Annotated in this window: 79 protein-coding genes and 1 pseudogene; 46 read left to right on the forward strand and 34 right to left on the reverse strand. The window is 61.8% G+C overall.

Features of this window, described 5'->3' with window-relative positions:
- Positions 1-249: 249 nt before the first annotated feature.
- From J3361_RS19355 to J3361_RS19370, 4 genes are all read right to left on the reverse strand, one after another.
- A complete protein-coding gene (locus J3361_RS19355; RefSeq protein ID WP_186730491.1) occupies positions 250-1,113 on the reverse strand; it encodes an HlyD family secretion protein in 864 nt (287 codons plus the stop codon).
- Between the two features lie 9 nt (positions 1,114-1,122).
- Positions 1,123-1,329: a DUF1656 domain-containing protein gene (locus J3361_RS19360; RefSeq protein WP_003198565.1), complete on the reverse strand. Its 207-nt coding sequence runs from the start codon at positions 1,327-1,329 to the stop codon at positions 1,123-1,125.
- On the reverse strand, positions 1,316-3,316 hold the full coding sequence (locus J3361_RS19365) for an FUSC family protein (RefSeq protein ID WP_207965931.1): 2,001 nt from the start codon (positions 3,314-3,316) through the stop codon (positions 1,316-1,318). Before J3361_RS19365 ends, J3361_RS19360 begins: the two co-directional genes overlap by 14 nt.
- A gap of 353 nt (positions 3,317-3,669) precedes the next feature.
- On the reverse strand, positions 3,670-4,134 hold the full coding sequence (locus J3361_RS19370) for a PA2169 family four-helix-bundle protein (protein ID WP_207965932.1): 465 nt from the start codon (positions 4,132-4,134) through the stop codon (positions 3,670-3,672).
- A 206-nt stretch (positions 4,135-4,340) separates the two neighbouring features.
- Between J3361_RS19370 and J3361_RS19375 the strand changes: the two genes are divergently transcribed.
- Complete coding sequence (locus J3361_RS19375) at positions 4,341-4,577, forward strand: DUF3820 family protein (RefSeq protein ID WP_060738861.1); 237 nt, start codon at positions 4,341-4,343, stop codon at positions 4,575-4,577.
- 16 nt (positions 4,578-4,593) lie between these two features.
- Complete coding sequence (locus J3361_RS19380; protein ID WP_207965933.1) at positions 4,594-5,781, forward strand: aminotransferase class V-fold PLP-dependent enzyme; 1,188 nt, start codon at positions 4,594-4,596, stop codon at positions 5,779-5,781.
- Between the two features lie 136 nt (positions 5,782-5,917).
- Here J3361_RS19380 and J3361_RS19385 read toward each other — a convergent pair whose 3' ends face one another.
- From J3361_RS19385 to zwf, 3 genes are read right to left on the reverse strand one after another with little or no spacing between them, the layout of a single operon-like run.
- Positions 5,918-6,583 carry a bifunctional 4-hydroxy-2-oxoglutarate aldolase/2-dehydro-3-deoxy-phosphogluconate aldolase gene (locus J3361_RS19385; RefSeq protein ID WP_207965934.1) on the reverse strand — a complete coding sequence of 222 codons (666 nt, stop codon included), beginning with the start codon at positions 6,581-6,583 and terminating at the stop codon, positions 5,918-5,920.
- Positions 6,584-6,600: 17 nt separating this feature from the next.
- The gene (gene pgl / locus J3361_RS19390) at positions 6,601-7,314 is read right to left on the reverse strand and encodes a 6-phosphogluconolactonase (protein ID WP_207965935.1); all 714 of its coding nucleotides are present in this window, start codon (positions 7,312-7,314) and stop codon (positions 6,601-6,603) included.
- Positions 7,301-8,770 carry a glucose-6-phosphate dehydrogenase gene (gene zwf / locus J3361_RS19395; protein WP_192262247.1) on the reverse strand — a complete coding sequence of 490 codons (1,470 nt, stop codon included), beginning with the start codon at positions 8,768-8,770 and terminating at the stop codon, positions 7,301-7,303. The genes pgl and zwf overlap by 14 nt, the downstream gene beginning before the upstream one ends.
- A gap of 196 nt (positions 8,771-8,966) precedes the next feature.
- Between zwf and J3361_RS19400 the strand changes: the two genes are divergently transcribed.
- Positions 8,967-9,827, forward strand: coding sequence for a MurR/RpiR family transcriptional regulator (locus J3361_RS19400; protein ID WP_207965988.1), 861 nt, complete (start codon positions 8,967-8,969; stop codon positions 9,825-9,827).
- Positions 9,828-9,981: 154 nt separating this feature from the next.
- Here J3361_RS19400 and J3361_RS19405 read toward each other — a convergent pair whose 3' ends face one another.
- The 11 genes from J3361_RS19405 to edd form a co-directional block, all read right to left on the reverse strand.
- Positions 9,982-10,836 (reverse strand): D-hexose-6-phosphate mutarotase, encoded by an 855-nt coding sequence (locus J3361_RS19405; RefSeq protein ID WP_207965936.1) that lies wholly within the window; start codon positions 10,834-10,836, stop codon positions 9,982-9,984.
- Between the two features lie 255 nt (positions 10,837-11,091).
- The gene (locus tag J3361_RS19410; RefSeq protein ID WP_207965937.1) at positions 11,092-12,438 is read right to left on the reverse strand and encodes a carbohydrate porin; all 1,347 of its coding nucleotides are present in this window, start codon (positions 12,436-12,438) and stop codon (positions 11,092-11,094) included.
- Between the two features lie 161 nt (positions 12,439-12,599).
- The gene (ugpC, locus tag J3361_RS19415) at positions 12,600-13,760 is read right to left on the reverse strand and encodes a sn-glycerol-3-phosphate ABC transporter ATP-binding protein UgpC (protein ID WP_207965938.1); all 1,161 of its coding nucleotides are present in this window, start codon (positions 13,758-13,760) and stop codon (positions 12,600-12,602) included.
- A 2-nt stretch (positions 13,761-13,762) separates the two neighbouring features.
- Complete coding sequence (locus J3361_RS19420) at positions 13,763-14,608, reverse strand: carbohydrate ABC transporter permease (RefSeq protein ID WP_003198539.1); 846 nt, start codon at positions 14,606-14,608, stop codon at positions 13,763-13,765.
- Positions 14,601-15,509 carry a sugar ABC transporter permease gene (locus J3361_RS19425; protein WP_003198535.1) on the reverse strand — a complete coding sequence of 303 codons (909 nt, stop codon included), beginning with the start codon at positions 15,507-15,509 and terminating at the stop codon, positions 14,601-14,603. The genes J3361_RS19420 and J3361_RS19425 overlap by 8 nt, the downstream gene beginning before the upstream one ends.
- Before the next feature lie 103 nt (positions 15,510-15,612).
- On the reverse strand, positions 15,613-16,914 hold the full coding sequence (locus J3361_RS19430) for an ABC transporter substrate-binding protein (protein ID WP_207965939.1): 1,302 nt from the start codon (positions 16,912-16,914) through the stop codon (positions 15,613-15,615).
- Between the two features lie 116 nt (positions 16,915-17,030).
- The gene (locus J3361_RS19435) at positions 17,031-18,290 is read right to left on the reverse strand and encodes an AGE family epimerase/isomerase (protein WP_207965940.1); all 1,260 of its coding nucleotides are present in this window, start codon (positions 18,288-18,290) and stop codon (positions 17,031-17,033) included.
- 223 nt (positions 18,291-18,513) lie between these two features.
- Positions 18,514-19,983, reverse strand: a complete 1,470-nt coding sequence (locus J3361_RS19440; RefSeq protein ID WP_207965941.1) for an ATP-binding protein — start codon at positions 19,981-19,983, stop codon at positions 18,514-18,516.
- On the reverse strand, positions 19,973-20,704 hold the full coding sequence (locus J3361_RS19445; protein WP_186709230.1) for a response regulator transcription factor: 732 nt from the start codon (positions 20,702-20,704) through the stop codon (positions 19,973-19,975). The genes J3361_RS19440 and J3361_RS19445 overlap by 11 nt, the downstream gene beginning before the upstream one ends.
- Positions 20,705-20,885: 181 nt before the next feature.
- Positions 20,886-21,845, reverse strand: a complete 960-nt coding sequence (locus J3361_RS19450) for a glucokinase (protein WP_207965942.1) — start codon at positions 21,843-21,845, stop codon at positions 20,886-20,888.
- Positions 21,842-23,668, reverse strand: a complete 1,827-nt coding sequence (edd, locus tag J3361_RS19455; RefSeq protein ID WP_181289326.1) for a phosphogluconate dehydratase — start codon at positions 23,666-23,668, stop codon at positions 21,842-21,844. The genes J3361_RS19450 and edd overlap by 4 nt, the downstream gene beginning before the upstream one ends.
- Positions 23,669-23,898: 230 nt before the next feature.
- Here edd and gap point away from each other — a divergent pair, with 230 nt between their 5' ends.
- The 7 genes from gap to J3361_RS19490 all read left to right on the forward strand — a co-directional run bounded on the left by gap (position 23,899) and on the right by J3361_RS19490 (position 32,187).
- Positions 23,899-24,900, forward strand: coding sequence for a type I glyceraldehyde-3-phosphate dehydrogenase (gene gap, locus J3361_RS19460; protein WP_207965943.1), 1,002 nt, complete (start codon positions 23,899-23,901; stop codon positions 24,898-24,900).
- A gap of 259 nt (positions 24,901-25,159) precedes the next feature.
- A complete protein-coding gene (locus J3361_RS19465) occupies positions 25,160-25,666 on the forward strand; it encodes an RNA polymerase sigma factor (protein ID WP_207965944.1) in 507 nt (168 codons plus the stop codon).
- A 146-nt stretch (positions 25,667-25,812) separates the two neighbouring features.
- Positions 25,813-26,718, forward strand: coding sequence for a FecR domain-containing protein (locus J3361_RS19470; RefSeq protein WP_207965989.1), 906 nt, complete (start codon positions 25,813-25,815; stop codon positions 26,716-26,718).
- Positions 26,719-26,837: 119 nt separating this feature from the next.
- Positions 26,838-29,432, forward strand: a complete 2,595-nt coding sequence (locus tag J3361_RS19475) for a TonB-dependent receptor (protein ID WP_207965945.1) — start codon at positions 26,838-26,840, stop codon at positions 29,430-29,432.
- Positions 29,433-29,603: 171 nt separating this feature from the next.
- Positions 29,604-30,194, forward strand: coding sequence for a biliverdin-producing heme oxygenase (locus tag J3361_RS19480; protein ID WP_207965946.1), 591 nt, complete (start codon positions 29,604-29,606; stop codon positions 30,192-30,194).
- Positions 30,195-30,365: 171 nt separating this feature from the next.
- Entirely contained in the window at positions 30,366-30,806 is a 441-nt protein-coding gene (locus tag J3361_RS19485; RefSeq protein WP_207965947.1) for a YbaN family protein, read from the forward strand.
- 34 nt (positions 30,807-30,840) lie between these two features.
- On the forward strand, positions 30,841-32,187 hold the full coding sequence (locus J3361_RS19490) for a CoA transferase (RefSeq protein ID WP_207965948.1): 1,347 nt from the start codon (positions 30,841-30,843) through the stop codon (positions 32,185-32,187).
- 174 nt (positions 32,188-32,361) lie between these two features.
- Here J3361_RS19490 and arcD (J3361_RS19495) read toward each other — a convergent pair whose 3' ends face one another.
- Positions 32,362-33,789 (reverse strand): arginine-ornithine antiporter, encoded by a 1,428-nt coding sequence (arcD, locus tag J3361_RS19495; RefSeq protein WP_207965949.1) that lies wholly within the window; start codon positions 33,787-33,789, stop codon positions 32,362-32,364.
- Positions 33,790-34,152: 363 nt separating this feature from the next.
- On the opposite strand from arcD (J3361_RS19495), the gene arcD (J3361_RS19500) reads away from it, so the two are divergent.
- The 6 genes from arcD (J3361_RS19500) to J3361_RS19525 all read left to right on the forward strand — a co-directional run bounded on the left by arcD (J3361_RS19500) (position 34,153) and on the right by J3361_RS19525 (position 39,961).
- Positions 34,153-35,580, forward strand: coding sequence for an arginine-ornithine antiporter (gene arcD, locus J3361_RS19500; RefSeq protein WP_207965950.1), 1,428 nt, complete (start codon positions 34,153-34,155; stop codon positions 35,578-35,580).
- Positions 35,581-35,611: 31 nt separating this feature from the next.
- On the forward strand, positions 35,612-36,868 hold the full coding sequence (gene arcA, locus J3361_RS19505) for an arginine deiminase (RefSeq protein WP_207965951.1): 1,257 nt from the start codon (positions 35,612-35,614) through the stop codon (positions 36,866-36,868).
- Between the two features lie 84 nt (positions 36,869-36,952).
- Positions 36,953-37,963: an ornithine carbamoyltransferase gene (locus J3361_RS19510; protein WP_207965952.1), complete on the forward strand. Its 1,011-nt coding sequence runs from the start codon at positions 36,953-36,955 to the stop codon at positions 37,961-37,963.
- A 188-nt stretch (positions 37,964-38,151) separates the two neighbouring features.
- A complete protein-coding gene (gene arcC / locus J3361_RS19515) occupies positions 38,152-39,081 on the forward strand; it encodes a carbamate kinase (protein WP_207965953.1) in 930 nt (309 codons plus the stop codon).
- Positions 39,082-39,146: 65 nt separating this feature from the next.
- Positions 39,147-39,506, forward strand: coding sequence for a DUF5064 family protein (locus tag J3361_RS19520; RefSeq protein ID WP_207965954.1), 360 nt, complete (start codon positions 39,147-39,149; stop codon positions 39,504-39,506).
- Between the two features lie 278 nt (positions 39,507-39,784).
- Positions 39,785-39,961: a hypothetical protein gene (locus J3361_RS19525; RefSeq protein WP_165826046.1), complete on the forward strand. Its 177-nt coding sequence runs from the start codon at positions 39,785-39,787 to the stop codon at positions 39,959-39,961.
- Between the two features lie 7 nt (positions 39,962-39,968).
- On the opposite strand, the gene J3361_RS19530 is transcribed toward J3361_RS19525, so the two are convergent.
- Positions 39,969-40,862 carry a helix-turn-helix domain-containing protein gene (locus tag J3361_RS19530; protein ID WP_207965955.1) on the reverse strand — a complete coding sequence of 298 codons (894 nt, stop codon included), beginning with the start codon at positions 40,860-40,862 and terminating at the stop codon, positions 39,969-39,971.
- A gap of 175 nt (positions 40,863-41,037) precedes the next feature.
- Here J3361_RS19530 and pobA point away from each other — a divergent pair, with 175 nt between their 5' ends.
- Both pobA and J3361_RS19540 read left to right on the forward strand, forming a co-directional pair.
- Positions 41,038-42,228, forward strand: a complete 1,191-nt coding sequence (gene pobA, locus J3361_RS19535) for a 4-hydroxybenzoate 3-monooxygenase (protein ID WP_207965956.1) — start codon at positions 41,038-41,040, stop codon at positions 42,226-42,228.
- A 69-nt stretch (positions 42,229-42,297) separates the two neighbouring features.
- On the forward strand, positions 42,298-43,815 hold the full coding sequence (locus J3361_RS19540; protein WP_207965957.1) for an MDR family MFS transporter: 1,518 nt from the start codon (positions 42,298-42,300) through the stop codon (positions 43,813-43,815).
- A 153-nt stretch (positions 43,816-43,968) separates the two neighbouring features.
- Here the strand turns inward: J3361_RS19540 and J3361_RS19545 are convergent, their stop codons facing one another.
- On the reverse strand, positions 43,969-45,318 hold the full coding sequence (locus J3361_RS19545) for an MFS transporter (RefSeq protein WP_053119054.1): 1,350 nt from the start codon (positions 45,316-45,318) through the stop codon (positions 43,969-43,971).
- 360 nt (positions 45,319-45,678) lie between these two features.
- Here J3361_RS19545 and J3361_RS19550 point away from each other — a divergent pair, with 360 nt between their 5' ends.
- The gene (locus J3361_RS19550; RefSeq protein ID WP_207965958.1) at positions 45,679-47,856 is read left to right on the forward strand and encodes a hypothetical protein; all 2,178 of its coding nucleotides are present in this window, start codon (positions 45,679-45,681) and stop codon (positions 47,854-47,856) included.
- Between the two features lie 287 nt (positions 47,857-48,143).
- Here J3361_RS19550 and J3361_RS19555 read toward each other — a convergent pair whose 3' ends face one another.
- Positions 48,144-48,449 (reverse strand): DUF2288 domain-containing protein, encoded by a 306-nt coding sequence (locus J3361_RS19555; RefSeq protein ID WP_053119051.1) that lies wholly within the window; start codon positions 48,447-48,449, stop codon positions 48,144-48,146.
- A gap of 339 nt (positions 48,450-48,788) precedes the next feature.
- On the opposite strand from J3361_RS19555, the gene J3361_RS19560 reads away from it, so the two are divergent.
- The 9 genes from J3361_RS19560 to J3361_RS19600 all read left to right on the forward strand — a co-directional run bounded on the left by J3361_RS19560 (position 48,789) and on the right by J3361_RS19600 (position 56,508).
- Entirely contained in the window at positions 48,789-49,916 is a 1,128-nt protein-coding gene (locus J3361_RS19560) for a branched-chain amino acid ABC transporter substrate-binding protein (protein ID WP_186708463.1), read from the forward strand.
- Positions 49,917-50,146: 230 nt separating this feature from the next.
- Positions 50,147-51,070 carry a high-affinity branched-chain amino acid ABC transporter permease LivH gene (gene livH / locus J3361_RS19565; protein ID WP_014336891.1) on the forward strand — a complete coding sequence of 308 codons (924 nt, stop codon included), beginning with the start codon at positions 50,147-50,149 and terminating at the stop codon, positions 51,068-51,070.
- Positions 51,067-52,335, forward strand: a complete 1,269-nt coding sequence (locus J3361_RS19570; protein ID WP_207965959.1) for a high-affinity branched-chain amino acid ABC transporter permease LivM — start codon at positions 51,067-51,069, stop codon at positions 52,333-52,335. Before livH ends, J3361_RS19570 begins: the two co-directional genes overlap by 4 nt.
- The gene (livG, locus tag J3361_RS19575) at positions 52,332-53,099 is read left to right on the forward strand and encodes a high-affinity branched-chain amino acid ABC transporter ATP-binding protein LivG (RefSeq protein ID WP_053119044.1); all 768 of its coding nucleotides are present in this window, start codon (positions 52,332-52,334) and stop codon (positions 53,097-53,099) included. The genes J3361_RS19570 and livG overlap by 4 nt, the downstream gene beginning before the upstream one ends.
- Positions 53,100-53,801: an ABC transporter ATP-binding protein gene (locus tag J3361_RS19580; RefSeq protein ID WP_053119042.1), complete on the forward strand. Its 702-nt coding sequence runs from the start codon at positions 53,100-53,102 to the stop codon at positions 53,799-53,801. It begins immediately after the preceding gene.
- A gap of 278 nt (positions 53,802-54,079) precedes the next feature.
- Entirely contained in the window at positions 54,080-54,385 is a 306-nt protein-coding gene (locus J3361_RS19585; protein ID WP_207965960.1) for a DUF2282 domain-containing protein, read from the forward strand.
- Between the two features lie 25 nt (positions 54,386-54,410).
- Entirely contained in the window at positions 54,411-55,280 is an 870-nt protein-coding gene (locus J3361_RS19590; RefSeq protein ID WP_207965961.1) for a DUF692 domain-containing protein, read from the forward strand.
- Positions 55,277-56,035 carry a DNA-binding domain-containing protein gene (locus tag J3361_RS19595; protein ID WP_207965962.1) on the forward strand — a complete coding sequence of 253 codons (759 nt, stop codon included), beginning with the start codon at positions 55,277-55,279 and terminating at the stop codon, positions 56,033-56,035. The genes J3361_RS19590 and J3361_RS19595 overlap by 4 nt, the downstream gene beginning before the upstream one ends.
- Complete coding sequence (locus tag J3361_RS19600; protein ID WP_207965963.1) at positions 56,032-56,508, forward strand: DoxX family protein; 477 nt, start codon at positions 56,032-56,034, stop codon at positions 56,506-56,508. Before J3361_RS19595 ends, J3361_RS19600 begins: the two co-directional genes overlap by 4 nt.
- A 135-nt stretch (positions 56,509-56,643) precedes the next feature.
- On the opposite strand, the gene J3361_RS19605 is transcribed toward J3361_RS19600, so the two are convergent.
- A complete protein-coding gene (locus J3361_RS19605) occupies positions 56,644-57,555 on the reverse strand; it encodes a LysR family transcriptional regulator (RefSeq protein ID WP_207965964.1) in 912 nt (303 codons plus the stop codon).
- Positions 57,556-57,659: 104 nt separating this feature from the next.
- Here J3361_RS19605 and J3361_RS19610 point away from each other — a divergent pair, with 104 nt between their 5' ends.
- The 3 genes from J3361_RS19610 to J3361_RS19620 all read left to right on the forward strand — a co-directional run bounded on the left by J3361_RS19610 (position 57,660) and on the right by J3361_RS19620 (position 60,819).
- Entirely contained in the window at positions 57,660-58,259 is a 600-nt protein-coding gene (locus tag J3361_RS19610) for a short chain dehydrogenase (RefSeq protein WP_207965965.1), read from the forward strand.
- Between the two features lie 198 nt (positions 58,260-58,457).
- Positions 58,458-59,132: a hypothetical protein gene (locus tag J3361_RS19615; RefSeq protein WP_207965966.1), complete on the forward strand. Its 675-nt coding sequence runs from the start codon at positions 58,458-58,460 to the stop codon at positions 59,130-59,132.
- A 73-nt stretch (positions 59,133-59,205) separates the two neighbouring features.
- The gene (locus tag J3361_RS19620) at positions 59,206-60,819 is read left to right on the forward strand and encodes an NAD(P)/FAD-dependent oxidoreductase (protein WP_207965967.1); all 1,614 of its coding nucleotides are present in this window, start codon (positions 59,206-59,208) and stop codon (positions 60,817-60,819) included.
- Positions 60,820-60,968: 149 nt separating this feature from the next.
- On the opposite strand, the gene J3361_RS19625 is transcribed toward J3361_RS19620, so the two are convergent.
- Positions 60,969-62,063, reverse strand: a complete 1,095-nt coding sequence (locus tag J3361_RS19625; RefSeq protein ID WP_207965968.1) for a PLP-dependent cysteine synthase family protein — start codon at positions 62,061-62,063, stop codon at positions 60,969-60,971.
- A 267-nt stretch (positions 62,064-62,330) separates the two neighbouring features.
- On the opposite strand from J3361_RS19625, the gene nhaA reads away from it, so the two are divergent.
- On the forward strand, positions 62,331-63,518 hold the full coding sequence (gene nhaA / locus J3361_RS19630; RefSeq protein ID WP_207965969.1) for a Na+/H+ antiporter NhaA: 1,188 nt from the start codon (positions 62,331-62,333) through the stop codon (positions 63,516-63,518).
- 912 nt (positions 63,519-64,430) lie between these two features.
- Here nhaA and J3361_RS19635 read toward each other — a convergent pair.
- Positions 64,431-64,895, reverse strand: a complete 465-nt coding sequence (locus tag J3361_RS19635; RefSeq protein ID WP_024776354.1) for a glycine zipper 2TM domain-containing protein — start codon at positions 64,893-64,895, stop codon at positions 64,431-64,433.
- A gap of 171 nt (positions 64,896-65,066) precedes the next feature.
- On the opposite strand from J3361_RS19635, the gene J3361_RS19640 reads away from it, so the two are divergent.
- Positions 65,067-65,348: a hypothetical protein gene (locus J3361_RS19640; RefSeq protein WP_207965970.1), complete on the forward strand. Its 282-nt coding sequence runs from the start codon at positions 65,067-65,069 to the stop codon at positions 65,346-65,348.
- On the opposite strand, the gene pdxH is transcribed toward J3361_RS19640, so the two are convergent.
- The 4 genes from pdxH to dinG form a co-directional block, all read right to left on the reverse strand.
- Positions 65,296-65,943, reverse strand: coding sequence for a pyridoxamine 5'-phosphate oxidase (gene pdxH, locus J3361_RS19645; RefSeq protein WP_207965971.1), 648 nt, complete (start codon positions 65,941-65,943; stop codon positions 65,296-65,298). The two genes, J3361_RS19640 and pdxH, sit on opposite strands and share 53 nt — an antisense overlap.
- A 24-nt stretch (positions 65,944-65,967) precedes the next feature.
- Positions 65,968-67,098 (reverse strand): OmpA family protein, encoded by a 1,131-nt coding sequence (locus J3361_RS19650; RefSeq protein ID WP_207965972.1) that lies wholly within the window; start codon positions 67,096-67,098, stop codon positions 65,968-65,970.
- A gap of 117 nt (positions 67,099-67,215) precedes the next feature.
- Positions 67,216-68,361 carry a serine hydrolase domain-containing protein gene (locus J3361_RS19655; protein ID WP_207965973.1) on the reverse strand — a complete coding sequence of 382 codons (1,146 nt, stop codon included), beginning with the start codon at positions 68,359-68,361 and terminating at the stop codon, positions 67,216-67,218.
- Positions 68,362-68,595: 234 nt separating this feature from the next.
- Positions 68,596-70,740 carry an ATP-dependent DNA helicase DinG gene (gene dinG, locus J3361_RS19660; protein ID WP_186708434.1) on the reverse strand — a complete coding sequence of 715 codons (2,145 nt, stop codon included), beginning with the start codon at positions 70,738-70,740 and terminating at the stop codon, positions 68,596-68,598.
- A 100-nt stretch (positions 70,741-70,840) separates the two neighbouring features.
- On the opposite strand from dinG, the gene J3361_RS19665 reads away from it, so the two are divergent.
- A complete protein-coding gene (locus J3361_RS19665; RefSeq protein WP_207965974.1) occupies positions 70,841-71,305 on the forward strand; it encodes a DUF2269 family protein in 465 nt (154 codons plus the stop codon).
- A gap of 135 nt (positions 71,306-71,440) precedes the next feature.
- On the opposite strand, the gene J3361_RS19670 is transcribed toward J3361_RS19665, so the two are convergent.
- The 4 genes from J3361_RS19670 to J3361_RS19685 all read right to left on the reverse strand — a co-directional run bounded on the left by J3361_RS19670 (position 71,441) and on the right by J3361_RS19685 (position 74,122).
- Positions 71,441-72,199 (reverse strand): collagen-like protein, encoded by a 759-nt coding sequence (locus J3361_RS19670; protein ID WP_207965975.1) that lies wholly within the window; start codon positions 72,197-72,199, stop codon positions 71,441-71,443.
- Positions 72,192-72,464 carry a DUF1145 domain-containing protein gene (locus J3361_RS19675; RefSeq protein WP_207965976.1) on the reverse strand — a complete coding sequence of 91 codons (273 nt, stop codon included), beginning with the start codon at positions 72,462-72,464 and terminating at the stop codon, positions 72,192-72,194. The genes J3361_RS19670 and J3361_RS19675 overlap by 8 nt, the downstream gene beginning before the upstream one ends.
- A 146-nt stretch (positions 72,465-72,610) precedes the next feature.
- Positions 72,611-73,336 (reverse strand): OmpA family protein, encoded by a 726-nt coding sequence (locus tag J3361_RS19680; protein ID WP_207965977.1) that lies wholly within the window; start codon positions 73,334-73,336, stop codon positions 72,611-72,613.
- A gap of 90 nt (positions 73,337-73,426) precedes the next feature.
- Positions 73,427-74,122: an OmpA family protein gene (locus J3361_RS19685; RefSeq protein WP_207965978.1), complete on the reverse strand. Its 696-nt coding sequence runs from the start codon at positions 74,120-74,122 to the stop codon at positions 73,427-73,429.
- 191 nt (positions 74,123-74,313) lie between these two features.
- Here J3361_RS19685 and J3361_RS19690 point away from each other — a divergent pair, with 191 nt between their 5' ends.
- The 4 genes from J3361_RS19690 to J3361_RS19705 all read left to right on the forward strand — a co-directional run bounded on the left by J3361_RS19690 (position 74,314) and on the right by J3361_RS19705 (position 76,068).
- Positions 74,314-74,811 carry a DUF6231 family protein gene (locus J3361_RS19690; protein WP_207965979.1) on the forward strand — a complete coding sequence of 166 codons (498 nt, stop codon included), beginning with the start codon at positions 74,314-74,316 and terminating at the stop codon, positions 74,809-74,811.
- Positions 74,812-74,813: 2 nt separating this feature from the next.
- Positions 74,814-75,302, forward strand: a complete 489-nt coding sequence (locus J3361_RS19695; protein WP_186708421.1) for a YchJ family protein — start codon at positions 74,814-74,816, stop codon at positions 75,300-75,302.
- A 71-nt stretch (positions 75,303-75,373) separates the two neighbouring features.
- Positions 75,374-75,859, forward strand: coding sequence for an LEA type 2 family protein (locus J3361_RS19700; RefSeq protein WP_207965980.1), 486 nt, complete (start codon positions 75,374-75,376; stop codon positions 75,857-75,859).
- A gap of 5 nt (positions 75,860-75,864) precedes the next feature.
- Positions 75,865-76,068: an SEC-C metal-binding domain-containing protein gene (locus J3361_RS19705; protein WP_003198420.1), complete on the forward strand. Its 204-nt coding sequence runs from the start codon at positions 75,865-75,867 to the stop codon at positions 76,066-76,068.
- A gap of 293 nt (positions 76,069-76,361) precedes the next feature.
- Here J3361_RS19705 and J3361_RS19710 read toward each other — a convergent pair whose 3' ends face one another.
- Positions 76,362-76,919 carry a cysteine hydrolase family protein gene (locus tag J3361_RS19710; protein ID WP_207965981.1) on the reverse strand — a complete coding sequence of 186 codons (558 nt, stop codon included), beginning with the start codon at positions 76,917-76,919 and terminating at the stop codon, positions 76,362-76,364.
- A 361-nt stretch (positions 76,920-77,280) separates the two neighbouring features.
- On the opposite strand from J3361_RS19710, the gene J3361_RS19715 reads away from it, so the two are divergent.
- From J3361_RS19715 to J3361_RS19750, 8 genes and pseudogenes are all read left to right on the forward strand, one after another.
- Positions 77,281-79,731, forward strand: a complete 2,451-nt coding sequence (locus J3361_RS19715) for a penicillin acylase family protein (protein ID WP_207965982.1) — start codon at positions 77,281-77,283, stop codon at positions 79,729-79,731.
- Positions 79,732-79,967: 236 nt separating this feature from the next.
- A pseudogene (locus tag J3361_RS19720) lies at positions 79,968-80,999 on the forward strand (ligase-associated DNA damage response exonuclease).
- Complete coding sequence (locus tag J3361_RS19725; protein ID WP_207965983.1) at positions 80,996-82,684, forward strand: ATP-dependent DNA ligase; 1,689 nt, start codon at positions 80,996-80,998, stop codon at positions 82,682-82,684. The pseudogene J3361_RS19720 and the gene J3361_RS19725 overlap by 4 nt, the downstream one beginning before the upstream one ends.
- Positions 82,685-83,030: 346 nt before the next feature.
- Positions 83,031-83,813 (forward strand): transporter substrate-binding domain-containing protein, encoded by a 783-nt coding sequence (locus tag J3361_RS19730; protein WP_207965984.1) that lies wholly within the window; start codon positions 83,031-83,033, stop codon positions 83,811-83,813.
- 57 nt (positions 83,814-83,870) lie between these two features.
- A complete protein-coding gene (locus J3361_RS19735) occupies positions 83,871-84,599 on the forward strand; it encodes an ABC transporter permease (RefSeq protein WP_207965985.1) in 729 nt (242 codons plus the stop codon).
- Positions 84,596-85,306, forward strand: coding sequence for an ABC transporter permease (locus J3361_RS19740; RefSeq protein WP_053118991.1), 711 nt, complete (start codon positions 84,596-84,598; stop codon positions 85,304-85,306). The genes J3361_RS19735 and J3361_RS19740 overlap by 4 nt, the downstream gene beginning before the upstream one ends.
- A 27-nt stretch (positions 85,307-85,333) precedes the next feature.
- Positions 85,334-86,452, forward strand: coding sequence for a succinylglutamate desuccinylase/aspartoacylase family protein (locus J3361_RS19745; RefSeq protein WP_207965986.1), 1,119 nt, complete (start codon positions 85,334-85,336; stop codon positions 86,450-86,452).
- A gap of 13 nt (positions 86,453-86,465) precedes the next feature.
- Positions 86,466-87,230: an ATP-binding cassette domain-containing protein gene (locus tag J3361_RS19750; RefSeq protein ID WP_207965987.1), complete on the forward strand. Its 765-nt coding sequence runs from the start codon at positions 86,466-86,468 to the stop codon at positions 87,228-87,230.
- Positions 87,231-87,553 lie beyond the last annotated feature (323 nt).

Here is an 87,553-nt window from a genome sequence, read left to right on the forward strand (position 1 = left end):
TAGATTCTGGGCAACCACATTTTCCGTGGAAATTGAACCTATTCGCTATCGTGCAGCCTTGACCTGGAATTTGTTTTAGAAAATCAAGTGCTTGCGTTCTGTTTGATAGGAGCTTGCTCCCGCTGGGGCGCGAAGCGCCCCCAAAAAAGACACCCGAATTGATCTGATCAAACTCGGGCGCCTTGTTTACGACGGCTTCGCCGCCGAGCGGGAGCAAGCTCCCTCGCCACAGGGAATACAGCACAACAATTATTGCGGGTCTTCACGCACCTGCACGCTCGCCGTCATCCCGGCGCTCAGGTTCACCCCTTCCGGCACCTTGTCCAATTTGATCCGCACCGGAATCCGCTGGGCCAGGCGCACCCAGTTGAAGGTCGGCTCGACCTCCGCCAGCAACTGCGCATCGGGGTTGGTGTTGCGGTCGGTAATGCCGCGGCTGATGCTTTCGACATGCCCCTCCAGCGCATGACCGGCACTCATCAGCCAGACCTTGACCGGATCGCCCACACGAATCCTGGGCAATTTGGTCTCTTCGAAATAGGCCTGCACATAGAACGTCGAATCGTCGATCAGCGCCATCACCGGCTGCCCGGCATTCACGTAGTTGCCTTCGGCCAGGCGCAGGTTGGTGATGTGGCCGCTGCGGGGGGCCAGGACCTGGCTGCGGGCCAGGTTGAGTTCGGCCACCTTGGCCTCGGCCTGGGCTTCGCGCAATTCACCGCGGGCGATGCCCGCGTTGATCTGGGCGTTTTCCCGCAGTTCGGCACTGATGGCCTGGGGACCCAGGGCGGCGCGGCGACTGGCTTCATGTTCACGCAGACTCAACTGCTGCTGGCGTGTCTGGACCACGGCCCGGGCCTTCTCCAGCGCCGCTTCGAAACGCTCGCGATCAATGCTCAACAGCAAGTCGCCAGCCTTGACCTGCTGGTTATCCACTGCCTTGAGCTCGCGCACCCACCCCGACACATCGGGGGCAATCACCACCACGTCGGCGCGGATCCGCGCATCGCGGGTCCAGGGTGTGAGCATGTAGTACTGCCACAGGTGAAAGCCGGCGAAGATCGCCACGGCCACCATGCACAGCGTGACGGCAACACGTACGGATGTACGCATGTTCAACTCCTATAGCGGCCCGAGGACCACGGTAATAACAGTCAGGACACAGACATACAGGGCGCAGTCGAACAAGGCTTCATGCCAGATCCAGCGCCCGGCCGGCACCAGGCTGAGCAACAGGCGCAACGCACCCGTCACCAGCAAGGCCAGCACCACATAAATCAGGAACGGGCTGAGCAACACCCCGCCGATCGACCACTCACGCAAGCCCATGGCTGTGCTCCCGTCGTTCCGGTTCGTGCTGGCGGCACCAGGCGCGCCAGCTGTTTTGCAATTGCACCACCGCGCCTTGGGCCAGCTTCAGTGCGTCACCGGGCGGCTGGGCAGACAACACGTTCAGAAACTCGGCGCTCGCCGGGGCCAGCGCATCGGCCTGGTCACCGGCCGGGCCGCGTTCGAGCACCTGCTCCAACGCTTCGAAATAACGGCGCTGCGCCCGGGTATCGGGCACTTGGGCGACGGCCAGGCTCAGGCGCAAATGCAGCAACTCATCGCCAATGTCCAAGCCAAGCAAACCATCATCCCAACGGCTGCGCGCCTGCACCGGCAATTCAGGGTAATGCCGCGCCAGCTGCAACAGCCGGTCGGCCATGCGTCCACCGAACCAGCTCTCGGCGCCACGCAGGCTGCGATGGGTCAGGCGCACCAGATCGTGGAGAGTCGCCGCCAGCAGGCGGCGGCTGTGCCAGGCCGGGTTGCGCAAAATCAGCAGATTGAAAGCCAGCACCGCCGCGCCCACGCCGATCATCATCGCCTGGGCGTTGTTGAAGAATGCCGCGACGTCGTATTTCATCGCATTGAGCGGCGAAATCAGCACCACGAAATGCAAGCAGAACGACGTCGCCGTGGCGAATATCTGCGGCTTAGCCATGCCCAATGCCCCGAAAAACAACGGCACACCCATGGCCATGCACAGCATTGCGAAACTGCTCCATTGCGGGAGTATGAGTTCGCCGATCACGAAGGCCGTGGGCACGGCCAACAGGATGCCCCGCAGAAAACTCATGCCGATCTGCGCGCCGTTTTCGCGACTGGCGAACAGGCTGCACACCACGCACGTCAGCAGCATCGCACCCGATGCGGCGGGCCAAGCGGTCGCCAACCAGAAACAGGCAACGGCCAGGAACGCCAGGGCGCTGCGAGCACCGAAGACGATGGCCAGGGACAGATCGCGATGGGGCGTCAAGGTGCGAGGCGGATCCGCCGCTTCCCTGCCCTCCTGCACCGCCGTCAAGGCGGCGCACGCGGCGAGGGCGGTATCGAGCAACAAGGCGAAGCGGGCCAGGCAGTAACTTTGCGCCGCGCTGAACTGCGGGTCGTGGGACGCATCCCAGACCCTCGGGCGCAAGGCTTGCAGAGTCGCACTGTCGGCGTCGAGGGCTAGCTGTACCTCGTTCATCCATGGCTGGAGGGCCTGCGCCTCCTCGGGATCGAGCTGCTTCCACTGCCGGCGCACCGAGCGTGAAAGGCGCAACAGCATCAGCAACTTCTGGCTCAAACCGCTGATGGCCCGGGCGCGCTGCCGGCCACGGCTGCCTTCGAACCAGGCGTGTTCACGCTGGGCATCCACCGCGACAATCCTGCCCAGGATTTCCAGCAATCCTTTGCGGGCCTGGGCATCGCCGGCCAGGGTCGCACGGGCGGCCTGCATGCCGCTTTGCCACGCCGCCAGGGCCTGACCGGCCAATTGCCGCTCGACCCGCAACGGCCAGAGCAAGGCGCTGGCCGCCGTGGCGCAGACGATGCCCAGGCTGATCTCGGTGCAACGCGCCACCGCCTGGTCGAACACGCCCAGCGGATGGGAAATGGCCGGCAAGGCAATGATCGCCACCGTGTAGCCGGCCAACACGAATGAATACGACCAGGCACTGCGCAGCAGCGTCGAACACGCTGTGCACAACCCCAGCCAGAGCGCCAAGGCCAGCAGAAACAACCAGGGCGCCTGGGCGAACAGGCCCATGAACACCACCGACATGACGGTGCCCACCAATGTACCGAGCAAGCGCGCCAAGCCCTTCTGCACCACCATCCCGGACAAGGGCTGGGCGACGATGAACGCGGTCATCAGCGCCCACGACGGCTGCTCCAGCCCCAAGCGCAAGGCCAGCCACAACGCCAACCCACCGCCGAGCACGGTCTTGATGGCGAACTGTAAGGCGAGGCGGTCGGGGGCGAACAAGGCCTGGATAGTAATGGGCACGCGGAAAACTCTTTGGGGGACGCCAGTAACAATAGATGCAATGCGAGGGGATGGGCGATGGAATTATTAGCTAGCTACCTATTGGAGTCCAGAGCTGTTTGTGGATGGATTCAACAACACACTTTTTCTGTTTGATGCTGAATGAGTTGAAATGCCATCGACCTAACTCTCCCTGACCTTGTGGCGAGGGGATTTATCCCCGCTGGGCTGCGAAGCGGGCCCAAAAACAATGGGGCCGCTACGCGACCCAGCGGGGATAAATCCCCTCGCCACAACAGCGTTCACCTTCAACCTGAGTCGTCACACACAAAAAAACGCCAGCATGCTGGCGTTTTTTGTGTGTGACGGGGTGTTTAGCTCGCGCGCGCCTGGTTACGCAGCGCCTTGACCTGGTCATGGTTGCGTTGCACACCGTGATACTGACGCTCCACAAGGTCACGGATGCCCACCAGGTTGTGTTTGTTGATCTTCTCGATGGCTTCCTTGTACGCCTTCAGCGCATGGTCTTCGCCGCGCTCGGCTTCGTTCAACACGGCTTCTTCATCCTTGCCGGTGAACATGGATTTTACATCCACCCAGCGACGGTGCAGGTCACCGGCCACGCTGGTGGAAGTTTCCGGATCGCCACCCAGGGAGCGAACCGCCGCCTGCAGTTCGGCCGCAGCCGTTGCGCAATCGGCGGCACGTTGAACGAACAGCGACTTGAGTTGCGGATGCTTGATGTCTTCAGCACAGGTCTTGAAGCCTTCCTGGCCATCCTTGCTGGTCTCGATCAGGTCGTTCAAGACGGAGATGGATTCTTTGTTGATGTCAGTCATTTTTCAGTTCCTTTGCTGGTGAATAAAAAACCTGCAAGGGATATTGCATCGGCCATGCCAGCCATCAGTATTAATAAAAACGTTTAAAAATCAATAGGTTAATAATAAACAACAAATCTGTATCCGCGCGATTTGCATGATCTGTCATTTGGCCTGCATGCAGAATGCCTGTATTTTCGAAAGAGGTTTGAATCAAGACAATTGCCATGAATCCGGAAAAGCTCGAATTGCTCGTCACGCGTCAAATGCCCTTCGGAAAATACAAGGGCCGAATCCTCGCCGACCTGCCGGGTCAATACCTGAACTGGTTCGCTCGCGAGGGTTTCCCTCACGGTGAACTCGGCGGTTTGCTGGCCTTGATGCAGGAAATCGACCACAACGGCTTGTCCGACCTGCTGGACCCGCTGCGCGCCAAACATGGCCTACCCAAACCTCGCCATTGACTGACTGAGACCCGCCATGCCCGAGAACACGCTGCGCGCCCACGATGAAGCTTTCTGGCGAACCTTCGTCGATCGCTATGACGTCGACCCCACCGGGCCGCTCAATCTGGAAAACGGCTACTTCGGGCGCATGTCCCGCACCGTGGTGGAGGAATACCAGCGCAACATCGAACTCATCAACCGTGGCAACTCCGTGTACGTACGCCAGCAGTTCGACCAGGAGCACGGCGAAGCCATTCGGCGACAGGTGGCTCGGCTGATCCACGCCTCCCCCCAGAGCGTGACGTTGGCCAACAGCGCGGTGGATGCCCTGCAAACCTTGATTCGCAACTACAACGGCCTCAAGCCGGGCGATCAAGTGCTGATCTGCGACGTGGAATATGCCTCGGTCAAGAGCGCCATGCGCTGGCTCGCCCGCCAGCGTGGCGTGGAAGTGATCGAAATTGTCCACCAGCACCCCGCCAGCTTCGAAAGCCTGGTGGGCACTTATCGCGAAGCGTTCATTCGCTACCCGCGCCTCAAGTTGATGGCGCTGACCTACGTCAACCACCTCACCGGTTTGGTGATGCCGGTCCAGGCCATTGCCGAGAGCGCCCGGGAATTTGCCGTCGATATCATCCTCGACGGTGCCCACGCCCTGGGCCAGATCGATTTCGACCTGAAGAAGCTCGGAATCGAATTCGCCGGATTCAACCTGCAGAAGTGGATCGGCGGCCCGCTCTCCCAGGGCTTCCTGTACATCGCCCCGCAGCGGTTGGCCGACATCGATCCGGACATGGACGAAAACAGCTACCCCGCCACCGACGTCCGCTCTCGCACGCCCCACAGCACGCCGAACATCCCGGCTTTGCTCACCCTGCCCCTGGTCTTCGAAGAACATCGGGCCCTGGGGGGTGCCTTGGCCAAGGGCGCGCGTCTCTGTTACCTGCGCGACTTGTGGGTGAACGCCGTGCGCGATGTGCCGGACATCGAAGTCATGACTCCGGATGACCGGCGCCTCTATTGCGGCATCACGGCGATGCGCTTCACCGCCCACACCAATCAACAAGCGATGGCCGACCGACTGCTTAATGAGCACGGGATCTTCACGGTGGTGCGCCCTACCAGCGTCGGGCCGTGCATCCGCATTACCCCGGGGTTGATTACCTTGGCGAGTGATATTGAGCGGTTGACCCAAGCACTTATTCACCTGAGCCGTACCTAGATCCCTTGTGGCGAGGGAGCTTGCTCCCTTGCCACAGGAAATCTATGCTGGCATAAAAACCCAGGCAAAAAAAAACGGTGCGCCGACCAAGCGCACCGTAAAACCGTAGAACACCCAACGAGGTTCGGTAAAACAATCAGTCAAGCAACGCCAAGGCCTCGGCGGTGCATTCCTGAATGCGGGCCCAGTCGCCGTTCTTGATCCACTCCGGATCGAGCATCCAGCTACCGCCCACGCACATCACGTTTTTCAACGCCATGTAGCTCTTGATGTTGGCCGGGCTCACGCCGCCGGTCGGGCAGAATTTCACTTCGCCGAACGGGCCGCCCAAGGCCTTGATGGCCGCGACGCCGCCGCTGACTTCGGCCGGGAACAGTTTGAAGCGGCGATAGCCCAGGCCGTAGCCTTCCATGATGCCCGAGGCGTTGCTGATCCCTGGCAGCAACGGGATAGGGCTGTAGACGCTGGCTTCGAGCAGATCACGGGTGATGCCCGGGGTGACGATGAACTGGGAACCGGCCGCCTCGGCGGCCTCCAGCATGTGGCGGTCGAGCACCGTGCCGGCGCCGGTTACCAGTTCCGGACGCTGCTCGCGCAGCACCTGGATGGCCTTGAGGCCGTATTGGGAACGCAGCGTCACTTCCAGCGCCGTCAGGCCGCCAGCGGCCAGGGCATCGGCCAGCGGCAGGATGTCCTGTTCACGGGCGATGGTGATCACCGGCAGGATCCGCGCCTTGGCACAGAGACTGTCGATCAGGGCAACTTTGTCCGCCATGGAAACGGTCGGGGATGGGTTTTTCATAGCGGCTGATCCTTGGTTCATGGGCACCAGTAAATCTCTAGCGTAGGTTGCAAAAACGCGCGGATCGGCATTTCGGCGACGTCGTCACCGGCCACCGCAGCGTTCAAGGTGGTCAACTTCGATTGACCGGAAATCGACAGCACTTTGTGTTGCGCCGAAGCCAGCAAGGCGCGGCTCATAGTCAGGCGTTGGTGCGGCACGGTCGGCGCCAGCATCGGCCAGCAGCGGCGTGCGCCATTGGCGTCCAGCGCTTGGGCCAGGTTCGGACTGTCGGGGAACAGCGAGGCGGTGTGCCCGTCATCGCCCATGCCCAGTACCAACACGTCGATGGGTGGCAGCTCGGCCAGCAAACGGTCCGCCTGTTCGGCAGCCGCTTCCAGGTTGGCGCTGGCGCTGTAGAGGCTCAGGAACTGGGCCTTGGCCGCCGCGCCTTGCAACAGGTAACGCTTGAGCAGGCCGGCGTTGCTGTCGGCGTGTTCAACCGGTACCCAGCGCTCGTCGGCCAGGCTGACCACCACTTTGGACCAGTCCAGCGCCTGCTTGGCCAGGTGCTGGAAAAACGCCACCGGGCTGCGGCCACCGGAGACCACCAGGGTCGCCGCACCGCGCGCGTCGATTGCGTTGCGCAACTGCTCGGCCACCTTCAGCGCCAGGCCTTCGGCCAGCAGCACCGGATTCTTGAATGCATGGGCGCTGACGCCCTGCGGCAGTTTCACATCAGATATCGCCATACCACGACCTCCCATCCCGCGTGATCAGTGCAATGGAGCTCATCGGCCCCCACGACCCGGCCGCATACGGCTTGGGCGCATCGCCGGATTTCTTCCACCCGGCGATCAACTGGTCACACCACGTCCACGCGGCTTCAATTTCATCTTTACGGACAAACAGGTTCTGATTGCCGTTCATGACTTCCAGCAACAACCGCTCGTAGGCATCGGGAATCCGTGCGCTGCGATAGGTGTCGGAGAAGTTGAGTTGCAGCGGACCACTGCGCAATTGCATGCCCTTGTCCAGGCCTTGCTCCTTGGTCATCACCCGCAAGGAAATCCCTTCGTCCGGTTGCAGGCGGATGATCAGCTTGTTGCTGATCTGCAAGCGCTGCTCGGGGGCGAAGATGTAGTGGGACGGTTCCTTGAAGTGGATGACGATCTGCGACAGCTTCTGCGGCATGCGCTTGCCGGTACGCAGGTAAAACGGCACCCCGGCCCAACGCCAGTTGCGGATGTCGGCGCGCAGGGCGACGAACGTCTCGGTGTCGCTCTGGGTGTTGGAATTGGGTTCTTCGAGGTAGCCAGGCACCGCCTTGCCTTCGCTGTGGCCGGCGATGTACTGGCCGCGCACCACCTGGGTGGTCAGGCCTTCCGGGCTGATCGGTGCCAAGGCCTTGAGCACCTTGACCTTCTCGTCGCGGATGCTGTCGGCGGACAAGTCGGCCGGAGGGTCCATCGCGATCAGGCACAACAGCTGGAGCAGGTGATTCTGGATCATGTCCCGCAGTTGACCGGCCTTGTCGAAATAGCCCCAGCGGCCCTCGATACCGACCTTCTCGGCCACGGTGATTTCCACGTGGGAGATGTAGTTCTGGTTCCACTGGGTCTCGAACAGGCTGTTGGCGAACCGCAACGCAATCAGGTTCTGGACCGTCTCTTTGCCCAGGTAATGGTCGATGCGGTAGGTGCGGTTTTCCGGGAAGAACTGCGCCACGGCGTCGTTGACCTTGCGCGACGACTCCAGGTCCGAGCCAATCGGTTTTTCCAGCACGACACGGGTGTTTTCGCTCAAGCCGACCTTCGCCAAGTTCTCGCAGATCGCCCCATACACTGCCGCCGGGGTGGCGAAATAGGCAATGACCTGCTGGGTAGAACCGGCCGCTTCGGCCAGGGCGACGTAATCGTCGGCCTTGAGGAAATCCACATGCAGATAGGTCAAACGTGCCAGGAAGCGCTCGAGTACGGCTTCGTCCAGGTCTTTTTCGCCGACATAACGGCGCAGCTCGGCGGCGATGAATGCCAGGTGCTGCTGCTCGCCGCCGGGTTCACGGGCCAGCGCAATGATCCGTGTGTCCTCGTGCAACAACTGAGCGCCATCGAGTTGATACAGGGCAGGAAAAAGCTTGCGCAAGGCCAGATCGCCCAGCGCGCCGAACAAGGCAAAGGTGCACGGTTCAACCGTAATCGAAGGCATGATGTTTGTTCTTTTATCAAGTTAAACTACAAATACCTTTTTTCAAGGTATCACTCAAGGAAAAATGTAGTAATAACCACAACATTTTTCGAAAATACCGATTCCGAGTGGTGGTCCGCCGGAGCCATCAGTAGGATAGGCCACCGCAAAGGGTCGTATCAAAGACCCGTCTTCCTAGGAATCTTGTATGGACCGCGTGCGAAATCTACTGGAACAGATCCAGAGTCGCCTTGAAGACCTGAACAAGGCCGAACGCAAGGTGGCTGAGATCATCCTGCAAAATCCGCAGCAGGCGACCCGCTTCAGCATCGCCGCCCTCGCCCAGGCGGCTTCGGTCAGCGAGCCGACCGTCAACCGCTTCTGCCGCTCGTTCGGCGTCAGCGGCTACCCGGAACTCAAGCTGCAATTGGCCCAGAGCCTGGCCAGCGGCGCCGCTTATGTCAGCCGCGCAGTGGAAGCCGATGACAACCCGGAAGCCTATACCCGCAAGATTTTTGGCAGCGCCATTGCCTCATTGGACAGCGCCTGCCAGGCCCTTGATCCCAATTTGATCAGCCGCGCCGTGGACCTGCTGATCCAGGCTCGGCAAATCCACTTCTTCGGCCTCGGCGCCTCCGCCCCGGTGGCCCTGGACGCCCAGCACAAGTTTTTTCGCTTCAACCTGGCGGTGACCGCCCACGCCGACGTGCTGATGCAGCGCATGATCGCGTCGGTGGCCCATACCGGCGAACTGTTCGTGATCATTTCCTACACCGGCCGCACCCGCGAGCTGGTGGAAGTGGCGCGCATCGCCCGGGAAAACGGCGCCTCGGTGCTGGGCCTGACCGCCGAAGGCTCGCCGCTGGCCAAGGCCAGCACCCTGAGCCTGAATATCCCCCTGCCCGAAGACACGGACATCTACATGCCGATGACCTCGCGGATCATCCAGCTCACCGTGCTGGACGTGCTCGCCACCGGCATGACCCTGCGTCGGGGCGTGGACTTCCAGCCGCACCTGCGCAAGATCAAGGAAAGCCTGAATGCCAGCCGGTATCCGGTGGGGGATGAGTTCAACTGATTCGGTTCAGAATCTTCTTTGCCTGATCGTCCGTCTTCGCGAGCAAGCCCGCTCCCACAGTAGCTCTTCACTGGACAGATGACTTGTGTTCGAAGCAGATCCATTGTGGGAGCGAGCCTGCTCGCGATGAGGCCAGCAGCCCCACACACTTGAGCTAAGCCCCTACCCACGCCTGCAAACTCAAATGCGCCCGCTCCCCCGGCGCCAGGCACAGGCTGTCGGTGCCGCCACTGGCCGCTTCGACACAGACGAATTCACTGACCTCATCCCAACTCACCCCCAACAGCGGCCGGGTGCCGGGATGCCAGACCACGGTGTCGGCGCTATCACCGGTATCGATGCACAATTCGCGCTGCCAGGCGTGGTCCTTGAGCTGCAATTCGCCTTCATGCTGGAACACTCGCTGGCAGCCGCCCTCGACCCGTAACTCGCCTTCCTGCTGACAGACCGCACGGCTCAACTGGTCGTAACCTTGGGCGCCTTCGAGCCCAGACAGCGCTACCTCGCCGACATCGCCAATACGCCAGTAAGCGTGCAAAGCCTGGCTCAACTGGCACGGCAGGCTGTCCTGGTGCTCGGTGCTCAAGCGCAGCTCCATGCGTTCACCCAAGTCTGCATGCAGGTCCACTTGCCAGTCGCACAGTTGCAGCTGCCAGTGCAAATGCACGCCCTCTTCATCACTGCGGCTGTCCAGCAGTTTCCAATCGATCAGCCGTGCCCAACCGTGGGACGGCCAGGCGTTTTCGCTGGGATGACGGCCATACCACGGCCAGCACACCGGCACCCCGCCGCGTATCGCCCCCACTTGCGGCCACTTGGACGCGCACCACAACCAAGGTTTCTGGCCGCGCGGCTGGAAGTGCAGCAACTGCGCGCCCTGGCGACTGAACACCGCCTGGCACAACGGGTGATCGATCACCAGCACATCGCGCTGCCGATAGCGCTCCCACGCGAATACCGGGCGCTCGCGCAAGGATCTGAAAAAGCGTTGTAGCGGATGCTCATGCATGGGCCGCGGTCCTGGAAATCATTGAACTGCTCATCTGTTTGCAACGCTTGTTGCGGCGAGGGGATTTATCTGTGGGAGCAAAGCTTGCTCGCGATACAGACGCCTCGCTTCCCTGGGAGACCGCGTTGTCTTCATCGCGGGCAAGCCTTGCTCCCACAGGTTCTGCGCGCAACCAAACGCGCTCCGCAAAAAAAAGCGGACAGCCTTGGCCGTCCGCAAATATGCGCACATAGAGAGGAGCTTATCGCAACAGCGTTAGAACACCGACTGAATTTTCAGGCCGGCCACCAGCGCGTTGTCGACTTCATCCACACCACCTGGGTGAGTGATGTATTGCAGGTTCGGACGCACGGTCAGCCAGTTGGTCACGTGGAAACCGTAGTTGATCTCGTAGTTGTACTCAGTGCTACGCAGTGGCGCGAACAGCGGATCATCGTAGTCGGTGACACCGTTGGCGGCGTTGACCAGCTCGGAGTTTTTCTTCACGTCTTCGTTGACATGGATACGCGAGAAACCGATGCCGACATCGTCTTTTGGACGTGCATCGAACGGCCCCTTGTACACGAACATCAAAGACTGGTAGTTGTCGACGACGTTGGTTTCCTTGTCATGGAAAGTCGCGTTGGCCGCGATGTTCAGGCCGCGCGAAGCATCACCGTTGTGGCTGGTGAGCTGTTGTTGCACGACGAGCCAGTAGCCGTCCTTGCTGCTGTGGCTGCGATAGGCGTTGCCGGTGGTCGCGGCGTCGTTGCCATCCTCGTCTTCACGGACGTCATCGGCCTTGGCTGTACTTTTGTAGTAACCAACACGGTATTCACCCGGCAGGTTATTGATCTTCGGCGACCAGACCAACTCGACCGGAATCAGGGTACCCTTGGTACCGCTGCCGCTGAGCTTGTAGCGGTTGTTGTTTTCCAGTTGCGAAGGGTTCTGGTTGTAGGCACCAATTTGCGCATAGAGCTCAGGCGTGAGGTTGTATTTGACGCGAATCGCCGCCTGCATGATCGGCCAGTTGTACCAGATGCCGGTCGCCCAGTTACCCGCTTGGGAACCGCAGAACGCCAGGTTCTGGAATTCGCACGGGAAGGTATTGAAGTCTTCGCCTTCACCGAAATAACCGGCTTTGACATCCAGTTTGCTGTCGAAGTATTTCTGCTTGATCCACAACTGGGTCAGACGCGTGGTTTGCCCACGGCCCCAGACTTCCTGGGAAGAACTGAGGGTACCGGCGCGTGGATCACCGATGCGGTCGTTGGAGATGTTGCGACCGTCACGTCGGGTGAACTGGATCTTGGCTTCCGTATCACCCCAGCCTGCCAGTTTTTCCAGGTCGAGCGCGACGCCCAGGCCAAACTGCTGGGACCAGCGCGCGGTCTTGTCATCGTTGTAGCCGCCGTGGAGGTTGGCACCCATCTCACCGACGAAATCCGCCTTGATATCGATACCTTGCTCGATCAGCTTGGTCCGTTCACCGCCCCAGTCGCCCGTCATCCACTTCGAGTCGGCGCTGAACGCGTCGGCTGCGTGTGCGCTACCGGCCAGCATCATCGCCGCAACGGCTGATAACTGGCAGATACGCTGGGCGTTTTTTTGCTTTTTCATCCCTACATCCTCGTCTTTATTTATTGTTATTAACTGTTTTTATCTAACGCGGTTTACAACGATTGCGGCGGATGTCCCCACCCACCGCATACTCCTTCCTGTGGGAGAGAACTTGTGTGGGAGCTGAGCTTGCTCCTCAAGCGCCCTCCCACACTCGTTCTTCACCGGCCTTTGAACTGCGCCACGTTCGCCGTTCGGGCATCGGTTTGCGGCTGACCGGCCACACCCAGGCGTTCGCCGGACTGGGCGTCGAACAGCAGCACTTTCGACGGATCGAATTGCAGCGTCAGGGTCTCCCCGACTTGCGGCGCCACGTCCGGCGCCAGGCGGCAGCAGACCTTGGTGTCGTTGAGGTTGACGAATACCAGGGTGTCCGGCCCGGTAGGCTCGGTGACCTGGACTTCCGCGCGAATGGACGGCAGGCCATTGGGCTCGCTGCCTGCCAGCACGATTTGTTCCGGGCGCATGCCGAGGATGACTTCGCGGTCTTCCAGGCCGGCGTCCTGCATGCCCAGCGGCAGCTCGCAACGGGCCTGGCCGCTGTCGAGCAGTGCCAGCAGGCGACCGTCCTTGCGTTGCAGGCGCAGCGGGATGAAGTTCATCGGCGGCGAACCGATGAAGCTCGCCACGAACAGGTTGGCCGGGTTGGTGTAGATGTCTTTCGGCGTGCCGAACTGCTGGATGATCCCGTCCTTCATCACCGCCACTTTGTCGCCCAGGGTCATGGCTTCGATCTGGTCGTGGGTCACGTAGACCGTGGTGGTCTTCAGGCGCTGGTGCATCAACTTCATTTCAGTGCGCATCTCGACCCGCAGCTTGGCGTCGAGGTTGGACAGCGGTTCGTCGAACAGGTAGATCTTCGGCCGCCGCGCCAGGGCCCGGCCCATGGCCACGCGCTGTTGCTGGCCGCCGGAAAGCTGGCCAGGCTTGCGATTGAGCAGGTGCTCGATCTGTAGCAACTTGGCCACGCGGTTCACTTCTTCGTCGATGTCCGACTGTTTCATCTTGCGGATCTTCAAGCCGAACTCGATGTTCTCGCGCACGCTCATGGTCGGGTACAGCGCGTAGGACTGGAACACCATGGCGATGTCGCGATCTTTCGGGCTCATGCCGCTGACATCCTGGTCACCGATCATGATCGCGCCGCCAGTGATGGTCTCCAGGCCGGCGATGCAGTTCATCAGCGTCGACTTGCCGCAGCCCGAAGGGCCGACGAGGATCAGGAACTCACCGTCCTTGATCGACAACTCGATGTTCTTCAGGGTGTCCGGCAGGCCGGCACCATAGGTCTTGTTTACATTGCGAAGTTCAAGCGTTGCCATGATTACCCCTTGACTGCGCCGGCCGTCAGGCCGCGCACGAAATACTTGCCTGCCACCACATAGACCAGCAGGGTCGGCAGCCCGGCGATCATCGCCGCCGCCATATCCACGTTGTATTCCTTGGCCCCGGTACTGGTGTTGACCAAGTTGTTCAGCGCCACGGTGATGGGTTGCGAATCACCGCTGGAGAACACCACGCCAAACAGGAAGTCGTTCCAGATCTGCGTGAACTGCCAGATCAGGCAGACCATGATGATCGGGGTGGACATCGGCAGGATGATCCGCCGGAAAATGGTGAAGAACCCCGCACCGTCCAGCCGCGCCGCTTTCACCAGTGCATCGGGAATGCTGACGTAGTAGTTGCGGAAGAACAGCGTGGTGAATGCCAGGCCGTAGACCACATGCACGAACACCAAACCGGTGGTGGTACTGGCCAGGCCCATCTTGCCGAGGGTGAACGAGGCCGGCAGCAGGACGGTCTGGAACGGCAGGAAGCAACCGAACAGCAACAGGCCGAAGAACAGCTGCGAACCGCGGAAGCGCCACATCGACAACACGTAGCCATTCAAGGCACCGATGGCGGTAGAGATCAGCACCGCCGGGACGGTGATTTTGATCGAGTTCCAGAAGTAGCCGTCGACCGTGGCCCAGGCCTTGACCCAACCGATGCCGCTGACCACGGTCGGCCAGCTCAGCAGGTTGCCGGTGCTGATGTCTTCCGGCGTCTTGAAGCTGGTCAACAGCATGACCACCAACGGCACCAGGTAAAGCAGTACGGCGAGGATCAGCACCGCGTAGATTGCGATGCGACTCAGGCTGATGGAAGGTTTGGCAGCGAGACTAGTCATGACGCTTGGTCCTCAGCTCGGAGTACAGGTAAGGCACGATGATCGCGAGGATCGCACCGAGCATCAGGATTGCACTGGCCGAGCCCATGCCCATCTGGCCGCGACTGAAGGTGAACGAATACATGAACATGGCCGGCAGGTCGGAGGAATAACCCGGGCCACCAGCGGTCATCGCCGCCACCAGGTCGAAGCTCTTGATCGCGATGTGCGCCAGGATCATCACGGCGCTGAAGAACACCGGGCGCAGGCTCGGCAGCACCACTTTCCAGTAGATGCGCGGCATACTTGCGCCATCGATCTGCGCGGCACGGATGATCGATTGATCGACACCCCGCAGGCCGGCCAGGAACATCGCCATGATGAAACCCGAGGCTTGCCACACCGCCGCGATCACCAGGCAGTACACCACGCGGTCCGGGTCGATCAGCCAATCCAGGCGGAAGCCTTCCCAGCCCCAGTCACGCAACAATTTGTCCAGGCCCATGCCCGGGTTGAGCAGCCATTTCCAGGCCGTACCGGTGACGATCATCGACAGCGCCATCGGGTACAGGTAAATGGTGCGGATAAAACCTTCGCGACGAATGCGCTGGTCGAGGAACACGGCCAGCAGCACACCGATCACCAGGGTGATGCCAATGAACAGGCCGCCGAACAGCGCCAGGTTCTTGCTCGCCACCCACCAGCGGTCGTTGTCCATCAGCCGCGCATACTGCGCCAGGCCTGCCCATTTGTAGTTCGGCAGGAACGTCGAAGTGGTGAACGACAGGACGAACGTCCACAAGATATAGCCATAGAAGCCCACCAGAACGATGAACATGCTCGGCGCCAGCACCAATTTTGGTAGCCAGCGCTGCAATGCATCGAACGGCGAGGCCTTGCTGAACACAGCAACAGAACTCATGGGAAGATCCAAAACAAAGAATAAGGACTAAGAGCAGCTACAAGCTACAAGCTGCAAGCTAAAGCAGTGCCCACTTGCAGCTTGCAGCTCGTAGCTTGCCGCTTTACTTGGCCGACTGAACCGCTGCGCCCAATTTCTTGGCGGCATCGGCCGGGTCGGCTTTCGGGTCGTTGATGTAGTTGGTCACCACATCGAAGAACGCACCCTGCACGGCCAGCGTGGTCGCCATGTTGTGCGCCATGCTCGGCTGCAAGCCGCCGGACTTGGCGTCCGTCAGGAAGTCCTTGGCCGCGGTCTGGGCGCAGGAATCGAAGCCGTACTTGGCCATGTCGCCCAGCATGTCGTTACGCACCGGGATCGAGCCCTTGTTGATGCTGAAGACTTTCTGGAAGTTCTCACCCAGCACGACCTTGGCGATATCCTGCTGGCCCGCCGCAGTGCCTGCGTCCTTCTGCTTGAACACCGCCAGGGAGTCGATGTTGTAGGTGAAGGCCTTTTCGGTGCCCGGGAAGGCGACGCACTCGTAGTCCTTGCCGGCGACTTTCTTCGCGGCGGTCCACTCGCTCTTGGCCCAGTCACCCATGATCTGCATGCCGGCCTTGCCGTTGATGACCTTGGCCGCTTCGAGGTTCCAGTCCTGGCCCTTGCCGTCGGCGTCCATGTAGGTCGCGACTTTCTTCAGCTCGGTCAGCGCCTTGACCATTTCCGGACCGGTCAGCGCCTTGTTATCCAGGTCGACCAGGGCCTTCTTGTAGCCTTCGGCCCCCATGACCGAAAGCACTACGGCTTCGAACACGGTGCTGTCCTGCCAAGGCTGGCCGCCGTGGGCGAGCGCGATAAAACCTGCCGCCTTGAGCTTGTCGCCGGCCGCGTAGAATTCTTCGAGGGTGGTTGGGTTTTTGGTGATGCCGGCTTTCTTGAAGACTTCCGGATTGATCCACAGCCAGTTGACGCGGTGGATGTTCACCGGCACGGCGACGTAGTCACCTTCGTACTTCACGGTATCGGAGACTTTCTTGTCGAGCAGGCTGTCCCACTTCTCGGCCTTGGCGACGTCCTCGAGGATGTCGGTGTCGAGCAGCCCGGTGGATGCCCACTCCTGGATGTCCGGGCCCTTGATCTGGGCGACACCCGGTGGGTTGCCGGCCACGGCACGGCTCTTGAGTACGGTCATGGCAGTGGAACCACCACCGCCGGCGACAGCGCCGTCCTTCCAGGTAAAGCCGTCTTTTTCTACCTGGGCCTTGAGCACATCGACCGCGGCTTTTTCGCCACCCGACGTCCACCAGTGGACGACTTCCACGGAACCTTTGGATTCGGCGGCAAGGGTGGTGACGGGAAATGCTGCGACGGGAAGCAGGGAAGCAAGAGAAATGACAGTAGCGAGGCGAGAAATCGCATTCATCTAGAATTACCTTTCTTGTTGTTATGCATGCAAGTCTGGAGCTTGCGCTGCATGGATTCTAATCAGAGGGAATCCCTTCGCAGGTAACGAAGGGACGTGCAAATGTCACGACATGGTTACACAGGCGCAGGGCTGGATAACCGCGCCAGGGCTGACGCCATGCTCGGTGCCAGGGGCAGGCGGGGAATCAGGACTGCCTGCCAGGCGTGATACAGGTCCGGCTTGCCCGGCCAGATATCGGCGCTGGGGCGGTTTTGCGGATCGAGTTCGTGATGCCAACTGCCGTTGCAGCGATCGATGAAATACTTGTCACAGAACTCCCAGAAACGCCGATACCAGGCTTCGTATTTCGCCTCGTCGGTGCGCTTGAGCAAGGCGCTGGCCGCGGCCGCCGCTTCGGCGTGGACCCAATGCAGGCGGTGGCGAACCACGGCGCGGTTGTCCCAGTCCAGGGTGTAGACAATGCCCGGCGCACCATCGACGTCCCAGCCGTGGCGGCAGTTCTGGTCGAAGAGTTTTTGCGCGTCCTGGGCCAGCCAACCCGGGGTCAGCATGCCGATCTGCACCCGCGCCGCTTCAAGGTGCAGCAACAACCGCGCCCATTCGAAACCGTGACCGGGCGTGGTGCCATAAGGGCGGAAGCCATCGGCAGGGTTGTCCTGGTTGTAGTCGCGCAGTGGCTGCCAATGGCGGTCGAAATGTTCCACCACCAAATAATCGTTGGCGGCGGCATGCTCATGGATCACCCGTTCGACGATGCGCAGGGCGCGGGCCAGCCAACGCGGATCGTCGGTGGCATCGGCCAGGGCCAGGAAGGCTTCGGTGGCGTGCATGTTGCTGTTGGCGCCGCGATAAGCCTCTTCCTCGCGCCAGTCGCGGTTGAAGGATTCGCGCAGCGCGCCCTCCTCCTCGCACCAGAAATGTTCGTCGATGATCCGCACCGCTTCGTCCAGCAACGCCGGCGCACCGGGACGCTGGGCCACCACTGCGGAACTGGCCGCCAGGGCGACGAAGGCATGCAGGTAGGCCGCCTTGCCAGCGCCGTCTTCATCAGGCCGCGTCGTGGCGAACCAGCCACCGTGCTCGGCATCGCGCAAGGGGCCGTTGAGGGCCTGGATACCGTGGTCCACCAGCTCGGCGAAACCCGGCAAGCCCTGGATGTGGGCCATGGCGAAGCTGTGGGTCATGCGCGCGGTGTTCATGGTTTCAGCCCGGGCATCGGTCGGCAGGCGCCCAAGCTCATCCAGGTTGCCAAAGCCGTCCGGCAGCTTCGAGGCCTTGGCGAACGCCAGCAGCCGCACGCCTTCATCGGCGAGCCATTGCTGGTGGGCAGGGGCGTTCAGCCAACTGCTGAAGGCCGGTTGGAAGGTGTCCATCGGGGTACCTTTTTTGTTGTTTTGACGCAGGGAGTCTAAACAAGGGAGGGCGGGTGGCAGGTAACGAAAGGGGCGAGTTATGTCACCGACTTGTGACATTCCTTGAGAAAATGTGTTGAGGCGACTGGCGCCTTCGCGAGCAAGCCCGCTCCCACACTGGATCTTCGGCGTTCACAAAACCCCTGTGGGAGCGAGCCTGCTCGCGAAGAACGATAACGCGGTGTTAATCCACACTACGAGGCAACTGCAACGTCACCCGCAACCCCCCTTCGCGAAGGTTCTGCAGGCTCACCTCGCCACCATGGCTGTGGGCAATGTTGCGGGCGATGCCCAGGCCCAGGCCATAACCCTGCTGTTGCCCGGCGAGACGGAAATGCGGCTCGAAGACTTGCTCCAGGCGCTGTTCCGGCACACCCGGCCCTTCGTCGTCGACGTGCAGGATAAACGCGGTTTCATCGTCATCGATGTGCAGGTGGGCGTTCTGCCCGTATTTCAAGGCATTGTCGATCAGGTTGCCGATGCAGCGCTTGAGGGCCAGCGGCTTGCCGGGATACGGCGCCAGCGCCCGGCCATCCTGGGTCACCCGGCCGTTGCCGTTGGGCGCCAGGTAAGGCTCGACCAGGCAATCGAGCACATGGTTGAGGTCCACCGGCTCGATGTTCTCGTGGATGTCGGTGTCCTTGACGCATTGCAGCGCGCCTTTGACCAGCAGCTCCAGCTCATCCAGGTCCCGGCCGAACTTGGCTTGCAGGTTTTCGTCCTCCAGCAGCTCGACCCGCAGGCGCAATCGGGTGATCGGTGTGCGCAAGTCGTGGGAAATCGCGCTGAACAACTGGCTGCGCTCCGTCAGGTAGCGACTGATACGTTCGCGCATGGCATTGAACGCCCGCCCCACTTCCACCACCTCGCTGCCGCCGCCCTCGGCCACCGGCTCCACTTCGGCGCCCAGGGACATGTCCCGCGCGGCCCGCGCCAATCGTTTGAGGGGCCGGCTCTGCCAGTGCACCAGCAAACCGATGAACAGCAACAACAGGCTGCTGGTGAGCAGAATGAAACCGACCTGTTGCTTGGGCAGGTCTTGCTCTTCGAGGCTGGTGTAGGGTTCGGGCAGCAGCGAGGCGATGTACAGCCATTCCCCCGGCGCCATCTGGATCTGCGTGACCAGCACCGGTGGATTTACCGGCTCCAGCGTCAGGGCATAGTGGGCCCACGAACGAGGCAGTTCATCGAGCTTGAGCCCGGCATTGAAAATCCGCAGGTCGTCGGGGCTGACAAACGTCACCGAGATGTCGGCGTTATGGCCCAAGGAACGGCGCAGCACTTCATCCACGGCCGTGAGCACCGCCTGCTTGCGCGGCGTCACCGGCAGCACGTCCATGCCCAGGGGTTTGTCGTTGAGGGTGACGACGAACCGCGTGCCGCCCATGCTGCGCAACTGGTCCAGCACCAACGGCCGGTACGCCACGGGCAGCGAGCGCAAATAACTGACGCTGGCCGTCATCGAATGGGCCAGGCTGCGGGCGCTGGTGACCAGGCCTTCGAGTTGGGTGGCGCGCAATTGCGAAACCCAGATCAGGCTGGACAGGGTTTGGGCGAACAGCACCACCAGCAAAGTCAGCAACAACATCCGGCCCAGCAACGAGCGCGGCACCGGTACCCGCCGGGCGATTTTTTTGATCCAGTCAATGACCATTGCTGGCAACCACACTGGCCGCCAGTTGGTATCCGCTGCCCCGCACCGTGCGAATCAGCCGCGGTGGCTTGTCGGTGTCACGCAAACGCTGGCGCAGGCGGCTGACCGCCATGTCGACGATCCGGTCCAGGGGCATCAGCTCACGGCCACGGGTCGCGTTGCCGATGGTGTCGCGGTCGAGGATTTCCTGGGGATGGTCGAGAAACAACTTGAGCAAAGCGAAGTCGGCACCGGAGAGAATCACTTCTTCACCGTCGGTATGGAACAGCCGATGGCTGACCATGTCCAGCCGCCATTCATCGAAGGCCAGCACTTCGCCGCCGGCGCGTTCCTGGCCGAATTGCGCCCGGCGCAGCAGCGCCTTGATGCGCGCTTGCAACTCACGCGGGCTGAAGGGTTTGCCCAGGTAATCATCGGCGCCCAGCTCAAGGCCGATGACCCGGTCGGCCTCGTCGGAACTGGCGGTGAGCATGATGATCGGCACATGGGCCTGGCGTGGATGCTGGCGAACCCAGCGGCAAAGGCTGAAGCCGTCTTCATCGGGCAACATCACATCGAGAATCACCAGGTCGCTCGGGGCATCGTTCAGCGCCTGGCGAAACCCGGCGCCGTCAGGCGTGGTGCGCACGTGGAAACCCGCACGGCTGAGGTAGGTGTCCAGCAGCTCGCGAATCTCTTGGTCGTCGTCGACCAACAAAATCGATTTGTTCACTGAACTCACGGGCCTCGTCCTTGTTGTTTGGATGGGGGCGATTATGCCTGATGGATGAGGACTACAAACACAGCTAAACCACTGTGGGAGCGGGCTTGCTCGCGAAGGCGGTGTGTCATTCAACTTTTTTGTTGTCTGACACACCGCCTTCGCGAGCAAGCCCGCTCCCACAAGAGGCCACATTTCAACTTTAAGCTGCGGCGGATTGCTCCAACGCCACGCCCGCGCCCATCAGGCCGGAGTATGGCGCGGTCACCAGCCAGACCGGAATGCCCTTGAAATAATCGCTCATGCAACCCTTGTCGGCGAAGCACTTGGCGAAACCGCTTTCGAGGAAGAAATCAGCAAAGCGCGGGACCACGCCACCGACGATGTAGACGCCGCCGCGTCCGCCCAGCGTCAACACATTGTTGCCCGCCACGCGCCCCAGCCAGCGACAGAACTGCTCGAGCACTTCCAAGGCGATAGGGTCGCCAGCCAGGCCGGCCGCGGTGATGGATTCGGGGGTATCGAGCACCGGCACATGGCCATCCACGGCGCAAATGGCCCGGTACACCCGAGGCAACCCGCTGCCGCTCAAGGCGGTTTCGGCGCTGACGTGGCCGATCTCGTTGTAGATGTGCTGCCACAACTGGGTTTCCCGCGGGCTGCTCATGGGCAGGTCGACATGGCCGCCCTCCCCCGGCAACGCGGCGAACCGGCCCTCACCCAGATCCAACAGCGTACCGACGCCCAGCCCGGTGCCTGGCCCGATCACCACCGCCGGACGCATCGGCTCCGGGGTGCCTTCGCACACGACCCGGTATTCATCGGGACGCAAGCGGGTCATGCCCAGGGCCATGGCCGAGAAGTCGTTGACCAGCAACAGCTTCTCCACCTGCAACCTTTCGCAGAACGCCAGGTTGCTCAGGCGCCAGTGATTGTTGGTAAAACGAAACTCATCGCCGCTCACCGGACCGGCCACCGACAGGCACACCGAACCGATGGCGCCCGGCTTCAGGCCCATGCCACTCAAGTAAACCTCGATGGCATCTTCCGGGCAGGCGTAATCCGCCGTGGCCAGCACCTGGATATTTTCCAGGTTGTGGTTTTTCCACAGCGCGAAGCGTGCGTTGGTCCCACCGATGTCACCGACCAAAGCCAGTTTCAATTAAGCGTCTCCAGGGCAGAAGTGAAGGCGCTGGCGCCCTGCTCCGCCGAGCTGAAGGCCATGCGCATGAAACCGAACAGCTCGCGACCAGTGCCGATGTTGTTGCCCAACAGGCCCTTGGCCGGCTCGCGCGCGGCAAATTCTTCGGCGTCCACCTTCAGTTCCAAGGTGCCTTTGACGCCATCGACACGGATGATATCGCCCTCCTGCACCCGGGCCAACGCACCACCGACATAAGCTTCGGGGCTGACATGGATGGCCGCCGGAATTTTCCCCGATGCGCCGGACATGCGCCCGTCGGTCACCAGCGCCACTTTGAAGCCGCGGTCCTGCAGCACACCGAGGAACGGCGTCATCTTGTGCAGCTCGGGCATGCCGTTGGAGCGCGGGCCCTGGAAGCGCATTACCGCGACAAAATCTTTCTCCAGCAGGCCGGCCTTGAAGGCGTCCGCCAGGTCCTGCTGATCCTGGAAGACCATGGCCGGGGCCTCGACAACCTGGTTTTCCAGGGCCACGGCCGACACCTTCATCACGCCACGGCCGAGGTTGCCTTCCATCACCCGCAACCCGCCTTCTGGCGAGAAGGCGCGGGCCACCGGGCGCAGGATGTTTTCGTCGAGGCTTTCGATCGGACCGTCGCGCCATACCAGCTCGCCGTCCTCGAGGAATGGCTCCTGGGTGTAGCGGCTCAGGCCGTGACCGAGCACGGTGTTGACGTTTTCGTGGAGCAAACCGGCTTCCAGCAATTCACGGATCAGGAACGACATGCCGCCCGCCGCCTGGAAGTGGTTGATGTCGGCCTTGCCGTTCGGGTAGACGTGGCTCAGGGTCGGCACCACCTCGGAGAGGTCGGCCATGTCCTGCCAGGTCAGCTGGATACCCGCCGCCATGGCAATGGCCGGCATGTGCAGGGTGTGGTTGGTGGAGCCGCCGGTGGCGTGCAGCGCGACGATGGAGTTGACCAGCGAGCGCTCGTCGACGATTTCGCCAATGGGCATGAAGTTGCCGCTCTGCTTGGTCAGGCGCGTCACCTGGAACGCCGCTTCACGGGTCAGGGCATCGCGCAGCGGCGTGTTCGGGTTGACGAACGAGGCGCCCGGCAAGTGCAGGCCCATCACTTCCATCAACAACTGGTTGGTGTTGGCGGTGCCGTAGAAGGTGCAGGTGCCGGGGCTGTGGTAGGACTTCATCTCCGATTCCAGCAGCTCTTCGCGGGTGGCCTTGCCTTCGGCGTAACGCTGGCGCACGTCGGCTTTTTCCTTGTTGGAAATGCCCGAGACCATCGGCCCGCCGGGCACGAAGATCGTCGGCAAGTGACCGAAGCGCAGCGCGCCCATCATCAGGCCCGGAACGATCTTGTCACAGATGCCGAGCATCAGTGCGCCGTCGAACATGTTGTGGGACAACGCCACCGCCGTGGACAGCGCGATCACTTCGCGGCTCGGCAGGCTCAGTTCCATCCCCGCCTCACCCTGGGTCACGCCGTCGCACATTGCCGGCGTGCCACCGGCGAACTGGCCGACCGAGCCGATCTCGCGCAGGGCTTTCTTGATCTGTTCCGGGAAGGTTTCGTAAGGCTGGTGGGCCGAGAGCATGTCGTTATAGGACGACACGATGGCGATGTTGGCGGCGTTCATCATCCGCAGATGGTGCTTGTCTTCGGTGCCGCAACCGGCCACGCCATGAGCGAAGTTGGCGCATTGCAGCTTGCCGCGCATCGGACCGTCGCTGGCCGCACCACGGATCAATGCAAGGTAAGCCTCACGCGTGGCGCGGCTGCGGGCGATAAGCCGTTCGGTGACCTCAAGAACGCGGGGATGCATGTGTAGAACTCCAGGCTAACGGATGTGGCGACCTGATTGTCTATGCTGGTCAAAAGCCCGCTGCACGCTGTGTGGAAGGCGAGGCGACAGACGGTTTTTGACCATTCGGACCAGTTGATTCAGGTCACTCGTTGTAGATAAAACAAAATATTGCCACTAAAAAGGCTTGTTTTCTATTTTTATGCGAATAATCTTGTAATTCCAACAACAAATCGATGGCGGCGCAGTTAATGACTCTTCGAATCGCAATCAATGGTTTTGGCCGCATCGGCCGCAACGTCCTCCGTGCACTGTATACCCAAGGCTATCGTCGCGACCTGCAGATCGTCGCCATCAACGACCTGGGCGACAGTGCGATCAATGCTCATCTGCTCAAGTACGACACCGTCCATGGCACCTTCGATGCCGACGTCCAGCACGACCACGAAAGCCTGACAGTCAATGGCGACCGCATCTCGGTCAGCGCCATCCGCAACCCGGCCGAACTGCCCTGGGCCGCCGAGAAAATCGACGTTGTGTTTGAATGCACCGGTCTGTTTACCGACCGTGCCAAGGCCGCTGCGCACATCAGCGCCGGCGCCCGCAAGGTGATCATCTCGGCCCCGGCCAAGGGCGCCGATGCCACCGTCGTGTATGGCGTGAACCACGATATCCTGCGCCAGTCCCACCAGATCATCTCCAACGCGTCGTGCACCACCAACTGCCTGGCCCCGGTGGCCCAGGTGCTGCACCGCGAGCTGGGCATCGAAAGCGGCCTGATGACCACTATCCATGCCTACACCAACGACCAGAACCTGACCGACGTCTACCACAGCGACCCGTACCGTGCCCGTTCGGCCACCCAGAACATGATCCCGAGCAAGACCGGCGCCGCCGAAGCGGTGGGCCTGGTGCTGCCGGACCTGGCCGGCAAGCTGACCGGCATGGCCGTGCGCGTACCGGTGATCAACGTCTCCCTGGTCGACCTCACCGTGCAGCTCAAGCGCGAAGCCTCGGCCGAAGAAGTCAACGAACTGCTGCGCCATGCCAGCCAGCATTCGAAGATCCTCGGCTACAACACCCTGCCGCTGGTCTCCAGCGATTTCAACCACAACCCGCTGTCGTCGATCTTCGACGCCAACCACACCAAGGCCAGCGGCAAGCTGCTCAAGGTACTGGCCTGGTATGACAACGAATGGGGCTTCTCCAACCGTATGCTGGATAACTGCCTGGCGTTGTGTAACGCCGAGTAACTGACTGCTGGCCAATGTGGAGCGAGCCTGTAAGAGCAAACCTTGGGAGCAGGCCAGTGGGAGCAAAGCTTGCTCGCGATGACACCGTCACATGCAGCAACTGTGCAGGCTTTGAGAACGCTATCGCGAGCAAGCTTTGCTCCCACAGGTTTGCCCCAAGGTTTGCTCCTCACATGGGCTCGGCGTGATGAAATGAAGGCTTGACCTGTCGAGCAGATGATAAGCATTATCATCTACTCGAACCGGATCGGACCCTACCGTGAGCCAATCGCGCTTTCATCACGTCTTCCTCGCCCAGCGCACGCCGCTGCTGCGAACCCTCGAGCGCATGGTCCGCAACCCCAGTACCGCCGAAGACCTGCTTCAGGAAACCTACCTGCGCGTCACCCGCGCTTTGAGTGAACGCACGGTCGAACACCTCGAGCCCTTTGTTTTCCAGACCGCCCGCAACCTGGCGCTGGATCACCTGCGTGCCCGGCGCATCCAATCCAGGACCTTGCTGGATGACGTACCGTTGGAGGTCGTCCACAACGTCGCCGCCCCCCAGAGCAGTGCCGAAGACGCCGCCCATGCCCAGCAACTGCTCGAGCGCCTGGACGTGAGCCTGCAAGCCCTGAGCCCGCGACAGCAGCAGATCTTCATCCTCAGCCGCCTGCATGGCCACAGTTACCAGCAAATCGCCGAACGGCTGGGCGTGTCCCTGAGCACGGTGCAAAAGGAACTGAAACTGATCATGGCGATCTGTGTGGGACAATTGCAGCGATAAGTTTCAAGCTGCAAGCTGCAAGTTGAGGTTGTGCTTGCGGCTTGAAGCTTGAAGCTTGAAGCTTGAAACTCGCCACTGAACTCCGAGACCCCACCGTGACGGACAACTCCCCTTCTCCTGAGCCGACGCCGGAAACCGCCCATGCCATGGAGCAGGCGCTGGACTGGCTGATCCTGCTGGACAGCCCCAGCGCGGAACAGACGCGGCAGTTCCAGGCCTGGCTGGCGGCCGATCCACGTCACGGCGAGGCGTTTGCCCGGGCCCAGGCGATCTGGAACGGCCCGCAGGTGCTGGAAAGTGCCCGCCGGCTGGAAACCGCGCCCAAGGTCACCGCCCTGTCGCGCCTGCGTGACCACTGGAAACCCCTGGCCACCGCCGCTGTTCTGTTTCTCGGCCTGTTCAACTTCAGCGACCTGCCCCTGCATTTCCAGGCCGATCACCTGACCGTGGTCGGTGAGCGCCAGCGCCTGCAATTGGAGGACGGGTCAAAGGTCCTGCTCAACACCGATTCGGCCTTCTCCAGCACGTTCAACGAACAACGGCACGTGGCGCGCCTGTACAAAGGCGAGGCCTTCTTCGAAGTCCCAGGCAACCGCACCCTGCCGCTGGAAATCGATGCCGGCCCGGTCACTGCCAGCGTCAGCGACACCACCTTCGCCGTGCGTTACCTCGACGGTGTGGCCCAGGTCCAGGTGCAGCGCGGCGATGTGGACCTGCGGGCCACCCGCAACGACACCCATGTGCGGTTGTCCGCCGGGGAAAGCATCCGCATCGGCCCCAACGGCTTCGACCGCCCGGCCCGGCTCAATGCCAGCACCGAGCTGGCCTGGGTCCAGGGTCGGCTGGTGTTCGAGAACCGTCCGCTGAGCCAGGTACTGGCCGAGCTGCGCCGCTACTACCCCGGCTGGATCATCAACAGCAACGAACAGTTGGCCAACGTCGCGGTGACCGGCAATTACCGCCTCGATCAGCCGCTGGACGTGGTCCGTTCCCTGGCCCACATCACCTCGGCGCGGCTCCAGGAATTCCCGGCGCTGGTGATCTTGAACTAAATGAGAATTATTTTTACTCGATAGGCTCCGCTGGTTCGTCTCGTTATAGCCAATGCAATTGATTCGCATCCAGAAACGCGAATCTGCACCTATAACAGATGCGACACGGAGCGCTATCGATGTCCTCTCGCCTTACTTGCCGGTTTCTTGCCCCTTCTTGCACGCTGTCACTGCTCACCGCCGCCATCCTGATGGCCGGCACCGCGCCGCTCGCCCTGGCCGCCAGCACCGTGCAGCCCCCTGCACGCAACATGGGCGACTACACCTTTGCCATCGCCCGGCAACCCCTGGTCTCGGCCCTGAATGCATTCACCGCGGTCACCGGCTGGCAGGTCGGCCTGCCGGCGGAACTGGCCGAAGGCGTCGCCTCGCCGGGGGTGAACGGCTCGCTACCGCCGGAAAAAGCCCTGGAACGCCTGTTGGTGGGGACCAACCTGAGCTATCGCAAGCTGGGCGACAACAGCATCGTCCTGGAAAAACGCAGCCGCGGCAGCGCGCTGGAACTGCAACAGGTGACCATCAGCGCCACCCGCCAGGAACAGGACATCACCAGCGTACCGAGTACGGTCACTGTCCATGACCGCGACGCACTGGACCGCAACAACGTCAATACCCTCAAGGACCTGGTGCGCTATGAACCGGGCGTATCGGTGGGCGGTGCGGGCCAGCGCGGCGGCATCAGCGGCTACAACATCCGCGGCATCGACGGCAATCGGATCCTGACCCAGGTCGACGGCGTGGAAATACCCGGCGGGTTCTTCAACGGCCCCTACGCCAAGACCCAGCGCAACTACGTCGACCCGGAAATCATCAAGCGCGTGGAAATCCTGCGCGGTCCGGCCTCGGTGCTGTACGGCAGCAATGCCATTGGCGGTGCCGTCAGCTACTTCACTCTCGATCCGGACGACATCATCAAGCCAGGCCAGGACGTTGGCGCGCGCCTGAAGACCGGCTACAGCTCCGCCGACGAGAGCTGGCTCAAGTCCGCCACCGTCGCCGGTCGCAGCGGGCAGTTCGACGGCCTGTTGCACTACAGCCAACGCGACGGTCATGAAACCGAATCCTACGGCAGCCACAACGGCACCGGCCTGGACCGCACCGCGGCCAACCCGGAAGACGTGCGCGCCAACAACGTGCTGGCCAAGCTCGGCTGGAACTACAGCGACGACGCACGCCTTGGCCTGGTCTACGAGAAATACAAGGACGACCGCGACAGCGATCTGAAAAGCGCCTACGGCGGCCCCTACGCCAACGGCCAGCCGGCGATTCCCGACTTCGTACTGCCCGGCGGCATGTACCAGTGGCGCACCGGTAACGACACCATCACCCGCGAGCGTTTCGGCCTGGAGCACAGCTTCGCCCTCGACAGCCTGCTGGCCGATCACGTCAAGTGGAGCCTGAATCACCAGGTCGCCAAGACCGACCAGAGCACCGCCGAGTTCTATTTCCCGATCACCCGCCAGGTCCTGCGCACCCGGGAGACCCTCTATGAAGAAAAGCAGTGGGTCTTCGATGCCCAACTGGACAAGGCCTTCAGCATCGCCGACACCGACCACGCCTTGACCTACGGCACCACCCTCAAGCAACAGAAAGTCACCGGCTCGCGCAGTGGCAATGGCGTGTGCCTGGCGGTCGGCGTCGGTTGCCCGGCGGTGGGCGCCATCAGCACCCGGGACGTGCTGGCAAAAGCCAGTGACTTCCCCGACCCGACCATCAACACCTACAGCCTGTTCGCCCAGGACCAGATCAGTTGGGACAAATGGACCTTCACCCCCGGCCTGCGCTACGACTACACCCGGCTCAAACCGCACCTGACCGAGGAATTCCTCAGTACCGTGGACCCTACCGGCGGCGGTACAGTCAGCGGCAAGGACAAGACCTGGCATCGCGTCTCGCCCAAGTTCGGCGTGACGTACGCCCTGAGCGATGAGTACACCTGGTACGGCCAGTACGCCGAAGGCTTTCGTACCCCGACCGCCAAGGCTCTGTACGGTCGTTTCGAGAACACCGCCCCCGGCTATAGCGTAGAACCCAACCCCGACCTGGAGCCGGAAAAAAGCCAGGGCTACGAGACCGGCCTGCGTGGCCGTTTCGATTCCGGTTCGTTCGACGTGGCGGTGTTCTACAACAAGTACCGCGACTTCATCAACGAGGACGCCATCCTCCCCGGTGCCGACCAGTTGACCTTCCAGAGCAACAACATCAAGCACGCCACCATCAAGGGCGTCGAAGCCAAGGGGCGCCTGGACCTGGACGTGCTGGGCGCGCCAAAAGGCCTCTACACCCAGGGTTCGGTGGCCTACCTCTACGGTCGCAACAACGACACGGGCGAACCGCTCAACAGCATCAACCCGCTCACCGGCGTGTTCGGCCTGGGCTACGACCAGGAGCAGTTCGGCACCTTGCTCAGCTGGACCCTGGTCAAGAAAAAGGACCGCGTCGACGACAGCAACTTCAACTCCCCCGATGGCGTGAGCAGCCAATTCAAGACCCCAGGCTTCGGCATCCTCGACCTGACGGGTTACTACAAGGTGACCGGCGACGTGACCGTCAGCGGCGGCCTCTACAACCTCACCGACAAGAAATACTGGCTGTGGGATGACGTGCGCGGCTACGACAGCGTCGGCGAAGCGGCCGTGCTGAGCCCCGCCAACCTCGATCGCCTGACGGCGCCCGGGCGTAACTTCGCGGTGAACCTGATCTGGGATATCTGATTCGGCTGCCCTGGCAAAACAAATACCCGTGGCCAGGAGAGTCATGTGGGAGCAAGGCTTGCCCGCGATGGAGGCGATGCGGTCTCCCAGAAATCGAGGCGCCTGTTTCGCGAGCAAGCTTTGCTCCCACAATTCCCTCGCCACAATGTTCCAACTCGAAGGAATTTTTTCATGACCACACAACGTCCCCCTTCACGCTCCCAACGCCTGAACCAGATCACCCACGCGCCCCACGGCAAGCTCGACGCACTGGTCAAGGCCCACGCCCCGTTCGACACCCCGGCCAGCTTCGCCCGTTTCGTCGTCGCCCAGTATCTGTTCCAGTCGGAACTGGTGGCGCTGTACAACGATGCCGAACTGTCCGCCTTGATTCCCGACCTGCCGGCCCGCTGCCGTGCCGACGCAGCCAAGGCGGATCTCGCCGACCTGGACACCGAAGTCCCCGCGCCGGTGGCCGGTGCGGTGAACAATCCGACCCAGGCCGAAGCCCTGGGCTGGCTGTTCGTCTCCGAAGGCTCCAAGCTCGGTGCCGCCTTCCTGATCAAGCGCGCCGTGGGCCTGGGGTTGAGCGAAACCTTCGGCGCCCGGCATCTGGCAGAACCCGCCGGCGGGCGCGCCGAAGGCTGGAAATCCTTCACCCGCACCCTCGATGGCCTGGCCTTCACCGAACAGCAGGAAGCCGAGGCGGACCAAGGCGCGCTGGATGCGTTCAACCGATTTACGGTGCTGTTGGAACAGGCTTACGCGACCGAATTGGCCTGATTCGCACAAGGAATTTAGGGTGGATGCATATCTTGCAGTCCACCCAGAAACCAGTGTGGGAGCGGGCTTGCTCGCGAAGGCGGTGGGTCAGTTAACGATTATGTTGGCTGATATACCGCCTTCGCGAGCAAGCCCGCTCCCACAGGAAATGTGTATGACTGAAAAACGCTGATGAACCATCCGTCGAAACTCACCCAACTGCTCTTCGCCCTGCTCGCCTACACCAGCCTGGCCATCGGCCTGGTCGCCATCGTCGTGCCTGGCCTGCCGACCACCGAGTTCATCCTCCTGGCCGCCTGGGCCGCGACCCGCAGTTCGCCGCGCCTGAGCGCCTGGCTGGAGAACCATCGGCTGTTCGGGCCGATGCTGCACAACTGGCGCAACGGTAAGGTTATCCCGCGCCGGGCCAAGGTCGGTGCCACCGCCAGCATGCTGCTGTGTGCCGGGTTGATGCTGGTGATACTCGACCACGGCTGGCCGGTCTACCTGGCGCTCGCCGGCATGGGCCTTGGCAACCTGTGGATCTGGTCGCGCCCGGAACAGGCACAGGGCTCTTGTGGCGAGGGAGCTTGCTCCCGCTGGGCCGCAAAGCGGCCCCCAACGGATTTTTGATCTATGATCGCCCTCTCGTACTGGAGGGCTTTCGATGTCAGATCTGCTCATGTCCATGCAAGCCGCGCTCGGTTTGCCCACGACCCCGATCACCTTCAGCGGCGAAGGCGCCCTGTCCTCCGCGTTCGCCGTCACGGAATTGGCCAGCGCCAGCATCGCCGCAGCCGGCCAAGCCACCGCCGCGCTCATCCACCAGCAAACCGGCCGCCTGCCACCCGTCGAAGTCGACCGACGCCTGGCGTCGTTCTGGTTCGCCACCTCCCTACGCCCCATCGGCTGGGGTGTGCCGCCGATGTGGGACCCGGTGGCCGGCGACTACGCCTGCGCCGACGGCTGGATTCGCCTGCACACCAACGCGCCGCATCATCGCCTGGCGGCGGAAAAAGTCCTCGGCTCCTGCACCGACCGCGCCGACATGGCGACCAGGGTCGCCCGCTGGAACAAGGCCGCGCTGGAACAGGCCGTGGTCGACGCCGACGGTTGCGCCGCCGAGATGCGTTCGTGGCAGGCCTGGCAAACCCACCCCCAAGGCATGGCGGTGAATGCCGAGCCGCTGGTGCATCTGAATGAAACGATTGCAGAACAGCACAAACCCTGGCTTGGCTCCGTGACCCAGCCACTGGCAGGCCTCAAGGTCCTGGACCTGACCCGCGTGCTGGCCGGCCCCGTCGCCAGCCGCTTCCTCGCCGGCCTCGGGGCCGATGTGCTGCGCATCGACCCGCCGACCTGGAACGAGCCCGGCGTGGTCCCGGAAGTCACCCTGGGCAAACGCTGCGCCCGCCTCGACTTGCATCGAGCCGATGATCGCGCGGCGTTCGAGGCACTGCTCAAGGACACCGACATCCTCCTGCACGGTTACCGTGCCGACGCCCTGGAGCGCCTGGGCTACAGCGCCGAACAGTGCCGGAAACTGGCCCCGGGCCTGATCGACGTCAGCCTCAACGCCTACGGCTGGACCGGCCCGTGGCAGAACCGACGCGGCTTCGACAGCCTGGTGCAAATGAGCAGTGGCATTGCCGAAGCCGGCATGGCTTGGAAACACACCGACAAACCGACACCGCTGCCGGCGCAAGCACTGGATCACGGCACCGGCTATCTGCTGGCGGCCAGCGCCTTGGTGCTACTGTCCCGCCGTCTCGAAAGCGGCCACGGCGGCTCGGCACGCTTGTCGCTGGCGCGCACGGCGAAGCTGTTGATCGAGCGTGGCGCAGGGGACTCGGGCCCATTGCGAGCCGAGGCCGAAGATGATCAGGGCCTGGTGATCGAACAGACGCCATGGGGGCCAGCCCACCGCTTGCAGGTGCCCTTGAAAATCACCGGGACGCCGCTGCAATGGACCTTGCCGGCGGCTGAACTGGGGGCGCATCGGGCACGGTGGTGACGGCCCATGCCTGTGTGTCGACCACAGTTCATTGTGGCGAGGGGATTTATGTGGGAGCAAGGCTTGCCCGCGATGGTATCGCCTCGGCCTATCAGCTACACCGAGGTGTTTGCATCGCGGGCAAGCCTTGCTCCCACAGACCCCCTTCACTCTCCCAAAAAGGTGACCTTCGCCTCACAACGCCAAAAACCCACTGTACAACCCATACGCCGCCATGCTCGCCCCTGTCATCACGCAAGCAAAAATCCCCTTTTCCATATGGGTGAACAAGGGCTGTCCCTGTTCCCGCTTGGCCTGGGCAAACAGGATCACCCCCGGCGCATACAACAACGCCGACAGCAGCAGATACTTCACCCCGCCGGCGTACAACAGCCACACCGCGTAGCACAACGCAACGCCACCGATGCACAGGTCTTTCATGCGCTGGGCCGAGGCCCGTTCGTAGGTTTCCCCTCGGGCGCACAGCAGCACCGCATAAGCCGCCGACCACAGGTATGGCACGAGGATCATCGATGAAGCGAGGTAGATCAGGCTGGTGTAGGTGCCGGCGGAAAACAAGGTGATCAGCAAAAACAGCTGGATCATGCCATTGGTCAACCACAGCGCGTTGACCGGCGCATGGTTGGCATTTTCCTTGGTCAGGAATGCGGGCATGGTCTTGTCCCGGGCGGTGGCGTAGAGGATTTCGGCGCACAACAACGCCCAAGACAGCAGCGCCCCCAATAAGGACACCGCCAGGCCCAGGCTGATCAACAACGCGCCCCAAGGCCCGACAATGTGCTCCAGCACGCCAGCCAGGGACGGGTTCTGCAATTGCGCCAATTCCGGCTGGCTCATCACCCCCAGGGACAACACATTCACCAGCACCAGCAACGCCAGTACGCCAAGGAAACCGATCACCGTCGCCCGCCCTACGTCAGCACGTCTCTGGGCTCGCGCCGAATACACGCTGGCACCTTCGATACCGATGAACACAAACACCGTGACCAGCATCATGTGCCGCACCTGGTCCATCACGCTGCCCAGGTCCGGGCTCATCGTGCCCCAGATATCGCGGGTGAAAATCTCGGCCTTGAAGGCCACGGCAGCCAGGACGATGAACATCAACAGCGGCACGACCTTGGCCACGGTGGTCACCAGGTTGATGAACGCCGCCTCCTTGATGCCCCGCAACACCAGGAAATGCACGGCCCATAACAGCAACGATGCGCAGCCGATGGCCACCGGCGTGTTGCCCTGGCCAAACACCGGGAAGAAATAGCCCAAGGTGCTGAACAGCAGCACGAAGTAACCGACATTGCCCATCCAGGCGCTGATCCAATAACCCCAGGCGGATGAGAACCCCATGTAGTCACCGAAGCCGGCCTTGGCGTAGGCATACACGCCCGAGTCCAATGCCGGTTTGCGATTGGCCAGGGTCTGGAACACGAAGGCCAGGGTCAGCATGCCGACGGCGGTGATGGCCCAGCCGATCAACACCGCCCCGACATCGGCCCGAGCCGCGACGTTTTGCGGCAGGGAAAAGATCCCACCACCGATCATCGACCCCACCACCAGTGCGACCAATGCGCCCAGCGGCAACTTTTCAATCGGTGGCGACATTTTCCCTCGCTATTTAATAATTAAATAAAAGCCCAATAGCCTTTTTGAATAACGCGCGCGTTGCAAAGTCCGTTGTCTTATTTATCAGCCACTGACCCTGAATATCATTGCCAGGACAGCCATCTACAAAATAGTTGCAACTCGGTGAAAATCAACTAGCGTGAATATCCCACGGAAAAGCAATCACCCAGCGCCCCTATTGAAGGCTCTGGAATGGGCATTTCGAGCTTTTATACACACCAATGGACGCTTTAAACTCTTCATTAACAATGGAATGTTGTCATGCACTGATCCAGATCAGCTATTCAACTTTCAAATCGACTTAGTCTGTTGACTCTCTTCTCCTGCATTGGAGTCTCGCAAATGTCTGATACCCCCGGAAAACTTCGATTGGGTGCGTTGGTTGCATTGGTCGTCGGCTCAATGATCGGCGGGGGAATCTTTTCCCTGCCACAAAACATGGCGGCCAGTGCCGATGTCGGCGCGGTGCTGATCGGTTGGGCGATTACCGCCGTCGGCATGCTGACCCTGGCCTTCGTGTTCCAGACCCTGGCCAACCGCAAACCCGATCTGGATGGCGGGGTGTATGCCTACGCCAAGGCCGGGTTCGGCGACTACATGGGTTTTTCGTCGGCCTGGGGCTACTGGATCAGCGCCTGGCTGGGCAACGTCGGTTACTTCGTGCTGCTGTTCAGCACCTTGGGCTACTTTTTCCCGATTTTTGGTGAGGGCAATACCGTCGCGGCGGTAATCGGCGCCTCCGTGCTGCTGTGGGCGGTGCATTTCCTGGTGCTGCGTGGCATCAAGGAAGCCGCGTTCATCAACTTGGTGACCACCGTCGCCAAGATCGTGCCGCTGGTGCTGTTCGTGCTGATCGCGCTGTTCGCTTTCAAGCTCGAGATCTTCACCCGGGACATCTGGGGCACGATGAACCCGGACCTGGGCAGCGTGATGAACCAGGTGCGCAAGATGATGCTGGTCACCGTTTGGGTGTTCATCGGCATCGAGGGCGCGAGTATTTTTTCCGCCCGGGCCGAGAAACGCACCGACGTCGGCAAGGCCACCGTCATCGGCTTCATCACCGTGCTGCTGTTCCTGGTGCTGGTCAACGTGCTGTCCCTGGGCATCATGACCCAGCCGGAATTGGCGAAGTTGCAGAACCCGTCCATGGCCGCCGTGCTGGAGCATGTCGTCGGGCATTGGGGCGCGGTGCTGATCAGCGTCGGCCTGATCATCTCGCTGCTCGGCGCCCTGCTGTCCTGGGTGCTGCTGTGCGCCGAAATCATGTTCGCCGCCGCCAAAGACCACACCATGCCCGAGTTCCTGCGCCGGGAGAACGCCAACCACGTACCGGCCAACGCCCTGTGGCTGACCAATGCGATGGTCCAGGTATTTCTGGTCATCACCCTGTTCTCGGCCAGCACCTACCTGTCGCTGATCTACCTCGCCACCTCGATGATCCTGGTGCCGTACCTGTGGTCGGCGGCCTACGCAGTGTTGCTGGCGGTGCGCGGCGAGACCTACGAAGGCTTCGCGGCCGAGCGGCGCAAGGACCTGTTCATCGGTGCCGTCGCCCTGATTTATGCGGTGTGGCTGCTGTATGCCGGCGGCATCAAGTACCTGCTGCTCTCCGCCCTGCTCTATGCCCCCGGCGCGATCCTGTTCGCCAAGGCCAAGCGCGAGTTGGGCAAACCGATTTTCACCTCTGTCGAGAAGCTGATTTTCGCCGCAGTGGTCGCAGGCGCCCTGGTGGCGGCCTATGGACTCTACGACGGCTTCCTGACCTTGTAGTTGGCTGATTGTTTTAACGGGAGGATGTGTAATGACCACGGAAAAAGTGAAGTACGGCGTTCATTCCGAAGCCGGCAAACTGCGTAAAGTCATGGTCTGTTCCCCAGGCCTGGCCCACCAGCGGCTGACCCCGAACAACTGCGACGAGCTGCTGTTCGACGATGTGATCTGGGTCAACCAGGCCAAGCGCGACCATTTCGATTTCGTCACCAAGATGCGCGAGCGGGACATCAATGTGCTGGAAATGCACAACCTGCTGACCGACATCGTCGCCATTCCCGAAGCCCTGGACTGGATCCTCCAGCGCAAGATCACCGCCAACTCGGTGGGCCTGGGCCTGGTGAATGAAGTCGGATCGTGGCTGCGTAGCCTGGAGCCGCGCCATATCGCCGAATTCCTGATCGGCGGCGTCTCGGCCGACGACCTGCCGGACAGCTTCGGCGGCAAGACCATCCAGATGTTCCGCGATTTCCTCGGGCATTCCAGTTTCATCCTGCCGCCGCTGCCCAACACCCAGTTCACCCGCGACACCACCTGCTGGATCTACGGCGGCGTGACCTTGAACCCGATGTACTGGCCGGCGCGCCGCCAGGAAACCCTGCTGGCCAGCGCCATCTACAAATTCCATCCGGAGTTCACCCAAGCCGACTTCCAGGTCTGGTACGGCGACCCGGACCAGGATCACGGCAACGCCACCCTCGAAGGCGGCGATGTCATGCCCATCGGCAACGGCGTGGTGTTGATCGGCATGGGCGAGCGCTCGTCCCGCCAAGCCATCGGCCAGTTGGCACTGAACCTGTTCAAGCACAAAGCCGTGGAGCGGGTGATCGTCGCCGGCTTGCCGAAATCCCGCGCCGCCATGCACCTGGACACCGTGTTCAGCTTCTGCGACCGCGACCTGGTCACGATTTTCCCGGAAGTGGTGAGCCAGATCGTCGCCTTCTCCCTACGCCCTGACGAAAGCAAGCCCGGTGGCATCGATGTGCGCCGCGAGGACGGCAGCTTCCTCGACACCGTGGCCGCCGCCCTCAAGCTGCCCGCGTTGCGGGTAGTGGAAACCGGCGGCAACAGCTTCGCCGCCGAACGCGAGCAGTGGGACGACGGCAACAACGTGGTGGCGGTGGAACCGGGCGTGGTGATCGGCTACGACCGCAACACCTACACCAACACCCTGCTGCGCAAGGCCGGCGTGGAAGTCATCACCATCAGCGCCAGCGAACTCGGTCGCGGTCGTGGCGGTGGTCACTGCATGACCTGCCCGATCATCCGCGACCCGATCGATTACTGACCTTCGAGCCTGGGCCGGCACTGCTCTCCATCCCACGGCAGAGGTCGGCCCCGGGGATAACCGAAACCCAAGGAGATCCACATCATGGCGTTCAACATGCGCAACCGCAGCCTGCTGAGTCTGATGCACCACACCAATCGCGAGCTGCACTTTCTGCTGGACCTGTCCCGCGACCTCAAGCGTGCCAAGTACACCGGCACCGAACAGCCGCACCTCAAGGGCAAGAACATCGCGCTGATCTTCGAGAAGACCTCGACCCGCACCCGCTGCGCCTTCGAAGTCGCCGCCCACGACCAGGGCGCCCACGTCACCTACATCGATCCGGTGTCGTCGCAGATCGGCCACAAGGAAAGCATGAAAGACACCGCCCGGGTCCTGGGGCGGATGTTCGACGCCATCGAATACCGTGGCTTCGAACAGGAGATCGTCGAGGAGTTGGCCAAGTTCGCCGGGGTGCCGGTGTTCAACGGCCTGACCGCCGAATTCCACCCGACCCAAATGATCGCCGACACCCTGACCATGCGCGAACACAGCGACAAGCCGCTGCATGACATCAGCTACGCCTACCTGGGCGATGCCCGCTACAACATGGGCAATTCGCTGCTGATGATCGGCGCCAAGCTGGGCATGGACGTGCGCATCGGCGCACCAAAAGCCTTGTGGCCGCACCAGGATTTCATCGACCAGTGCCAGGCCTTCGCCGCCGAAAGTGGCGCGCGCCTGACCATCACCGAAGACCCGAAGGAAGCCGTCAAGGGCGTGGACTTCATCCACACTGACATCTGGGTGTCCATGGGCGAGCCGGTGGAAGCCTGGGATGAGCGCATCGAGCAGTTGCTGCCCTACCAGGTCAACACGCAGATGATGAAGGCCTCGGGCAACCCACGGGTGAAATTCATGCACTGCCTGCCGGCGTTCCATAACAGTGAAACCAAGGTCGGCAAGGACATCGCCGCCCGTTATCCGAACCTGGCCAATGGCGTGGAAGTGACCGAAGAAGTGTTCGAATCGCCGGCCAACATCGCCTTCGAGCAGGCGGAAAACCGCATGCACACCATCAAGGCGATCCTGGTGGCGGCGTTGGCGGATATCTAGAACCTCAAGCAGTTCAAGCTCTCTGGAGCAGAACTGTGGGGCCTGTGGGAGCAAGGCTTGCCCGCGATGGCATCGCCTCGGCCTATCAGTTACACCGAGGTGTTTGCATCGCGGGCAAGCCTTGCTCCCACAGGTCAGCTCCCACAAGGGGCACTGCATTGTTCGATCCATTTTTAAAGGACAGCACCATGCGTATCGTCGTTGCCCTGGGCGGTAACGCCCTCCTGCGTCGGGGTGAACCCATGACCGCAGACAACCAACGCATCAACATCCGCACCGCGACCGAACAGATCGCGAAAATCCACCCTGGCAATCAACTGGTCATCGCCCACGGCAACGGTCCTCAGGTCGGCCTGCTGTCGCTGCAGGCGGCGGCCTACACCTCGGTCACGCCGTATCCACTGGACGTGCTCGGCGCCGAAACCGAAGGCATGATCGGCTACATCATCGAACAGGAACTGGGCAATCTGCTGGACTTCGAAGTGCCCTTCGCCACGCTCCTGACCCAGGTTGAAGTGGACGCCAACGACCCGGCCTTCCAAACCCCCACCAAGCCCATCGGCCCGGTCTACAGCCAGGAAGAAGCACAGAAACTGGCCGCTGAAAAAGGCTGGGCCATCGCTCCGGACGGCGACAAGTTCCGTCGCGTGGTCGCAAGCCCACGGCCCAAGCGCATCTTCGAGATCCGCCCGATCAAATGGCTGCTGGAAAAAGGCAGCATCGTGATCTGCGCCGGCGGTGGCGGCATCCCGACGATGTACGACGCCGATGGCAAGCTACAAGGCGTGGAAGCCGTGATCGACAAAGACCTGTGCTCGGCGCTGCTGGCTGAACAACTGGAAAGCGATCTGCTGGTGATCGCCACCGACGTCAACGCCGCGTTCATCGACTTCGGCAAGCCGACCCAGAAAGCCATTGCCCAGGCCCACCCCGACGAAATGGAAAAGCTCGGCTTCGCCGCCGGTTCCATGGGCCCGAAGGTCCAGGCGGCCTGCGAATTCGCGCGCAACACCGGCAAGGTCGCGGTGATCGGGTCGCTGTCGGACATCGATGCTATCGTCCAGGGCACTGCCGGCACGCGCATCAGCACGGCGACACCGGGCATCGCTTATCGATAACAGGAAACTTGCAGGGCGGATCCAGGGTCTGCCCTACACCCATGCCTTCGAAGGAGAGTCGTTTTATGGCCATGTTCGAACCCGGTCACCTGCACATGGAGCGCCACGCGCTGAACAAGGATGATTTCAGCTACAACCTGTGCATCGACTACAAGGTCGACCAGGACGGCAAGGAAGGCACGGGCATGTCGTTCCGGATACATGGCACCGTCGAGGACAAGACCCTGGACGAGACCTTTTTCCTGGCCAAGGACCAGGCCTTCGACTTCGCCCGTCATGCCACGCGCATCGCCCAGAAGTACGGCCTGCCCAAGACCGCCAGCATCGGCTCGATGCACAAGTACTACGACGAAATGTTCGAAGACGTGCGCAAGCAACTGGACGTCAAGCCGGGCGACCCGATGAAGCCGGAGCACCTGGCGTAACCCGGTTAAAAGATCCCCTCAATCCCCTGTGGGAGCAGACCTGTGGGAGCAAGGCTTGCCCGCGATGGCATCGCCTCGGTCTATCAGTTACACCGAGGTGTTTGCATCGCGGGCAAGCCTTGCTCCCACAGGACTTGCTCCCACAAGCTCGCTCCACACAGGGGCTATCAGTGTTCTGAATATCAGGTTAAACACACTCACTGCCTTACTGGCAACCCGCCACGGCTGACCTATGCTGAAAGTAGTACCCCCGGGGTATTCGTTCAGAGGTCACCGCCATGAACATCAAAACAAGAAGACGCCTCGCCATTTTCGTCACCTGCACCGCTACGCTTGCGCTGTATGGCACTGCGGCCTACCGGGTCGAGCAGGCCAGGCAACTGCCACGTGAATACGCCAGCTGCAACTTCGAACGCTGCATCCCCCACAGCGCAACCCTGAACGCCCTGCGCTGAGGCGTGGTCAGTCGTCCTGTTGATCGGTCTTGAGCCGGTCCCGGAACGCCTTGGGCGAGATACCGACGCGGCGGCGGAACAGCCGGGTGAAGTTGGTCGGATCCGAAAACCCGAGCAGTTCGGAAATCTCGTAGATGGTCATGCCGGTGTAGGTCAGCAGGCGCTTGGCTTCCAGCAACTGGCGCTCATGCATGATCTGCAACGCCGGTTGCCCCGCCAGTTCGCGGCAGGTGCCGTTGAGGTGCGACACGGAAATGCCCAAGCGATGAGCCAGGTCTTCGACCTTGACGTGCTCGCGATAGGTTTCTTCCACCAACTGAATGAAGCCGTTGAGGTATTCCCGGGCCCGTTGCGGGCGCTGGCCCTGGGAGTGGCGCTGCATCACCTGGCGGCTGACCCAGACCATGATCACGCTGACCAGGGCATGCATGAGCATTTCCCGGGCCGGTTGATGGCCCATGTACTCATTCTGCAAGGCGCTGAACAGGCTGTTGAGGTACTCGGCATTCTCGAGGGCGGGGTAGCTTTCGGCCTGGGCCAACACATTGACCGAATGCCCCAGCTGCGCTTGCAGGTGCGTGACCAGCGGCGCCGCCAACGTCACCACGTAACCTTCCACATCCTCGGAAAAACGAAAGCCATGGACCGACAGCGGCGGCAGGATCTGCACCGCCGGCTCGGTGAGCTGGGTGCGTCGGCCTTCGATTTCCAGTTCCGCCTGGCCCTTGAAGACAAACAACAGCTGGCACAGGTCGGCATGCCGATGGGGTTTGATTTCCCAGTGATGCTCGCGACTGCGCTTGGAGATGGTCTCGCAATGCAACAGGTCCGGCGTCGGCCATTCCTGGCTCTCACCGTAGAGCTTGAACACCGGGATCGAAGGCAGGTCAGGTTTTTTCATAACGTGGATCCGGGCCTGGGGGTGCGGGCGATAATCGCACCAATTGGCGAAAAGAACAGGTATCGGCTCAGTTTTCCCCTTCAACTGACAGGTCCGCAAGCGAAAAATGTAGGCACTCGGTCCATAACAATCAACACCGACCCTGGTCGCGTGCTTCGTGCGAGTCATAAGAACAATGAAAACCCTCAAGACCCAAGTCGCTATCATCGGCGCCGGCCCCTCTGGCCTGCTGCTCGGCCAGTTGCTGCACAACGCCGGGATTGACACCGTCATCCTCGAACGCCAGGCCCCGGACTATGTCCTGGGCCGCATCCGCGCCGGTGTGCTGGAGCAAGGCATGGTCGAACTGCTGCGCCAGGCCGGCGTCGGCCAGCGCATGGACGCCGAAGGCCTGCCCCATGACGGCTTTGAGCTGGTGCTCAACGATCGGCGGGTGCACATCGACCTCAAGGGCCTGACCGGCGGTAAAAACGTCATGGTCTACGGCCAGACCGAAGTCACCCGAGACTTGATGGCCGCCCGCGAAGCCGCCGGCGCCCGCACCCTGTACCTGGCCAGCGACGCCCAGCCCCACGACATGCAAACCGAACACCCCTTCGTGACCTTCGAACATGAAGGGCAAGCCTGGCGCCTGGACTGCGACTACATTGCCGGTTGCGACGGTTTCCACGGCGTGGCGCGACAGGCCATTCCAGCGGAAAAACTCAAGGTCTTCGAACGCGTCTATCCGTTTGGCTGGCTCGGCGTGCTGGCCGACACCCCACCCGTCCACGAGGAACTGGTCTACGCCCGGCACGACCGCGGTTTTGCCCTATGCAGCATGCGCTCCAAGACCCGCACCCGATACTACCTGCAAGTCCCCGCCGAGGAACACGTCGCCGACTGGCCGGACGAGCGCTTCTGGGGTGAACTGAAAAACCGCCTGCCCGCCGACCTGGCCGACGCCCTGGTGACCGGCCCGTCCATCGAAAAAAGCATCGCGCCGCTGCGCAGCTTCGTGGTCGAACCGATGCAGTATGGGCGGATGTTCCTGGTGGGTGACGCGGCCCATATCGTCCCACCTACGGGGGCCAAGGGCTTGAACCTGGCGGCCAGCGATGTCAGCACGCTGTTCAACATCTTGCTCAAGGTCTATCGCGACGGCCGTGTGGACTTGCTGGAACAATATTCGGCCATCTGCCTGCGGCGCGTGTGGAAAGCCGAGCGGTTCTCCTGGTGGATGACCTCGATGCTGCACCGCTTCGACGACGATGCCTTCAACCAGCGCATCAGCGAAGCCGAGCTGGAGTATTTCCTCGACTCCGAGGCCGGTCGAAAAACCATTGCGGAAAATTACGTCGGGCTTCCTTACGAGGCTATCGAATAGCCGCCTATCGACTTAAACTGGGGGCTTCGTCCCATTCGCCTCTTTGGCGCGACGCCCGCAGGTTCTGTCGTGACTCAGCTCAATACGCTCCACGCCCCGAAACCGGCCATCCGCAGCGTACTGGTTGCCCTGATGCTGGCGATTTTCCTCGGTGCGCTGGACCAGACCATCGTCGCCGTCTCGATGCCGGCCATCTCCGCCCAATTCGCCGACGTCAGCCTGCTGGCCTGGGTGATTTCCGGCTACATGGTCGCCATGACCGTGGCGGTGCCGATCTACGGCAAGCTCGGCGACCTTTATGGCCGCCGACCGCTGATGTTGTTCGGCATGGGCCTGTTCACCCTGGCCTCGCTGTTCTGTGGCCTGGCGCAAAACATGGAACAACTGGTACTGGCGCGGATTTTCCAGGGCATCGGCGCCGGCGGGATGATTTCGGTAAGCCAGGCGATCATCGGCGACATCATCCCACCCCGCGAACGGGGTCGCTACCAGGGGTATTTCAGCAGCATGTACGCGGTGGCCAGCGTGGCCGGGCCGGTGCTCGGTGGCTACATGACCGAATACCTGTCGTGGCGCTGGGTGTTCTGGATCAACCTGCCGCTGGGCCTCGCGGCCTGGTGGGTGGCCCGGCGCACCCTCGTCGGGCTGCCAGTACCGCAACGCACGCCGATCATCGATTACCTGGGCACCGTGTTGCTGATCATCGGCCTGACGGCGTTGCTGCTGGGGATCACCGAGGTTGGCCAGGGCCATGCCTGGCACAGCCGTGAAGTGCTGGGATTGCTGGGTTGCGCAGGAGCGGCGCTGGGGATGTTCGCCTGGCACGAGCGCCGGGCCCGGGAACCGTTGCTGCCGATGCACCTATTCGCCAACCGCACTGCGGTGCTGTGCTGGTGCACGGTTTTCTTCACCAGTTTCCAGGCGATTTCCCTGACGGTATTGGTGCCGCTGCGCTTCCAGAGCGTGACCGGCGCCGGTGCCGACAGCGCGGCCTTGCACTTGTTGCCGCTGGCGATGGGGCTGCCGATCGGCGCGTATTTCGCCGGCCGGCGAACCTCGGTCACGGGACGCTACAAACCGATGATCCTCAGCGGCGCCCTGCTCTTTCCATTCGCGATCCTCGGCATGGCCTTCACCGCACCTGACGCATTCTGGCTCAGCAGCCTGTTCATGCTGCTCAGCGGCATCGCCTCCGGCATGCAATTCCCCACGTCGCTGGTGGGTTCGCAAAACGCCGTGCAACAACAGGACATCGGCGTCGCCACCAGCACCACCAACCTGTTCCGCTCCCTCGGCGGCGCGGTGGGCGTGGCCTTGATGTCGGCGTTGCTGCTGGCCTTGCTGCAGGATTCAAGCTTCGCCCAGCTCGCCGGTTCGTCGCTGCTCGGCGAAGGGCATTCCGGCAACGTCTTGCTCGACGGTCTCAACGCTGCCCCGGGCGAGGCGCAGCATGCCTTGCGCCAGGCGTTGCAGGCGACGTTCCGGCATTTGCTGCTGATCAGCGCGGCGGTGTCGCTGCTGGGGTTGGCCGCAGCGGTAGCGATGCCCAACCGCCTGTTGCGAGGGCGGGATGACAAGGCTGAGTAACCTGTAACACCCCCCTCTGTGGCGAGGGACTTGTGGAAGCAAAGCTTGCTCGCGAAACAGGCGCCTCGGTTTTCCGAAAGACCGCATCGCCTTCATCGCGGGCAAGCCTTGCTCCCACAAACTGATAGCAAGCCTTGCTCCCACAGATGGATATCAAGCCGTCGCTACGACACCCTCCGGCACCACCACTGCACTCATCCCATCCTTCATCCGCTTGGCATCGCGCACGAAGCAGCGTGACGCCAGGAACAGGAACACCATAGTCAGGAGCAGCGCCACCGGGATCAGGTACATCGCGTCATGCAGGCCGATGGCCTTGAAGGCTTCGGTCATCTGCGGGGCGCCTGCGGTCGCCATGGCCGTGCGGGCGAAGTAGTCGGACAAGCCGCCCACCACCACCGGCCCCAGGCCGCCGCCGAGCAAATACAGCCCGGCAAAGTACAACGCCATCGCCGTGGCGCGCAGGCGCGGCTCCACCACGTCCTGGATCGCGGTGTAGACGCAGGTGTAAAAGTTATAGGCAAACAGCCAACCCACACTGAACACCGCCACGAACACACCGATTTCTATGCGCCCGGCATGCAGGGCCCACGCCGTGGTGACCGTCGAAATCGCCAGGCTGAACGCGGCAAACAGCAGGCGGCCGTTGGGCACGCGCTGGTGGATCTTGTCGGCGACCCAGCCGCCCAGGGTGAGCCCGAACAAGCCCGTCACGCCCACCATGATCCCGGTCGCCACGGCCGCCTCGTGCAGCGGCATCAGGAAATAACGCTGCAGCATCGGCACCAAGAACGAGTTGCAGGCATAGGTCGCGAAATTGAAGCACAGCCCCGCCAGCACCAGCCAAAGAAAGGTCGGAATCGCCAGCACCCGGCGAACCGGCTTGTCGATCTTTTCCTGGGACACCTGCACGGTTTCCGCCGCGCCGCGCTTGGGTTCCTTGATGAAAAACATGAACACCGCCAGCACCAGCCCCGGCACCGCCGCGATGAAGAACGGCGCGCGCCAGCTGTCGAAGGCCTTGACCATCGCGCCGATGGTGAAAAACGCCAGCAGCAGCCCCAGCGGCAGCCCCAGCATGAAGATGCCCATGGCCCGCGCCCGGCGATGGGCCGGGAACAGGTCGCCAATCAAAGAGTTGGCCGCCGGTGCATAGCTGGCCTCGCCGATGCCAACGCCCATGCGCACCACCAAGAACGCCCAGAAACTGCCCACCAGACCGTTGACCGCCGTCAACCCGCTCCAAGCCGCAAGACCCCAGCCCATCAATTTGCTGCGCGAACCGTTATCGGCCATGCGCCCCAGGGGCAAGCCGGCAATGGCATAAACGATCGTAAACGCGGTGCCGATGATGCCGATCTGGAAGTCGCTGAGGCTCCACTCCATGCGGATCGGCTCGATGATGATCGCCGGGATGGTGCGGTCGAAGAAATTGAACAGGTTGGCCAGGAACAACAGGAACAGAATGCGCCAGGCATTCGCCGCTTGGGTCGAGTTCTGCATGGGTCCGTCTCTTTTATTGTTATGGGCCAACGGTCCGTGGCCTGGATATGCAATCTAGACAGCGGTAGGGCAACTGTCTCCGATCATTCGCAAGGCTGATACCCGACCATGGGGAACGGCGTATTTCTTGATGACGGTCAAGTTCTTGTAATAACTGCCATCATTTTGCCTTTTATTGGTTAAAGATCGAGGTTCGGTGGCCGATTCAACATGATCAGGAAAAGATTATCCCGAGCGCTGCTCAGGCTGCAGCACTGACCGCTTGGACCGATTTTTCGCGTTTATCCCGGCGCGAATTCCCATCCGCGAGGGTTCGATGAGCGCATTCGTCGAGCCACCAGTTCAGGCATATGGCGCACAATGACCTCAAAAAAAACAGCCACTGCGGTATCCGATCTGACCTTGAGCCCGGCCGCCAACGGCCCTGAAGTCTCGAAGCCGTCCAGCCCCCCGCGCCCTCTGTCGACCCAGCAGTACCTGTATTTCACCGAAACCAATACCGACCGTATCCTCGACAACCTTGATGGCCTGCGTGACACCGTGTTCCCGCGCCCGCCGCACCTGGTGGACGACGAATTCGACCGCGCCCAGCAAGAGTTCCCGTCGGTGTGCCTGATCGGCCTCGGTCGCTGCGGCTCCAACATTGCCTTGGACGTGGCCGAACTGGTGTACAACGCCCGCAAGTTCTACCTCAACGAATTCAACGCCGAAGACAAAGGCTACAGCGACAAGGGCTACAGCCCGGCGCAGTGGATCCGCAACAACCTGCGCCTGGGCACCAGCAAGGCCAGCAAACCGGTATTCCTGGTGGAACCGCTGGTCATGCTCGGCGACCTGGACAAGGACATCGCCGGGCGCATCCGTTTCTCGCGCAAGGGCGAGAAAAGCGGCTTTTTGCGCGACTACAGCAAAATGAAAATCATGGACCTGTCGGAAGTCCACGCCGGTGGCGCCGGTAACGCGCCGATCCTCGGCCAGTACCTGGCCAAGATCATCCTGAACAAGGACACCCAGCGTTTCTCCAGCCCCGACTGGAAAATGATCCACTCGTACCTGATCGACAGTTGCGGCATCAAGGCCAACCAGTCGCGCCTGTATTTCTCGATCTTCAGCGCCGGCGGCGGTACCGGTTCGGGCATGGCCTCGGAGTTCGGCCTGGCCCAGCAGTACTCGTACATGAACAAGACGTTCGACACCAAGCCGATGGACGAACACGACAGCAAGAGCGGTCACTCCTTCGTCTTCGAGCCGATCTTCACCAGCGGCATCTGCGTGCTGCCGAACATTTCCGACCATCGCAGCGAAATGTCCGAGGCACTGCACATCAACGCCGGACGCCTGCTGTGCAAGTACCTGTCGGAAGAATGGGATTTCTCGTACAACTTCGCCAACGAAGACAGCAGCGAAGCCAGCGTGATGGGGCGTATCCGCCCATGGAACGCGATGATGCTGATCTCCAACGACATCATGCGCTACGCCGAGGAAAGCGATGACGGCAACATCCAGAACATTGATGTCAATGCCATGGAGAAGCACGCCAACCAGTACATCTCCCAGCAGATCTTCAACATCCTGACGGCCCAGGCCGTCACCACCGACTACGACCAGAACTACTTCCGTCGCGCCGGCATCGACATCGGCGAAACCATTCGCCTGGACGCCAACGACCTGTTCATGAGCCTGGCCGGCCCGGTGGCGATTGCCTACGCCGAGTCCGTCGTCCCGGAAACCCCGGCGCCGAGCGGCGACAAGTTCAAGGTGTTCGAGAAAGAGCCACCGCGCCTGAACATTGATGACCTGTTTTTCCGCTCCATCGACCTGCCGCACTTCAACAAGGTTACCCAGGCCATCGAAGGCATCAGCCTGTTGCCGATCGAATCCAAGCGCTACCGCGCCTCCCTGGAGCAATACAAGAACTCCGGCTACGACGCGGCGGCCCTGCATGACCTGCACTTCTTCAAGAACTGCTCGTCGGTGGTGTCCATCGTCTCCTTGCCGAAGGACTATAAGCTGTCCTACATGGACCTGAACCGGCTCAAGACCCACCTCAACAGCCTGTTCCCCAACACCACGCTCAAGCGCTACGCGTTGGTGATCGGCGCCTCGGCCAACCTGTCGCTGACCACGCTGATCGCCAAGAGCCCGTGCTTGTCGGACGACTTCCTGACCCTGATCGTGGCGTTCATCAAGCGCTGCTTCGCCCGCACCCCGTACCGCTTCGACGAGACCCTGGACAATTCGATCCTGGACTTCATCATCAATGAAGACTTCGACGAAGCCCGCATCGACGAACTGCTCAATGAGTTCGAGAACCCGGCGAAGATCCTCGACACCAATTGGTACGCGATCAAGCCGATGTACGAGAAGAAGTACCGTGAACTGATCAACGACAAAGACAAGTTCGTCTCGATCAACGACATCCGCCTGTCCCGCGACTGCGTGAAGAAATCCATCAAGTACCTGCGCGAGATCTACCGTCACCGGATTGGCAAGACCAAGGTTATTTCCCTGAATAACCATACGGGCAGGTCTTATTGAGGCTGGCTTGAAACCGAGCCGCCCCGATTCGCGAGCAGGCTCGCTCCCACAGAGGATTTGTGAACACAGGTCCCTTGTGGGAGCGAGCCTGCTCGCGAAGGCGGCCTATGCAACGCCTCGAAACAACATCCAGAAACAATTGAGCAGCCCAAAGGCTGCTCAATGAACTGTTCCCGTTACGTATACGTCACCCTGCCCTGTGGCGTTTCGCCACGGCAGGCTGACATCACGCTACTCACCTACACACTTTCGACCAGGCCAACGAGCGAACCAACTTGGTGCGTCGATCAATTCGACGCCCTTTCCTGGATCATAATCCAGGGCGAAACCACCACCGCCCAGAGCTGCGGATCGCGCTCCAAAAAATCCAGCGCCCGCGTTTCAGACAGCTTGGCGAGCTGGTCGGCGGCCAGCCAGGCGGCGACTTTGGTACCTTCGTCCTGGGCAACAGCCTCGGCGGCGGCGATCAGATCCAGTGCCGGATCGACCCACAATAGGGCACCCTTGGCAAAGAACGGCTCCAACTCTTTCCAGGTAATAGATGCGGTTTCACCAAGCAGCTTGGCATAGAGGGTGCTAGGTTCTTGATTCATGGGAGCTGTCCGGAAAAGAAATCGGCGCGAATGATAACGTCGGTGGTCTGGCAGAAAAACCCGGTAGCAATTGCAGCACCGATTGAAAAGCGCAGGAAAGCCAAGGATTGCCGAAACGACCGGACAACCCCCGCCGCTATTCTGTCTTTTTCTTTCAATTAAGCGACACCCCCAGGTTTTGCCCCCAAGCGCCAGCTTCCCTTGCCAACAATCGGCGCTCTACACTGTACCGGTACAGTTGCCGGGGGCATTTTCCGCGAGGGTATCCAAGATATCTGACCCGGTTCTGCTGCTACGGCGCCAGGACTATAAAAACTACAACAGCATGAGTGGAGCACTATGACTAAGGCTACTAAGCAGATTTCCAAACTGTTTGCCGCTATGGTTCTGGCCGGGGTTGCCAGCCATTCGTTTGCCGCCGACACCATCAAGATCGGCATCGCCGGCCCGAAAACCGGCCCTGTAGCCCAATACGGCGACATGCAGTTCAGCGGCGCAAAAATGGCCATCGAACAGATCAACGCCAAGGGCGGCGTCGACGGCAAGCAGCTCGTCGCCGTTGAATACGATGACGCCTGTGATCCAAAACAAGCGGTCGCGGTCGCGAACAAGGTCGTCAACGACGGCATCAAGTTCGTGGTTGGCCACCTGTGCTCCAGCTCCACCCAGCCCGCTTCGGACATCTACGAAGACGAAGGCGTGATCATGATCACCCCGGCCGCTACCAGCCCGGACATCACCGCCCGTGGCTACAAGATGATCTTCCGCACCATCGGCCTGGACAGCGCCCAAGGCCCAGCGGCCGGCAACTACATCGCCGACCACGTCAAGCCGAAAGTCGTTGCGGTCCTGCACGACAAGCAGCAGTACGGTGAAGGCATCGCCAGCGCCGTGAAGAAAACCCTCGAAGGCAAAGGCGTGAAAGTGGCCGTCTTCGAAGGCGTGAACGCCGGCGACAAAGACTTCTCCTCGATGATCGCCAAGCTCAAGCAAGCCAACGTCGACTTCGTCTACTACGGCGGCTACCACCCGGAGCTGGGCCTGATCCTGCGTCAATCCCAGGAAAAAGGCCTGAAGGCCAAGTTCATGGGTCCGGAAGGCGTGGGTAACGACTCCATCTCGCAGATCGCCAAGGAATCTTCCGAAGGCCTGCTGGTAACCCTGCCGAAATCCTTCGACCAGGATCCGGCCAACGTCGCCCTGGCTGACGCGTTCAAGGCCAAGAAAGAAGACCCGAGCGGTCCGTTCGTGTTCCCGTCCTACTCCGCAGTGACCGTGATCGCCGACGCGATCAAAGCTGCCAAGAGCGAAGACGCAGGCAAAGTGGCTGAAGCCATCCACGCCGGCACCTTCAAGACACCTACCGGTGACTTGAGCTTCGACAAGAACGGCGACCTGAAGGACTTCAAGTTCGTGGTCTACGAGTGGCATTTCGGCAAACCTAAAACCGAAGCTTCGCCTCAGTAAGGCCTGGCCTGACTGACTGCCAATAAAGCCCACGGCGTGCCGTGGGCTTTGTTTTAAATGTATTGGGCCGCGCTGGCGTGATCCGCCAGTCTCCCCACCTGAAAATCTCAAAACCGTCATCAGCGGTTCGCTGGCAAAACTCGTGTTCGAAGTGGATGCAGATCCACGGGACCCGGGCGGGAAAATGACTCCACCAGTGAAATGCGTATCAGGTTTTTAGGAGCGCTGTAATGCCTGACATCTATCACTTCTTCCAGCAGCTGGTTAACGGCCTGACCGTTGGCAGCACGTATGCCCTGATCGCCATCGGCTATACGATGGTCTACGGCATCATTGGAATGATCAACTTCGCCCACGGCGAGGTGTACATGATCGGCTCCTACGTGGCGTTCATCGCCATCGCCGGGCTGGCCATGATGGGACTCGACAGTGTCCCGCTGTTGATGACCGCGGCTTTCATCGCGAGCATCGTGGTCACCAGTTCCTATGGCTACAGCATCGAACGGATCGCCTACCGCCCCCTGCGCGGCAGCAACCGTCTGATCCCGCTGATTTCCGCCATCGGCATGTCGATCTTCCTGCAGAACACGGTACTGCTTTCGCAAGACTCCAAGGACAAATCCATTCCCAACCTGATCCCGGGCAACTTCGCCATCGGGCCAGGCGGGGCACATGAAGTGCTGATTTCCTACATGCAAATCGTGGTGTTCGTGGTGACCCTGGTCGCCATGCTCGGCCTCACGCTGTTCATCTCCCGTTCCCGTCTGGGCCGCGCCTGCCGCGCCTGTGCCGAGGACATCAAGATGGCCAACCTGCTGGGCATCAACACCAACAACATCATCGCCCTGACCTTTGTCATCGGTGCGGCCCTGGCCGCCATCGCCGCGGTGCTGTTGAGCATGCAATACGGCGTGATCAACCCCAACGCCGGCTTCCTCGTGGGCCTGAAAGCCTTCACCGCCGCGGTACTGGGCGGCATCGGCAGCATCCCCGGCGCCATGCTCGGCGGGCTGGTGCTGGGCGTGGCGGAAGCCTTTGGCGCCGATATCTTCGGCGACCAGTACAAGGACGTCGTGGCATTCGGCTTGTTGGTTCTGGTTCTGTTATTCCGGCCGACCGGCATCCTGGGCCGCCCGGAGGTTGAGAAAGTATGACTAGGCATCTCAAATCGGCGCTCTTCAGCGCCTTGCTGGTCTGGGCCGTGGCCTACCCGGTACTGGGTCTTAAACTGACCATCGTCGGCATCAACCTGGAAGTGCATGGCACCAGCCCGGCTATCCTGGCGACCATCGCCGTGTGTTCGCTGCTGATGTTCGTGCGCGTGTTGTTCAGCACGCAGATCAGCGCGGCGTGGAAGTCTTCGCCCGGCCTGCCGGTGATCCCGGCCAAGGCCAGCAACTTCCTGACCCTGCCGAGCACCCAGCGCTGGATCGTGCTGGGCTTGGTCGTCGTGGCCTTGGTGTGGCCGTTCTTCGGTTCGCGCGGCGCGGTGGACATCGCCACGCTGATCCTGATCTACGTGATGCTCGGCCTGGGCCTGAACATCGTCGTAGGCCTGGCCGGCTTGCTGGACCTGGGTTACGTCGGCTTCTACGCCGTCGGCGCCTACAGCTATGCACTGCTGTCCCACTACTTCGGCCTGAGCTTCTGGATCTGCCTGCCGATCGCCGGGATGATGGCCGCCACCTTCGGTTTCCTGCTGGGTTTCCCGGTCCTGCGCTTGCGTGGCGACTACCTGGCGATCGTGACCCTGGGTTTTGGCGAGATCATCCGTTTGTTCCTGCGTAACCTGACCGACATCACCGGTGGCCCGAACGGCATCAGCAACATCGAGAAACCGACGTTCTTCGGCCTGACCTTCGAACGTAAAGCCGCCGAAGGTTTGCAGACCTTCCACGAGTACTTCGGCCTGCAATACAACTCGATCAACAAGGTGATCTTCCTCTACCTGGTTGCTCTGTTGCTGGCCCTGGCCGCGTTGTTCGTCATCAACCGCCTGCTGCGCATGCCGATCGGCCGTGCCTGGGAGGCATTGCGTGAAGACGAAATCGCCTGCCGTGCCCTGGGCCTCAACCCGACCGTGATCAAACTGTCGGCGTTTACCCTCGGTGCTGCGTTCGCCGGTTTTGCTGGCAGCTTCTTCGCTGCTCGCCAGGGCTTGGTGACGCCGGAATCCTTCACCTTCATCGAGTCGGCGATCATCCTCGCCATCGTCGTGCTGGGCGGGATGGGCTCGCAACTGGGCGTGATCCTGGCGGCCATCGTGATGATCCTGCTGCCGGAAATGATGCGTGAATTCAGCGAATACCGCATGTTGATGTTCGGCGCGTTGATGGTGCTGATGATGATCTGGCGTCCTCAAGGTCTGCTGCCTATGCAACGCCCCGAACTTAAACTAAGAACGGAGCTGCGCAAATGAGCCGCGAGATTCTCAAAGTCGAAAACCTGAGCATGCGCTTCGGCGGTTTGCTGGCGGTCAACGGCGTAGCCCTGACCGTGCAAGAGAAGCAAGTGGTTGCCCTCATCGGGCCGAACGGCGCGGGCAAGACCACCGTGTTCAACTGCCTGACCGGCTTCTACCAGCCCACCGGCGGCACCATCCTGCTGGACGGCGAGCCCATCCAGGGCCTGCCCGGTCACCACATCGCCCGCAAGGGCGTGGTGCGCACCTTCCAGAACGTGCGGCTGTTCAAGGACATGACAGCGGTCGAGAACCTGTTGATCGCCCAGCACCGTCACTTGAACACCAACTTCTTTGCCGGCCTGTTCAAGACCCCGGCGTTCCGCAAGAGCGAACGCGAGGCCATGGAATACGCCGAGTACTGGCTGGACAAGGTCAACCTCACCGAGTTTGCCAACCGTACCGCCGGGACCCTGGCCTACGGTCAGCAACGGCGCCTGGAAATCGCCCGCTGCATGATGACCCGCCCGCGGATCCTCATGCTCGACGAACCGGCCGCCGGCCTGAACCCGAAGGAAACCGAAGACCTGAAGGCGTTGATCGGCGTGCTGCGTGAGGAGCACAACGTCACCGTGCTGCTGATCGAGCACGACATGAAGCTGGTCATGAGCATTTCCGACCACATCGTCGTGATCAACCAGGGCACGCCCCTGGCCGACGGCACGCCGGAGCAGATCCGCGACAATCCTGAAGTGATCAAAGCCTACCTGGGGGAAGCGTAAATGCTGCAGTTCGAAAACGTTTCCACCTTCTACGGCAAGATCCAGGCCCTGCACAGCGTCAACGTCGAGGTCCGCCAGGGCGAAATCGTCACGCTGATCGGTGCCAACGGCGCCGGCAAATCCACGTTGCTGATGACGCTCTGCGGTTCGCCCCAGGCCCACAGCGGCAGCATCCGCTACATGGGTGAGGAACTGGTGGGCCAGGACTCGGCGCAGATCATGCGCAAGAGCATCGCCGTGGTGCCTGAGGGCCGTCGGGTATTTGCCCGTCTGACCGTGGAAGAAAACCTCGCCATGGGCGGTTTTTTCACTGACAAGGGCGACTATCAGGAACAGATGGACAAGGTCTTGCACCTTTTCCCACGCCTGAAAGAGCGCTTTACCCAGCGCGGCGGCACCATGTCCGGCGGTGAACAGCAAATGCTCGCCATCGGCCGTGCGCTGATGAGCAAGCCTAAGCTGCTGCTGCTTGACGAGCCTTCCCTGGGCCTGGCACCGATCATCATCCAGCAGATCTTCGACATCATCGAACAGCTGCGCAAGGATGGCGTGACGGTGTTCCTGGTGGAGCAGAACGCCAACCAGGCGCTGAAAATCGCCGACCGGGCGTATGTGCTGGAGAACGGTCGCGTGGTGATGCAAGGCACCGGCGAAGCCTTGCTGACCGACCCGAAAGTGCGCGAGGCGTACTTGGGCGGTTAAGTCTGGCGCAAATAAAAAACGGCCTTCGGGCCGTTTTTTTTACCCATCGTAAAATGACTGCCTTTGTGGCGAGGGAGCTTGCTCCCGCTCGGTTGCGCCGCGACCGCAACACCTTGGGGCCGCGGCGCGGCCCAGCGGGAGCAAGCTCCCTCGCCACGGGTTTGGGGGAAAACCGAAAAAAATCTGCAGACCGCTGTAACGCTTTCCCACCTCCCCTCTCTAGTTCAGCAGACCGGCGCTAACGCCGGTTCATTTCCCTGAATGACTGGAGAATCATCATGACTGCTTCGACCCGCACCCTGTCCGCCGCCGCCCTGGTCCTGGCCCTGGGTTCTGCCCTGAGCATGACAGCCGTCTCGACCGTCCACGCTGCTGACGACAGCATGGAAAAATGCTTCGGCGTCGCCCTCAAAGGCAAGAACGACTGCGCCGCTGGTGCCGGCACCACCTGCGCAGGTACGGCAAAAATGGATTACCAGGGCAACGCCTGGAAATCGGTGCCAAAAGGCACTTGCACCACCATGGAGAGCAAAACTTCCCCGACCGGTTTCGGCCAGCTCGAAGCGTTCAAAGCCAAGTCCTGATCGCAACTGCCTGAGGCCCATCACCATGTTGAAGACCCCTTCCCTCGCCCTTGATAGCCGGCTGCCGCCCAGGGCGGGGCTGGGGCTCAAGAGCGAACATTTTCGTGAAGTACTCCTGACCCGACCGGATCTGGGCTTTTTCGAAGTGCACGCGGAAAACTACATGGTGGCGGGCGGGCCGCTTCATCACTTCCTGGGGCAGATACGCGAGCAGTACCCGCTGTCATTGCACGGCGTCGGCTTGTCGATCGGTGGGGAGGGGCCGCTGGATGTCGCGCATGTGCAGCGCCTGGCCGCATTGATCGAACGCTATCAGCCCCAGTCTTTTTCCGAACACCTGGCCTGGTCCAGCCACGGCCCGGTGTTCCTCAATGACCTGCTCCCCCTGGCCTACGACGAAGCCACACTCGATCGCGTCTGCCAGCACATCGATCAAGTCCAGAGCAGCCTTAAACGCGCGCTGTTGCTGGAAAACCCGGCCACCTACCTGGCGTTCGAGGCCTCGACCCTTGACGAGCCAGACTTCATCAGCGAAGTGATCCGGCGCACCGGCTGCGGCCTGCTGCTGGATGTGAACAATGTCTACGTTTCGTGCATTAACCACTGCCGCGATCCGCTGGCCTACCTCGATGCCCTGCCCTTGCACGCGACCGGCGAAATTCACCTGGCCGGTTTTGCCGAAGACACCGACAGCCTCGGCGAGCGCCTGCTGATAGACAATCACGGCGCCCCCATCGATCACGCGGTCTGGCAACTGTACCTCAAGGCACTGGAGCGGACCGGGCCGGTGGCCACCTTGATCGAGCGCGACAATCACGTTCCGGCGTGGGAAGTGCTGCTGGCCGAAGCGCGCCAGGCCGATCAACTGTTGAGCGCTGCGGGAGCGCGGTCATGAGCGACCAGCATGCATTCGCCGCCGCCCTGCTCGACCCACGCAAGGTTTGCCCGCCCGGCCTGTTCAGCGCCAACGGTGCGGACCCGGAAAGCCGTTTCGCGGTGTACCGCAATAACGTGCTCGGTTCATTGATCAATGCCCTGGCCGACAATTACCCGGTGGTGGTGCAACTGGTGGGCGAGGAATTCTTTCGGGCCATGGCCGGGGTCTACGTCCAGTCGACGGCGCCACGAAGCCCGGTGATGAACGATTACGGGGAAGACTTTGCCGAGTTCATCGAGCGCTTCGAACCCGCTGCCAGCGTACCGTACCTGGCGGACGTCGCTCGCCTGGAACGACTGCATGTGCAGGCCTGGCATGCCGCCGACGCCAAGCCCATGACAGAAGAACGAATCGTGGCGACGCTGTCGTCCCCCACACGGGTGGGGCACCTGAAGATCGGGCTTCATCCGTCACTGCGCCTGCTGCAATCGCCCTTCGCCGTGGTAACGATCTGGTCCGCCCATCAGCACCAGACGCCGGTGCCGTTCGAAACCTTTCCCGCGCAAAACGCCTTGGTACTGCGCAACGGCCTGGACGTGGAGGTGTTTGCGATCAGTCACGCTGTCCATGGGTTTATCGCGGCCCTGCAACAAGGGTTGTCCCTGACCTCTGCCATGGAAGCCTCGAACGACCTCGACCTGGAACACACCCTGGCGGGCCTCATCCGTCACCAGGCCATCACTCACCTCCTCGCCGAACAGGTATCTCCATGAACACCCTGATTGCCGGTTTCATTCAATGGCTGGAAAAAATCCCCCACAGCCTGATTGCCTTCGTCGCACGTTTTTCCATTGCCGCGGTGTTCTGGAAATCCGGCCAGACCAAAATCGAAGGCCTGGCCATCGACCTGTTCGACGGCACCTTCCAGATCGGCCTGCCGCACCTGGCGGACTCGACCATCCCTTTGTTCAAAAGCGAATACGCCCTGCCGCTGCTGTCGCCGGAACTGGCCGCGTACCTGGCGGCTGCTGCCGAGCATGTGTTTCCGGTCCTGATCCTGCTGGGCCTGGCGACACGCTTTTCAGCGCTGGCCTTGCTCGGCATGACCGTGACCATCCAGCTGTTCGTCTACCCGGACGCCTACCCGACCCATGGCACCTGGGCGGCGGTCTTGCTTTATCTGATGGCCCGTGGACCAGGGGTGTTGTCCATCGACCACCTGATTGCCAAGCGTTACGCCTATTGATTACGACTGGAAACTCCTGTGGGAGCGAGCCCGCTCGCGATAGCGGTGGGTCAGCTTGCATAAATACCGGATGTGCCATCGCCTTCGCGAGCAGGCTCGCTCCCACAAGGGTTATCCAATAGGTTGAGACCATTACTACTTGAGTCGATCCAACGCCTCGCCGCTACGCTTGAACCAGTCGATCAAGTAGTCGGCCAGCACCTGGGTGCGCTTGGGCAATCCACCCTGGTACGGGTGCACCAGGTACATCGGCATGCGCCGGGTCTGGTAGTCGCGCAGCAGCCAATGCAGGCGTCCGTCGGCTAATTCTTCATGCAGCAGATACGACGGCAGCCGGGCAATTCCAGCGCCGGCCAGGGCGGCTTTTTTCAGCAGGCTGTAATGATTGCTGGCGAACGGCCCCGACACACGAACCCGCAGCAGTTCGTGTTGCTGGTGGTAAAGCCATTCTTCCCGACCGCTGTAGTGGCTGTTGAGCAAACAGCGGTGCTCGGCCAGGGCCTGGGGCGTCTCGGGTTCGCCATAGCGTTCGAGGTAGGCCGGGCTGGCGCAGGTCATTTCGTGCCACGCGAGCAGGGGCCGGGCCACCAGCCGCTCATCGATGGCGGCGTCGGAACGGATCGCCAGGTCGAAACCATCGCGGCTCAAGTCACGGTAACCGTTGTTGAGCTCCAGTTCGATCTGAACGTGGGGATACGTACGAGCGAACTCCGTCAACAAGCCCTCGAAGAACGTTTCGCCCAACGAAACCGGCACCGTCATACGCACCGGCCCGGAAATATCATCCTTCAAACGCGCCAATGCCTGACGCGCCCGTTCCACCTGCACCAACAGCGCCTGGGCCTGGGGCAACAACGCCGCCCCTGCCGCCGTGAGGCTCAAGCGCCGTGTGGTGCGTTGCAGCAACACCACCGAAAAGCGCTTCTCCAACAGGCTGATGCGCTTGGACAATTGGCCCTTGCTGCACCCCAACTGCTGGGCCGCCAAGGTGAAACTGCCGGCCTCCATCAACACGGCAAACGCCGCCAGGTCATCCATTTCGCTCATTGGATTGTTTCCAAATGAAAACCAAAGGTTGCCTATTAGCATGATTATCAGTGGAAAGAACCTCTCTAGACTGAAAACTCATCCACCCCATAGAGGAACAGCCCATGAAAATCCTGTTGATCGGCGCCAGCGGCACCATCGGTTCGGCCATCGATAACGAATTGTCGCCCCGCCACGACATCGTTCGGATCGGCCGTCACAGCGGTGAATTGCAAGTGGATATCAGCGACAGCGCCTCGATTCGCGCCCTGTTCGAGAAGACCGGCCGTTTCGATGCCTTGGTCTGCGCCGCCGGCAACGTCACCTTCGCGCCCCTGGCCGAGATGACCGAAGACAGTTTTGCCCTGGGTTTGGAAGACAAGCTGATGGGGCAGGTCAATCTGCTGCTGATCGGCCGCGAATTCGCCAACGACGGCGCATCCTTCACCTTCACCACTGGCGTGCTCAGCCACGATCCGATCAAGAGCGGCGCGTCGGCGGCCCTGGTCAATGGCGCCCTGGACAGTTTCGTGCGCGCCGCGGCAATCGAGTTGCCACGGGGCCTGCGGGTCAACTCGGTGAGCCCGAACGTATTGCTGGAAGCGATGGACAAGTACGCGCCTTATTTCCGCGGTTTCAAACCCGTTCCCGCAGCGGATGTGGCATTGGCCTACGCCAAGAGCGTCGAAGGCCTGCAAACCGGTCAGACGTTTCACGTGGGTTGACCGATCACCTACCCGCGTAGGAGCTGCCGAAGGCTGCGATCTTTTGATCTTTGGTCTTTCATTCAAGACTCAATTGCCAGGGAAAGATCGCAGCCTCGTTGCACTCGACAGCTCCTACACCGCTCCTACACCGCTCCTATGGGTTGTGATGTGGGATCAGTCTGAGTAACGTGGCGACACTTGTCTGGAGACCCAATGATGCGTGCCGCCCGCTCCCTGCTGTTTGTCGCCCTCCTGCCGCTCTTCGCCGGCTGCCAATTATTCGACGCCCCGCGCCAGAGCGTCTCCCACGCCGGCCAGACGCGCATGCAGGGCGAGCTCACCGCGGCCGACGGCAAACTGGTGTTCCAACCGTGCCAGGAACAACGCCGCTATATCGTCAACGACAGCGGTGGCACCAGCGTCTTGCAACAGGCCGCGAGCCTGGCCGATGACCAGGGCAAGCTGTTTGCCGATATGCGCGGCCGTATAGTTTCCAGCGCAGCGGCCGGCACCGACAGTCAGTTGGACGTTGAACAGCTGTATCGCCTGGAGCGCTCGGGAACGGCTTGCGAAGACGCTGACTTCAAACGCGTGATCCTGCGCGCCGCGGGACATGGCCCTGAATGGACGCTCAAGGCCAGCGGCAAGGGCTTGGTGCTGGACCGCGAAGGCCAGTCGCCACTGGCGGTGCCTTACGTCGAAGAGCAATTGGGCGATGGCCGCTTCAACCTCGGCACCGAGGCCAACGGCCAGAAAGTCGAGCTTTGGGTCACACCGGCGCGCTGTGTCGACAGCGCCAATGCCAGCGTGCAACACATGAGCGCCGAGTTGCGGGTCAACGGCCAGGTCCAACGCGGTTGCGCCTACTTCGGTGGCGCGCGCGACGACTGATTCAGCGCTTTTGGCATATAATCGCCGGTTCACGCCCTGGTGCAGTTGTGCATCCCGCGAACCGGACCCCGCCATGTTACGAATCACCGAACTCAAGCTGCCGATCGACCATCCCGAAGAAGACCTGCGCCCTGCCATCGTGCAGCGCCTGGGCATCGCCAGCGATGACTTGCTCGACTTCACCTTGTTCAAGCGCAGCTACGATGCGCGCAAGAAATCTTCCGAACTGTGCTTCATCTACACCATCGACCTGACGGTGCGCGACGAAGCCAGCCTGCTGCGCAAGTTCGCCGATGACCGTAACGTCAACGAAGCGCCGGATGTCAGTTACAAAGTAGTGGGCCAGGCACCAGCGGACCTGAGCGAGCGGCCGATCGTGGTCGGCTTCGGCCCGTGCGGGATCTTCGCCGCCCTGCTGCTGGCACAGATGGGCTTCAAGCCGATCATCCTCGAGCGTGGCCCGGAAGTGCGCCAGCGCACCAAGGACACCTGGGGCCTTTGGCGCAAAAGCGTGCTCAACCCCGAATCCAACGTGCAGTTCGGTGAAGGTGGCGCGGGGACGTTTTCCGACGGCAAACTCTACAGCCAGATCAAGGATCCGAAATTCCTCGGTCGCAAGGTCCTGCACGAATTCGTCAAGGCCGGCGCACCGGAAGAAATCCTCTACGTCAGCAAACCGCACATCGGCACCTTCCGTCTGACAGGCGTGGTGGAAACCATGCGTGAGCAGATTCGCGCCTTGGGCGGTGAAGTGCGCTTCGGGCAGCGGGTCACTGACGTTTTGATCGAAGACGGTCAACTGGTTGGCGTCGAGTTGGCCAGCGGTGAGCAGATCCATTCGAAACACGTGATCCTGGCCTTGGGCCACAGCGCCCGGGACACGTTCCGCATGCTCCACGGTCGGGGCGTGTACATGGAAGCCAAGCCGTTCTCGGTGGGTTTCCGTATCGAACACCCGCAATCGCTGATCGACAGTGCGCGCCTGGGTAAATACGCCGGCCATCCGAAACTCGGCGCAGCCGACTACAAACTGGTGCACCACGCCAAGAATGGTCGTTCGGTGTATAGCTTCTGCATGTGCCCGGGCGGCACCGTGGTGGCCGCGACGTCCGAGCCGAACCGCGTCGTGACCAACGGCATGAGCCAGTATTCGCGCAATGAGCGCAACGCCAACTCCGGCATCGTCGTCGGCATTACCCCGGAAGTGGATTATCCGGGCGGCCCACTGGCCGGGATCGAATTGCAGGAACGCCTGGAATCCCATGCGTTCGTGCTCGGCGGCAGCAACTACGAAGCCCCGGCGCAACTGGTGGGCGATTTCATCGCCGGCAAGCCGTCTACGGCCCTAGGCAGCGTCGAACCTTCCTACAAGCCTGGGGTGTCCCTGGGCGATTTGGCCCTGGCCTTGCCGGACTTCGCCATCGAAGCCATCCGCGAAGCCCTGCCGGCGTTCGAGAAACAGATTCGCGGCTACTCGCTGCATGACGCCGTGCTGACCGGCATCGAAACCCGCACTTCATCGCCCCTGCGCATCACCCGCAACGAGTCGTTGCAGAGCCTGAACGTCAAGGGCCTGTTCCCAGCGGGTGAAGGCGCCGGTTATGCGGGCGGGATCCTGTCGGCGGGGGTGGACGGGATTCGGATTGCCGAGGCCGTGGCGCGGGATATCTTGGGGCTCGAGGGCTGATACCTACACATTGTGGGAGAGACTTTGTGGGAGCTGGGCTTGCCCGCGATGCAGGCAACTCGGTCTATCAGGTGAACCGAGGTGATGCTATCGCGGGCAAGCCCAGCTCCCACACAAGCCCGCTCCCACAAGACGTCCGTGTCTCGGGATCAGATATTCGCCCGCAACACACTCTCCGGCAGCGCCTCGCCCCGCTCCACACTCGCCGCCACGCTGTCCATCAACCCACTCAACTCGTAACCCTGGGCCTTGAGCCATGCCGGATCGTAATAGGTCGTGGCGTAGCGCTCGCCACCGTCACACAAGATCGCCACGATCGATCCCGACTCCCCCGCGTCTACCATCTGCCGGGCCGCCATGAGCGCGCCGATCAGGTTGGTGCCGCTGGACCCGCCGACCCGTCGTCCCAAGCGCTCGGCCAGGTAATGCATGGCCGCCAGTGACAAGGCGTCCGGTACCTTGACCATCGCATCGATGACTTTTGGCAAGAACGACGCCTCGACCCGTGGCCGGCCGATGCCTTCGATGCGTGAACCGCAGTCCAGGCGCAGGCTCGCGTCGCCACTGCGGTAGTAATCGAAGAAAACCGAACGCTCGGCGTCGGCGCATAACACGCGGGTGCCATGCTGGCGGTAACGGACATAACGTCCCAAGGTCGCGGTGGTGCCGCCAGTGCCAGGGCTGGAAATCAGCCAAGTGGGCTCCGGATGCCGCTCGAAGCGCATCTGCTGGAAGATCGATTCGGCAATGTTGTTATTGGCCCGCCAGTCCGTGGCGCGCTCGGCGTAGGTGAACTGGTCGATGAAGTGCCCATCATGCTCGCGGGCCAGGCGTTCGGATTCGGCGTAGATCTGCGTAGGAACGTCCACCAGGTGGCTCTGGCCGCCGTAAAACGCGATCTGTGCGATTTTTTCCCTGGAGGTAGTCGCAGGCATTACCGCAATGAACGGCAGGCCCAGCAACCGGGCGAAGTAAGCCTCGGAAATCGCCGTCGAGCCGCTGGAGGCCTCGATTACCGGCGCACCGGGCTTGAGCCAGCCGTTACACAACGCATAGAGAAACAGCGAACGGGCCAGCCGATGCTTGAGACTGCCGGTGGGATGGCTGGACTCATCCTTGAAATACAGCTCGATGCCCGGAAGGCCAGGCAGCGGCAGCGGAATCAGGTGGGTATCGGCGCTGCGCTGGAAGTCGGCCTCGATGATGCGGATCGCTTCACGGGCCCACTGGCGATGGTCGTTCATGTGTGTTTTCTCACTGGATCGGTTCGACGCGGGAATCACGCGATTGTGCAGGCACGGTAGGTGTTCGGAAAAACCAGACGCCAGCTTAGGAAAAAACCGACATCGCGCACAGGTACAGCTAAGGTCCAATATGGCCCGTAACTGCTGACTGCGTGGCGCAGGTCCTTGTAACGACATATAACAAAAAAGAATATAACTTTTGTTTTAACAACTAACAGTACGGGTTAGGGTGTGCCATCTTTTTGATTCAATGAATGGAGAGCGATCGTGGCTCTACGCAATTCTCTAACACGTTTTTTTCAACTGGAGGCTGCCAGCGGCTTGCTGCTGATCGCTGCCGCCGTGCTGGCCCTGGCCATCAACAATTCGCCGCTGTCCTGGCTGTACAACGGCCTGCTCGACACACCGGTGGTCGCCCAAGTCGGCGCCTTGAAGATCGCCAAACCCTTGCTGCTGTGGATCAACGACGGCCTGATGGCGATGTTCTTCCTGCTCATCGGTCTCGAGGTCAAGCGTGAGGTCCTCGACGGGCAGCTGTCGAAACCTTCGCAAATCGTCCTGCCAGGGGCGGCGGCGATTGGCGGCATGGTGGTGCCCGCCCTGATCTATTGGTTCCTCAATCGCGACAATCCGGCCGCCCTCGCTGGCTGGGCGATTCCCACCGCCACCGACATTGCATTCGCCCTCGGCGTGCTGGCCTTGCTCGGTAAGCGGGTGCCGGTGTCGCTCAAGCTGTTCCTGATGACCCTGGCGATCATCGACGACCTGGGCGCCATTATCATCATCGCCATCTTCTACTCCGGGGCCCTGTCGACCTTGTCGCTCATGCTGGCAGCCGCCTGCATCGCCGCGCTGGTGACGATGAACCGGATGGGCGTGGTCAAGCTCGGGCCCTACATGGTCGTGGGCCTGATCCTCTGGGTCTGCGTGCTGAAGAGTGGTGTCCATGCCACCCTGGCCGGGGTCACCCTGGCGTTCTGCATCCCGTTGCGCACGAAAAACGCCGAGACCTCACCGTTGCTCACCCTGGAACATGCCCTGCATCCCTGGGTGGCCTACGGTATTCTGCCGCTGTTCGCCTTCGCCAACGCTGGCCTGTCCCTGAGCGGCGTCACCGTCGAGAGTTTCACCCATCACGTACCGATGGGGATTGCCATCGGCCTGTTGCTGGGCAAGACCGTCGGCGTCTTCGGCCTGACCTGGCTGGCCGTGAAAATCGGCATCGCCAGCCTGCCCGCCGGGGCCAATTGGGGGCAGATCCTGGGGGTGGCGATCCTGTGTGGGATCGGCTTTACCATGAGCCTGTTCGTTGGCTCCCTCGCGTTCGAGCCGGGTGTGAGTGACTACGCCGGCATGGATCGGATGGGGATTCTTACGGGTTCGATTCTGGCGGCGTTGTTGGGGTATGCGGTGACGGCGGCGGCCAGTCGTAAGCAGACCGTATTGCCTGGCTGATTCCTGGCTGCCAGAAGGGGAGCATATCCGTTGCTGCGGTAACGGCCACTTAAGGTTCCGCCCTTACGGCGGCTCACTTTTGAAAAGCGCAAAAGTAAGCAAAACGCTTCTGCCCCACCACTCGGTGCCTCGCTTAGGCTCGGCATGCCCTCACTCCGGCATTGCTCCGTGGGCCGCCGCGAAGGGCCATCCATGGCCCAGCGCGGCTATCCCGGCATCCATGCCGGGATGCCCACTCCACAATACCTGCGTTCGGCCAGCGTGGTTTAACGGGGCGCCCAGATCAAGATCAAGATCAAAGTCCAGAGCAAGAGCAAGAGCAAGCGGGGTATAGGCCGGCACTTATTTGGCTGAGCCACCGCTATCGCGAGCAAGCTCGCTCCCACACTGGGTCTCCGGTGAACACAAAATTTATGTCCAACACAGAACCACTGTGGGAGCGAGCTTGCTCGCGAAGAGGCCAGCCCATCCAACATCTTCATCGACTGTGACATCGTCTTCGCGAGCAGGCTCGCTCCCACAATAGGCCTGCAGCCAGACACGAGACTCATGGGCACCTGGATCACCTGTGGGAGCGAGCCTGCTCGCGATGACGCCGGCACCTCCAACATCACTGCAAACTGACACACCGCCTTCGCGAGCAAGCCCGCTCCCACAGGAGGAACGCGGTCCCCAGCATGAGCCAGGTCGGCTATAAGGCCGCCTCGCTCGGCTTTTGATTTTGATCTGGGGCGCCCCGTTAACCACGCTGCCTTCGTGGCGTCTGAAAAAAGTGACCCGCCGTAAGGGCTGAACCATAAGCCGCCGTTACCGCAGCAACGGATATACACCCCACAACCCGAAACAAAATCCATAAAAAAACGGCGCTTTCCCTCCCAGGAACAAGCGCCGTTTTTCTGACCTGATTCCAGCTTAGTGCGATACGCGACTCGTGCCACCCACGGTGGAAATACGAACCCGCTCACCCACACGGAACACCTCGTTCTCCTGAACCTGCTGCACATAGGCACGCATACTGCCGTCATCTTCACGCACAGTGATCTCCACACCCTGGGTACGGGTCAAACCTTCTTCGGTAGCAGAACCAATCAAGCCACCCGCCACAGCGCCGATCACGGCAGCGACGATGCTGCCACGGCCACCGCCGATGGCGCTGCCACCGACACCACCGACCACAGCCCCGGCCGCACCGCCGATAGGGGTCTTGGTACCTTCGATCTTGACCGGACGCAGGGATTCGATGGTCCCCATGCGAATCGTCTGCACGCGACGCGCTTCGTCACGGGAGTAGGAGTCACCGGTCAGGCTCGACTGACAGCCAGTGAGCAACATCGCCATCGTGGAAAAGGAAGCAACCAGCAAAACAGACTTACGCATAGCATCAACTCCAAAAGACAGGGATTCATTAAACTCCCCAGCTTGACGCCTGTCACGGCCTGGCCGGGATAAAATTGTTTTCATTCAGGTGGGATACAGGCGCACCGGAAAAATTCACCAAACAGTAGCGCCAATTTACGAAACCTGCGTCATCAACCCCGGGATTTTTTCATGGATTATTTCATTATCGTCGTCACCACCGTGGCCGGCCTGTACTTCCACGGGTGGCTTTACGTGCGAATCAAACGCTGGATGGACCGCGACCTGGCACTGTCGTTGGCGGGGCAGGATGAGCAGAAAAAGACCTACATGCTGCAACAATTGACCCGCGCCCGGGAGCAAGGCATCAAGCGCCGGGACCTGCCGCAATGGCTGCAAACCGCTGCGGCGGGTTATCCCGTTAAGGCGCCAGGCGCTCGAGAGTCCAGCTCGCCCCTTGCAGGCGATAGCTGAGGCGATCATGCAGGCGGCTCGGGCGGCCCTGCCAGAACTCGATGCGCTCGGGCAGCAAGCGGTAGCCGCCCCAATGCTCCGGGCAGTGAGGTTGGCTGTCACTGAAACGTTGCTCGGTGGCCTTGAGCAAATCGTCCAACTCCGCACGCCCTGAAATCACCCGGCTCTGGGGTGAAGCCCAGGCGCCGAGACGGCTGCCCAGCGGGCGAACCTGGTAATAGGCGTCCGACTCTTGCGCCGTGACCTTGACCACTTTGCCTTCGATGCGCACCTGGCGTTCCAAGGCCGGCCAGAAAAACGTCATGGCCGCGAACGGATTCGCGGCCAGTTGTTGGCCCTTGGCGCTGTCGTAATTGGTGAAAAACGTAAAGCCCAGGGCGTCCAGGCCCTTGAGCAGCAGGATCCGGCAATGCGGGCGCCCGTCTGCATCCACCGTCGCCAGGGTCATGGCGTTGGCCTCCACCGGGGCCTGTTCGGTTTTCACCGCGTCGGCGAACCATTGGTGGAACAGTGCAAACGGCTCGGCCGGGGCTTGTGCCTCGGTCAAGCCGTCGCGGGTGTAGTCGCGGCGCATATCAGCCAGCGGTTGGGTCATGGCTCATTCCTTGTGGTTAGCCCATCACTGCTTAGGTGCCTCGGCGGCCGCGACTTTCTTGGTATCGGTGGCGGCTTTGGCCGGTTGGGGTTTCTTCGCCGGGGTGGCGGGCTTGGCCGGGGCCTTCTTTGCAGGCGCCTTGGTCGCGGCTTTTTTGGCTGGCGCTTTCTTGGCCGAGGCTTTCTTGGTCGAAGCCACTGCTTTTTTAGCCGCAGGCGCAGGGGCCGGGGCAGCAGGCTTCACATCCTGGGCGGCAACCATTGTCACCGGGGCCGGCGCCGGCATGTTGTATTTGCTCAGCAACGCAACCATGGTGTTGGCCGGCGTGACCAGCAGTTCCACGCGACGGTTCAAGGCCCGGCCCTCAACGCTGTCGTTGGCCGCGCGCGGCGCCACGGCGCCCATGCCGCGCAGCATCAGGCGGTCGCGTTGCAGGCCGCTGAGGCGGAAGATCGCCGCCACGGACTGGGCACGCTCCTGGCTGAGCTTTAGGTTGGCCGGGGCCGCGCCCGAGGTGTCGGCGTGACCGAGGATCAGTACGGCGGTCTTCGGGTCGGCTTCGAGGATCTTCGCCACGCGGGTGAACGGGCCGAGCGTCACAGGCAACAGCATGGCTGGACGGTCCGGGTTGAAAGAGCCGTCCACGGGCGCGGTGACCACCAGCACGTTGTCGCGGCGCTCGAGTTCGAGCTTGCTGTCCTTGATGGCAGTACGCAGTTTCGGCTCGTAGTCGTCGAGCCAGGCCTGGGTAACTTTCGGATCGGGCATCGGCACCGCCTTGGCGGTTTCCTGATCCTTGCCGCCGAACGGCCACCACCACTTGCCGTTGCTTTCGGCTTCGGCCTTGGCAACCGCAGTTGGCGCCTTGGCCTCAGGCTTGGCTTCAGCTTTTGCTTCGGCTTTTCTGGCGGCGTCCGCGGCGGTTTCCTCGGAAGAGAACGGCCACCACCAATGGCTGGCGCCCTCGGCCTTGGCTTGCGGTGCGACGGCGGCTGGCTTCAGGGGCGCCACTGGCGCCGTATCCTTGGCCGCTACCTTGTCGGAAGAACCGAACGGCCACCAGCCACTGCCGCCCTCGGCATCATTTTGTGGGGTTTGTGCGCAACCGGTGATAGCGAAGCACAGCGCCAGAGCGAGGGTTTTATTCGATGACATTGGATATCCACAAAATGATCTAGATGAAAAAACAAGGCCATGTTTTGGCCGCATAAACAGACGCTTGGAAACTGAAAAGGACACGAGGTTCCTGTGTCCATGGCCTTCAATGGCGTTTTATAGACAAGTGGCAAGCACCCGCGCAAGGTTCTGCGCGCGCGGGTCCATCAACACGTAAGGCCCAAGCGTGTTGGTCACGAAGCCGAACGCGACATCATGTTCAGGATCGGCAAACCCGATCGAGCCTCCTGCCCCCGGATGACCGAACGCCCGTGGGCCGAGGCCGTAGGTCGCATTCGGCACATCCGGCTGGTCAAGCATGCAGCCCAGGCCGAAACGGGTCTGGGTCAACAACGTCTTATCCTCGCCGAGGCTGTGCTGGCGAGTCAGCTCGTCGAGCATTTCACCTTCCAGCAGGCTGCCATCGAGCAGTCCCGCGTAGAACCCGGCCAGGCTACGGGCATTGCCGTGGCCGTTGGCCGCCGGTTGCTGCATGCGTCGCCATTCCGGTTTGTTGGTGCTGGTCATGATCGACGGCGGATTGATAAAGGCCCGGGTGGTCATGGCCGTGGGCTCGCGCATCGTCACCTGCAACAGGCGCTGGGCCGCCGCATCGCCGACGTTGCCTTTGCCACGGGCGATGTGGGCCACGCGATAAAATTCCTCGTCGGCCAGGCCCACGTGAAAATCCAGGCCCAACGGCTTGGCGACGCGAGCCACGATGGACTCCCCCGGGCCTCGCCCGTCGGCCCGGCGCAACAACTCGCCCACCAGCCAGCCGTAAGTGATCGCGGCATAACCGTGACCCTCGCCCGGCGTCCACCAAGGCGTTTCGGCCGCCAGGGCGTCGACCATGGTTTGCCAGTCATACAGCGCTTCGGGCGGCAATAGCTCACGCAACGCCGGAAGTCCGGCCTGATGGCAGAGCAGTTGGCGCAGGGTAATGCCAGCTTTGCCCGCCGCCGCAAACTCAGGCCAATAGCGGGCCACCGGGGCGTCCAGTTGCAACTTGCCTTCGGCCACCAGTTGCAAGGCGGTGACGGCGGTGAACGTCTTGGTGCAGGAGAACAGGTTAGCGATGGTGTCGCTGTGCCAGGCTTCATGGCCATCCTTGTCGGCGGTACCGGCCCACAGGTCGATCACCGTGCGGCCACCCACCTGGATGCACAACGCCGCGCCGCGCTCCTGGGGATCATCGAACAGCGCCGCGAACGCTTCACGCACCGCTTCGAACTGAAGCTCGTAATGACCTTGAATTTGCACCCGTAACTCCCTTGAAACAAACACTTTTAAGGTGGCTGGCATTGTTTCAGCCATTCAGGCTTTTGGGAACCGCCGCAAGACGGCTGGCTAAGCATGCCCTGTGCAAGAGCAACCTGTGGGAGCAAGGCTTGCCCGCGATGAGGCCTCTGCGGTCTCTCTGAAACCTAGGTGCCTTCATCGCGGGCAAGCCTTGCTCCCACAGTTACATGGCTTCGCTACAAAATCGCAGCAGCCTCAGGAAATCTCCCGCCGAAACGGCGGCAATGCATTGAGGATCGCCTTGCCATAGCGCTGGGTCACCAGCCTGCGGTCGAGCAAGGTGATGGTGCCGCGGTCTTCTTCGGTACGCAGCAAGCGTCCACACGCCTGGACCAGCTTCAGCGAAGCGTCCGGCACCGAGATTTCCATGAACGGATTGCCACCGCGGGCTTCGATCCACTCGGCCAGCGCCGCCTCTACCGGATCGTCAGGGACCGAGAAGGGGATCTTGGCGATCACCACGTGTTCGCAATAGGCGCCGGGCAAGTCCACGCCTTCGGCGAAACTCGCCAGGCCGAACAACACGCTGGAATCGCCGCCGTCGACCCGTGCCTTGTGCTTGTTCAGGGTTTCCTGCTTCGACAGGTTGCCCTGGATGAACACCTGCTTGCGCCAGTCACGATCAAGGCCGTCGAACACGTCCTGCATTTGCTTGCGCGAGGAAAACAACACCAGCGTGCCCCGTGAGCCTTCCACCAGTTCCGGCAGGTCGCGGATGATCGCCGCCGTATGGCCGGCCGCATCCCGTGGATCGGCCTTGAGGTCCGGCACCCGCAGCACACCGGCGTCGGCGTGATGGAACGGGCTGGGGACCACCGCCGTCACGGCTTTCTTCGGCAGGCCGGCGCGCATGCGGAAGCGGTCGAACGTGCCCAGGGCCGTCAGCGTGGCGGAGGTCACCAGCGCGCCGTAGGCCACGTTCCACAGGTTGCGCCGCAGCATTTCCGCCGCCAGGATCGGGCTGGCATTGACCTCGATGTCGAACAGCGAACCGCTTTCGGCCAGGGTCAGCCATCGCGCCATCGGCGGGTTGTCTTCCGGGTCTTCGGCGGTGAAGGCCGTCCACAGTTCCCAGTTGCCTTGGGAGCGGGACAGCAGGCTGCCGAACAGCGGATACCATTCCTCGGCCTGGTTGCTGGCGATACCGATGTTGACCTCGCCATCCATGCCTTCCTTGAGCAGGTCGGTCAGGCGCGTGAACAGATCGGTCAGGCGCGCGAAGCCTTTCTTGAGCTCGATGCCCATTTCGCGCATGTGTTCGGGAATCACCCCGCCGACAAACCGGTGGCGTGGCCGCTCGCGACCCTCGACGTCTTCGCCGGGCTTGAAATCGGCCACTTGCTCGCACGCGGTGAACATGAACTGCTGGTTCGTCTTGATTTCCCGCGCCAGCTCCGGCACTTGCTCGATGAACTTGCCCAGGTCACCTGGCAACGGATGCTGGGCCAACAGCTTGGTGAGGTTCTTGGCGGTGGTTTCCAGCCAGTCGGCGGTGGAACGCAGGCGGGTGTAATGGGCGAAATGGCCGATGGCCTTGTCCGGCAGGTGATGGCCTTCGTCGAACACGTAGATCGTGTCGCGCGGGTCCGGCAGCACCGCACCGCCGCCCAGGGCCAGGTCGGCCAGGACCATGTCGTGGTTGGTGACGATGACGTCGACCTTGCCCATGCCTTCGCGGGCCTTGTAGAAGGCGCACTGGCCGAAATTCGGGCAATGGCGATTGGTGCACTGGCTATGGTCGGTCGTCAGGCGGGACCAGTCGGCGTCTTCCAGGGCCGTAGACCAACTGTCCCGATCGCCGTCCCATTTATTGCCGGCCAGCTTCTCGATCATGCTGGTGAACAGTTTCTGGCTGGCTTCATCGACCTCGATCTTGAAACCTTCTTCTTCGAACAGCTGGGCCGTGGCGGTCTGCGCATGGCCTTCCTGGAGCAACATGTCGAGCTTGGACAGGCACATGTAGCGCCCGCGGCCCTTGGCCAGGGCGAACGTGAAGTTCAGCCCGCTGTTGCGCATCAGGTCGGGCAGGTCCTTGTAGACGATCTGCTCCTGCAGGGCGACGGTGGCCGTGGCGATCACCAGGCGTTTGCCAGCGGCCTTGGCCGTCGGAATCGCTGCCAGGCTGTAGGCCACGGTCTTGCCGGTACCGGTGCCGGCCTCCACCGCCACGATGGCAGGCTCGCCGCTGCGCCGGCCTTCGTCGTCGGTGTCGATGTCACCCAGGACTTTTGCCACTTCGGCAATCATCAGGCGCTGGCCATATCGCGGCTTGAGGCTCTTGGCTTCGAGAAAACGCGAATAGGCGCCCTGGATCGTGGTTTTGAGTTCGGTGCTGATCATTGAATGGTCGCGCGCTAAAAACGCTGGATAAATTTTCAGTGGTTCGGATCGGCGGCTATCATACCCCGCTAATGAATCCTGCGCAGAACGGAGTAACCCAATGACACCCTTTGCCCTCGTCTATACCCTGCATTTACTGGCGGCCCTGATCTGGGTCGGCGGCATGTTCTTCGCCTGGATGATCCTGCGACCCGCCGCAATGACGGCGCTTGAGGGCCCTGCCCGGCTCAAGCTATGGGTTGAAGTGTTTCAGCGTTTTTTTGTCTGGGTCTGGGTCGCCGTCGTACTTTTGCCGATCAGCGGCGTCGGCCTGATCCATATGCGCTTCGCCGGTTTCGAAACCGCGCCGCGTTATGTGCAGATGATGATGGGGTTGTATGTGGTGATGACGGCGCTGTTTATCCGCATCCAGGGCTTGCAACTGCCGACATTGCGTAATGCCGTGACGGCGCAGGACTGGCCGGCGGGTGCGGCGGTACTGGGGAAAATCCGGCGGTTGGTGGGGATCAATTTGTTGATCGGGTTGCTGGTGGTGGCGCTTGGCGCGGCGCGACCGATGTTCTGAAGATAATCTTCAGTTGGACCCGACCCCTGTGGGAGCGAGCCTGCTCGCGATAGCGGTGTGTCAGTCATAGCAAGGTTGACTGATCCAACCCCATCGCGAGCAGGCTCGCTCCCACAGGTTAGATTTAAGACAGGTTTAGAACCGCTGCACCGTCACCGTCCCCGCCGCTCCGGCAGGCCCGGGCTGGCCGTCGGCACCAGGACGACCGCTTTTGCCGCCATCCGCGGTATAGACCACGCAGCCCTTGGCCTTGCCGCCCGCCCCAGGCTTGCCGCCGTGTCCCGCCGCGCCACCGGCACCGCCGTCCACCGTGACCTTGATTTGCTCGGCAGGATAGGCCCGTGGCAGTTCGAGGCGAACCTGCGCACCGGCGGCGCCCGGCTGGCCATCGCTGCCATTGCTGCCGTCGGCACCGCGACCGGCCGAGCCCCAGGTACAACCCGGCGCCTGGCCGTTGGCACCGTCGAGCCCCACGTAACCCGGTGCACCGGTGCCGCCACGGGCATCCACCGACAACAACGGCGCATTCAAGACCTTGAACCGCAGGTTGAGATCGCGCCCCGGCCGCGCGGCCTTGGTGTAGGTTCCCGGTGCGCCGCGTGAAGTGATCTGGCTGCCCTCGGCCAATTCAGCCTGGGCCACTTTCATTTCCAATGCCTGCTGAGCCGGCACGATGGCGATCCGCGCTTCACGTCCCAGGTGCAATTGGTCGATGGACAGCTCAGTGACATTGGACGGCACCAACAGCGTGCCGTAATCGGCCACCTCCAGGCGTTCGAGGATCAGGGTGCTGGTGGTGTTGGGCAGGCGCATCAACGAATGGCTTTCGACCTGGAGCACCTGGGCCGAAGCCCACGGGCATACAAGTGCGGCAAGCAGACACAATTTACGCATGGGAAGCCTCTGGCGCGGTCGGGAGGGTTTGCAGATGGAAGATGCCGAACAGCAGCACTCTGAGGCGGTCACGGCCAGGGGCGGCGCGGCCACGGAAACTGGCCCGGAACAACAGCAGTTCCAGCACATGCAGCACCAGCAAAAAAGCACCGGCGAAATTGACCAGCAGATGCAGCGGATGGACGAACGGCACGAGCAGATTGACCAGCACCACCAGCCAGAACAGCAGGGTCAGCAAGCGCCCCAGCCCCCAAAACACCTTCATACGCCCCCCTGATGGAGAATTATTCTTTGCGCGCACAGTAACGGCTTGCGCGCCGGATAAGCCAGAGGGCCAAGCAAATTTAATCCAACGCGAGCCCCGGCCGACCGGACCGCCCTCCCGACGATCCGGCAGCTCTGGCCCGCACCTCAGCGCTGGAGATGCAATTCAACCCGGCGATTCTGCGCGCGACCTTCATCGGTCTCATTGTCGGCCACCGGCTCGCTTTCGCCCTTGCCTTCGCTGGTGAGTTTGTCGGGGGCCAGCCCCTGGGTCAGTAAATACTCCACGACGCTGCTGGCGCGACGTTCGGATAGCCCCTGGTTATAGGCATCACTGCCGACGCTGTCGGTGTGGCCCACCACCCGAATGCTGGCGACATTGGCATGGCTGAGCTTGCCCATCAGCCCATCGAGCTGGCTTCGAGCCTCTGCGGTGAGATCGGATTTGTCGAAATCGAACAGCACCTTGCCCGCGTCGTTGAGGGTAATGACTTCGCTGGTCGGCGCTTGCGGTTCGACCGGTGGCGCGCTGGCGGGGTATTGCGGCACCGGGCAACCGTGATGCTCGACCGGTGTATTGGCTGGGGTATCGGGACAACGGTCGCGGCGGTCGAACACACCGTCGTCGTCTTCATCGCCATCCTGGGCGTAGCAGATCAAACCACCGCCCAGCAGCCCCAAGGCGGCGCCACCAGCGGCCCAACCGCTGCTTTCAATGGCCCCCAACCCGCCGCCGACGAGGCCGCCGATCAGGCTACAGATTGGCCAGGTGCGTTGATTGAGGGGTGCGCTGCCGTCGCTGTGAGTGGCGCAACCGGACAACAGACTGCTGGCCAGCAGTACCGGTAAGGCGGCCCTGATTAGAACGTTCATGGTGAAGGCTCCTGTGTCACCGGCCCATACCGGTCACACAGGAGTAAAGACCCGCATCCGCAACTCTACAAGCCGCGGATGCCAAGGCTTTCAACGGTTTATCTTGACCTCTGTGCGGCGGTTCATGGCGCGGCCTTCGGCAGTCTTGTTATCGGCCACCGGTTGGCTCTCACCGGCACCGGACACCGAGACGAAACTGGCTTGCGGCACGCCGTTTTCGACCAGGTATTTCACCACCGAATCGGCTCGCCGCTGCGACAGTTTCTGGTTGTACGCATCGCTACCAACGCTGTCGGTGTGGCCGGTGACACTCAGTTGCGCGGTAGACGTTTCCTGCTTCAGACGGGTCGCGACCGTGCTCAGTACATCTTTGTCGGCGGGGGTCAGCGTGGCTTTGTTGAACTCAAAGTGCACATCGCGGATTACGATGGTTTCTTCCTTGACCACGACCACTTCCTCAACCATCGGCGCCGGTGCAGGTGGTGGGCAACCGTCGGCATCGACCTGCACGCCCTTCGGTGTGCCCGGGCACTTGTCGCGGCTGTCCGGCACGCCATCGCCGTCTTCGTCGCCGTCGCCCTTGACCCAGCAATAAGCTGCCGCCATGCCGCCAACGTACAACGCGCCGCCACCCGCCCAGGAAGTGCTTTCTATGGCGCCTAAGCCGGCGCCGATCGCTCCGCCGACGGCCGCACAGGTCGGCCAGTCGGTTTTCTGCAAACCTGCGCAACCAGTCAACACACTGGTTAGCAGAACCAGGGGTAACGCTGTCCGAACTATGCTCATCGGGTTTCTCCTTGAGGGATCGGCTTGGCGCCGATTCAGGGGAGTAAAGACCCGACTTCGAATCTGCGCCAGCCTGAGCATTCGCGGGTTTTCGCACCGTGTTTACGAAGTTTGCGCACATTCCGGGACAAACCGCTCTAGGCCATGATGTCCGGGCAGGCTATCTTGGTGGTTCTGACTGAGGAACTTCGATGACCGTTGCCATTTCTTCGCGTACGCCCCAGCAAGCCCTGGCGGCTGTGCTTGACCGTTATGCTCCGCAAACCCTGCTGCTGATCGGTGCCAGCGGCTTTCCCGCACTCGAAGCCTTCCAGCAGGCCCACCCCGACACCGAAGTGGTCCACGCCGGCCGCGGCGCGCTGCCGGCGGACGTGGCGGCGCGCCGTTTTGACCTGGCCCTGGCACTCGATTGCCTGGAGCATTTGCCCAAGCGCGAGGGTCTGAACCTGCTGGGCGGCATCCGCAATCTCAACGCCAGCCGCATCGCCGTGCTGGCCGACCTCACTGCCTGCGGCTGGCAAGAGACGGACTTTTTCTCCCTGGCCCTGCAAGCCAGTGAGCGATTCCAGCGTGAAGATCAGGTGCTGACCCTATTCACCTACGATCTGCTTGAATACAAACAAGTGCCCGACTGGCTCAACTCACGTTTCTGGGCCAACCCGGAAAACTTTGGAAAATATTGGTGGTAACCGTGAACACAAGCTCCCAATCACCCATTTGCCCCTGCGGCAGTGGCAATTCACTGGACGCCTGCTGCGGCCACTATCACGACGGTCACCCGGCGCCCTGCGCCGAAGCCTTGATGCGTTCGCGCTATAGCGCCTATGTGCTGGGCCTGGTGGATTATCTGGTCGCCACCACCCTGCCCGCCCAGCAGCAAGGCCTCGATCGCCAGTCGATCAGCGAGTGGAGCGCCAACAGCACCTGGTTGGGGCTGGAGGTGGAAAGCAGCGAAGTGTTCGGCGGTAAACCGGAACACGCCTTCGTCACGTTCACGGCGCGCTGGCACGATGGCCAGGGCGAGCATAGCCACCGGGAGCAGTCCTCGTTCGTGCAGAACGACGGGCGCTGGTACTTCATCGACCCGACCGTGCCGGTGAAGACGGGACGCAACGACGATTGTCCGTGCGGCAGCGGGTACAAATTCAAGAAATGCTGCGCCGGTTACTTCAACCGCTGATTTTTCGGAAACGTCCGACGCCCGTCCATCGGCCCATAGGGCTAGACTGGGGATAAACCAGAGGCACGGACATGACCCACCCATCCTTCTTGCTGCGCGTCACCTGCCTGTTGCTGTTCTTCGGGTTCGGCGGCTGTGCCTCCTGGCGAGGCGATGAAGCCCCTGAGCCCCAGGTGCACCTGGTCAAGGTCGAGGTGATCCGGGCCCGGCTGGTGGAACAGCGGTTCATGCTGCACTTTCGCGTCGACAACCCCGGCGACAGCGACCTGACCGTTCGTGGCCTGACCTACCGTGTCCACCTGGGCGAGCTGTTGCTGACCGAAGGTGAGCATGAACATTGGTTCACCGTGCGCCCCAGGCACAGCGCCTACTTCAAGGTGCCGGTGCGCACCAACCTGTGGCCGCAGGTGCGGGAAGTGGTGAAACTGCTGGAGAAACCCCGGGAACAGATCCCCTATCGTCTGGAAGGTGAGCTGGAAACCGGATTATTCATTGCCCACTACGTGCACCTTGAGCGCAATGGCGTGATAATCGCCGCCGATTTAATTGCGGAGTAACCCCGATGACCCAGCAACCCCACGTTCACGGCCCTGATTGCAACCACGATCACGACCATCACCACGATCATGACCACGGCCACGTCCACGGCCCGAACTGCGGCCACGCCCACCAGGAGCCAGTACGCAACGCCCTGAAGGATGTCGGTCGCAACGACCCTTGCCCGTGTGGCAATGGCAAGAAATTCAAGAAATGCCACGGGGCTTGAAGGGCTGGGCGGAGATAATCTTCGCCTGTTAAATCGCTATCGCGAGCAGGCTCGCTCCCACACTGGATTTACGGTGAGGCGATATCCAATGATCGCCGCAGAATCAATGTGGGAGCGGGCTTGCTCGCGAATGCGGTGGGTCAGTTGGCAGTGATTAACCTGACACGCCCTCTTCGCGAGCAAGCCCGCTCCCACAGGGGAGTTGCGGGTGAAGCGATATCCAATGATTGCCGCAAAATCAATGTGGGAGCGAGCCTGCTCGCGATGAGGCCAGCACATTCACTGCATATGTATCAGCCCGCCTGCAGAATCCGCTCCACACCCACCACCGTCGCATACTCACCATGCAAGTTGCCCAGGGACATGGCATGTACCTCGGACGCCGAATGGGCATTGTCGAAGTAATCGGTCTTGTCGAAGGTATAGCAGGCGTCCTCGGCCACCCAGGTGTCGAACCCCAGGTTGCCGGCCGTGCGCGCCGTGGACTCCACCGAGTTGTGCGTCGCCACGCCGACGATCACCAACTGCCTGATGCCCGCTTCGCGCAGGTCTTGCTCCAGGCGCGTGCCACTGAACGCATCCGGCACCTGTTTTTGCACCAACCATTCCTCCGCCATCGGCTCGAACCGTGGCTGGACCTCCACCCCCGACTGCCCCGGCCAGAACACCGAGTCCAGCGAGCGGGATAGATGATGAACGTGAATCACCGGCCGCGCCGTGCGTCGCCAGAAAGCCAACAGTTCCAGCATGCGCAGCTCCGCCTCGGGGTTGTTGCGCGGGCCGAGCCTGGGGTGAAGGATGCCTTTTTGTTGATCGATGAGGATCAGCGCCGCGTCGTGCTGTAGCTCCATGCCGGTTTTCTCTTGCTCGGTCGTTGAATCTCCACACTTGAGCATCCCTTCTTCCAACAGGCAAGCCTTCGAGCAAACACGCTGACTTGTGGCGAGGGAGCTTGCTCCCGCTCGGTTGCGCAGCAATCGTGAAAACCTGCCAGCCGTATTTTCCTGGCACACCGTGTCGAATGGTTTTGGGGCCGCTGCGCAGCCCAGCGGGAGCAAGCTCCCTCGCCACAGGTTCACAGTCGTCCTTGAGTGAACAGCAGGGCTTTCATCGCCAAATCAACAAATAACCCTCGCCCCCGCTTGCGCGGCCCCCGCCTGCTCACTAACGTAGCGCCTTTATTGTGCCACCCCCTCCCGCAGGAGCTTTGCCATGGCCTCGCCAGCCTCTATTTCCCTCGTCCCCCGGCTCGGCGTTGCCGCCGCAGTGGCCAGTGTGCTCGGTTTGAGCGGATGCCAGACCTGGAATGCCCAGGACACTGTCCCGCCCACGTCCGGTGTGCAGCCGCTCAAGGGGCTGGCGCAGAACGTCTCGGTCCGACGCAATGCCACGGGCATGCCGCTGATCGAAAGCAACAGCTTCCATGACGCCCTGTTCACCCTCGGCTACGTCCACGCCAGCGACCGCATTGCCCAGATGGTCACCCTGCGCCTGCTGGCCCAGGGGCGGTTGGCAGAGATGTCCGGCGCCGAACGGCTGGACGTCGACCGCTACATGCGCGCCGTCAACCTGAAGAAAAACGCCGACGAGCTGTACAAGGCGTCTTCGCCACGGCTCAAGCGCTTCTTTGAAGTCTATGCCCGCGGCGTCAACGCCTACCTGTTCCGCTACCGCGACAAGCTGCCGGCGGACCTGGCCGCCACTGGCTACAAGCCCGAATACTGGAAGCCGGAAGATTCGGCACTGATGTTCTGCCTGCTGAATTTCAGCCAGTCAGCCAACCTGCCGGAAGAAATCGCCAGCCTGGTGCTGGCCCAGACCGTCAACAACGACAAGCTCGCCTGGCTGAGCCCCTCCTATCCGGACGAGCAACTGCCCGTGACCGAGGCCGACAAGCTCCAGGGCCTGCGCCTCAACGGCCAGATCCCAGGCCTGAACGAAATCAGCAAGGCCACCGGCCAGTTGGCCGGGCTGAATCTGTTGGGCGCTGCGTCTTCAAGCAACTGGGCCATCGCGCCGCAACGCAGCCGCAGCGGCAAGAGTTTGTTGGCCAGCGACAGCCATGGGCCGCTGGGAATGCCGGGACTGTGGAGTCCCGTACAGATCCGCGCGCCCAAGTACCAGGCGGCCGGGGTTTCCGTGGCGGGCATTCCGATGATCCTGGCCGGATTCAACGGCAAGGTGGCCTGGAGCATGACCAGCGTGCTGGGCGATAACCAGGACCTGTTCCTGGAAAAAATCCGACGCCAGGGCAACAGCCTGTCCTACGAGGTCAACGGCAAATGGCAGCCGGTGATCGTGCGCAACGAAACCTATTTCATCAAAGGCCAGCGACCGATTCGTGAAGCGGTGTTCGAAACCCGCCACGGCCCGTTGCTTAACAGCGCCCAAGGGCCGGCCATGGCCAACGGCTTTGGCCTGGCCTTGCAGACACCCAGCTTCAGCGACGACAAGACCCTGGACGCCTTCTTCGATTTGTCCCGGGCACAGAACGTCGAGAAAGCCTCCGATGCCAGCCGGGAAATCCGCGCCATGGCGGTGAACCTGGTCTTTGCCGACGCCAGCCATATCGGCTGGCAAGTCACCGGTCGCTACCCGAACCGCCGCGAAGGCGAAGGCCTGTTGCCATCGCCGGGCTGGGAGGGGCGCTACGATTGGGACGGTTACGCCGACCCGATGCTGCACCCCTACGATCAGGATCCGGCCCAAGGCTGGCTCGGCACGGCCAACCAACGGGTCATTCCCCACGGCTACGGCATGCAATTGTCCAACTCCTGGGGCGCACCGGAGCGTGGCGAACGCATGGCCGAGCTGGCTGGCGCGGGCAAGCACGACACCCGCAGCCTGACCGCCATGCAATACGACCAGACCACGACGTTCGCGGCCAAGCTCAAGCGCGTCTTCGAAGCCCCGGGCATGACCCAGCCGCTCAAACAGGCGATCGAAGCGCTGCCGGTGGCTGACCGGGCCAAGGCCCGCGAGGCCTATACCCGCTTGATGGCATTCGATGGCCGGCTCAGCCCGACCTCCGCCGACGCGGCGATCTATGGGCTGTTCCTGCAGGAAAGCATGAAGCAGATTTTCCTCGACGAGCTGGGCCCGGACAGCAGCGCGGCGTGGCAGGCGCTGGTCGCCAACGGCCAATTGTCCTACTCGGCCCAGGCCGATCATCTGCTGGGGCGCGAAGACAGCCCGTTCTGGGACGATGTGCGCACCCCCCAGAAAGAAGACAAGGCCGTCATCCTCGCCCGCAGCCTGGCCGCCGCCATCAGCGCCGGTGACAGCCAATTGGGCGGTGACCACAAGGCTTGGCAGTGGGGCCAGTTGCATCGTTACACATGGAAAAACAGTAACGGCCAGGTCGTACGCGGCCCGCTGCCGGCCGGTGGCGACGGCACCACGCTCAACACGGCGGCGTTTGCCTGGGGGCAGGATTTCACCACCACCCTGGCGCCGGCCATGCGCTTTATCGTCGACTTCGGCCAGCCTGAACCGCTGATGATCCAGGACGGCGCCGGCCAATCCGGCAACCCGGTCAGCCCACACTATGCCAATGGCATCGATCCATGGATCAAGGGGCAGTACCAGAATTTGCCGCTGCAATCGCAGAACTTCGATCGAGCCTACGGCAAGACGCGGTTGACCCTGGTGCCAGGCAAGTAACTGCAACCCCGGGCCTGGAGACAGGATTTGTGGCGAGGGAGCTTGCTCCCGCTGGGCTGCGAAGCAGCCCCCTGCATGTCTACAAGCAGACCGCATCAACCGGTTTACGACTGCTGCGCAGCCGAGCGGGAGCAAGCTCCCTCGCCACGGGTTCAGTGGATCCACCCCGAAAACCCGATAGAACTTCTCCCCCCGCCCTCGCCTCTACCTGACAAGCCCATCGCTCCGGTGACTGCATGGATCTTGTCATTGCCCGCCCCGAAGGCTTGTACTGCCCGCCCGGGGATTTCTACATCGACCCATAGCGCGCGGTGGAACGCTCGGTCATCACCCACGCCCACGGCGACCATGCCCGCAGCGGCAACCAACACTACCTGGCAGCGGCACCCGGCGCAGGCATCCTGCGTTCCCGCCTCGCCCAGGACATCAACCTGCAAACCCTGCCCTACGGCGAACGCCTGCAACATCACGGCGTGACCCTGAGCTTCCACCCCGCCGGCCACGTGCTGGGCTCGGCCCAGGTGCGGCTGGAATATCAAGGCGAAGTCTGGGTGGCGTCGGGGGACTACAAAGTCGAGCCTGACGGCACCTGCGCGCCGTTCGAACCGGTGAAGTGCCACACCTTCATCACCGAGTCGACCTTCGGCCTGCCGATCTATCGCTGGCAACCCCAAGCGCAGGTTTTCGAGGAAATCAACCGGTGGTGGCGCGCAAACATTGACGCCGGCCGGGCCAGCGTGCTGTTCTGCTATTCCTTCGGCAAGGCCCAGCGGATTCTGCACGGCATCGATGAAAGCCTCGGACCGATTCTCGCCCACGGCGCGGTGGAACCGCTGAACCGGGTCTACCGCGAAGCCGGGGTTCATCTGCCGCCGACGATCTATGCCGGCGACGTCAAGAAGAACGATCCAATCATGGGCCAGGCGCTGGTCATCGCCCCGCCCTCTGCCGGCGGCAGCAGCTGGATGCGCCGCTTCGGCGACTACAGCGACGCCTTCGCCAGCGGCTGGATGCGCCTGCGCGGCACCCGCCGGCGCCGTGGTGTGGATCGGGGGTTCGTGCTGTCCGACCACGCCGACTGGCCGGGCCTGCTCTGGGCCATCGAACAGACCGGCGCCGAGCGGGTCATGGTCACCCACGGGTCAGTCGCCGTGCTGGTGCGCCACCTGTGCGAGCAAGGCCTCGACGCCCAAGGGTTCACCACGGAATACGGCGACGATGAAGAAGACCTCACCCAGACAACCGACAGCGGCGAGGAGGCGTCATGAAAGCCTTCGCCGAGCTGTACACCGAACTGGACGCCACCACTTCCAGCAACGCCAAGCTTGCCGCCATGCAGGATTACTTCAGCAAGGCACCGGCGGAAGACGCCGCCTGGGCCGTGTATTTCCTCTCCGGTGGGCGTCCGCGGCAGTTGGTGCCGGTAAAAATCCTGCGGGATTTGGCGGTGCAGGTCTGCGGGTTGTCGCTCTGGCTGTTCGAGGAAAGTTATCAGGCCGTGGGCGACCTGGCCGAAACCATTTCACTGGTCTTGCCCGAGTCGCCCCACAGCTCCGATGAAGGCCTGGCGCTGTGGGTCGAGGAGAAACTGCTGCCGCTGCGCGGCGAGTCGCCCGAAGTCCTGGCTGAACGGCTTCCGGCGCTGTGGGCGCAGCTCGACCGGCCGAGCCTGATGCTCTGCATCAAACTCATCACTGGCAGTTTCCGCGTTGGCGTGTCCAAGCTGTTAGTGACCCGAGCCTTGGCGACCATGGCCGGGCTGGACAGCAAACGGGTGGCCCAACGACTGGTGGGCTATACCGATCTGTCCCATCGCCCCACTGCGGCCAGCTACCTCAAGTTGATCGCAGCCGAGTCCGACGATGAGCATGCCCAGCGCGGCGGCCAACCCTATCCGTTTTTCCTGGCCCATGCGTTGTCTGCACCCGTGGAGCAATTCGACACACTGCTGGGGCCCGCCAGTGACTGGCAAGTGGAATGGAAATGGGACGGGATCCGGTCCCAGGTCATCAAGCGCGACGGCCATTTGTGGGTCTGGTCCCGAGGCGAAGACTTGGTCACCGAACGATTTCCGGAATTGCAATCATTGACCCAGGCGCTGCCCGACGGCACGGTGATCGACGGTGAAATCGTGGTCTGGAAAGCCCCGCAATCAGTCACCGAGGACGCCTTCGACCCCGACGCACCGTTGCAACCGGCCGTGCAGCCCTTCGCCCTGTTGCAGCAGCGCATCGGGCGCAAGACCCTGGGCAAGAAAATCCTCGACGACGCCCCCGTCGTGGTGATGGCCTACGACCTGTTGGAATGGCAAGGTGAGGACTGGCGCAGCCGCCCCCAGGCCGAACGCCGCGAACAACTGGAGGCGCTGATCGCCCGGATCCACAGCCCAGTGCTGTTGCCCTCGCCGATCGTCACCGGCCAGGACTGGCTCGACCTCGCCCGGCAGCGCGAAGCCTCTCGCAGCCTCGGCGTCGAGGGCATGATGCTCAAGGCCCGCAACGCGCTGTACGGCGTCGGCCGGACCAAGGACATGGGCGTGTGGTGGAAATGGAAGATCGACCCGTTCAGCGTCGACGCGGTGTTGATCTACGCCCAGCGCGGCCACGGTCGGCGCGCCAGCCTCTACAGCGACTACACCTTCGCCGTGTGGGACAACCCGCCGGGCAGTCGCGAACGCACCCTCGTGCCGTTTGCCAAGGCCTATTCAGGCCTGACCGATGCCGAGATGCGCCAGGTCGACAGCATCGTGCGCAAGACCACCGTGGAAAAGTTCGGCCCGGTGAGCAGCGTCACGCCCACCCTGGTGTTCGAACTGGGCTTCGAAGGCATCGCCTTGTCCAAGCGCCACAAGAGCGGGATCGCCGTGCGGTTCCCACGGATGTTGCGTTGGCGCCAGGACAAGAGCGTCGACGAAGCCGACACATTGGCAACGCTCCAGGACCTGCTGAAATAGCAGACACGCCTTTTGTGGCGAGGGAGCTTGCTCCCGCTGGGGTGCGAAGCGCCCCCCGGTTTTGGATGACACACCGCAAGGGGAGGCTGCGCCTCCAGCGGGAGCAAGCTCCCTCGCCACAAAAGCGCGGTACCAACGAACAGCACGCTCCATCCCGGTGCGCTTTTTGATGTACGCTCAGCCTCGCGCACCATCGCGTTCCGTCTTCCGCCACCCGTGCTTTTAAAACACCTGTTCGGCACTATGGTGCGGAAATTGCTACCTTTATGCCGTCATACCGTTCAGACCTTCACCGGTAACAATCTTACGCGCCACAAGCGCTCAAATTGGTTTTAGGGACTCAATAATGAAAAAAGCACTGCTGACCCTTTCTGCACTGGCGTTGTGCATGGCCGCTGGCGTCGCCACAGCCAAGGAATACAAGGAACTGCGTTTTGGTGTCGACCCGTCCTACGCTCCGTTCGAATCCAAGGCCGCCGATGGCAACCTGGTGGGTTTCGACATCGACCTGGGCAATGCGATCTGCGAAGAGCTGAAGGTCAAATGCAAATGGGTCGAAAGCGATTTCGACGGCATGATCCCGGGCCTCAAGGCCAATAAATTCGACGGCGTGATCTCCTCCATGACCGTTACCCCGGCCCGTGAAAAAGCCATCGACTTCTCCAGCGAGCTGTTCTCCGGCCCAACGGCCTATGTCTTCAAGAAGGGCTCGGGCCTGAGCGAAGACGTTGCCTCGCTCAAAGGCAAGACCGTCGGCTACGAGCAAGGCACCATCCAGGAAGCCTACGCCAAGGCCGTGCTGGACAAGGCCGGCGTCAAGACCCAGGCCTATCAGAACCAGGACCAGGTCTACGCCGACCTGATCTCGGGCCGCCTCGATGCCGCGATCCAGGACATGCTCCAGGCTGAGCTGGGTTTCCTGAAGTCGCCAAAAGGTGAAGGCTACGAAGTCAGCAAGCCAGTGGACAGCGAACTGCTGCCATCCAAGACCGCCATCGGTATCAAGAAGGGTAACAAAGAGCTGAAGGCCCTTTTGGATAAAGGTATCAAAGCGTTACACGACGACGGCAAATACGCCGAGATCCAGAAAAAACACTTTGGCGATCTGAATCTGTACAGCGGCAAATAATACGCGGCGCCCACCCGATCTCGGGTGGGCGTCTTTTTTCTGCCAAAGGCAACGTCCATGTTCGAACAATTCCTACAAAGTCTGGGGCTCTCGGCCTTCAGCCTGCAGGGCTTCGGCCCGCTGCTGATGCAAGGCACCTGGATGACCATCAAGCTGTCGGCCCTGTCCTTGTTGTTGAGCGTCCTGCTCGGCCTGCTGGGCGCCAGCGCCAAGCTGTCCCGCGTCAAACTGCTGCGAATCCCCGCCCAGCTCTACACCACGCTGATCCGCGGCGTGCCGGACCTGGTGCTGATGCTGCTGATTTTCTACAGCCTGCAAACCTGGCTGACTTCGTTTACCGACTTCATGGAATGGGAATACATCGAGATCAACCCATTCGGCGCCGGGGTGATTACCCTCGGCTTCATCTACGGCGCGTACTTCACCGAAACCTTTCGCGGCGCGATCCTCGCGGTCCCCCGGGGCCAGGTCGAAGCCGCCACGGCCTATGGCCTCAAGCGTGGCCAGCGCTTTCGCTACGTTGTCTTTCCACAAATGATGCGCTTTGCCTTGCCGGGTATCGGCAACAACTGGATGGTGATGCTCAAGGCCACCGCGCTGGTGTCGATCATCGGCCTGGCCGACCTGGTCAAGGCGGCCCAGGACGCGGGCAAGAGCACCTACCAGTTGTTTTACTTCCTGGTGCTGGCGGCGTTGATCTATCTACTGATCACCAGCGCGTCCAACTTCATCCTGCGCTGGCTTGAGCGCCGCTACGCCGCCGGATCCCGGGAGGCGGTGCGATGATCGAACTTCTACAGGAATACTGGAGGCCGTTTCTCTACAGCGATGGTGTCAACATCACCGGCCTGGCGATGACCCTGTGGCTGCTCAGCGCTTCGTTGCTGATCGGCTTCGTGGTGTCGATCCCGCTGTCCATCGCCCGGGTTTCCCCCAAGTTCTACGTCCGCTGGCCCGTGCAGTTCTACACCTACCTGTTCCGGGGCACGCCGCTCTACATCCAGTTGCTGATCTGCTACACCGGCATCTACAGCATCGAGGCGGTGCGTGCCCAACCCATGCTCGACAGCTTCTTTCGCGATGCGATGAACTGCACGATCCTGGCCTTCGCCTTGAACACCTGCGCCTACACCACGGAAATTTTCGCCGGGGCGATTCGCAGCATGAACCACGGCGAAGTGGAAGCGGCCAAGGCCTACGGCCTGACCGGTTGGAAACTGTATGCCTACGTGATCATGCCGTCGGCCCTGCGCCGCTCGCTGCCGTACTACAGCAACGAAGTCATCTTGATGCTGCACTCGACCACCGTGGCATTCACCGCTACCGTTCCAGACGTGCTGAAAGTCGCCCGGGATGCCAACTCGGCGACGTTCCTGACGTTCCAGTCGTTCGGGATCGCCGCGTTGATCTACCTGACCGTCACCTTTGCGCTGGTGGGCCTCTTCCGCCTCGCCGAACGCCGATGGCTGGCCTTCCTCGGGCCGACCCACTAGGGCTTTTGTTCCAGGACACACACGCACATGCGCCACCAGATCCATGACCTGCTGGCCCCGGTACCGGGGACCGCACGCAAGATCCACAGCTTCCACTTCGGCCCGGAAAAAGCCGTCGGCAAAATCTATATCCAGGCGTCCCTGCACGCCGATGAACTGCCGGGCATGCTGGTCGCCTGGCACCTCAAGCAACGTCTGGCCGAACTCGAAGCGTCGGGCCACCTGCGGCACGAGATCGTGCTGGTGCCCGTCGCCAACCCCATCGGCCTCGAACAAGTGCTGATGGACGTGCCCCTGGGCCGCTACGAAACCGAAAGCGGGCAGAACTTCAATCGCCGCTTCGTCGACCTGAGCGAGGAGATCGGCAACGAAATCCAGGACCTGCTCACCGACGATCCGCAACACAACCTGATGCTGATCCGCACCAGCCTGCGCGATGCGCTCGCCCGGCAGACGCCTGGCACGCAATTGCAATCCCTGCGCCTGGCCCTGCAACGGCTGGCCTGCGACGCCGACATGGTGCTCGACCTGCATTGCGACTTCGAAGCCGTGGCGCACCTTTACACCACGCCCGAAGCCTGGCCCCAGGTCGAGCCGCTGGCCCGCTACATTGGTGCCGAAGCCAGCCTGCTGGCAACCGATTCGGGCGGCCAGTCGTTCGATGAATGCTTCACCCTGCTCTGGTGGCAGCTCAAGGAACGCTTCGGCGACCGCTTCGAGATTCCCTTGGGCAGTTTTTCGGTCACCGTGGAGTTGCGCGGCCAGGGCGACGTCAACCACGGGTTGGCGAGCCTCGACTGCCAGGCCTTGATCGAATACCTGATCCGCTTCGGCGCCATCGACGGCGAACCGATGCCCATGCCCGACCTGCCCTACCCGGCCACGCCGCTGGCCGCGGTCGAACCGGTGGCAACGCCCGTGGGCGGGTTGCTCGTCTACAGCGCCTTGCCCGGCGAATACCTGGAGGCGGGGCAATTGATCGCGGAAATCATCGACCCGGTCAACGACACCGTCACCCCCGTTCATTGCCGTAACGCCGGGCTGCTGTACGCCCGCTCGCTGCGCCGCATGGCCACGGCCGGCATGGTGATCGCCCATGTCGCCGGCACCGAGGCCTACCGCAGCGGCTACCTACTTTCGCCTTGAGGATGCATGCTCCATGTACAAACTGACCATCGAAGGCTTGCATAAAAGCTATGGCGACCATGCAGTGCTCAAGGGCGTTTCGCTCAAGGCCAAGACCGGTGACGTCATCAGCCTCATCGGCGCCAGCGGCTCGGGCAAAAGCACCTTCCTGCGCTGCATCAATTTCCTGGAACAACCCAACGACGGCGCCATGACCCTGGACGACCAGCCGATCCGGATGATCAAGGACCGCCACGGCATGCACGTGGCCGACGCCGACGAACTGCAACGCCTGCGCACGCGGCTGGCCATGGTGTTCCAGCACTTCAACCTGTGGAGTCACATGAGCGTGCTGGAAAACATCACCATGGCACCGCGCCGGGTGCTGGGGGTGAGCAAGCAGGAAGCCGACGACCGCGCCCGGCGTTACCTCGACAAGGTCGGCCTGCCGGCACGGGTCGCCGAGCAGTACCCGGCATTCCTCTCCGGAGGCCAGCAACAGCGCGTGGCCATTGCCCGTGCGCTGGCGATGGAGCCGGAGGTGATGCTGTTCGACGAACCCACCTCGGCATTGGATCCGGAGCTGGTGGGCGAAGTGCTGAAGGTGATCCAGGGCCTGGCCGAAGAAGGCCGGACCATGATCATGGTGACCCACGAAATGAGCTTCGCCCGCAAAGTCTCGAACCAGGTACTGTTCCTGCACCAGGGTTTGGTGGAAGAAGAAGGCGCGCCGGAAGACGTGCTGGGCAATCCCACCAGCGAACGGCTCAAGCAGTTTCTCAGCGGCAACCTGAAATAAACCTCGGCCTCCCCTTAAAAGGAGGCGCCAATGCCTGTCAGTTAGGAACAAACGGCATAAAACCTGTGGGAGCAAAGCTTGCTCGCGATAGCGGCAGAGTCGCCAATATCTTAGTCGGCTGGCTTACCGCAATCGCGAGCAAGCTTTGCTCCCACAGGTTTGCTGCTTAACTGACTGGCATTCGCCGCCAGGCGCTGCTTTTGTGGCGAGGGAGCCCCCGCCGCGTCTTCGACGCTGCGCTGTCGCGCAGCAAACAATTATTCGGCCTAAGATAGGAGGTGCGCGCAGGACAGAGGCCGTAGTTATCACTGGCGTGTTCGCAC

Origin of the sequence: Pseudomonas sp. OA65 (assembly GCF_017498305.1) — a bacterium.
In the GTDB taxonomy this organism is placed as follows: Bacteria; Pseudomonadota; Gammaproteobacteria; order Pseudomonadales; family Pseudomonadaceae; genus Aquipseudomonas; species Aquipseudomonas zanjanensis.

Excerpts from the sequence above, each read along its gene's own strand:
- J3361_RS19355 (WP_186730491.1), bottom strand. The coding sequence starts at position 1,113 with ATGCGTACATCCGTACGTGTTGCCGTCACGCTGTGCATGGTGGCCGTG.
- J3361_RS19360 (WP_003198565.1), bottom strand. The coding sequence starts at position 1,329 with ATGGGCTTGCGTGAGTGGTCGATCGGCGGGGTGTTGCTCAGCCCGTTC.
- J3361_RS19370 (WP_207965932.1), bottom strand. The coding sequence starts at position 4,134 with ATGACTGACATCAACAAAGAATCCATCTCCGTCTTGAACGACCTGATC.
- J3361_RS19375 (WP_060738861.1), top strand. The coding sequence starts at position 4,341 with ATGAATCCGGAAAAGCTCGAATTGCTCGTCACGCGTCAAATGCCCTTC.
- J3361_RS19380 (WP_207965933.1), top strand. The coding sequence starts at position 4,594 with ATGCCCGAGAACACGCTGCGCGCCCACGATGAAGCTTTCTGGCGAACC.
- J3361_RS19385 (WP_207965934.1), bottom strand. The coding sequence starts at position 6,583 with ATGAAAAACCCATCCCCGACCGTTTCCATGGCGGACAAAGTTGCCCTG.
- pgl (WP_207965935.1), bottom strand. The coding sequence starts at position 7,314 with ATGGCGATATCTGATGTGAAACTGCCGCAGGGCGTCAGCGCCCATGCA.
- zwf (WP_192262247.1), bottom strand. The coding sequence starts at position 8,770 with ATGCCTTCGATTACGGTTGAACCGTGCACCTTTGCCTTGTTCGGCGCG.
- J3361_RS19405 (WP_207965936.1), bottom strand. The coding sequence starts at position 10,836 with ATGCATGAGCATCCGCTACAACGCTTTTTCAGATCCTTGCGCGAGCGC.
- J3361_RS19410 (WP_207965937.1), bottom strand. The coding sequence starts at position 12,438 with ATGAAAAAGCAAAAAAACGCCCAGCGTATCTGCCAGTTATCAGCCGTT.
- ugpC (WP_207965938.1), bottom strand. The coding sequence starts at position 13,760 with ATGGCAACGCTTGAACTTCGCAATGTAAACAAGACCTATGGTGCCGGC.
- J3361_RS19420 (WP_003198539.1), bottom strand. The coding sequence starts at position 14,608 with ATGACTAGTCTCGCTGCCAAACCTTCCATCAGCCTGAGTCGCATCGCA.
- J3361_RS19425 (WP_003198535.1), bottom strand. The coding sequence starts at position 15,509 with ATGAGTTCTGTTGCTGTGTTCAGCAAGGCCTCGCCGTTCGATGCATTG.
- J3361_RS19430 (WP_207965939.1), bottom strand. The coding sequence starts at position 16,914 with ATGAATGCGATTTCTCGCCTCGCTACTGTCATTTCTCTTGCTTCCCTG.
- J3361_RS19435 (WP_207965940.1), bottom strand. The coding sequence starts at position 18,290 with ATGGACACCTTCCAACCGGCCTTCAGCAGTTGGCTGAACGCCCCTGCC.
- J3361_RS19440 (WP_207965941.1), bottom strand. The coding sequence starts at position 19,983 with ATGGTCATTGACTGGATCAAAAAAATCGCCCGGCGGGTACCGGTGCCG.
- edd (WP_181289326.1), bottom strand. The coding sequence starts at position 23,668 with ATGCATCCCCGCGTTCTTGAGGTCACCGAACGGCTTATCGCCCGCAGC.
- gap (WP_207965943.1), top strand. The coding sequence starts at position 23,899 with ATGACTCTTCGAATCGCAATCAATGGTTTTGGCCGCATCGGCCGCAAC.
- J3361_RS19470 (WP_207965989.1), top strand. The coding sequence starts at position 25,813 with ATGGAGCAGGCGCTGGACTGGCTGATCCTGCTGGACAGCCCCAGCGCG.
- J3361_RS19475 (WP_207965945.1), top strand. The coding sequence starts at position 26,838 with ATGTCCTCTCGCCTTACTTGCCGGTTTCTTGCCCCTTCTTGCACGCTG.
- J3361_RS19480 (WP_207965946.1), top strand. The coding sequence starts at position 29,604 with ATGACCACACAACGTCCCCCTTCACGCTCCCAACGCCTGAACCAGATC.
- J3361_RS19485 (WP_207965947.1), top strand. The coding sequence starts at position 30,366 with ATGAACCATCCGTCGAAACTCACCCAACTGCTCTTCGCCCTGCTCGCC.
- J3361_RS19490 (WP_207965948.1), top strand. The coding sequence starts at position 30,841 with ATGTCAGATCTGCTCATGTCCATGCAAGCCGCGCTCGGTTTGCCCACG.
- arcD (WP_207965949.1), bottom strand. The coding sequence starts at position 33,789 with ATGTCGCCACCGATTGAAAAGTTGCCGCTGGGCGCATTGGTCGCACTG.
- arcD (WP_207965950.1), top strand. The coding sequence starts at position 34,153 with ATGTCTGATACCCCCGGAAAACTTCGATTGGGTGCGTTGGTTGCATTG.
- arcA (WP_207965951.1), top strand. The coding sequence starts at position 35,612 with ATGACCACGGAAAAAGTGAAGTACGGCGTTCATTCCGAAGCCGGCAAA.
- J3361_RS19510 (WP_207965952.1), top strand. The coding sequence starts at position 36,953 with ATGGCGTTCAACATGCGCAACCGCAGCCTGCTGAGTCTGATGCACCAC.
- arcC (WP_207965953.1), top strand. The coding sequence starts at position 38,152 with ATGCGTATCGTCGTTGCCCTGGGCGGTAACGCCCTCCTGCGTCGGGGT.
- J3361_RS19520 (WP_207965954.1), top strand. The coding sequence starts at position 39,147 with ATGGCCATGTTCGAACCCGGTCACCTGCACATGGAGCGCCACGCGCTG.
- J3361_RS19525 (WP_165826046.1), top strand. The coding sequence starts at position 39,785 with ATGAACATCAAAACAAGAAGACGCCTCGCCATTTTCGTCACCTGCACC.
- J3361_RS19530 (WP_207965955.1), bottom strand. The coding sequence starts at position 40,862 with ATGAAAAAACCTGACCTGCCTTCGATCCCGGTGTTCAAGCTCTACGGT.
- pobA (WP_207965956.1), top strand. The coding sequence starts at position 41,038 with ATGAAAACCCTCAAGACCCAAGTCGCTATCATCGGCGCCGGCCCCTCT.
- J3361_RS19545 (WP_053119054.1), bottom strand. The coding sequence starts at position 45,318 with ATGCAGAACTCGACCCAAGCGGCGAATGCCTGGCGCATTCTGTTCCTG.
- J3361_RS19550 (WP_207965958.1), top strand. The coding sequence starts at position 45,679 with ATGACCTCAAAAAAAACAGCCACTGCGGTATCCGATCTGACCTTGAGC.
- J3361_RS19555 (WP_053119051.1), bottom strand. The coding sequence starts at position 48,449 with ATGAATCAAGAACCTAGCACCCTCTATGCCAAGCTGCTTGGTGAAACC.
- J3361_RS19560 (WP_186708463.1), top strand. The coding sequence starts at position 48,789 with ATGACTAAGGCTACTAAGCAGATTTCCAAACTGTTTGCCGCTATGGTT.
- livH (WP_014336891.1), top strand. The coding sequence starts at position 50,147 with ATGCCTGACATCTATCACTTCTTCCAGCAGCTGGTTAACGGCCTGACC.
- J3361_RS19570 (WP_207965959.1), top strand. The coding sequence starts at position 51,067 with ATGACTAGGCATCTCAAATCGGCGCTCTTCAGCGCCTTGCTGGTCTGG.
- livG (WP_053119044.1), top strand. The coding sequence starts at position 52,332 with ATGAGCCGCGAGATTCTCAAAGTCGAAAACCTGAGCATGCGCTTCGGC.
- J3361_RS19580 (WP_053119042.1), top strand. The coding sequence starts at position 53,100 with ATGCTGCAGTTCGAAAACGTTTCCACCTTCTACGGCAAGATCCAGGCC.
- J3361_RS19585 (WP_207965960.1), top strand. The coding sequence starts at position 54,080 with ATGACTGCTTCGACCCGCACCCTGTCCGCCGCCGCCCTGGTCCTGGCC.
- J3361_RS19590 (WP_207965961.1), top strand. The coding sequence starts at position 54,411 with ATGTTGAAGACCCCTTCCCTCGCCCTTGATAGCCGGCTGCCGCCCAGG.
- J3361_RS19595 (WP_207965962.1), top strand. The coding sequence starts at position 55,277 with ATGAGCGACCAGCATGCATTCGCCGCCGCCCTGCTCGACCCACGCAAG.
- J3361_RS19600 (WP_207965963.1), top strand. The coding sequence starts at position 56,032 with ATGAACACCCTGATTGCCGGTTTCATTCAATGGCTGGAAAAAATCCCC.
- J3361_RS19605 (WP_207965964.1), bottom strand. The coding sequence starts at position 57,555 with ATGAGCGAAATGGATGACCTGGCGGCGTTTGCCGTGTTGATGGAGGCC.
- J3361_RS19610 (WP_207965965.1), top strand. The coding sequence starts at position 57,660 with ATGAAAATCCTGTTGATCGGCGCCAGCGGCACCATCGGTTCGGCCATC.
- J3361_RS19615 (WP_207965966.1), top strand. The coding sequence starts at position 58,458 with ATGCGTGCCGCCCGCTCCCTGCTGTTTGTCGCCCTCCTGCCGCTCTTC.
- J3361_RS19620 (WP_207965967.1), top strand. The coding sequence starts at position 59,206 with ATGTTACGAATCACCGAACTCAAGCTGCCGATCGACCATCCCGAAGAA.
- J3361_RS19625 (WP_207965968.1), bottom strand. The coding sequence starts at position 62,063 with ATGAACGACCATCGCCAGTGGGCCCGTGAAGCGATCCGCATCATCGAG.
- J3361_RS19635 (WP_024776354.1), bottom strand. The coding sequence starts at position 64,895 with ATGCGTAAGTCTGTTTTGCTGGTTGCTTCCTTTTCCACGATGGCGATG.
- J3361_RS19640 (WP_207965970.1), top strand. The coding sequence starts at position 65,067 with ATGGATTATTTCATTATCGTCGTCACCACCGTGGCCGGCCTGTACTTC.
- pdxH (WP_207965971.1), bottom strand. The coding sequence starts at position 65,943 with ATGACCCAACCGCTGGCTGATATGCGCCGCGACTACACCCGCGACGGC.
- J3361_RS19650 (WP_207965972.1), bottom strand. The coding sequence starts at position 67,098 with ATGTCATCGAATAAAACCCTCGCTCTGGCGCTGTGCTTCGCTATCACC.
- dinG (WP_186708434.1), bottom strand. The coding sequence starts at position 70,740 with ATGATCAGCACCGAACTCAAAACCACGATCCAGGGCGCCTATTCGCGT.
- J3361_RS19665 (WP_207965974.1), top strand. The coding sequence starts at position 70,841 with ATGACACCCTTTGCCCTCGTCTATACCCTGCATTTACTGGCGGCCCTG.
- J3361_RS19670 (WP_207965975.1), bottom strand. The coding sequence starts at position 72,199 with ATGCGTAAATTGTGTCTGCTTGCCGCACTTGTATGCCCGTGGGCTTCG.
- J3361_RS19675 (WP_207965976.1), bottom strand. The coding sequence starts at position 72,464 with ATGAAGGTGTTTTGGGGGCTGGGGCGCTTGCTGACCCTGCTGTTCTGG.
- J3361_RS19680 (WP_207965977.1), bottom strand. The coding sequence starts at position 73,336 with ATGAACGTTCTAATCAGGGCCGCCTTACCGGTACTGCTGGCCAGCAGT.
- J3361_RS19685 (WP_207965978.1), bottom strand. The coding sequence starts at position 74,122 with ATGAGCATAGTTCGGACAGCGTTACCCCTGGTTCTGCTAACCAGTGTG.
- J3361_RS19690 (WP_207965979.1), top strand. The coding sequence starts at position 74,314 with ATGACCGTTGCCATTTCTTCGCGTACGCCCCAGCAAGCCCTGGCGGCT.
- J3361_RS19700 (WP_207965980.1), top strand. The coding sequence starts at position 75,374 with ATGACCCACCCATCCTTCTTGCTGCGCGTCACCTGCCTGTTGCTGTTC.
- J3361_RS19705 (WP_003198420.1), top strand. The coding sequence starts at position 75,865 with ATGACCCAGCAACCCCACGTTCACGGCCCTGATTGCAACCACGATCAC.
- J3361_RS19710 (WP_207965981.1), bottom strand. The coding sequence starts at position 76,919 with ATGGAGCTACAGCACGACGCGGCGCTGATCCTCATCGATCAACAAAAA.
- J3361_RS19715 (WP_207965982.1), top strand. The coding sequence starts at position 77,281 with ATGGCCTCGCCAGCCTCTATTTCCCTCGTCCCCCGGCTCGGCGTTGCC.
- J3361_RS19725 (WP_207965983.1), top strand. The coding sequence starts at position 80,996 with ATGAAAGCCTTCGCCGAGCTGTACACCGAACTGGACGCCACCACTTCC.
- J3361_RS19730 (WP_207965984.1), top strand. The coding sequence starts at position 83,031 with ATGAAAAAAGCACTGCTGACCCTTTCTGCACTGGCGTTGTGCATGGCC.
- J3361_RS19735 (WP_207965985.1), top strand. The coding sequence starts at position 83,871 with ATGTTCGAACAATTCCTACAAAGTCTGGGGCTCTCGGCCTTCAGCCTG.
- J3361_RS19740 (WP_053118991.1), top strand. The coding sequence starts at position 84,596 with ATGATCGAACTTCTACAGGAATACTGGAGGCCGTTTCTCTACAGCGAT.
- J3361_RS19745 (WP_207965986.1), top strand. The coding sequence starts at position 85,334 with ATGCGCCACCAGATCCATGACCTGCTGGCCCCGGTACCGGGGACCGCA.
- J3361_RS19750 (WP_207965987.1), top strand. The coding sequence starts at position 86,466 with ATGTACAAACTGACCATCGAAGGCTTGCATAAAAGCTATGGCGACCAT.